This window comes from Paenibacillus sp. 276b, assembly GCF_900107875.1.
Taxonomy (GTDB): Bacteria; Bacillota; Bacilli; order Paenibacillales; family Paenibacillaceae; genus Paenibacillus; species Paenibacillus marchantiae.
In genome coordinates this window covers 1-115,343 of the sequence record NZ_FNRR01000007.1, presented here as the reverse complement: position 1 = coordinate 115,343, position 115,343 = coordinate 1, and the positions used below count along the sequence as shown (strand labels likewise).

At 45.8% G+C, this 115,343-nt stretch carries 124 protein-coding genes and 1 riboswitch (1 of these 125 running past the window's edge); of the genes, 109 read left to right on the top strand and 15 right to left on the bottom strand.

Annotation, left to right across the window (positions count from 1 at the left end; translation table 11 throughout):
* From BLV50_RS26085 to BLV50_RS26040, 10 genes are all read left to right on the top strand, one after another.
* Positions 1-705, top strand: partial view of a response regulator gene (locus BLV50_RS26085; protein ID WP_090810706.1) — the end only. 930 nt of this gene lie to the left of the window's left edge; 705 of the gene's 1,635 nt are visible here — the last part of the coding sequence; its start codon lies off the left edge, out of view; the stop codon is at positions 703-705.
* Between the two features lie 13 nt (positions 706-718).
* Entirely contained in the window at positions 719-2,380 is a 1,662-nt protein-coding gene (gene nagZ, locus BLV50_RS26080; RefSeq protein ID WP_090810704.1) for a beta-N-acetylhexosaminidase, read from the top strand.
* A gap of 277 nt (positions 2,381-2,657) precedes the next feature.
* On the top strand, positions 2,658-4,916 hold the full coding sequence (locus BLV50_RS26075; RefSeq protein WP_090810702.1) for a stalk domain-containing protein: 2,259 nt from the start codon (positions 2,658-2,660) through the stop codon (positions 4,914-4,916).
* A gap of 388 nt (positions 4,917-5,304) precedes the next feature.
* Positions 5,305-5,769, top strand: coding sequence for a Fur family transcriptional regulator (locus tag BLV50_RS26070; RefSeq protein WP_064636708.1), 465 nt, complete (start codon positions 5,305-5,307; stop codon positions 5,767-5,769).
* A 2-nt stretch (positions 5,770-5,771) separates the two neighbouring features.
* Complete coding sequence (yidD, locus tag BLV50_RS26065; protein ID WP_024631022.1) at positions 5,772-6,023, top strand: membrane protein insertion efficiency factor YidD; 252 nt, start codon at positions 5,772-5,774, stop codon at positions 6,021-6,023.
* 392 nt (positions 6,024-6,415) lie between these two features.
* Positions 6,416-8,485 (top strand): methionine--tRNA ligase, encoded by a 2,070-nt coding sequence (gene metG, locus BLV50_RS26060; protein ID WP_256338050.1) that lies wholly within the window; start codon positions 6,416-6,418, stop codon positions 8,483-8,485.
* 313 nt (positions 8,486-8,798) lie between these two features.
* Positions 8,799-9,788, top strand: coding sequence for a metal ABC transporter solute-binding protein, Zn/Mn family (locus BLV50_RS26055; protein ID WP_079694123.1), 990 nt, complete (start codon positions 8,799-8,801; stop codon positions 9,786-9,788).
* A 55-nt stretch (positions 9,789-9,843) separates the two neighbouring features.
* Entirely contained in the window at positions 9,844-10,602 is a 759-nt protein-coding gene (locus BLV50_RS26050; protein ID WP_063565680.1) for a metal ABC transporter ATP-binding protein, read from the top strand.
* Between the two features lie 48 nt (positions 10,603-10,650).
* Entirely contained in the window at positions 10,651-11,454 is an 804-nt protein-coding gene (locus BLV50_RS26045; RefSeq protein WP_063565681.1) for a metal ABC transporter permease, read from the top strand.
* 48 nt (positions 11,455-11,502) lie between these two features.
* The gene (locus BLV50_RS26040) at positions 11,503-12,216 is read left to right on the top strand and encodes a cytochrome c biogenesis CcdA family protein (protein WP_090810699.1); all 714 of its coding nucleotides are present in this window, start codon (positions 11,503-11,505) and stop codon (positions 12,214-12,216) included.
* Between the two features lie 140 nt (positions 12,217-12,356).
* Here the strand turns inward: BLV50_RS26040 and splB are convergent, their stop codons facing one another.
* A complete protein-coding gene (gene splB, locus BLV50_RS26035) occupies positions 12,357-13,427 on the bottom strand; it encodes a spore photoproduct lyase (protein ID WP_063565682.1) in 1,071 nt (356 codons plus the stop codon).
* A gap of 232 nt (positions 13,428-13,659) precedes the next feature.
* On the opposite strand from splB, the gene mntR reads away from it, so the two are divergent.
* From mntR to BLV50_RS26020, 3 genes are all read left to right on the top strand, one after another.
* On the top strand, positions 13,660-14,088 hold the full coding sequence (gene mntR, locus BLV50_RS26030; RefSeq protein ID WP_063565683.1) for a transcriptional regulator MntR: 429 nt from the start codon (positions 13,660-13,662) through the stop codon (positions 14,086-14,088).
* A 208-nt stretch (positions 14,089-14,296) separates the two neighbouring features.
* Positions 14,297-15,895, top strand: a complete 1,599-nt coding sequence (locus tag BLV50_RS26025) for a family 10 glycosylhydrolase (protein ID WP_063565684.1) — start codon at positions 14,297-14,299, stop codon at positions 15,893-15,895.
* An 84-nt stretch (positions 15,896-15,979) separates the two neighbouring features.
* Positions 15,980-16,981: a patatin-like phospholipase family protein gene (locus BLV50_RS26020; RefSeq protein ID WP_090810697.1), complete on the top strand. Its 1,002-nt coding sequence runs from the start codon at positions 15,980-15,982 to the stop codon at positions 16,979-16,981.
* A 68-nt stretch (positions 16,982-17,049) separates the two neighbouring features.
* On the opposite strand, the gene BLV50_RS26015 is transcribed toward BLV50_RS26020, so the two are convergent.
* Together BLV50_RS26015 and BLV50_RS26010 are read right to left on the bottom strand one after the other, a co-directional pair.
* Entirely contained in the window at positions 17,050-17,376 is a 327-nt protein-coding gene (locus tag BLV50_RS26015) for a hypothetical protein (RefSeq protein WP_090810695.1), read from the bottom strand.
* Between the two features lie 5 nt (positions 17,377-17,381).
* Complete coding sequence (locus BLV50_RS26010; RefSeq protein ID WP_063565687.1) at positions 17,382-18,374, bottom strand: DUF1385 domain-containing protein; 993 nt, start codon at positions 18,372-18,374, stop codon at positions 17,382-17,384.
* Positions 18,375-18,589: 215 nt separating this feature from the next.
* Here BLV50_RS26010 and BLV50_RS26005 point away from each other — a divergent pair, with 215 nt between their 5' ends.
* The 5 genes from BLV50_RS26005 to BLV50_RS25985 all read left to right on the top strand — a co-directional run bounded on the left by BLV50_RS26005 (position 18,590) and on the right by BLV50_RS25985 (position 23,100).
* The gene (locus tag BLV50_RS26005; protein ID WP_063565688.1) at positions 18,590-19,168 is read left to right on the top strand and encodes a YqhR family membrane protein; all 579 of its coding nucleotides are present in this window, start codon (positions 18,590-18,592) and stop codon (positions 19,166-19,168) included.
* Between the two features lie 77 nt (positions 19,169-19,245).
* Positions 19,246-19,689 carry a type II 3-dehydroquinate dehydratase gene (gene aroQ / locus BLV50_RS26000; RefSeq protein WP_063565689.1) on the top strand — a complete coding sequence of 148 codons (444 nt, stop codon included), beginning with the start codon at positions 19,246-19,248 and terminating at the stop codon, positions 19,687-19,689.
* A 39-nt stretch (positions 19,690-19,728) separates the two neighbouring features.
* Positions 19,729-20,802 (top strand): M24 family metallopeptidase, encoded by a 1,074-nt coding sequence (locus BLV50_RS25995; RefSeq protein WP_090810693.1) that lies wholly within the window; start codon positions 19,729-19,731, stop codon positions 20,800-20,802.
* A 295-nt stretch (positions 20,803-21,097) separates the two neighbouring features.
* Entirely contained in the window at positions 21,098-21,655 is a 558-nt protein-coding gene (gene efp / locus BLV50_RS25990) for an elongation factor P (RefSeq protein WP_053784402.1), read from the top strand.
* 191 nt (positions 21,656-21,846) lie between these two features.
* Positions 21,847-23,100 carry an aspartate kinase gene (locus tag BLV50_RS25985; RefSeq protein ID WP_063565691.1) on the top strand — a complete coding sequence of 418 codons (1,254 nt, stop codon included), beginning with the start codon at positions 21,847-21,849 and terminating at the stop codon, positions 23,098-23,100.
* 78 nt (positions 23,101-23,178) lie between these two features.
* Here BLV50_RS25985 and BLV50_RS25980 read toward each other — a convergent pair whose 3' ends face one another.
* A complete protein-coding gene (locus tag BLV50_RS25980; RefSeq protein WP_090810691.1) occupies positions 23,179-23,928 on the bottom strand; it encodes a 2-phosphosulfolactate phosphatase in 750 nt (249 codons plus the stop codon).
* A gap of 276 nt (positions 23,929-24,204) precedes the next feature.
* Here BLV50_RS25980 and spoIIIAA point away from each other — a divergent pair, with 276 nt between their 5' ends.
* From spoIIIAA to spo0A, 25 genes are all read left to right on the top strand, one after another.
* Entirely contained in the window at positions 24,205-25,209 is a 1,005-nt protein-coding gene (gene spoIIIAA / locus BLV50_RS25975; RefSeq protein ID WP_090810689.1) for a stage III sporulation protein AA, read from the top strand.
* Positions 25,202-25,720 (top strand): stage III sporulation protein SpoIIIAB, encoded by a 519-nt coding sequence (spoIIIAB, locus tag BLV50_RS25970; RefSeq protein ID WP_063565694.1) that lies wholly within the window; start codon positions 25,202-25,204, stop codon positions 25,718-25,720. Before spoIIIAA ends, spoIIIAB begins: the two co-directional genes overlap by 8 nt.
* Before the next feature lie 29 nt (positions 25,721-25,749).
* Entirely contained in the window at positions 25,750-25,953 is a 204-nt protein-coding gene (gene spoIIIAC / locus BLV50_RS25965) for a stage III sporulation protein AC (RefSeq protein ID WP_017687585.1), read from the top strand.
* Between the two features lie 32 nt (positions 25,954-25,985).
* Positions 25,986-26,375 carry a stage III sporulation protein AD gene (gene spoIIIAD, locus BLV50_RS25960; protein ID WP_017687586.1) on the top strand — a complete coding sequence of 130 codons (390 nt, stop codon included), beginning with the start codon at positions 25,986-25,988 and terminating at the stop codon, positions 26,373-26,375.
* A 21-nt stretch (positions 26,376-26,396) separates the two neighbouring features.
* The gene (spoIIIAE, locus tag BLV50_RS25955; RefSeq protein WP_063565695.1) at positions 26,397-27,587 is read left to right on the top strand and encodes a stage III sporulation protein AE; all 1,191 of its coding nucleotides are present in this window, start codon (positions 26,397-26,399) and stop codon (positions 27,585-27,587) included.
* 30 nt (positions 27,588-27,617) lie between these two features.
* Positions 27,618-28,496 (top strand): stage III sporulation protein AF, encoded by an 879-nt coding sequence (gene spoIIIAF / locus BLV50_RS25950; protein ID WP_090810687.1) that lies wholly within the window; start codon positions 27,618-27,620, stop codon positions 28,494-28,496.
* Positions 28,497-28,511: 15 nt separating this feature from the next.
* Positions 28,512-29,150 (top strand): stage III sporulation protein AG, encoded by a 639-nt coding sequence (spoIIIAG, locus tag BLV50_RS25945; RefSeq protein ID WP_063565697.1) that lies wholly within the window; start codon positions 28,512-28,514, stop codon positions 29,148-29,150.
* A gap of 66 nt (positions 29,151-29,216) precedes the next feature.
* Complete coding sequence (locus BLV50_RS25940; RefSeq protein ID WP_090810685.1) at positions 29,217-30,056, top strand: SpoIIIAH-like family protein; 840 nt, start codon at positions 29,217-29,219, stop codon at positions 30,054-30,056.
* Between the two features lie 139 nt (positions 30,057-30,195).
* Positions 30,196-30,660, top strand: coding sequence for an acetyl-CoA carboxylase biotin carboxyl carrier protein (accB, locus tag BLV50_RS25935; RefSeq protein WP_063565765.1), 465 nt, complete (start codon positions 30,196-30,198; stop codon positions 30,658-30,660).
* Between the two features lie 55 nt (positions 30,661-30,715).
* Positions 30,716-32,059, top strand: coding sequence for an acetyl-CoA carboxylase biotin carboxylase subunit (gene accC / locus BLV50_RS25930; RefSeq protein ID WP_063565699.1), 1,344 nt, complete (start codon positions 30,716-30,718; stop codon positions 32,057-32,059).
* 227 nt (positions 32,060-32,286) lie between these two features.
* Positions 32,287-32,697, top strand: a complete 411-nt coding sequence (locus BLV50_RS25925; RefSeq protein WP_024630996.1) for an Asp23/Gls24 family envelope stress response protein — start codon at positions 32,287-32,289, stop codon at positions 32,695-32,697.
* A gap of 148 nt (positions 32,698-32,845) precedes the next feature.
* Positions 32,846-33,385, top strand: coding sequence for an alkaline shock response membrane anchor protein AmaP (gene amaP, locus BLV50_RS25920; protein WP_064636741.1), 540 nt, complete (start codon positions 32,846-32,848; stop codon positions 33,383-33,385).
* 14 nt (positions 33,386-33,399) lie between these two features.
* Positions 33,400-33,633: a DUF2273 domain-containing protein gene (locus BLV50_RS25915; protein ID WP_053784412.1), complete on the top strand. Its 234-nt coding sequence runs from the start codon at positions 33,400-33,402 to the stop codon at positions 33,631-33,633.
* Between the two features lie 195 nt (positions 33,634-33,828).
* Positions 33,829-34,281, top strand: coding sequence for a transcription antitermination factor NusB (gene nusB, locus BLV50_RS25910; RefSeq protein ID WP_063565701.1), 453 nt, complete (start codon positions 33,829-33,831; stop codon positions 34,279-34,281).
* A gap of 48 nt (positions 34,282-34,329) precedes the next feature.
* Positions 34,330-35,187 (top strand): bifunctional methylenetetrahydrofolate dehydrogenase/methenyltetrahydrofolate cyclohydrolase FolD, encoded by an 858-nt coding sequence (folD, locus tag BLV50_RS25905; protein ID WP_063565702.1) that lies wholly within the window; start codon positions 34,330-34,332, stop codon positions 35,185-35,187.
* 9 nt (positions 35,188-35,196) lie between these two features.
* Positions 35,197-36,561: an exodeoxyribonuclease VII large subunit gene (gene xseA, locus BLV50_RS25900; RefSeq protein WP_079694114.1), complete on the top strand. Its 1,365-nt coding sequence runs from the start codon at positions 35,197-35,199 to the stop codon at positions 36,559-36,561.
* Positions 36,551-36,808, top strand: coding sequence for an exodeoxyribonuclease VII small subunit (gene xseB / locus BLV50_RS25895; protein WP_063565703.1), 258 nt, complete (start codon positions 36,551-36,553; stop codon positions 36,806-36,808). Before xseA ends, xseB begins: the two co-directional genes overlap by 11 nt.
* Positions 36,801-37,706 (top strand): polyprenyl synthetase family protein, encoded by a 906-nt coding sequence (locus BLV50_RS25890; RefSeq protein WP_063565704.1) that lies wholly within the window; start codon positions 36,801-36,803, stop codon positions 37,704-37,706. The genes xseB and BLV50_RS25890 overlap by 8 nt, the downstream gene beginning before the upstream one ends.
* 281 nt (positions 37,707-37,987) lie before the next feature.
* Positions 37,988-39,895 carry a 1-deoxy-D-xylulose-5-phosphate synthase gene (dxs, locus tag BLV50_RS25885; RefSeq protein WP_072735303.1) on the top strand — a complete coding sequence of 636 codons (1,908 nt, stop codon included), beginning with the start codon at positions 37,988-37,990 and terminating at the stop codon, positions 39,893-39,895.
* Between the two features lie 72 nt (positions 39,896-39,967).
* Positions 39,968-40,813, top strand: coding sequence for a TlyA family RNA methyltransferase (locus BLV50_RS25880; RefSeq protein WP_072735302.1), 846 nt, complete (start codon positions 39,968-39,970; stop codon positions 40,811-40,813).
* Between the two features lie 84 nt (positions 40,814-40,897).
* Complete coding sequence (locus BLV50_RS25875; RefSeq protein ID WP_090810683.1) at positions 40,898-41,383, top strand: hypothetical protein; 486 nt, start codon at positions 40,898-40,900, stop codon at positions 41,381-41,383.
* Between the two features lie 124 nt (positions 41,384-41,507).
* Entirely contained in the window at positions 41,508-41,957 is a 450-nt protein-coding gene (ahrC, locus tag BLV50_RS25870; protein WP_063565708.1) for a transcriptional regulator AhrC/ArgR, read from the top strand.
* 57 nt (positions 41,958-42,014) lie between these two features.
* Entirely contained in the window at positions 42,015-43,733 is a 1,719-nt protein-coding gene (gene recN / locus BLV50_RS25865; RefSeq protein WP_064636757.1) for a DNA repair protein RecN, read from the top strand.
* A 120-nt stretch (positions 43,734-43,853) separates the two neighbouring features.
* Entirely contained in the window at positions 43,854-45,185 is a 1,332-nt protein-coding gene (gene spoIVB, locus BLV50_RS25860) for a SpoIVB peptidase (RefSeq protein WP_063565710.1), read from the top strand.
* A gap of 192 nt (positions 45,186-45,377) precedes the next feature.
* A complete protein-coding gene (gene spo0A, locus BLV50_RS25855; protein WP_063565711.1) occupies positions 45,378-46,193 on the top strand; it encodes a sporulation transcription factor Spo0A in 816 nt (271 codons plus the stop codon).
* Positions 46,194-46,529: 336 nt separating this feature from the next.
* Here spo0A and BLV50_RS25850 read toward each other — a convergent pair whose 3' ends face one another.
* The gene (locus tag BLV50_RS25850) at positions 46,530-47,687 is read right to left on the bottom strand and encodes an acyltransferase family protein (protein ID WP_218135429.1); all 1,158 of its coding nucleotides are present in this window, start codon (positions 47,685-47,687) and stop codon (positions 46,530-46,532) included.
* A 400-nt stretch (positions 47,688-48,087) separates the two neighbouring features.
* Between BLV50_RS25850 and BLV50_RS25845 the strand changes: the two genes are divergently transcribed.
* Entirely contained in the window at positions 48,088-48,816 is a 729-nt protein-coding gene (locus tag BLV50_RS25845; protein ID WP_256338049.1) for a GGDEF domain-containing protein, read from the top strand.
* Between the two features lie 196 nt (positions 48,817-49,012).
* Here BLV50_RS25845 and BLV50_RS25840 read toward each other — a convergent pair whose 3' ends face one another.
* Entirely contained in the window at positions 49,013-49,819 is an 807-nt protein-coding gene (locus BLV50_RS25840; protein WP_090810679.1) for a FlxA-like family protein, read from the bottom strand.
* A 188-nt stretch (positions 49,820-50,007) separates the two neighbouring features.
* On the opposite strand from BLV50_RS25840, the gene BLV50_RS25835 reads away from it, so the two are divergent.
* The 5 genes from BLV50_RS25835 (at position 50,008) to BLV50_RS25815 (ending at position 57,180) form a co-directional block, all read left to right on the top strand.
* Positions 50,008-51,966, top strand: coding sequence for an AraC family transcriptional regulator (locus BLV50_RS25835; protein WP_090810677.1), 1,959 nt, complete (start codon positions 50,008-50,010; stop codon positions 51,964-51,966).
* Positions 51,967-52,152: 186 nt separating this feature from the next.
* Positions 52,153-54,132: an AraC family transcriptional regulator gene (locus BLV50_RS25830; RefSeq protein ID WP_090810675.1), complete on the top strand. Its 1,980-nt coding sequence runs from the start codon at positions 52,153-52,155 to the stop codon at positions 54,130-54,132.
* Positions 54,133-54,289: 157 nt separating this feature from the next.
* The gene (locus BLV50_RS25825; protein WP_079694105.1) at positions 54,290-55,327 is read left to right on the top strand and encodes an NAD(P)/FAD-dependent oxidoreductase; all 1,038 of its coding nucleotides are present in this window, start codon (positions 54,290-54,292) and stop codon (positions 55,325-55,327) included.
* A gap of 193 nt (positions 55,328-55,520) precedes the next feature.
* Positions 55,521-56,165, top strand: a complete 645-nt coding sequence (locus BLV50_RS25820) for a hypothetical protein (RefSeq protein WP_090810673.1) — start codon at positions 55,521-55,523, stop codon at positions 56,163-56,165.
* A 538-nt stretch (positions 56,166-56,703) separates the two neighbouring features.
* A complete protein-coding gene (locus BLV50_RS25815; protein WP_024630975.1) occupies positions 56,704-57,180 on the top strand; it encodes a hypothetical protein in 477 nt (158 codons plus the stop codon).
* Between the two features lie 223 nt (positions 57,181-57,403).
* Here the strand turns inward: BLV50_RS25815 and BLV50_RS25810 are convergent, their stop codons facing one another.
* Positions 57,404-57,997: a thymidine kinase gene (locus tag BLV50_RS25810; protein ID WP_024630974.1), complete on the bottom strand. Its 594-nt coding sequence runs from the start codon at positions 57,995-57,997 to the stop codon at positions 57,404-57,406.
* Positions 57,998-58,181: 184 nt separating this feature from the next.
* Between BLV50_RS25810 and BLV50_RS25805 the strand changes: the two genes are divergently transcribed.
* Positions 58,182-58,394: a hypothetical protein gene (locus BLV50_RS25805; RefSeq protein WP_063565718.1), complete on the top strand. Its 213-nt coding sequence runs from the start codon at positions 58,182-58,184 to the stop codon at positions 58,392-58,394.
* A gap of 8 nt (positions 58,395-58,402) precedes the next feature.
* On the opposite strand, the gene BLV50_RS25800 is transcribed toward BLV50_RS25805, so the two are convergent.
* Both BLV50_RS25800 and BLV50_RS25795 read right to left on the bottom strand, forming a co-directional pair.
* On the bottom strand, positions 58,403-58,750 hold the full coding sequence (locus tag BLV50_RS25800) for a potassium channel family protein (protein WP_024630972.1): 348 nt from the start codon (positions 58,748-58,750) through the stop codon (positions 58,403-58,405).
* Positions 58,751-58,936: 186 nt separating this feature from the next.
* Positions 58,937-59,260 (bottom strand): DUF2627 domain-containing protein, encoded by a 324-nt coding sequence (locus tag BLV50_RS25795; RefSeq protein ID WP_072735294.1) that lies wholly within the window; start codon positions 59,258-59,260, stop codon positions 58,937-58,939.
* Positions 59,261-59,504: 244 nt separating this feature from the next.
* Here BLV50_RS25795 and lpdA point away from each other — a divergent pair, with 244 nt between their 5' ends.
* The 5 genes from lpdA to lipB all read left to right on the top strand — a co-directional run bounded on the left by lpdA (position 59,505) and on the right by lipB (position 65,463).
* Positions 59,505-60,929: a dihydrolipoyl dehydrogenase gene (lpdA, locus tag BLV50_RS25790; RefSeq protein ID WP_063565721.1), complete on the top strand. Its 1,425-nt coding sequence runs from the start codon at positions 59,505-59,507 to the stop codon at positions 60,927-60,929.
* Between the two features lie 139 nt (positions 60,930-61,068).
* Positions 61,069-62,097 carry a thiamine pyrophosphate-dependent dehydrogenase E1 component subunit alpha gene (locus BLV50_RS25785; protein ID WP_063565722.1) on the top strand — a complete coding sequence of 343 codons (1,029 nt, stop codon included), beginning with the start codon at positions 61,069-61,071 and terminating at the stop codon, positions 62,095-62,097.
* Between the two features lie 2 nt (positions 62,098-62,099).
* The gene (locus BLV50_RS25780; RefSeq protein WP_024630968.1) at positions 62,100-63,086 is read left to right on the top strand and encodes an alpha-ketoacid dehydrogenase subunit beta; all 987 of its coding nucleotides are present in this window, start codon (positions 62,100-62,102) and stop codon (positions 63,084-63,086) included.
* A 48-nt stretch (positions 63,087-63,134) separates the two neighbouring features.
* Positions 63,135-64,589 carry a dihydrolipoamide acetyltransferase family protein gene (locus BLV50_RS25775; protein WP_090810671.1) on the top strand — a complete coding sequence of 485 codons (1,455 nt, stop codon included), beginning with the start codon at positions 63,135-63,137 and terminating at the stop codon, positions 64,587-64,589.
* 166 nt (positions 64,590-64,755) lie between these two features.
* A complete protein-coding gene (gene lipB / locus BLV50_RS25770; RefSeq protein ID WP_090810669.1) occupies positions 64,756-65,463 on the top strand; it encodes a lipoyl(octanoyl) transferase LipB in 708 nt (235 codons plus the stop codon).
* Positions 65,464-65,490: 27 nt separating this feature from the next.
* Here the strand turns inward: lipB and prli42 are convergent, their stop codons facing one another.
* Positions 65,491-65,592 (bottom strand): stressosome-associated protein Prli42, encoded by a 102-nt coding sequence (gene prli42, locus BLV50_RS25765; protein ID WP_090810668.1) that lies wholly within the window; start codon positions 65,590-65,592, stop codon positions 65,491-65,493.
* A gap of 83 nt (positions 65,593-65,675) precedes the next feature.
* On the opposite strand from prli42, the gene BLV50_RS25760 reads away from it, so the two are divergent.
* Positions 65,676-66,809 (top strand): M20/M25/M40 family metallo-hydrolase, encoded by a 1,134-nt coding sequence (locus BLV50_RS25760; RefSeq protein WP_090810666.1) that lies wholly within the window; start codon positions 65,676-65,678, stop codon positions 66,807-66,809.
* Between the two features lie 126 nt (positions 66,810-66,935).
* Here the strand turns inward: BLV50_RS25760 and BLV50_RS25755 are convergent, their stop codons facing one another.
* Positions 66,936-67,070: a Z-ring formation inhibitor MciZ gene (locus BLV50_RS25755; protein WP_090810664.1), complete on the bottom strand. Its 135-nt coding sequence runs from the start codon at positions 67,068-67,070 to the stop codon at positions 66,936-66,938.
* A 121-nt stretch (positions 67,071-67,191) separates the two neighbouring features.
* Here BLV50_RS25755 and BLV50_RS25750 point away from each other — a divergent pair, with 121 nt between their 5' ends.
* From BLV50_RS25750 to sigF, 11 genes are all read left to right on the top strand, one after another.
* Positions 67,192-67,767 carry an NUDIX domain-containing protein gene (locus BLV50_RS25750; RefSeq protein WP_063565726.1) on the top strand — a complete coding sequence of 192 codons (576 nt, stop codon included), beginning with the start codon at positions 67,192-67,194 and terminating at the stop codon, positions 67,765-67,767.
* Complete coding sequence (locus BLV50_RS25745; protein ID WP_371129281.1) at positions 67,767-68,987, top strand: endonuclease Q family protein; 1,221 nt, start codon at positions 67,767-67,769, stop codon at positions 68,985-68,987. Before BLV50_RS25750 ends, BLV50_RS25745 begins: the two co-directional genes overlap by 1 nt.
* A 187-nt stretch (positions 68,988-69,174) precedes the next feature.
* Entirely contained in the window at positions 69,175-69,804 is a 630-nt protein-coding gene (gene spoIIM / locus BLV50_RS25740; RefSeq protein ID WP_063565728.1) for a stage II sporulation protein M, read from the top strand.
* Positions 69,805-69,912: 108 nt separating this feature from the next.
* Complete coding sequence (locus BLV50_RS25735) at positions 69,913-70,380, top strand: ferric iron uptake transcriptional regulator (protein ID WP_063565729.1); 468 nt, start codon at positions 69,913-69,915, stop codon at positions 70,378-70,380.
* A gap of 157 nt (positions 70,381-70,537) precedes the next feature.
* Entirely contained in the window at positions 70,538-70,780 is a 243-nt protein-coding gene (locus BLV50_RS25730) for a DUF4227 family protein (protein ID WP_024630960.1), read from the top strand.
* 73 nt (positions 70,781-70,853) lie between these two features.
* Complete coding sequence (locus tag BLV50_RS25725; RefSeq protein ID WP_064636791.1) at positions 70,854-71,744, top strand: tyrosine recombinase; 891 nt, start codon at positions 70,854-70,856, stop codon at positions 71,742-71,744.
* A 180-nt stretch (positions 71,745-71,924) separates the two neighbouring features.
* Complete coding sequence (locus tag BLV50_RS25720) at positions 71,925-72,749, top strand: purine-nucleoside phosphorylase (protein WP_063565732.1); 825 nt, start codon at positions 71,925-71,927, stop codon at positions 72,747-72,749.
* 302 nt (positions 72,750-73,051) lie between these two features.
* Positions 73,052-74,173: a D-alanyl-D-alanine carboxypeptidase family protein gene (locus BLV50_RS25715; RefSeq protein ID WP_231952730.1), complete on the top strand. Its 1,122-nt coding sequence runs from the start codon at positions 73,052-73,054 to the stop codon at positions 74,171-74,173.
* 143 nt (positions 74,174-74,316) lie between these two features.
* Positions 74,317-74,670 (top strand): anti-sigma F factor antagonist, encoded by a 354-nt coding sequence (gene spoIIAA / locus BLV50_RS25710; RefSeq protein ID WP_036663380.1) that lies wholly within the window; start codon positions 74,317-74,319, stop codon positions 74,668-74,670.
* Positions 74,667-75,122 (top strand): anti-sigma F factor, encoded by a 456-nt coding sequence (spoIIAB, locus tag BLV50_RS25705; RefSeq protein ID WP_053784445.1) that lies wholly within the window; start codon positions 74,667-74,669, stop codon positions 75,120-75,122. Before spoIIAA ends, spoIIAB begins: the two co-directional genes overlap by 4 nt.
* A 14-nt stretch (positions 75,123-75,136) precedes the next feature.
* Positions 75,137-75,892, top strand: coding sequence for an RNA polymerase sporulation sigma factor SigF (gene sigF, locus BLV50_RS25700; RefSeq protein ID WP_024630954.1), 756 nt, complete (start codon positions 75,137-75,139; stop codon positions 75,890-75,892).
* A gap of 88 nt (positions 75,893-75,980) precedes the next feature.
* On the opposite strand, the gene BLV50_RS25695 is transcribed toward sigF, so the two are convergent.
* On the bottom strand, positions 75,981-76,913 hold the full coding sequence (locus BLV50_RS25695) for an EamA family transporter (RefSeq protein ID WP_090810660.1): 933 nt from the start codon (positions 76,911-76,913) through the stop codon (positions 75,981-75,983).
* Between the two features lie 109 nt (positions 76,914-77,022).
* Here BLV50_RS25695 and BLV50_RS25690 point away from each other — a divergent pair, with 109 nt between their 5' ends.
* From BLV50_RS25690 to BLV50_RS32925, 18 genes are all read left to right on the top strand, one after another.
* On the top strand, positions 77,023-77,934 hold the full coding sequence (locus BLV50_RS25690; protein ID WP_090810658.1) for an AraC family transcriptional regulator: 912 nt from the start codon (positions 77,023-77,025) through the stop codon (positions 77,932-77,934).
* A complete protein-coding gene (locus BLV50_RS25685; protein ID WP_063565736.1) occupies positions 77,931-78,152 on the top strand; it encodes a hypothetical protein in 222 nt (73 codons plus the stop codon). Before BLV50_RS25690 ends, BLV50_RS25685 begins: the two co-directional genes overlap by 4 nt.
* 543 nt (positions 78,153-78,695) lie before the next feature.
* On the top strand, positions 78,696-79,352 hold the full coding sequence (locus tag BLV50_RS25680; protein ID WP_090810656.1) for a stage V sporulation protein AA: 657 nt from the start codon (positions 78,696-78,698) through the stop codon (positions 79,350-79,352).
* Entirely contained in the window at positions 79,339-79,761 is a 423-nt protein-coding gene (locus tag BLV50_RS25675; RefSeq protein WP_063565738.1) for a stage V sporulation protein AB, read from the top strand. Before BLV50_RS25680 ends, BLV50_RS25675 begins: the two co-directional genes overlap by 14 nt.
* 86 nt (positions 79,762-79,847) lie before the next feature.
* The gene (locus tag BLV50_RS25670; RefSeq protein WP_090810806.1) at positions 79,848-81,455 is read left to right on the top strand and encodes a spore germination protein; all 1,608 of its coding nucleotides are present in this window, start codon (positions 79,848-79,850) and stop codon (positions 81,453-81,455) included.
* Between the two features lie 104 nt (positions 81,456-81,559).
* Positions 81,560-82,891 (top strand): diaminopimelate decarboxylase, encoded by a 1,332-nt coding sequence (gene lysA / locus BLV50_RS25665; protein ID WP_063565739.1) that lies wholly within the window; start codon positions 81,560-81,562, stop codon positions 82,889-82,891.
* 222 nt (positions 82,892-83,113) lie between these two features.
* Complete coding sequence (locus BLV50_RS25660) at positions 83,114-83,545, top strand: peptidylprolyl isomerase (protein ID WP_024630947.1); 432 nt, start codon at positions 83,114-83,116, stop codon at positions 83,543-83,545.
* Between the two features lie 146 nt (positions 83,546-83,691).
* A riboswitch (FMN riboswitch) is annotated at positions 83,692-83,855 on the top strand.
* 359 nt (positions 83,856-84,214) lie between these two features.
* Positions 84,215-85,318 (top strand): bifunctional diaminohydroxyphosphoribosylaminopyrimidine deaminase/5-amino-6-(5-phosphoribosylamino)uracil reductase RibD, encoded by a 1,104-nt coding sequence (gene ribD / locus BLV50_RS25655; RefSeq protein ID WP_063565740.1) that lies wholly within the window; start codon positions 84,215-84,217, stop codon positions 85,316-85,318.
* Positions 85,319-85,358: 40 nt separating this feature from the next.
* Positions 85,359-86,027 carry a riboflavin synthase gene (gene ribE, locus BLV50_RS25650; protein ID WP_064636805.1) on the top strand — a complete coding sequence of 223 codons (669 nt, stop codon included), beginning with the start codon at positions 85,359-85,361 and terminating at the stop codon, positions 86,025-86,027.
* Positions 86,028-86,084: 57 nt separating this feature from the next.
* Positions 86,085-87,323, top strand: a complete 1,239-nt coding sequence (locus tag BLV50_RS25645; protein ID WP_072735283.1) for a bifunctional 3,4-dihydroxy-2-butanone-4-phosphate synthase/GTP cyclohydrolase II — start codon at positions 86,085-86,087, stop codon at positions 87,321-87,323.
* Positions 87,324-87,409: 86 nt separating this feature from the next.
* Positions 87,410-87,877 (top strand): 6,7-dimethyl-8-ribityllumazine synthase, encoded by a 468-nt coding sequence (gene ribE, locus BLV50_RS25640; RefSeq protein WP_063565743.1) that lies wholly within the window; start codon positions 87,410-87,412, stop codon positions 87,875-87,877.
* 102 nt (positions 87,878-87,979) lie between these two features.
* Entirely contained in the window at positions 87,980-88,780 is an 801-nt protein-coding gene (locus BLV50_RS25635; protein ID WP_063565744.1) for a segregation and condensation protein A, read from the top strand.
* Positions 88,749-89,411: an SMC-Scp complex subunit ScpB gene (gene scpB, locus BLV50_RS25630; RefSeq protein ID WP_090810655.1), complete on the top strand. Its 663-nt coding sequence runs from the start codon at positions 88,749-88,751 to the stop codon at positions 89,409-89,411. Before BLV50_RS25635 ends, scpB begins: the two co-directional genes overlap by 32 nt.
* 190 nt (positions 89,412-89,601) lie before the next feature.
* A complete protein-coding gene (locus BLV50_RS25625) occupies positions 89,602-90,333 on the top strand; it encodes a DUF2953 domain-containing protein (RefSeq protein ID WP_063565746.1) in 732 nt (243 codons plus the stop codon).
* Between the two features lie 283 nt (positions 90,334-90,616).
* Positions 90,617-91,111, top strand: coding sequence for a GerW family sporulation protein (gene ytfJ, locus BLV50_RS25620; RefSeq protein WP_063565747.1), 495 nt, complete (start codon positions 90,617-90,619; stop codon positions 91,109-91,111).
* 138 nt (positions 91,112-91,249) lie between these two features.
* The gene (locus tag BLV50_RS25615) at positions 91,250-91,705 is read left to right on the top strand and encodes a phage holin family protein (RefSeq protein ID WP_256338048.1); all 456 of its coding nucleotides are present in this window, start codon (positions 91,250-91,252) and stop codon (positions 91,703-91,705) included.
* On the top strand, positions 91,705-92,082 hold the full coding sequence (locus BLV50_RS33835; RefSeq protein ID WP_090810653.1) for a peptidoglycan recognition protein family protein: 378 nt from the start codon (positions 91,705-91,707) through the stop codon (positions 92,080-92,082). The genes BLV50_RS25615 and BLV50_RS33835 overlap by 1 nt, the downstream gene beginning before the upstream one ends.
* The gene (locus BLV50_RS32925) at positions 92,028-92,462 is read left to right on the top strand and encodes a hypothetical protein (protein ID WP_090810651.1); all 435 of its coding nucleotides are present in this window, start codon (positions 92,028-92,030) and stop codon (positions 92,460-92,462) included. Before BLV50_RS33835 ends, BLV50_RS32925 begins: the two co-directional genes overlap by 55 nt.
* A gap of 439 nt (positions 92,463-92,901) precedes the next feature.
* On the opposite strand, the gene BLV50_RS33185 is transcribed toward BLV50_RS32925, so the two are convergent.
* From BLV50_RS33185 to BLV50_RS25590, 3 genes are all read right to left on the bottom strand, one after another.
* Positions 92,902-93,090 carry a hypothetical protein gene (locus BLV50_RS33185; RefSeq protein ID WP_090810649.1) on the bottom strand — a complete coding sequence of 63 codons (189 nt, stop codon included), beginning with the start codon at positions 93,088-93,090 and terminating at the stop codon, positions 92,902-92,904.
* A gap of 212 nt (positions 93,091-93,302) precedes the next feature.
* On the bottom strand, positions 93,303-93,572 hold the full coding sequence (locus BLV50_RS25595) for a hypothetical protein (protein WP_072735277.1): 270 nt from the start codon (positions 93,570-93,572) through the stop codon (positions 93,303-93,305).
* A gap of 183 nt (positions 93,573-93,755) precedes the next feature.
* A complete protein-coding gene (locus tag BLV50_RS25590) occupies positions 93,756-94,496 on the bottom strand; it encodes a GT-D fold domain-containing protein (RefSeq protein ID WP_090810647.1) in 741 nt (246 codons plus the stop codon).
* Positions 94,497-94,684: 188 nt separating this feature from the next.
* Here BLV50_RS25590 and BLV50_RS25585 point away from each other — a divergent pair, with 188 nt between their 5' ends.
* The 24 genes from BLV50_RS25585 to BLV50_RS33710 form a co-directional block, all read left to right on the top strand.
* Positions 94,685-95,344 (top strand): glycosyltransferase family 2 protein, encoded by a 660-nt coding sequence (locus BLV50_RS25585; protein ID WP_090810645.1) that lies wholly within the window; start codon positions 94,685-94,687, stop codon positions 95,342-95,344.
* A gap of 37 nt (positions 95,345-95,381) precedes the next feature.
* Positions 95,382-95,759 (top strand): glycosyltransferase family protein, encoded by a 378-nt coding sequence (locus tag BLV50_RS25580; RefSeq protein WP_218135427.1) that lies wholly within the window; start codon positions 95,382-95,384, stop codon positions 95,757-95,759.
* On the top strand, positions 95,744-96,151 hold the full coding sequence (locus BLV50_RS25575; RefSeq protein WP_177031261.1) for a glycosyltransferase family protein: 408 nt from the start codon (positions 95,744-95,746) through the stop codon (positions 96,149-96,151). Before BLV50_RS25580 ends, BLV50_RS25575 begins: the two co-directional genes overlap by 16 nt.
* Positions 96,120-96,554 carry a hypothetical protein gene (locus tag BLV50_RS25570; RefSeq protein ID WP_090810640.1) on the top strand — a complete coding sequence of 145 codons (435 nt, stop codon included), beginning with the start codon at positions 96,120-96,122 and terminating at the stop codon, positions 96,552-96,554. The genes BLV50_RS25575 and BLV50_RS25570 overlap by 32 nt, the downstream gene beginning before the upstream one ends.
* Positions 96,555-96,863: 309 nt before the next feature.
* Positions 96,864-97,103 carry a hypothetical protein gene (locus tag BLV50_RS25565; protein ID WP_090810638.1) on the top strand — a complete coding sequence of 80 codons (240 nt, stop codon included), beginning with the start codon at positions 96,864-96,866 and terminating at the stop codon, positions 97,101-97,103.
* Positions 97,104-97,147: 44 nt separating this feature from the next.
* The gene (locus BLV50_RS25560) at positions 97,148-97,339 is read left to right on the top strand and encodes a hypothetical protein (RefSeq protein WP_090810636.1); all 192 of its coding nucleotides are present in this window, start codon (positions 97,148-97,150) and stop codon (positions 97,337-97,339) included.
* 242 nt (positions 97,340-97,581) lie between these two features.
* Positions 97,582-97,998: a Na-translocating system protein MpsC family protein gene (locus tag BLV50_RS25555; protein ID WP_090810634.1), complete on the top strand. Its 417-nt coding sequence runs from the start codon at positions 97,582-97,584 to the stop codon at positions 97,996-97,998.
* Positions 97,999-98,731: 733 nt separating this feature from the next.
* The gene (locus BLV50_RS25550) at positions 98,732-99,298 is read left to right on the top strand and encodes a sigma-70 family RNA polymerase sigma factor (RefSeq protein ID WP_177031260.1); all 567 of its coding nucleotides are present in this window, start codon (positions 98,732-98,734) and stop codon (positions 99,296-99,298) included.
* Positions 99,299-99,444: 146 nt separating this feature from the next.
* Positions 99,445-99,822, top strand: coding sequence for a hypothetical protein (locus BLV50_RS25545; RefSeq protein WP_090810630.1), 378 nt, complete (start codon positions 99,445-99,447; stop codon positions 99,820-99,822).
* Positions 99,823-99,915: 93 nt separating this feature from the next.
* On the top strand, positions 99,916-100,350 hold the full coding sequence (locus BLV50_RS25540; protein WP_090810628.1) for a hypothetical protein: 435 nt from the start codon (positions 99,916-99,918) through the stop codon (positions 100,348-100,350).
* 39 nt (positions 100,351-100,389) lie between these two features.
* Positions 100,390-100,566 (top strand): hypothetical protein, encoded by a 177-nt coding sequence (locus tag BLV50_RS33180; RefSeq protein ID WP_218135426.1) that lies wholly within the window; start codon positions 100,390-100,392, stop codon positions 100,564-100,566.
* Between the two features lie 130 nt (positions 100,567-100,696).
* Entirely contained in the window at positions 100,697-101,329 is a 633-nt protein-coding gene (locus BLV50_RS25535) for a lytic transglycosylase domain-containing protein (RefSeq protein WP_090810626.1), read from the top strand.
* A 69-nt stretch (positions 101,330-101,398) separates the two neighbouring features.
* Positions 101,399-102,166, top strand: coding sequence for a sigma-70 family RNA polymerase sigma factor (locus BLV50_RS25530; RefSeq protein WP_256338047.1), 768 nt, complete (start codon positions 101,399-101,401; stop codon positions 102,164-102,166).
* Between the two features lie 155 nt (positions 102,167-102,321).
* Positions 102,322-103,509: a D-alanyl-D-alanine carboxypeptidase family protein gene (locus tag BLV50_RS25525; RefSeq protein ID WP_090810622.1), complete on the top strand. Its 1,188-nt coding sequence runs from the start codon at positions 102,322-102,324 to the stop codon at positions 103,507-103,509.
* An 18-nt stretch (positions 103,510-103,527) separates the two neighbouring features.
* Positions 103,528-104,154: a nucleoside recognition domain-containing protein gene (locus tag BLV50_RS25520; protein ID WP_090810620.1), complete on the top strand. Its 627-nt coding sequence runs from the start codon at positions 103,528-103,530 to the stop codon at positions 104,152-104,154.
* A 6-nt stretch (positions 104,155-104,160) separates the two neighbouring features.
* The gene (locus BLV50_RS25515; protein ID WP_063568317.1) at positions 104,161-104,694 is read left to right on the top strand and encodes a spore maturation protein; all 534 of its coding nucleotides are present in this window, start codon (positions 104,161-104,163) and stop codon (positions 104,692-104,694) included.
* Between the two features lie 64 nt (positions 104,695-104,758).
* Positions 104,759-105,577: a S1 family peptidase gene (locus tag BLV50_RS25510; RefSeq protein ID WP_090810618.1), complete on the top strand. Its 819-nt coding sequence runs from the start codon at positions 104,759-104,761 to the stop codon at positions 105,575-105,577.
* 222 nt (positions 105,578-105,799) lie between these two features.
* Complete coding sequence (locus BLV50_RS25505) at positions 105,800-106,549, top strand: pseudouridine synthase (protein ID WP_063568319.1); 750 nt, start codon at positions 105,800-105,802, stop codon at positions 106,547-106,549.
* Between the two features lie 253 nt (positions 106,550-106,802).
* Complete coding sequence (locus BLV50_RS25500) at positions 106,803-107,330, top strand: redoxin domain-containing protein (protein ID WP_063568320.1); 528 nt, start codon at positions 106,803-106,805, stop codon at positions 107,328-107,330.
* Positions 107,331-107,344: 14 nt separating this feature from the next.
* Entirely contained in the window at positions 107,345-109,018 is a 1,674-nt protein-coding gene (locus tag BLV50_RS25495) for a cytochrome c biogenesis protein ResB (RefSeq protein ID WP_063568321.1), read from the top strand.
* Complete coding sequence (ccsA, locus tag BLV50_RS25490) at positions 109,015-110,277, top strand: cytochrome c biogenesis protein CcsA (protein WP_063568322.1); 1,263 nt, start codon at positions 109,015-109,017, stop codon at positions 110,275-110,277. Before BLV50_RS25495 ends, ccsA begins: the two co-directional genes overlap by 4 nt.
* Positions 110,278-110,420: 143 nt before the next feature.
* On the top strand, positions 110,421-111,137 hold the full coding sequence (locus BLV50_RS25485) for a response regulator transcription factor (RefSeq protein WP_072735241.1): 717 nt from the start codon (positions 110,421-110,423) through the stop codon (positions 111,135-111,137).
* A gap of 55 nt (positions 111,138-111,192) precedes the next feature.
* Positions 111,193-112,590, top strand: coding sequence for an ATP-binding protein (locus BLV50_RS25480; protein ID WP_256338046.1), 1,398 nt, complete (start codon positions 111,193-111,195; stop codon positions 112,588-112,590).
* Positions 112,591-112,785: 195 nt separating this feature from the next.
* On the top strand, positions 112,786-115,343 hold a 2,558-nt coding region (locus BLV50_RS33710; protein WP_177031259.1), incomplete at its 3' end, for a collagen-like repeat preface domain-containing protein.

Below are 115,343 nucleotides of genomic sequence, written 5' to 3'. Positions count from 1 at the left end.
TCTGCTGAGCATTCCATCATGTCAACCAAAGAACCTTCCAGAAGGGCAACGATGTGGATTACAAAAGAGGATTTGGACTTGATCACTCGCTGGATCAGACAGGGAAATAAACAGGGATTGATTGACTTGCTCGTTATGCTCAAACATCGGATGAGCGAGCATAAGAGTGCGCTGGATGGCGTAGCCGAAAACAGCCTGCGTTTTCTGCTTGTACATATGCTTCGTGAATTGCGCGAAGTACATGTCATGGCTGAACAAGACGAAATGCACTTCTGGAGTGCATTGCATTCAGCAACCTCCATTAAGGAATTAATCGAACTGGCAGAGGCGCTTGCTCATGTTTGTCATGATAAGAAAAGTGTACCTCGCCCTTCTGTGTCTGAGTTGATCAGTTCTGCGTGCGAGTATATGAACGCCAGACTGGAATGTGATCTGGGGATTGATGAGGTAGCTGATTGGCTGGGCATCAGTCCGGGTTACTTTTGTCAGCTTTTCAAAAACCAGATGGGCGTAACCTTTGTTGAATATATGACCCATAAGCGGATGGAGAGCGCAGCCTTATTATTAAGTACAACGGAATGGAGTATTACAGCCATTGGAGAAGCAACGGGGTATAAGGAGCGGCGATATTTCTCCAAAGTGTTCCATAAACATTTTCACATGAAACCATCAGAATTCAGGTCAAACCAAAGAGCAGGTTCATAATGGGGAGGAAAGCATGCGTATGAATTCGATCGATCAGCTTTCGTTGGAACAGCGGGTAGGACAGATGTTTATGTGTGGATTCCATGGACAGCATGCGGATGAACAGGTCAATCGACTGATCCGTGATTATCATGTCGGAGGCGTCATTTATTTCAGACGGAATGTTGAAAGTGTAGACCAAATCAATCGACTGTCTGCCGACTTGCAAGCAATTGCCGCTGAAGCCGGGGATTTACCTCTGATGATCTCCGTGGATCAGGAGGGCGGGATGGTGGCCCGGATTGATAAAGAGGGAGTGACCCAGGTACCTGGAAACATGGCGCTTGGAGCAACGGGTAATCCGGACTATACCCTTGAATGCGCACAGATTCTAGGTCAAGAGTTAAAAAGCATCGGTATCGATATGAACCTCGCCCCAGTATTGGATGTGAATAATAACGTTCTTAACCCGGTCATCGGTGTGCGCTCCTATGGCGAGAATGCGGAGAGCGTAGCTTCTCACGGTGCAGCAGCCATCAAAGGATATCAATCCCGAGGCGTTGCTGCAACAGCCAAACATTTTCCCGGACATGGAGATACAGCGGTGGATTCACATCTCGGTATGGTCACTGTACCTCATGAACGTAACAGGCTGGATCAGGTGGAACTTCTGCCGTTTCATCGCGCTATTGAGGCCGGAGTGGATGCCATCATGACTGCTCACGTCATCTTCCCGGCGATTGAACCGGAGCCGATTCCAGCTACATTGTCCCGTAAAGTGTTGACGGGGCTGTTACGCGAGGAAATGGGCTTTGACGGCATTATTATTACAGACTGTCTGGAAATGCATGCGATATCCAAGCCATATGGTGTGGCCGAAGCAGCCATTCGTGCTGTGGAGGCAGGTGCTGATCTAATTCTGGTCAGTCACACACTGCAAGATCAAATCTCTGCTGTGGAAGCTGTTGTGGAAGCCGTTCGTACTGGACGAGTGGATGAAGCCACCATTAACCAGGCATTGGAACGTATTATTTCATGGAAGGCAGCGCGTTGTGGTCAGTGGGAGCATACGTTTGTCTCCATGGAAAAGGATGATGCTGTATCGGATGGATCTGATGAGGATGGGATCATGTTCTCAACAAAAGAGAAAGATGAATCATCAAGATCGTTGGCCTCCATCGAATCCTCGTTGGATGAGATTGCCTCCAATAGCATTACTGTGGTTCAGAATGATGGGTTGCTTCCCTTAGACCCTGAGAAGAATGTCTATGTCATCTGGCCTGAAGTTGTGCAACGGACAGAAGTGGATGAACCATGGTCTCACACAGATTCACTTGGCGTGGCGTTATCGCAGCTTAGAGCCGGAGTTCGGGAGCACAAAATAACGACACAGCCGTCTTATGATGAAGCGGACGAGATACTGAAGAATGTGACGGAGGAAGATCAAATCATCGTATGTACTTACACTTCCGCAGGCCATCTTCCGAAAGGGCAACATCATTTGGTTCAAAAACTTAGTGAAAAGTACTCCCTGATTGTAGTTGCTCTGCGTAATCCATATGATCTATTGGAGATTCCGACGCCGGGAAGTTATATATGTACGTACGAGAACACTCCTGCAGTGGTTCGTGCTTTGTCTCTCGTCTTAACAGGTGAATTGCAGCCAACAGGACGCTTGCCTGTCAGTTTGCGTTAGCAAATTCTAAATCTCTAAATCTCTCTGTGGCATGGTGCTTATTCAACCATGTCTTGGAGGGATTTTTTTATTGTGATTTGCGGCAGATTTTAATACAGATTGCACTCCAAGTCGAACGTGTAATAGATAACTATTTTCATAGTATTTTCGCTCTATTAAATGTTTACAATTCTTATCAAATATTTTTAGCAACTTTTCCCGGTAGTAAGCGTCTAATAGTATGACTTTTTGAGGGGGATATTTATAAAATGGGAGCAGAAGGAGCCAAAGACAAAGAATGAATTTGAAGAAGAAATTATCCATACTTACCGCTTTAGCTGTATTCCAAGCGTTTGCAGCGATTCCAGCGAATGCACTAGCAGCCGATCAAAGTGATACAACAACAACAAATACAGCCAATGTTAAATCCGTGGAGGTTGTGAAGAAAGAACAAACGATCGCGGAATCGGATGTAAAGTCCGGGTCAGATTCAAAACAGTCTGATAATAATGCAGTCGAAGGAACAAACCCGGTAACAGATGAACCTACAGGTACAGATGTTACTCCGGTTGACCCTAATACAGACCCTGCTGATGAAGAGGATGCAGGCGAGGAAACAACAGTTCCAACGGCTCCAGTTGAAGTTGAGCAACCATCTACAAGCGGTCAATCTATAGCCGGAAGTAAGGGCGGAGATCTGACACTTTATATGAACAGCAACAAAATGGTGCAAGACGGCAAAACATATCTTGCCGGACAGCCGATGGCTGTTAAAAATGGAGTATCTTATGTAGCGATCCGCGCACTGGTTGATCGGGTTGGTTATGAAGTGAAATATGACAATACAACCAAAGAAACCATTATTATTAGCGGCGAAGATGAACTTCGCTTCAAAACGAATAGTAGCGTTTACAACGTTAACGGTGAGGCCAGAACGATGAAAGGACCTGCCTATCAACAAAAAAATACGTTCATGGTGCCACTGACGTCGATTACTCAGGCACTTAACATTACTTATAAAGTTAATCAGTCTGCCAAGACTGTTATACTGAACCTGAATTCCAAACCGGTAGCCAGCTTCACGGTACAAAAAGAGATTTTTGCAGGAGACACGGTAACATACAACACTAAATCGAGCTCTCCCAAGGGACTGGACATCGTGGATGAGCGTTGGACTGGCCGTCAGGATTCGTTTGACCAACCAGGTACATATACGGTAACGTATGCTGTCCAGGATTCGAGCGGACAATGGAGTGACCCGTACGCTGTAAAGATTCAGGTACAAAAACTAAATCTTCCTCCTGTAGCGATGTTTACGACAGACAAGGAAGAGTACAAAATGGGTGAAAAGATCACGTACATTGATCAAAGCACCGATGATGAAAATGCCATTGTGAAAACTGAATGGGAAAACAATGCTCTGGCGTTCTTTGTTCCGGGACCGAAAACAGTAACGATTACTGTTACGGACAAACATGGTGCAAGTAACAGCTATACCAAGAATGTCAATATCACAAATGAAACACTCTATACTATCTCTGATTTTAATCAGTTGTTCACGCCGGTAGGTGATAAGTTCAGCTTCAACGGCAGTGAAGTTCCTGCCATGGAGAAAGTTCCGTACACTTATTACGATGAGCAAAGTGTGCTGATTCGCAGTAACAGCCCGGAAACCGTTAATTCGGAAGGGATTGTGTACAAAGAGTCTTCAATCGGTCAGACCCGTTTCATGATTCACCATGTAAATAACACCGGTAAAAACGTGAAAATGTACGTTGTTGCTACGAATAATAATATGTACGCAGCAACATTAGAGCAGCAAAATATGGGCTTCGCTGGTCCTTCGCCATTCGCAACAGTAGCCGGAAGGTTATCGATTGAGCGTTGGTTCCAGTCCATGCAAGATGGCACTGGAAAATTGAATGTTGTGTTGCAGCCAGGAGAGAGCAAATTGATTCTTACTGAACTCAATGCTCTTCCTATGAAGCAAGGGCAAGTAATTTCACTGTATTCTGATGTTTTCAGCGACTACAGGCTGGATTACAACATTATCATGATCGAAGAAAATAAAGATCCGATGGCTGTATGGTCCACACTGCCTGTTCTGGATCGTGATGGTGTACACAACCGTGGTACGTATCCGAATGCAACACGTGTCATTACGTATGACCAAGAAGTAGGTTCGAAGCCCGCTCGTCTGCCGCTTGGGGATAATGCAAGTGACCCGAATCTAGTCGGCAAAGACCCTATGGCCTATACGGAAGCTTCTAACGCGGGTAACTTCGGCGTACTTTACAAAATTACACTGAACAATGTGGCTCCGCGCACGCTGATCTCATTCAACCCTCGTGGGGGTAGATACTCGGGTGTGGTACTCGTTAATGGTCAGGTTGTGCAGATTTCGAATGGCACCAAATCCTTAAGTGCACCAAATGAACAAAGTGTACTCTATCGCACAGGTTCGTACGGCGAAGCTGTAACGATTGTGTTCTCGGCTGCACCAGGAAGCAATCTTCCTGTCAACTTGCTTTTCACACCGCTTCCGACAGAGAAGTGATTTTTTTACCTGTTACCTAGGACGGACGGTTTGGGTGAAGTTATATGGTATTATCCTGTCACCCCCAAAGTCGCCCGAAGGATTGATCATCTGAACCGTCAGAAGATGGAGTTGTCCCCAAGTCATGCAATTGACCGGGACAGCTCTTTTTTTAGGTTCGCTTGTAATTAGCGGTATCCAAGCGCTTTCGTTGACTATGAACTTCATTTAAGGCATTATTAGAAGTATATAAATCAAGCATAAGTATCAGTATTTGCATAATTTGATTCCACAGGCTAACGGGTACAATACCTAGACGAATCAAACCATTTCGAACTAAGTATTGCTGAAATGAATTCGCTCTTTGGATTTATGCAGAATGCTCGAATGACAGGAGGTGCTTTAGATCATGCTGTCGACAGAACAGATTATTACTACCATGTCCTCGCAGGGGCTCCGCATTACGGATCAGCGGAAGACACTGGCCCGGTTATTTGCTGAATCCCCTGGGTATTTGACACCCAAGGACGTCTATGAATATATGGGTAAGACTTACAGCGGACTGAGTTTTGACACGGTGTACCGGAATTTGCGTGTCATGCAAGAATTGGGTGTGCTGGAGCAGGTCATCTTTGAAGATGGGGTGAAGTTCAGAGCACATTGTAGCGAGGATCACCATCACCATCATATGATTTGTTTGAAATGCCAGAAGACATATCCAATCGTTTTTTGCCCAATGCAGCTTGCAGATGCGCCTGAGCAATTCCAAGTTGTCGATCATAAATTTGAAGTTTTCGGGTACTGTAAGGACTGTGCCGAACATATGCCAGCCAAAGTGTCATCCGGACATCAGCACACTCACGGGAAGCACTGACGATGAAGTTATCTCGCAGACTGGTTCAGGCTCCCATTCGGGTGTATCGCAGCTATATCTCTCCATTGAAGCCGCCAACATGTCGTTTCTATCCTACTTGCTCGGCTTACGCGATGGAGGCGATTGAGGTGCACGGTGCGTTCAAAGGATCGCTGCTTGCGGCAAAACGTATTGCGAAATGCCATCCGTTTCATCCAGGCGGAGTGGATCTGGTACCACCGAAGGCTGAAAAGTCTGTCATGGTATCCGATTAACGATCTAATGGTCGTTTTTTGCCGGTTTGAGTTGATTTAAGATTGCTGTCCACTTGACAAAGGAGGCAGTATTTCAGTATATTTTTGGTATAATGATTTCCAGTGAAGGGATAAGTACAGACACACCGCCAGTGCAGAGAGCCGGATGAGCTGAGAACCGGTCTGGGAGGAGGATGGAATATGGTCCCGGAGGAACCTCTTTCGAGCGTGCAGACGTTGATTAGAACGGCTGTCGTAAGGCTGAGGCGTGATCCAGCGTTAATGGGCGGTCGAAGGACCGGCAGAGCCTGTGGTTTGTGAAAAGCACGGGGAATTTGGGTGGTAACACGTGAGAGCAACTCTCGTCCCATACAGGGACGGGAGTTTTTTGTGTTCTTTTTTAGACAAATGCAATGAAAAAGCACGACTATATGAAGGAGGAGAAGTCATCTATGGCTGATCAAAAAACATTTTATCTGACAACACCGATTTATTATCCGAGTGACAAACTGCATATCGGGCACGCGTACACGACTGTGGCGGGTGATGCCATGGTTCGATACAAACGTCTGCGTGGTTATGCTGCTCACTATCTGACAGGAACCGATGAACATGGGCAGAAGATTGAGCGCAAGGCACAAGAGAAAGGGCAGTCACCGCAGGCTTTTATAGACGACATCGTGGTTGGCATCAAGGATCTGTGGAACAAACTGGACATTTCCAATGACGACTTCATTCGTACGACGGAAGAGCGCCACAAAACAGTGGTTCAGGATATCTTTGACCGTTTGTTGAAACAAGGGGATATCTACAAGGGTGAGTACGAAGGCTGGTACAGTATCCCGGATGAGACCTATTACACGGAAACCCAGCTGGTTGATGTGGAGAAGAATGACAAAGGCGAGATTATCTCGGCTAAAAGTCCGGATAGCGGGCATCCGGTGGAGCTGGTAAAAGAAGAATCCTACTTCTTCCGGATGAGTAAGTATGCTGATCGTTTGCTGAAATATTACGAAGAGAATCCGGGTTTTATTCAGCCGGAGTCCCGCAAAAATGAAATGATCAACAACTTCATCAAGCCAGGTCTGGAAGACTTGGCCGTATCTCGGACTACTTTCGAATGGGGCGTCAAAGTTAAAGGCGATCCGAAACACGTTGTATACGTATGGATTGATGCGTTGTCTAACTATATTACAGCTCTGGGCTATGGATCATCCGACGAATCGCTTTACAACAAATTCTGGCCTGCGGACGTGCATCTGGTAGGGAAAGAAATTGTTCGATTCCATACGATTTACTGGCCGATTATGCTGATGGCGTTGGACCTACCTTTACCGAAGAAAGTATTCGCTCACGGTTGGCTGTTGATGAAAGACGGCAAAATGTCCAAATCAAAGGGTAATGTCGTTGACCCGGTAACCTTGATTGACCGTTATGGTCTGGATGCACTGCGTTATTACCTGCTCCGTGAAGTTCCATTTGGTTCAGATGGTACATTTACTCCAGAAAGCTTTGTAGAACGTGTGAACTCCGACCTGGCAAATGACCTTGGAAACCTTTTGAACCGTACGGTAGCCATGGTGGACAAATATTTCGAAGGCAAAGCGCCTGAGTTTACTTCTGGTGTGACCGAATTTGATGCATCTCTTGAAGAAGCGGGTCTTGCTGCTGTGGAGAAAGTGGAGCAGGCAATGGAAAATCTGCAATTTTCCGTAGCGTTGACAGCGATCAGTCAGTTTGTTAGCCGCAGTAACAAATATATTGACGAGACTCAGCCTTGGGCTCTGGCTCGTGATGAAGCGAAACGCAACGAACTGGCATCGGTAATGTCGCATCTGATTGAAAGCTTGCGGATTGCTTCCATCCTCTTACAACCGTTCCTAACACGTGCTCCGCGCAAAATCTGGGAACAACTCGGCATTCAGGAAGGTGAACTGACGGCTTGGGATTCAGCGAAGCAATGGGGCGTTATTCCGGCTGGTAACGCTTTGCAAAAGGGTGATCCGATCTTCCCGCGTCTGGACTCTGAACAGGAGATTGCTTATATTGCTGAAGCGATGACTGGAGGCAAAAAAGCTGAAGCGCAGCCTGAGGCAGCTCAAGCTGATGCTGGAGGCTCTTCTGAAGCCGCTCAACCCGTCTCAGCACCAGAAGGCAAAGAAGAGATCGGTATTGATGATTTCGCCAAAGTGGAATTGCGTGTCGCTCAAGTTATTGCCTGTGAACCGGTCAAGAAAGCCGATAAATTGCTGAAGTTGCAGCTGGATCTGGGCTATGAGCAACGTCAGGTTGTATCGGGAATCGCGAAGTTTTATTCACCTGAAGATATGGTTGGACGCAAAGTCATCTGTGTTACGAACCTCAAGCCTGTGAAATTGCGCGGTGAACTGTCCCAGGGCATGATCCTGGCAGCATCCCATGGCGACCAGCTTACACTAGCAACGGTACCGGATAATATGCCTAATGGCGCACAAGTAAAATAGGACTTTGACCGTGTAACCAAGGATTTGATTTATATAGTTGTAATAGAAGGTGGCTCGATGAGAATCGGGTCACTTTTTATTTTGGGATGAAATCGGATCTGATGCGAAGAAAACAAGCATATACTGTTATGAACTCCGTGCTCAAGGAAAGAATGAATAGGACAGAGCGGCTTGACAAGTTCGAGCAGGTTACCTATAATTCTTTCAGTAATGTTTACGATTAAGAGATGCGGAGTGAATACTAGTGAAACTTTATAATGGAAGAAATCTAGACCAGGTAAACCGGACTCTAGCGACAGGTAGAAGAAGGCATATGAAATTGTTGCTAAGCGGTCTGCTTGTTCTTAGTTTGCTCATATTGTCGGCATGCGGTCAGAATAATTCGGAGAGTGCCAAGCTGGTGGAAGGCAAAGTGAATGTGATTACAAGCTTCTATCCTGTCTATGCGTTTACTTCGACAATTGGTGGGGAAGATGCAAATGTCATTAATTTGCTGCCAACAGGTGTTGAACCACATGACTGGACGCCGAAGAGTCAAGATATTGTGAATACATCCAAAGCACAGTTGTTTCTATACAATGGTGCAGGTCTGGAAGGATGGGTACCCAACTTCCTGAAGTCATTGAATAGCGATACCAAGGTGAAGTCAGTTGCAGTAAGTGAAGGGGTTACTCTATTGACTGCTGAAGGTGATGATGGACACGGTCATGGTGAAGAACAGGTGGATGAACATAGCGACGAACATGCAGATGAAGCTAACGCAGAGGACATTACGAACCATCATGTGGACCCTCATACGTGGGTAAGTCCAAAATCGGCAATGGTAATGGCTGAGAATATTAAAAACAGCCTGGTTGAAGTAGACCCTGCACATAAAGAAGGATATGAACAACGCTACGAAGAGCTGCGGACCAAGCTGGAAACGTTGGATCAGCACTTTACGGATGAATTGTCCAACGTACCCAATAAGGAAATTGTCGTATCACACCAAGCCTTTGGGTATCTTGCACGTGATTATGGGTTGACCCAGCATGCTATTATGGGACTTTCTCCAGATGCGGAACCCACAGGTCAAGATATTGTGAAGTTGGCCAAGTTGGTGAAGGATGAAGGGATTAAATACATTTTCTTCGAAGAGCTGGTATCTGATAAACTGGCGAAAACCCTCGCCAATGAAGCGGGTGTAGAGACAATGGTCCTGAATCCGGTAGAAGGTTTAACCAAAGAACAGGCTACCAACGGGGATGATTATTTCACCCTGATGGAGAAAAATTTGCAAAATCTGCTGATCGCATTAAAATAAGATAGACTGAAGGATTCGTTTGCAATCCTTATATATAATGAAGGGCGGCTTTGCCATGCAGCAAATCATGCCATTGTGTCATGATCCAATTATAGAGATCGATAAATTATCATTTTCCTACGGCGACCAGCGAGTGATCGAAAATCTCGATTTTATGGTCCAGGAAAGGGATTTTGTCGGTATTATCGGTTCAAACGGGGCGGGCAAAACGACATTGCTGCGAATGCTGGTTGGACTCTTGCCTCCAGCTGAGGGAGATATCAAGCTATTCGGACAGTCGATCCGCCGATTCAAGGATTGGGAACGGATTGGTTATGTTCCGCAGAAGAATGCATTTAACCCATTGTTCCCTGCAACGGTACGGGAAGTCGTGATGTCTGGATTGTACAACAACAAGAATATGTTCCGCCGAATGTCCCGTAAATGTCAGCAGCAGTGCACAGATGCTATGCAAGTGATGCGGATTGAGGATTTGGCGAACAAACGGATCGGACAACTGTCCGGTGGACAGCAACAGCGTGTGTTTTTGGCACGTGCGCTTATTAATCATCCTGATCTGCTGATTCTGGATGAACCGACGGTAGGTATCGATGCCGAATCCCAGGCCAGCTTTTTTGAACTCATTACCCATATGCATGAACATCACCGGATGACATTCCTGATGGTTTCACATGATATGGACCGGATGGAGAGTTATCTCGGTTCCAAAGCTGCGGTGACGAACGGAAAAATTCATTTCCATGTCCGTCATTCCCATGAGGTGGAAGATTGTGCCGAGACTAATTTGCAGCATACCACCACCCAGGTACGTTAGAAGCGAGTGCAACCAGATTAGAGCAAGGCCGAAGGAGTCGTGTGTGTTTTGGAAATTTTAATGAGTGATTTTTTTCAGCGGGCGCTGGCGGGGGGATTGCTGATCGGCATCACCGCTCCGTTGATCGGATTGTTTTTGGTGCTGCGCCGTTTATCCATGATCGGGGATACCCTGTCTCATGTGACTATTGCCGGGGTTGCACTCGGATTCCTGATTGAAGTGTATCCGATTGCGGTGGGGCTTATTTTCGCCGTGCTCGCATCATTTGCAATAGAGAAACTGCGTAAGGCGTACAAGAGTTACGCCGAGTTATCGATCGCGATCATCATGTCCGGTGGAGTAGCGCTGGCTTCGTTGTTCTTCACGCTGGGCAAAGGTTATAATACAGATGTTATGAGTTACCTGTTCGGCAGTATTTATACACTGGACTCCACGGATTTGAAGCTGGTTGGTGTGGTAACGTTGATCGTGGTCGTCGTTGTAGCACTGTTACATAAGGAGTTTTTCCTACTCAGCTTTGAAGAGGATGCCGCAGCGGTTACCGGATTGCCTGTGAAATTGCTTAACATGCTGATTACGGTGATGACAGCCCTTGTCATTAGTACGGCGATCAAAATCGTGGGCGCATTGCTGGTATCGGCATTGCTTACCATTCCGGTAGCTGTAAGCTTGCTGATGGCACGAAGTTTCAAATCGGCGATTATATTATCCGTGGTCATTGGCGAAATTGCCGTGGTCATTGGACTGGTTGTGGCCGGGATCTGGAACCTTGCACCAGGAGCAACAATTGTACTTTTGCTTATCATGATGCTGATTCTTACGATGATTGGAAAAAAAGGGTTCCGAGCCTGAGTCTGAACGTGAGCAAGTGAGCCCCCAGGGAAGGGAGATATCCGCTTCATGCCTGATGTTAATGTGTGGCTGGCTTTTGTAGCAGGATTAGCTTCGTTTATATCGCCATGCTGTCTTCCGCTGTATCCATCGTATCTTTCCTATATTACGGGGATGACGGTACAACGGTTGAAGGATGAGCGCAATCAGCGTGAAGTTCGCTTCAAGACATTGACTCATACGCTGGCGTTTATTTTGGGCTTCTCGGCTGTGTTTTATTCGCTCGGACTGGGAGCCGGATTGTTTGGCCAATTTTTGAATGATAACCGTGACCTCATTCGTCAATTATCCGCGATCTTGATTATGTTAATGGGTTTATTCCTGCTTGGTTTGTTCAAACCTCAGTTTCTGATGAAAGAGCGTAAGATGGACATGAAATGGAAACCAGCGGGTTACTTGGGCTCCTTTATTTTTGGCATTGGTTTCTCGGCAGGTTGGTCACCTTGTATTGGACCAATTTTGACTGCCATCATCGCGATGGCTGCGAGCGAACCAACAACCTGGTTGGCTTTGATTACGGGATACACAGCTGGATTTGCGTTACCGTTCTTCATTCTGGCCTTTTTCATCGGTTCTACACGATGGATCTTGCGTTATTCCAATATCATGATGAAAGCCGGGGGCGCATTAATGTTGTTCCTCGGAGTGCTGTTATTTACGGATCAGATGACGAAAATTACGATCTGGCTACAGCAAATTACACCAGACTGGATGATTATCTAGCGCAGCAACGGTGGTGTTATTTTACTGAATGGTTATTTTAAATAAGAACAAAGCAGGCTACATGGAAACCAGAACGATTCTGGACTCATGTAACCTGCTTTTTTAATCAATAGCTCTTAATAAAAGTGTCTGGTCAACGCTTAGGTGAAGTAATCAATATTGGCCAGTGGGAAATGCTCAAAAATGCGCTCGGTAATAAACTCGCGCAGGGCATCCTGCTGATCATCCTTATACACATATTTGTACTGGCCCCAGCGGCCCCATTTCATTTTCCGCTTTTCGATATCCATCTCCAGCTTGGTTTTGGGGTATCGCTTCTCAATGGTGGCTTTTGCCGTTTTGGTAAAACGGTGCTGGATCATCTCAAAGGTTAGATCCTTGGTCGCTTCTTCGGGAAGTGTATCGGCAAGCTTTTGTAAAAGCTCGCTATATCCTTCTTCCCATCCGTCGTACCACATAATTGGGGCAATAATGAATCCGAGCGGGTATCCCGCATGAGCTATTTTACCTGCGGCTTCAATTCGCTCTTCAAACCGTGAGGTGGCTGGTTCAAAATTTTTGATTACATAATCGGAATTTACGCTAAATCGGATACGAGTGTGTCCGTTATGCTTGATGTTTAATAAAGGATCAACATGATGGTATTTGGTTACAAAGCGAAGTCGCCCGTGCTCCTCATCCGCCATAAAACGAATTAGGTCACCGAGATTTCCCGTAATATGCTCCAGACCTACGGGATCAGATGTACAGGCTGCTTCAAAACGGGTAAGTTCAGGTGCGCGCTCCTCAATGTATCCCTTGGCGGCCTGAATGATTTCTTCGGTGTTTACATAGACACGGACATAGGGCTTGGCCCCAAGAGTCGTTTGAAGATAACAATAATGACAGTGGCCCATACAGCCTGTTGAGATGGGAATGGCATATTCCGCCGAAGGCTTCGATTGGTCAAACTTGAGTGTTTTACGCACGCCGACGACAAGGGTACGCTTCGCCATTCGGTACTTTTCCTGTTCCGTTTCACCAGGGAGATTGGTAATTCGATTATGGGATGTCGTCATCTGATATGGGATATCCCTAGAGGTAACCCATTCCATAATTCGTTTACCTTTCTCATATTCCAGCGCACCGGGTTCAAAATACACCAAATCGGGAATAAAGGGTTTAGTGCCTTTTGCTTTGCGAACGGGTGGATGCGCTACACTTGTACTCACGAAATCACTCCTTTCAATACGGAACCTTGCTTAGTTTGCCTCGTTTCGGGATAAGTCACCCTTGCCAATACTTGCGTAATGGTGAAGGAAATCGAGCCCTGAGGAGTGTTTTATGGACTGTAAATAGTGAATGAATTGTGCAGGACTTGCCAATGCGTATTGATAACATGTATCATTATAAGATAGTGACCAGGCAAGAATATTGCCGGTCAGAGAGAAGAGAGGGAAGCAGATGCCAACGCCCAGTATGGAAGATTATTTGGAGCGTATATACAAATTAATTGATGAAAAGGGCTATGCTCGTGTGTCTGATATAGCTGAAGGTTTGGAAGTACATCCTTCATCGGTGACGAAGATGATCCAAAAGCTGGACAAAGACGAGTACCTGATCTATGAGAAGTACCGCGGGCTGGTGCTTACGCCAAAAGGCAAAAAGATGGGCAAACGGTTGATGGAGCGCCATCATCTGCTTGAACAATTTTTGACGACGATTGGTGTTCAGGAAGAAAATATTTACCAGGATGTTGAAGGAATTGAACACCATTTGAGTTGGGATTCCATTACCTGCATCGAATCTTTGGTTGAATATTTCCGCCAGGATGAGAATCGACTGCGTGATCTTAAAAGTATTCAGGATGTCATGAGCAATACAGAATCTTAAGGTTTTAAAGCCAGAATCACCTGAAAAATTACAATGAATATCTATTCAAAATCAGAGGATGCACCTGCCGCTAAAACGGTTGGAAGCGTCCTTTTGCTTTTTTTTGACCAAAATTTGGCGTTTATTCGCAACTTAACAATCATTAGGAGCGTCTATTAAACTAGCAGAATTTGCCGCGAATTTATAATTATTTTGGAGGATTGCACTGATGAAGCTTCGTAAAGGATTGATCCTGCTGCTCATTTTTGTTCTGGGTTTACAAACATCAGGACTGACGGCGCAGGCAGCTAGTCAAAAGGAAATTGTTATTTATTTGGATGGTCAGCGTTTGGAGTCGGATGTATCACCTTACATTTTGCCCAAAGTAAATGTAACGATGGTCCCTCTGCGTGTTATTAGCGAAGGACTGGGTGCATCTGTACTTTGGTCACAGGCTACCCGCACAGTTACAATCAAGAAGTCCGATTCAGTCATTACGATGACAAGTGGACGCCAGCAGGCAACGGTGGATAGTACCGTGGTTGATCTTGATGCATCAGTAGAACTGAAACAAGGCCGCGTCATGGTACCGATTCGATTTGTCAGTGAGAACTTGGGAATCCAGGTCACCTGGAACCAGTCTGAGCAGACGATTAATCTGGCCACAGGCAATGCTCCCAATCCTACTCCAGTGACACCAGCAGAGCCTGGAGGCACGGGAACTACGCCAAATACGGATGAGATGCGAGGAGCCTGGATTTCGACTGTAAATGGAGACTGGCCTTCATCTAGTGCCAAAGGGAATGTAGAAAAACAAAAGTTGGAGTTCATTCAGCAGCTTGATACGTTGAAGGATATGGGGATCAATGCCGTATTTGTTCAAGTGCGAGCCAATGGGGATGCGATCTATCCATCAGGTCTTGTACCGTGGAATAGCGTGCTGACAGGTACACAGGGGAAAGATCCCGGGTATGATCCACTTGCATTTATGATCGAGGAAGCTCACAAGCGTGGTCTTGAGTTCCATGCTTGGTTCAACCCGTTCCGGGCTACTAACTCCGCAACGACAACCGGTCTTGCTGCCAATCATGTATCCAAGCTTCACCCGGACTGGATTGTTAACGCATCAGGCAAACTGTATATTAATCCAGGCATTCCGGAAGCGAGACAGCATATTATTGATTCCATCATGGAAGTGGTTAATCAGTATGATGTTGATGGCGTACATTTGGATGATTACTTCTATCCTTCCAATGTAACGTTTAATGATGATGCGGCTTTCAAAGCTTACAACACATTGAATACGAGTGACCGTGCAGAATGGCGCCGGGACAACATCAATGAATTCGTCAAGCAGCTCGGAGAGAGCATCCACAAGATGAAAGCTGGCGTTCAATATGGCATTAGCCCATTTGGCGTATGGCGTAACAAATCGGTTGATATGACAGGTTCTGACACAAAAGCCGGAGTAACCGCTTATGACAGCATGAATGCAGATGTGCGGACTTGGATCAAGCAGGAGTGGATTGACTATGTTGCACCCCAAGTGTACTGGAGCATGACACTAAGTGCAGCACGATATGACAAGGTGGTTGACTGGTGGGCCAATGAAGTGGCAAATACCGATGTGAAATTGTATATTGGTCACTCTCCTTATAAGCTGGGCACACCGGAAATCGGGTGGCAGACATCCCAGGAGATTATTGATCAGCTTATATATAATGAAAAATATGATACGGTGAAAGGGGATATTTTCTTCAGCTCACAGTACCTGACGAAAAATCCGCTCGGACTGATCGCCAAATTAAAAGCCTATTATGGACTGTAAAACATTTTAACGTAATATGACCAACCCCTGTTCTCATACAGTGGCAGTAGTAGCATGGACTGCCTGGAGAACGGGGGTTTTATTGTGTTGATTAATGGAGTATTTGAAGGTGGCGGCGTAAAGGGAATTTCGCTTGCCGGCGCCGTAAAGGGTGCAGAAGATCACGGTGTTGAATTCAATCGCGTAGCGGGCACGTCCTCGGGTTCCATCGTAGCTGCTTTGCTGGCGGCTGGCTATTCGGCGGAAGAGATGAAAGGCATTATCGAGAATACGCCGTTTGCTTCGTTACTGCGACGTTCCCCCATATTTGATACCAAGTGGATCGGACCCGCAGCGAGGCTATTTTTGAAGAAAGGGCTATATTCTGGGGAAGCGCTGGAATGCTGGATAGGGGATATGCTGAAAAAAAAGGGAGTTCGGACGTTTGCTGATCTGCCTCCAGGTAAGTTGCTAATCATTGCATCCGACATTTCCAACGGCACTATTTTGGTGCTTCCAGACGATATCAAACGATTCGGAATTGATCCTTCCAAACTGGAAGTAGCCAAGGCTGTACGTATGAGCTGCAGTATCCCCTATTTCTTCGACCCGGTTGCCATTCGCAGATCCCCGATCCTGTCCAAAGGATTACGTTTTGCGGACCAGTTTGTTTACATCGTCGATGGAGCATTGCTGAGCAATTTTCCGCTCTGGCTGTTTGATGGAGAGCGTACAGAACGTGGAGGAGATCTCATCCCTGTAGTCGGTTTTAAAATGGTTGGCAAAACCGAAGGAGAGCCAGCTAGAATCAGAGGACCTCTAAGTATGCTTCAGGCATTGGTTGAAACGATGCTAACTGCTCATGATGAGCGATATATCGAACAGGTTAATCGATTCCGTACTGTGAAAATTCCTACCCTTGGAATTAAACCGACAGAATTTCACCTTTCCGTACAGGACAGTACAGCATTATATCAATCTGGGGTCACCGCCGGGACTGAATTTTTCAGTGGATGGAATACCAAGATATATGGTGAGCAGCTGGACAAACAGAGACGAGAACTGAGAAAAAAACAAGCGGAAACACCACCGCTGACTCCTGTATAAAAATGAAAAAGCAATTCTCCGCATGTTTGGAGAATTGCTTTTCTGTGTGTTTCGCCGATATCAGCGCTTTAGTGATACTTAGGTACGTCTTCATCACTTTTACCCTTTTGACCCTGAATCACTTGGAAAGGATAATCCTTGCGTTTTTTGGAAGAACCGCTACTTTTTCGGGCACCAGACTGTGCATTAACTTTAGCCATGGTTGATGGTTTAATCTTCGGTGATGATGTCTTGCGTGCCCAACGGCGGGGCGGATATTTATAGAGCAGGAACACAACTCCGAACACGACGAGGGGGATGATAATTTGGGATAAACCTCCACTTCCCAGCCTAGTCAAGATTCCAATAGCAGCGAGTGCGATGAACGTCCAAAATATGATTGCCTGCTTCTTCATATCATTCACCCTTTCACAGGATCAAGTGTTGCAACAGGAACTTCCGACGTGGCCGAAACGTTTGCGAGTTTGGCATCCAATTCACGCATACGGTTAAACGAAGCAATGGATACTTCTACCTGTTCATTCGTTGGCTCTTTGGTTGTCAACAATTGCAGCCACAGCCCCGGGTATCCGAGATAACGAAGTACAGGGATGTCACGTACCGAGTTGGTCATCTTCAACAATTCGAATGAAATACCGAGTACTACTGGCAACAACAGTAACCGCTGTCCCATACGTTCCCAGAGGTTGTCGTATGTGAAGAGCGAGTACAGAAATATGCCGATAATGACAGTCAGCATAATAAAACTGCTTCCGCAACGGTAATGCAGTCGGCTATACTTCTGCACATTCTCTGGTGTAAGCTCTTCTCCGGCTTCATGAGCACTAATGACTTTATGTTCTGCACCATGGTATTGGAACAGACGTTTAATCATCGGTGTCTGGGAGATCAGCCACAGATAGGCAAGCAACAGAATCAGCTTAATTCCGCCTTCCAGTAAATTATGCAAAAACTGATTGTCGAATGCATTTTTGAACAGAAAATTCTCAATAACAACCGGCAACAATGTAAGCACAATTTTACCAAAGAGGAAAGAGAGGATAGCTACTGCGGTGACGCCGATAATCATGCTAAGGCTCCAACCTGAGCCTTCTTTTTCTTTTTGCTTTGCTTTTTCTTCTGGTTCCAGTTCATCATCAGCATATGCGTCAGCAGAATAATTGAGATGTTTGCTTCCTTTGACGCTCGAATCTATAATGCTGACAATCCCGCGCAGTAGTGGAATCCGCCGCAATTTCATGACCCAGGACTTGTCTTGCTTGGGAACTTCCAGATACGTAATTTCGCCGTCTTTTCTTCGCACAGCTGTAACGTTGACATGTTTACCGCCGAACATTACGCCCTCAATGACAGCTTGCCCCCCGTAGCTGACAGGCTTGGATTGTTGAGGCAAATTATTCACCTTCCTATTCTGTTCTATACCTTCATGGTCGAAGGCAGTTTAATAACCCTATTGTATCGAATTTTGAGAGCAATTTCTAGTTTACGAGTCGATCTAAGGGCGATGTTGTTAACTTTGTCCTGATTTGTACATACTACCCGGTAGAGTTAGGACGAAAATGGAGATTTATTCGCAGTTTTGCAAACTGAACGTGAAGGAGAATATCGATGACAGAGCATACGAGTGAACGCACATCCCATAAGGAAAATCAGCGTGCTGACAAAGGAGAGCAGAAGGACCGGGGTAGACGTCCTACCCAGCGACAAGACCAGGCACATTATTTTACCAAGCCGTTCCCTTTTGCAGTGGAGCTAGGTTTTTTCGCAGGTTTTATCTGGGGAGGTTTGCATTGGCTGTTCTATCTGCTTCATTTTACGATTGTGCCATTGGGATTTTTGGCTGAACCGTTTTTTAAACATAATTTTATCTATACTGCAGCAGGGCATTTGACCGGCTGGCTGTTTTTTATTGTTTTTTCGGTTCTCGCTTCCCTGATTTACACGTTCACTTTGAAAAAATGGGAAGGCCCGCTTCCAGGCATGGGTTACGGGATTTTTTGGTGGCTCATTATCTTTGTCCTAGTAGGTCCAAAACTGGATATGGTGAAGCCCTTAAACCGTTTAACATGGGATTCAATCATTACAGAAATTTGTTTCTTTTTGCTGTGGGGGCTGTTTATTGGCTACACAGTAGCCATGGAGTTCACCGATGAACGGAAACGTGAGCCAGAGCAAGCGGGAGCATAGCCGCAAAAAAGCTTCTCAATCCGGCAATGGCTGTGTTAAAATAGCAGATGGTTATTTGCAGAAAGGGTGGAGCAGCTATGAAACGGATTGTTGTAATCAATGGCCCGAACCTGAACATGCTCGGAGTACGTGAACCCGGCATCTATGGAACGCTTAGTCTGAAGGATATTGAGGATAAAATTCGCAGACAGGCGGAGGAGCTGGGCGTCTCCATCGCTTTTTATCAATCCAATCACGAAGGGGACATCATTGATCGAATTCATGCAGCGATGGGCGATGCAGACGGAATCATGCTGAATGCCGGAGCGCTGACCCATTACAGCTATGCTGTGCGTGATGCCATCAATGCCGTAAAAGTTCCTACAGTAGAAGTACATCTATCCAACATCCATGCACGCGAAGCGTTCAGACATCATTCAGTAATTGCTGCCGAAACAATCGGACAAATTGCCGGATTTGGCGAAGTAAGCTACGAACTGGGGCTGCTGGCTCTTGTGCGTCATCTGAACAAACAAACCTGAGCCGGGGACCCGGGAATGTGAGAGAAAGAAGGGTTACCGATGGAAAACAAACGAGTAAATAAGTTGCGTGAGGCCATGCATGAACATGAACTCACGGCTATGCTGATTACAAATCCGATTAACCGTCGTTACATGACGGGCTTTACAGGTTCAGCAGGATATGTGCTGATTACGGAACAGGAAGCTTATTTGCTTACCGATTTCCGTTACATGACACAGGCGCCGCAACAAGCCAAAGGATTCACCGTTGTGGAACATGGACCAAAACCGTTGGAATCCGTACGTGAATTGCTTGCATCGGCGAATATCAAACAGGTTGGCTTTGAGCAGGATCATGTCACTTACGGCACACATACTGCTTATGCTGAAGCACTTCAGTCTATTGAATTGAAAGCTGTATCCGGTATAGTGGAGCAACTTCGCATGTTCAAGGACGAAGATGAGATCGCTGTAATGCAAAGAGCTGCGGATCTGGCAGATGCAACATTCAGTCACATTTTGCAATTTGCAAAACCGGGTATGACTGAACGTGAAGTGGATTTGGAGATGGAGTTTTTCATGCGCAAACATGGAGCAACTTCCTCTTCGTTCGATACCATTGTGGCATCGGGTGAACGTTCTGCTATGCCTCACGGTGTAGCAAGTGGCAAAGTCATCGGACAAAATGAGTTAATTACATTTGACTTTGGTGCGCTTTTGGATGGATACTGTTCAGATCTGACACGTACCATCGCAACGGGCACACCTGTACCTGAACTGCGTAAAATTTACGATATCGTACTGGAAGCCCAGTTACATACGCTGGCGAACCTAAAACCGGGCATGACCGGACGGGAAGCAGATGCATTGGCACGTGATATCATTGCAGGGCACGGATACGGAGAGCAATTCGGACACAGCACGGGTCACGGTCTGGGTATGGAAGTCCATGAGGCTCCTCGTTTGTCCAAGCTTAGCGACGATGTATTGAAACCGGGCATGGTGGTAACCGTTGAACCGGGTATCTACATTGACGGCCTTGGCGGCGTGCGTATCGAGGATGACGTGGTGATTACCGAGACAGGTATTCACATTTTGACGAATTCGGACAAGAAGTTCACCGTAATTGGCTAAATTACAGCCAACGGTGATATAAGGGATTTTTAATTTATGCTTTTGAATGAAGTAAACATGGAATTACACAATAACGGAGAGGGCAGAAAAAACCTGAAGAAGCGAAGCGCTCGCCTTTATCCCCGGATTTCTCCATATTAGGATAGGGATTAAAAGAAATCTGGGGATAACAGCGATCGGAAGGTTGTTTGCCATCGTAGTGGTCTGTGTAATATGACAGTTTGACTTGTTCAAACTTAAATTAACCCATCGTCTTATATCACCTACTTTTCAACCATATCAGGAGGGATTTTTTGTGATTTCAGTAAACGATTTTAAAACAGGCTTAACCGTACAAGTGGACAACGACATTTTCACTGTAATTGATTTCCAACATGTTAAACCAGGTAAAGGCGCTGCCTTCGTACGTTCCAAACTGAAAAACCTGCGCAATGGTAACACCGTTGAGAAAACATTCCGTGCAGGTGAAACCATTGGCCGTGCCATCATCGAAAACCGTGGCGTATCCTACCTGTATGCTAGTGGTACAGAGCACACGTTCATGGACAACGAAACATATGATCAGTTCACACTGACAAGTGACCAGTTGGAGTGGGAATTGAACTTCCTCAAAGAAAACATGAACGTAAAAATCGTTAGCTACCAAGGTGAAATCCTCGGAATCGACTTGCCTACAAGCGTTGAGTTGAAAGTTATCGAGACAGAGCCAAGCGTAAAAGGTAACACAGCACAAGGTGCTACTAAAAACGCAAAAGTTGAAACAGGCTTGAATGTACAAGTGCCATTGTTCATCAACGAAGGCGATGTTCTGTTGATCGATACTCGTGAAGGTAAATACTCTTCCCGCGCGTAACGTTCACATGGTGTAAGCTAAATAATGCGTTAATTCAACCCTTTGCCATTTCTATGGCAAAGGGTTTTTTCGAAAAAAGATTAGCCTATCAGACGCTTTCGTAATATACTGGGTTAAAGTCATTTTTCGGAGAGAATAATGACGGTGGACATCAATTATGCATACTGCACAAGGTAGGGAGTGGATTTGCGTTGTCATTGTACGTCATGAAATTTGGGGGCAGCTCGGTCGGAGATACAGAGCGCATGAAGCGTGTAGCCGGACGTGTTGTAGAAAAAGCGGATGAAGGACATCAGTGTGTAGTCGTGGTTTCGGCCATGGGGGATACCACGGATGATCTGATTGATCAGGCGAAACAGCTGAACAGTGAACTGCCTGCACGTGAGATGGATATGCTTTTGACTACGGGAGAACAGATCTCGATTTCATTGTTATCCATGGCGATTCAGGCGCTGGGACGCAAAGCCATCTCATTTACAGGCTGGCAAGCGGGATTCCGGACAGAGGCGGTACACGGCAAAGCGCGGATTAACGATATTCATCCGGAACGGGTGAATCAGGCGTTGGCAGAAGGCAACATTGTAATCGTTGCTGGTTTCCAGGGAATGACGGAAGAAGGCGAGATTACGACGCTTGGCCGCGGCGGATCTGATACAACGGCAGTAGCCTTGGCAGCAGCCATCAAGGCTGACGCTTGCGAGATTTACACGGATGTAGACGGGATCTATTCCACCGATCCGCGTATCGTGAAGGTTGCACGCAAGCTTAAGGAAATTTCGTATGACGAGATGCTGGAACTGGCCAATCTGGGAGCAGCGGTATTGCATCCGCGTGCAGTTGAATACGCGAAGCATTCCGGTGTGCCTTTGATTGTAAGATCCAGCTTTAACCATAATGAAGGAACGGTTGTGAAGGAGGAAGCAACAATGGAACAAGGCGTGGTAGTTAGTGGAATTGCCTATGACAAAAATGTGGCTCGCATCAGTATTCTGGGTGTACCAGACGTACCGGGGGTTCTCGCTGAAGTATTTGGTGCCCTTGCATCAGAACAGCTGGATGTTGACATTATCGTTCAGAGCGGTGTGATGGACGGTAAAGCAGACTTCTCGTTCTCTGTTGCGCTGACTGATCGGGAGAACGCACTGCGTGTCATTGAAGCACTTCATAGCCGCCTGCCTTACCGTGAAGTTACTTCCGAAGAAAACCTTGTTAAAGTCTCGATCGTTGGTGCAGGCATGGTTAGCCATCCGGGTGTTGCTGCGAAGATGTTCAAAGTCATCTCGGGCGAAGGCGTTAGCATTAAGATGGTCAGCACTTCCGAAATCAAGGTATCTTGTGTAATTGATGGAGAGAAGCTTCATGACGTAATTAAGGCGTTGCATACAGCATATGATTTGGATACGGCTGAGCAGGCCGTAATTGGCGGACCGCAAGTTCGCAGATAAAAAGCGGAAATTGTTAAGACACACCAAAGGTGTACTGTGTATTCCCATTCGGGATCGCAGTACACCTTTTTAGATTGTTCACAGCAATTTAAACAGCGGTTCCTTACGCGTTCCTCTGAATGGTTGCATCCGGTTCCCTTCACCCATCTCCGGAACGCAGTCCAGCAAGTTCAATTGGGTACAATACGTTACGTCATGCATCCTCCCTAACCTCTCCAGCCTTCGGCCACCAGCGGATACTCTAACCAGATCGGGTAATTTGTCCTTGGCATGAGTGGCAGCCTGATGGAGCGCCAGGCCCAGATCGTTCAGCATAATTGGGAAAGGGGATTGTCGGTATAGCTCCTCGATAATGCTGCCTGCACATAAACCATCTTCCAGCGCGAACTCATCCTGATCCCCGGCGCATAACAATAAGATATCCCGGCGCAGCTCGCACAGAACAGCCGCCACAGCTTTCACATTAAGGAATGAGCCTGCAAACACATGTCTAGCCTTGGATGCCTTAATCAGGGCGCGTGTTCCATCTGTTGTTGTCAGAATAATGGTTTTACCCGCAATATTCGGAGTCATATATTCATAGGGGGAATTGCCCACCTCGAATCCTGTGATTTTTTTATCAAAACGCTCCCCGCCACGAATGGCATCCTTCACGTTCAATTGTTTCGCTTGAGGAACAGTTTCTACAGCAATGACGTCTGCTGCATCGTATGCCAGTGCCGTAACAATCGTACTGGTTGTTCGCAACACATCGATTACAACCACACATCGTCCTGCAATATCCATTCTTCGAACTTCATTCACATTGCCTACCACATCGACTCGCACTCCCTACAACTCCTTTCTATATTTGAGGATAGTTGTTTCTGTCCTTTTTTATCCCGAAATGAATATCACCTGTCTGCAAGCACTATATGCACTTGGATCTAGACGGGTGCCTAGAACTGGAACAGTTGGCTGATCTATGATTTTTAACTCTCATCCCTATTTTGAAGAAAATGATAGATTTCAGCGTCATAAAATCAATGTACACACATAAACTTGAGATATGAACAAGCACCAGGAACGCAACAAAACCGAATTCAAGGTTGGAGGGGCCTATTCATGATGGTGAACTGGAAGGATATCTTTCCGGAACCGATTCGAACCATTCTGGGAAGAATGCCGCCCGCTTTATTAGATAAAGTGGAGGAAGTACGTATCCGTGAAGGAAGACCGCTGGAAATCAATGCAGGAGACACCTATCACTTCCTCACACCCCAGGGCAGTCCGACTTCGAAGCCTGATGAAGCCTATATTCCCTTAAAAGAGGTAACACACAGGCTGCTGGATCTGATCAGCAATCATTCGCTTTATACATTGGAAGAGGAACTGCGTAAAGGGTTCATCACCATTCCTGGCGGGCATCGAATCGGACTGGCTGGCCGGACGGTGTTAAGTGGAGGCCGCGTAGAATACTTGCGCGACATTAATGGATTTAATGTCAGGGTAGCCAGAGAGATTCACGGAGTCGCTAATCGCATTCTGCCTTATCTGCTGGACATGAAAAGTGGACAGGTCATGCACACCTTAATTCTTTCACCTCCGCAGCAAGGCAAGACCACATTACTGAGGGATCTGGCAAGACAGATTAGTAGTGGAACCAAACTTACGGGTGTCAATGAACTTGTTCAGGGCATACGTCCACGTCTAAAGGTTGGCATCGTTGATGAGCGGTCCGAAATCGCTGGAAGTTACAAGGGCGTACCTGGATTTGATGTGGGACCTCGCACCGATGTCATGGACGGTTGTCCAAAGGCTGAGGGAATGATGATGATGCTTCGCTCCATGTCTCCCGATGTCCTGATCGTGGACGAGATAGGCCGACCGGAAGATGCGGAGGCGGTGATGGAAGCACTTCATGCAGGCGTATCTGTCATCGCTACTGCGCATGGTCGTGATCTGGCTGAGCTTTCTTCCAGACCTGCGCTGAGAACCCTGATCGTCGAGCAGATGTTCCAACGCTATGTACAGCTGCAACGGACGAGCCGGGGCATGACCTTTCGATTGGCCGATGGCAAAATGCGTGGTCTCCAGCAGACAGAAGTGGGAGGTGAGGCCTTTGGTTAACATGCTCGGTGCAGTCATCATTCTGCTGGCCAGTACCCTCGCCGGATTCTACAAGGCAAGGCAGTATGCCTTGAGGCCAAGACAACTGCGGGAGTTAATCGCGGCTCTCCAGCGGTTGATGACAGAGATTAACTACGGGCTGACCCCGTTACCTGATGCCATGGGAAAAATGGGAGCCCAGACAAAAGAGCCTGTTCGGACGCTGTTTCTCCACGCAGCCAGGCAAATGGAACCACCTCATGGACATACTGCTCGTGAGAGTCTTCAGTCTGGTATAGAAGAGGCGTGGGGAAGATCAGCCATGAAGGCGGACGAGCGGGAAGTCATGCTGCAATTGAGCTTCAGCCTTGGCACAAGCGATCGTCAGGATCAGACCAAGCACATCTCGTTAGCCATTCAGCAACTTATGCATGAGGAATCCCGTGCCCAAGCCGATCAAATGAAATATGAACGAATGTGCCGCAGTCTCGGGATGCTTGTCGGAGCGTTAATCGTCATTCTGATCTTCTGAAATAGCCGGGATAGTGAGGTGCCAAGGTCATGAATTTAGAAGTGAACGCAATCTTTCAAATTGCGGGCATCGGAATCATCATTGCAATGATTCATACGGTGCTGAAACAAATGGGAAAGGAAGATATGGCTCACTGGGTGACCGTGATCGGATTTGTCGTTGTATTGTTCATGGTGGTCCGAATGCTGGACAGCCTGCTGCAAGAGATCAAATCGATATTTCTTTTTCAATGAAAACGGTCATGAAGCCGGGATGGTGGTGACCTGTGGAAATTATCCAAGTTGTAGGTCTGGCGCTCATCGCAACGGTTCTCATTCTAGTTATCAAAGAACAGAAGCCCATGTTCGCTTTTCTGATTGCTGCTGCCACAGGCATCGTGATCTTCATGCTACTGATTGGCAAGATTGGCGCGGTGATCGAAGTGTTGAAACGGCTTGCCGAGAATTCAGGCATGGAGAGCATTTATCTGAAAACTGTACTGAAAATTATAGGCATAGCGTACATTGCTGAATTCGGAGCACAGATTGTCAGGGATGCAGGCCAGGAGAGCATTGCTTCCAAGATTGAACTTGCTGGCAAGGTGCTGATCCTTGTACTCGCGATACCGATCATCAGCATTATTATCGAAACCGTCATGAAGCTGATGCCGGTGTAGAGGGAGGCGTGCGGACTTCATATGAAAATGATGCATCACAAGCCGCAGTGGCGCCTTACCTTCGTGCTGACGCTGTGTTTTCTGTTTGGAATCATGGGACAGGTATTCGCTGGTTCTCCCTCGGGAGAGTGGATGCAGCAGCAGGCTGACCAGCTTCCCAAAGATCAGGTGGAAAAATATTGGGACCAACTCATGCAACAATACGGTGGTTTTTTCCCGGAAGGAAAAACGCCTTCCTTTATGGATATGTTAATGCCCGGCAATGAAGGGTTCAGCCTGAAATCGGTGTTTATAGCGATTGGGACCTTCATGCTGCATGAGATTTTATATAACGGCAAACTTCTGGTCACGATTGTGATGCTGAGTGTGCTGAGTATGATTTTGGAGACGTTACAGACCGCTTTTGAGAAAAACAATATTAGCAAAATCGCTTACTCCATCTGTTACATGGTCATTATTATCATCGCCATAAACAGCTTCAGTGTTGCGATTGGATACGCCAAGGATGCCATAGCGAGCATGATCAACTTTATGATGGCCATGGTGCCCCTGTTGTTTACACTGCTGGCTTCAATGGGAAATGTCATTACCGTTTCTGTGACCCATCCGCTTATCATTTTCATGATTCATCTGGTTGGTACATTGATTCATATGCTGGTGTTCCCATTACTCTTTTTCTCAGCCGTATTACATCTCGTCAGTTCCTTGTCCGACAAGTACAAGCTTACACAGCTGGCAGACCTGTTACGGAACATTAGTGTGGCTCTACTCGGAATACTGCTCACGATGTTCCTGGGCGTAATTTCGGTGCAGGGGGCATCGGGCTCCGTGGCAGATGGTGTCAGTCTGAAAGCAGCGAAGTACATCGCAGGCAACTTTGTCCCCATTGTCGGCAGAACGTTTGCGGATGCAACGGACACGGTTATCACAGCGTCACTGCTGGTGAAAAATGCAATCGGACTAACGGGTGTCATCATCATCTTGTTTTTATGCGCGTTTCCTGCACTTAAAATTCTGACGCTAGCCCTGATCTACAACATAACTGGCGCGATCATGCAACCGCTAGGGGATACGCCGATTGTAGGATGTCTGCAGGCGATAGGTAAAAGCATGATTTACGTATTTGCGGCACTAGCAGCCGTCGGACTGATGTTTTTTCTGGCAATCACAATCTTGCTAACCGCAGGCAATCTGACCGTCATGATGAGATGAGGGGATGCTCGAGAGAAAGGGGCTGGAAGGATGGGGTGGCTGAGCAGCTGGCTCCGGGAATTGATCATGATCGTTCTGCTGGCGACTTTCGTGGATATGCTGTTGCCCAATCGATCCATGGAACGCTATGTCAAGCTTGTGCTGAGCCTTCTTATCCTGCTGACCCTGTTATCGCCCATAACGAAGCTCTTGAAAAGTGATCCGGTTGGCGAGCTTAAGCGAGCGATGACCGCCATGGATTCGCCATCGGATGGAAATGTAACACTTGAACAGATTTTGGCTCAGGGCAAGCGGCTGCAATCCAATGAACAGGAACAATCCCTGCAATGGACAGCCAAAGAACTGGCTAACGTAATGAAAGGGCAAATTGAAGAAACAACCGGGGAGAGAGTGCAGTCTGTCGAGGTAAAGCTCGCCATGGATACAAGCAAGCCGGAGACGGATTTGGCCTCTTCGGCGGAACTTCCAGTGATCCAGTATGTTTTGGTGGAGATGTCGGGTGAGACAGCAGCCGGGAAAGTCAACTCCAATACATCTCAACAGGAAGCGGGGGCAGCTACAAAACCGATATTCGGCTCTGACCCGGAATCCGAAGCCACTGAATCACCTCCAGTAATGGAGCCAATCGAGATTGGTCAGATTGAGGTCCCGGAAGTACAGATCGAAGTGGAAAGTGGCAGCAATCGTGAAAATAGCGTGGGCAATGGTAACTCTGACGAGCCGCAAAATGGACAGGAAGCTGACTCCACACCTGTGTCGGGTGAGCTAGCAGAGACAAACTCTCAGCAAGGACAGACGTCCTCCCGATCTGAACGAGCGGTACAAATTATTACGCTGTTGACAGAGAAGTGGGATATTGATGCAAACAAAGTACAGGTGAAAGAAAAGAAAAGTGCTTCGGCACTGTAAGAAGGAGGGTATCCGATGAGGCAATGGCTCAAAAAGATGGAAAGCTGGTTCGGCGGAGGAGAAGGTGGGCAACGGCGTAGTCAAACCTTTCGCTGGCTGATTATTCTTGGTTTGATCGGAGTCGGAATTATGCTGTTCAATTCTTTCGTCAATGTCAAAAAGATTGATTCCGAAAATATCGGTCGCGAGCCTCCTGATCCGGCTACATCCATGGCATCCATACAGACGGATCCGACGGATCAGAATCCATTTCAGGCGATAGAGATCGCATTTGAGGACAAGATCAAGGGTGTGCTGGAAAATATCGTTGGAGTGGGAACTGTTGATGTGATGGTTACCGTGGATTCTACAGAGGAGCTTGTTGTACAGCGTAATGTGAAGGATTCGCAGCAGCTCACGGAAGAAACGGATGCAAGCGGGGGCAAGCGACATATGACGCAATATACCCGGGATGGTGAGATTATTACGTATGAAATATCAGGGGATCAGACACCGATTGTCACGAAAAAGCTCAAACCGCAGATCCGGGGCGTGCTTGTCGTTGCCAGAGGTGCAGAGAACAAGGTTGTGAAGGACCTGATTACAGATGCTGTGGAAAAAGGACTGAATGTTGCGGCCTACCGAATTTCGGTTGTTCCGCGCAAGCAGGATTAGTCCGGAACCATGAATCAAAAGATTTGATTGTCATAAGAATGAAGCCAATTCGAGGAGGAAGTTCTAATGAATAACAAACGTCAAACGGTATGGCTCGTATCCATGCTGAGTCTGATGGTCATTTTGTCCGCCTACTACCTGTTCACTGAAGATTCCGGTCCGGTTAATACGCCTGTAGCTGACAGCACGCAGGTGGATGGTATGAAGCAGGGAGAAGCGAAGGAAACGGCTGGAATCCTTGATCCAACAGAAGGTTTGGTTGTGAATGAAGTGGTGAATGGCGGCGAAGTTACAGGAACTGAAGGAGAGCAAGCGGCAACTGAATCTGTTGATAATCCTGCGGTTGTAGACGGTAAAGAAGTTGGAGACACCGAGAAATCACCAGCTGCGGAATCGGGAGAGAAACAAGGCGAAGCGGGTAAAGGCAGCGAGAAAGGCACAGACAAAGGCGCAGCAACCACTCCTGAGGCAAATACCGGAACAGAAGGCAGTGCGACGAAAACAGATGAGGACGTCCTCAAGGAGATGGAGGAGCAGAATACGGCGGCGTCCGCGAGCAGCCAGTTCCAGAACTACCAGTGGCAGCGTGAGGAAAGTAACAATCGCAAGTATGAAGAACTCATGACCGTTGCAGGCGATCTGAGCAAAACGCCAGAAGAAAATGCCAAAGCAACAGAGCAGCTTCGTACGCTGGAAGAAAAAGAAGCCAAAATCAATGGTATTGAAGAAACCCTGTCGCAGCAGTTTGCCAATGCCATCGTTCAAGAGGAATCCGACAAGTATAAAGTCGTTGTTCTCAGTGACAAACTGGATGTAAAACAGGCGGTTTCCATTGTGGATCTGGTTATGAAAGAACTGGCTGTATCCCAAAATAAAATCAGCGTGCAATACGTGACAGAACAGTAATCTAAAATATGGAAAAGTAGCCCCGAGAGCTGGATTAGATCTCGGGCTCTTTCCATTTTTAATGATTATGATATAATACATAAAGCCATATGACCGTCCTAGTGAGACTGGCATGATGCCGAAGGAGTGAATAATGGAAATGTTTAAATTGAGTGAGATCAAAGAGCTGATCAAACTGGTAGATGAAAGTTCCGTTCAAGAGTTGGAAATTGAAAACGAAGGATCACGGTTGTCGATTCGCAAACCGGGTAAAACCGAATATGTTCAGGCAGCTGCTATTCAACCGCAAATGATTGCTGCACCACAGGTGCAACCGGCTGCAGTTGTAGCTGAGGCTGCTCCGCAAGTCGATACTACAAGTCATTTACATAAAATTGTATCTCCGATGGTGGGTACTTTTTACAGAGCTTCCTCGCCGGAAGCAGGTCCTTTTGTAAGCGCTGGTGATAAAGTTGTTGAGAAAACAACGGTATGTATCATTGAGGCGATGAAGCTGATGAACGAGCTTGATGCTGACATCAAGGGAGAAATCGTTGAAGTGCTGGTTGAGAACGGACAGCTGGTTGAGTATGGACAACCCCTGTTCCTGGTGAAACCGGAATAACGGTTATAGCCGCATAACGGCAACTGCATGAGCTTCGAAGGAGGACAATAACGAAATGAAATTTCAAAAAATACTGATTGCGAACCGTGGCGAAATTGCGGTACGTATTATTCGTGCCTGTCGTGAAATCGGCATTTCGACGGTAGCAGTCTATTCGGAAGCGGATAAAGACTCCCTGCATGTTCGTCTTGCAGATGAAGCGTATTGTATCGGGCCTACACTTTCGAAAGACAGTTATCTAAACTTCACAAATCTGATGAGTGTAGCTACACTGACGGAATGTGATGCGATCCACCCAGGCTATGGATTCCTGGCAGAGAATGCTGATTTTGCAGAAATCTGTGGTTCCTGCAATATTACGTTCATCGGCCCTTCTCCGGAAGCCATTACCAAAATGGGTGATAAGGCTGTTGCCAAACAAACGATGAAGGATGCAGGTGTACCTGTAATTCCGGGATCCGACGGTTTGGTTGAAAATATGAATGAAGCCATTATGATTGCTAGAGATATTGGATATCCTGTCATTATCAAAGCTACTGCTGGTGGTGGAGGTAAAGGGATTCGTATTGCTGAAGATGAAGAGACGTTGATCAAACAAATTACAGCTGCCCAGCAGGAAGCACAGAAAGCTTTCGGCAATGCCGGAGTATATCTGGAGAAATTCCTGACAGGCATGAAGCACGTGGAGATTCAGATCATTGCAGACAAACATGGAAATGCAGTGCATCTGGGCGAGCGTGATTGTTCCGTTCAGCGTCGACGTCAAAAGCTCGTGGAAGAAGCACCTTGTCCTATCATCTCTGAAGAAGTGCGTACATTGATGGGAGATGCCGCAGTACGGGCAGCGCTTGCCGTGAATTACTCGGGAGCAGGTACACTTGAGTTCTTGCTCAGCCCTAACGGTGAATTCTATTTCATGGAAATGAATACACGTATTCAGGTAGAACACCCTGTAACGGAAATGGTTACAGGAGTGGATCTGATCCGCGAAATGATCTCGGTAGCTGAAGGCAATCCGCTTTCTTTCCGTCAGGAAGATGTTGTGATCAATGGCTGGTCCATTGAGTGCCGTATCAACGCAGAAGATCCAGACCGTAACTTTATGCCGTCACCAGGCAAAATTGGTTTCTACCTTGCACCAGGAGGACCGGGTGTACGTGTAGATAGTGCAGCTTATCCGGGCTACACGATCTCTCCTTATTACGACTCCATGATCGCTAAATTGATCGTATGGGGAGCAAACCGGGAAGAGGCCATCGCGAAGATGAAGCGTGCATTGGCTGAGTTTGCGATTGAAGGCATCTCCACAACGATTCCTTTTCATCAGAAATTGCTGGAGCATCCAACGTTCGTTCGGGGTGACTTTGATATCAAATTTCTTGAGGAAAATGAGATTTAAAAGGTATATTGGGCTTGTTTGTCATAATGTAGCCCAAATGATATAGTATGTAATAATAAGAGCGCATGTCTCCTGCAGAGGATAAGCCGCCGCACATACGCGGATGAAGGGTTGCAGGAGTTCCGGTAAAGCCGGACCGGAAGGGTTCTGAAGGCCAGATTGGCCTGAGTACCAGCGCCCTGACGGATGGCCGCAAACTTATTTCGCGAAAGGTGTGTTGAACAGTTATGAGTACACTGCCGACAGAATTTGAACGAACGGATATCGGTGAAATCCAGATCGCACCTGAAGTTATTGAAGTGATTGCTGGACTGGCTACAGTTGAAGTCAAAGGTGTTGCAGGCATGAGCGGCGGATTCGCTGGTGGATTTGCTGAATTGCTTGGTCGCAAAAACCTTTCCAAAGGCGTTAAGGTTGAAGTAGGTCAGCGTGAAGCTGCTGTGGATGTTTCCGTTATTATTGAATATGGTTACCGTCTGCCACAGGTGGCTACTGAAATTCAACAGAACGTGAAGCGCTCCATCGAGAACATGACAGGATTGAATGTGAATGAAGTTAATGTGCACATTCATGACGTTCAGTTCAAGAGCACCGAGAAAGTTGAAGAAATTGACCTGAACAGTCAGCGCGTAAAATAAAAGAAGACAGATTCCCCCGGCATCACTGCCGGGGGTTATCCCGTCTTGGACAGGTCTTCATAAAAAGCGGAAGCTTGCACCGGAGGATCATCCTTTTGCCAAAGGGCAGGTTAAGCCATGTTAGTGAGCAAGGGAGGCTGTGCAGTTCGTGGCTAAAATACTGGATCGGCTTCTGTTGTTTATATACAGCATAAGCGTTGGAGCAATATCGGCAGCAGTCATACTTCTTATCAGTGGTGTGCTGCCTTACGAATTGAATTACCAGCAGGAACAAAACGTCATTATTGCGGCGGTTGTTGCCGCAGCGATTTTGTTTATCCTGAGTTTGCGATTTTTCTACATCTCGGTTCGGCGTGATCGTGCTTCATTGCCGTCTGTAGATCAACGTACCGAGTATGGTGATGTGCAGATTTCGATGGAAACGATTGAAAATCTCTGTCTCAAAGCGACTTCCCGTTTCCGGGGAGTACGTGATGTCAAAGCTCGTATTCGTGTGGTTGAATCTGGACTGGAAATTATGATTCGCGCTGTAGTGGATGGCGAGACGCCAATCCCGACGCTGACAGCCGATCTGCAGAAGGCAATACATGATCATGTACATGAGATTACGGGTATCCCGGTTTCTTTTGTCACCGTGTATATTGCCAACGTTACCCAGTCGCCTAACTACAAGAGTCGAGTGGAATGAGGTGAGTTTCACTGATGCTGTGGAGAGAGATTTGGGATAGTCACAGAGGCCGAATTACCGGAATTGTCGGCGGCATCTTTTTTGGATTTCTTTATGTATGGATCGGTTTTTGGGATATGTTGTTCTTTGCACTCTTGGTGTTCATAGGTTATACGTTAGGCAGACGAAGCGACTCGAAGCTGGGCTCGTTCATTCCCTGGAGGGAATGGGGGCAATGGCTCGGCGATCGCTGGCGTCCCTTTAAGTGAGCCACCTGAACCCTGCAATATGTTTCTTCCGAAAATAGAGCTGTAGTTTAGGTTGCCCGTTTTTTGGAGGAAACGATTGCAGGTTTTTTTGTGAAAAGGGATAACAATATAATAAGATCTCTGATTCCATCAAAGATTTTATATTTTAAAATAAGCATGATGACGCTCCACAGGGAGCGCTGCAGGAGGCAGGACATGAAAAGACGTTTGGCAAGGGAAATTGCAGTACAAAGTCTGTATCAGATGGAAATGAATGAAGTGGGCGCAGCTGAAGCCGTGAATATGTTGATTAATGAAGCCGCAGAAGACAATGAAACCGAAGTGGTTATTCATGATGCAGATGTAATGCGTACCTACGTGACCGAAATGGTACAGGGCGCTTGGAACAATAAAGAAGCGATTGACGGATTACTGGTCGATTATTTGAAAGGCTGGCAGATTAGCCGTCTTTCACGTGTAGACCGCCAGATCCTACGGCTTTCAACGTATGAAATGGTGTTCCGTGATGATATTCCGGCAAAAGTATCCGTCAATGAAGCGATTGAATTGTCCAAGTATTTTGGTACAGATGAATCCGGTAAGTTCGTTAACGGCGTACTTGGGCGTATGATTCAGGAAGTCAGCACCATTAAAGCAAAACTGTCTTAATTTTGTGAGTCACTTAATTATATGTTCACATAAGGGAGAGAGAGTACAATGACAGCATCTATTATTAACGGTAAAGAAGTATCCCAAGAGATCCGCGCAAGCATGACGACAGAAGTAAAACAGCTTAGCGAACAGGGGGTAGTACCTGGTCTGGCTGTTGTGCTCGTCGGGGAAGATCCGGCATCCCAAGTATATGTGCGTAATAAAGAAAAAGCATGTCACGACCTCGGTTTCTATTCCGAAGTTCATCGTCTGGATGCAAGCACCTCCCAAGAGGATCTGCTCGCGCTGGTGGACAAGCTGAACAAACAGGAATCCATTAACGGAATTTTGGTTCAGCTCCCATTACCGAAGCATATCGAAGAGAAAGCGGTAATCGATGCGATCGCCGTGGACAAAGACGTGGATGGATTCCATCCGGTTAATGTGGGGAACCTCGTCATTGGTGACGATAGTCTGTTGCCATGCACCCCTGCGGGTGTGATCGAGCTGATCAAGCGTACCGGTCTTGAAATGTCAGGCAAACATGCCGTAGTCATCGGACGCAGCAACATTGTCGGCAAACCGGTATCCTTGCTGCTTCAACGTGAGAACGCAACGGTAACGATGTGTCATTCCCGTACAGCGAACATGAAAGAGATTACGCGTCAGGCAGATATTCTTGTGGTTGCTATCGGACGTGCAAACTTTGTGGATGCCGATTTCGTCAAACCGGGTGCCGTTGTAATCGATGTGGGGATGAACCGTCTGGATAACGGAAAACTGGCAGGAGATGTAGATTTCGAGAGCGTGAAGATGGTATCTGGCCCAATTACTCCGGTTCCTGGAGGCGTTGGCCCAATGACAATCACTATGTTAATGCAAAATACACTGATCGCGGCCAAACGCGCTCACGGATTGGCCTAGGTCGAATCTGTGGCAGATCAAAAGATCTATTCCATCAAAGACCTGAACCGATACATCCGGATGAAGCTAGAATCGGATCAGGTACTGTCGGATGTATGGCTACGCGGAGAGATCTCCAATTTTACACATCACTCCAGCGGTCATATGTATTTTACATTGAAGGACAAGGACAGCCGAATTAAGTCCATTATGTTTGCTTCCCATAATCAACGATTGCCCTTTGTACCGAAGGAGGGTGCAAGGGTTATTGCTCGTGGTAATGTCTCGGTGTATGAGCGGGATGGACAATATCAATTCTACGCTACACACATGCAACCGGACGGTATTGGAAGTCTGTACTTGGCCTATGAGCAGCTGAAAAAAAAGCTGGAGGACGAGGGACTGTTCTCTACATCACGGAAAAGGCCGATTCCCCGTTTTCCACAGACGATTGGTGTGGTAACCTCACCTACAGGTGCAGCGGTAAGGGATATCATGATTACATTGCAACGCAGATATCCTTCTGCCCAAGTGATTCTGTATCCTGTACTCGTTCAAGGTAAAGGTGCAGCTCCTTCCATTGTGAAGGCCATCAATAACCTGAACCGAATGGGTGAAGCCGATGTGCTGATTGTCGGACGAGGCGGCGGATCACTGGAAGAGCTGTGGGCTTTCAATGAGGAGATCGTGGCAAGAGCGATTGTGGGTTCGGCCATTCCAGTGATATCAGCCGTTGGGCATGAAACGGATTTTACGATTGCCGATTTTGCTGCTGATCTACGTGCGGCAACACCTACGGCTGCTGCCGAACTGGCAGTACCCAATCGAGCTGAGCTGCTTGATCAGATCGCTCAGCGCCAGCGTCAGCTGCAGCACAGTTTACGTCAGCGTGCTGTTCATAATCGCGAGCGACTGGCCAGATTGCAACGCTCACCTGTGCTTGTGCATCCCAGACGTACCTTAATGCAGCATACGGAGCGACTGGATATGCTGCAACAACGTCTTCTGCGAACTGTAGATACACGTATGAAATGGACAACCGAGAAACAGGAGCGTTTGCGTGCAGCGCTGCAGCGGTTCAATCCTCGTGAACAGGTGAATGCAGCAAGACGGGAGAATGCATCAGCCCGGCGTCAACTGGAGGTTGCAATCCGATCCATTGCGAGAGCGAAGCAGCAGCAATGGAAATCATCTGTACGTCATTTGGATGCGCTTAGCCCGCTCAAAGTTATGTCACGCGGATACAGCCTTGTCTATGACGAACAGGAGCAACGATTGATCAAATCGATGAAGGATGTACAGCCTGGAGATTCGATAAAGATTAAATTAACAGACGGACAGTTGGACTGTCAGGTTTGGGGAATGAAGGAGGACGACAATACCCATGGCGAATGAACCGGAATTGAATTTTGAAGAGGCAATGGCGGCATTGGAAGACATCGTAGGTCAGCTTGAGCATGGTGATGTTCCACTGGAACAGGCCATCGATTTGTTTCAGCGCGGAATGAAACTTTCCCAACTTTGTGGTTTGAAGTTAGAACAAGTGGAACGTAAGATCGAGATGATCGTAGAAGAGGATGGGGAACTTCGCAAGAAACCGTTCGGCGCTGCCGTCGACGAAAGTGGTGAAGTCAATGAGTAATCGTCCTTCGTTTGAAACGTATCTTGAGGAAGTCACAGCTGAGGTGACGGGAGAGTTGCAGCAGACTCTTCCTGTTCACTGGGATGTGCCTCAGTCACTGGCTGACGCGATGCAGTATTCACTTATGGCCGGGGGCAAACGCCTTCGTCCACTTCTGGTCGTTGCTGCGGCGGAAGCCTTCGGTGCACAGCGTACAGCTGCATTGCCGGTAGCCTGCGCCGTGGAGATGGTTCATACGTATTCGTTGATCCACGATGACCTGCCTGCCATGGATAATGACGACTATCGCAGGGGAAAATTAACGAATCACAAAGTATTTGGTGAAGCGACAGCTATATTGGCTGGCGATGCACTTTTAACGCACGCTTTTTATAGTATTGTTCAGGCAGGTCGTCGCAGTGGTGTGTCAGCAGACGCATTGTTATCCATTGTGGAGGAATTGTCGGAATTGGCTGGCGCAAGAGGCATGGTTGGCGGACAAGTGGCTGATATGGAAGGCGAACAGGGCATGACAGATCTTGCCCAATTGCAATATATTCATCTGCACAAGACCGGAGATTTAATTGTGTTTTCTCTCATTGCGGGCGCACGTATTGGTGGTGCGACAGACGGACAGTTGGAGGCGCTGCGCGTATTTGGCAGAGATCTGGGGTTAGCTTTCCAGATTCAGGACGATATTCTCGACCTGACGGGTGACGAGCAGAAAATGGGCAAGAAGACGCAAAGTGATGTGAATCAGCAAAAGGTTACATACCCTTATTTTATTGGTATGGATGCCTCTCTTCAAGAGGTGAAGTCCCTTACGCAATCTGCGAAAGATGCACTTGGCAGAGCGGAGTTACCTGACCCTTCGAGACTGATGGAGATTGCAGATTATCTGATGAGTCGAGATCATTAGTTTTGGTTGAGCGTCTCTGTTTCAAATCACCCAGAATCGTGTAATCAATTTAATGTGCTTTTTCTGGGCTTCATGAAGAGAGTCTGTTCCAAGTGGGTTTGGGAATACATATTGAGGAAGATCATACGAACCTTGCTGGCGAAAATGCTCGTTATCAGGAGTATAGTGCCGTAAATTATGATTCTTGTTCTTTTATGTTATAATGTTTTAATGTCATTTAATAAACTGTGTATATATGGATTACACCAAATCAAACAATCTAGGAAAGCGGGGAGATTCTCGTGCTGCTTCCACAAATTAAACAACCCAGTGATCTAAAGTCGATGTCTCAGGATGATCTCGTTCTTTTGTCGGCAGAGATCCGGCAGTTTCTGATTGAGAAGCTGTCCGTTACAGGGGGCCATCTCGCACCCAACTTAGGAGTGGTTGAGCTCACGGTAGCCCTGCATTACTGCTATAACAGTCCAGTGGACAAAATGATTTTCGATGTAGGGCATCAGGCTTATGTGCACAAAGTTCTAACGGGACGGATGGATCGCTTCGATACACTTCGTCAGCATAATGGCTTGTGTGGATTTGTTAAACGTAACGAGAGTGAACATGATGTATGGGAAGCGGGCCACAGCAGCACATCGTTATCTGCTGCGATGGGCATGGCGCTTGCCCGTGATCTTAAGGGTGAAGACAATCAGGTTATCGCGATGATCGGGGATGGAGCGCTTACAGGTGGTATGGCCTTTGAAGCTCTCAATCACATTGGTCATGAGCAGAAAAAGCTGATGGTTATCCTCAATGATAATGAAATGTCCATTGCTCCGAATGTCGGGGCTATGCATAAATATTTGAGCAAAATTCGTTCGGATCGCCATTATTTGAAAGCCAAGGATGACGTGGAAGGAATGCTCAAAAAAATTCCTGCCATAGGGGATCGTTTGGCCAAATCGGCGAGCTGGATTAAAGATAGTGTCAAATACATGATGGTTCCAGGAGTTCTGTTCGAAGAGCTGGGCTTCACCTATTTGGGACCCATTGATGGACACGACATTCCGAAATTGATTGAAACGTTCAAACAGGCGGATAACGTCGATGGTCCTGTAATGGTTCATGTACTGACAACCAAAGGTAAAGGCTATCAGCCAGCTGAGGCCGATTCACACAAATGGCACGGAATTTCTCCGTACAAAATTGAATCAGGTCAAGTACTTAAGGCTGTAGGCAAACCGATGTATACGGAAGTGTTCGGTAAAACGTTGATTGATCTTGCCAAGCAGGATAAACGAATTGTTGCGGTAACACCAGCCATGCCAACAGGTTCAGGTCTCATTCCTTTCAGTAAGGAATTCCCTGATCGCATGATTGACGTGGGTATTGCCGAACAGCATGCAGCAACCATGTGTGCAGCACTGGCAATGGAAGGGTTGAAGCCGGTATTTGCCGTCTATTCGACGTTTATGCAGCGTGCGTATGATCAGATTGTACATGATATTTGTCGTCATAATGCCAATGTCATGTTCGCCATTGACCGTGCTGGATTTGTCGGTCCAGATGGTGAAACGCATCAAGGTGTGTACGATGTGGCGTTTATGCGTCATATTCCGAATATCGTCCTGATGATGCCTAAAGATGAGAATGAACTGCGCCATATGATGAAGACGGCGCTTGAATATAATGAAGGCCCGATTGCTTATCGTTATCCACGAAACAATGTTGTAGGCGTGCCTCTTGATGATGAACTCATTCCGATTCCAATCGGTACATGGGAACAGCTTCGTCCATCTGAAGGTTATGCTATCATCGCTTCGGGGTCAATGGTACAGCTTGCTGAAGAAGCTGCAGAGACGGTTAAAAGAGAAGGTATTACGGTTGGCGTAATAAACGCCCGCTTCCTTAAGCCGCTTGATGAGCAGATGCTGCGTGATCTAGCAGTTCGAGGCACGAAGTTAATTGTGCTTGAAGAAGCATCACAAGCAGGCAGTATGGGCAGTGCAGTTCTGGAGTTTTACGCAGAACAAGGGCTGCATGATGTTCATGTACAGCTGATGGGCATTCCGGATCGATTCATTGAACATGGCAGTATTGAGGATCAAAGAGCTGAAGTGGGACTCACGGTCGAGAATGTGAGTTCGGAGCTGCGCAGTTTGGCAGCCCAATCTTCATATGGTATGTCCAGAACTCGGTTCCCTTCATAACTGGAACAATCAGAGAAACTAAACTAAACACATTATTGATTAATTAGGATTACTACATGATAGGAGAAAGACATGTCACTCCCGAAAGAACGAATTGATGTTCTGCTGGTTGAGCAGGGATACTACGAAAGTCGTGAGAAGGCAAAAGCTGCAATCATGGCTGGACTGGTATATGCCAACAATGAGCGGATTGAAAAAGCGGGCATGAAGATTCCACGGGAAGCCGAACTTAAAGTAAAGGGTTCAGTACATCCCTATGTCGGTAGAGGCGGATTAAAGCTTGAAAAAGCGATCCGTCACTTCGATCTCGATATGAATGGACTTGTAATGCTCGATATCGGTTCATCCACTGGTGGATTTACCGATTGTGCCCTGCAACATGGTGCATCTCATGTATATGCCATCGATGTTGGTTATAACCAGCTGGATTGGTCACTCCGTAATGATGAACGGGTTACTGTAATGGAAAGAACCAATTTCCGTTATGTGACTCCCGCAGATTTACATGGACCTGTGCCGAATTTTGCTAGTATTGATGTATCCTTTATTTCGCTGAGAATTATTTTGCCGCCGTTGCTGGCACTTCTAAAGCAACCGGCAGACATTGTGGCGTTAATTAAACCTCAGTTCGAAGCAGGCCGTGAGAAAGTCGGCAAGTCCGGCGTTGTTCGTGATACTAAGGTTCACAAGGACGTTTTGCAGACGATGCTTCGTTTCGCAAATGAGCTTGGATTAAAGCTAAAAGGTTTAACATTCTCGCCGATTACAGGCGGAGAAGGGAATATTGAATTTCTCGCTCACTGGCGTCTGGAAGAACCAGAGGCAACACAACAAGAGAACGTTCAGGCTTCACTTGATGCACTTGCAGATCAAGTTGCAAGGGAAGCTGCCCATACTTTTACAGGAAACTCATCATAGGATGGGTTTCTTTTCGCTGGAAAGGTGACATTCTAAAAGGAAATCGGTTGTCGAATCTCGAATATGTCTTCGAGGTGAGCGATGATGGATGGGCAATATGACACAATTGTTATTGGTGTACTTGCTGTCTGCTTAATTTTATGGGTGTTCTCTGGCTTTCGGAATTGGGTTAATCGTCCGATTCCAGTAAACTTGTCGGGTATGCAACTGAATTTAGAAATTCAGGATTCACCCGCAGTGGATCTGCTTGAAGCGGAAGGATATGAAGTCATCGGAGGTAAAATGAAAATTCCTTTAGCCTTTGAAGCAGATGAATCCGTTTATTACAGCAGGCTGTTTATTGATTATGTAGCAGAGCGTGATGATGAGAGATATCTGGTGAAGACGTCCCGTCGCAGGCAACCTCTTGAACTTACTGGGCCATCCCTGCGAGACCGCTTCCTGTATTATTTATTGTTATATCCCGGCTGTGAAGGGTTGTTGTATGTGGACTTGGAGGAATCGGATATCAAGGTAATCAGGCTCATGGACTATCAAGAAGACGTGTACGATGGAGATGATCTGGACTAAGGGGAGTAATGAAACCTGAAAGTTGTTTATATAACGAATGAACGAATTGCAGGATGGCAAACGTTATGGAACTTAGAATTTGCCGTTTTATTGCAATACATTGAACTTTTAACTGGAGGCATGTATGAAAGGACAACGACACATTAAAATACGTGAAATCATTAGTCAAAACGAAATTGAAACCCAGGATGATCTGGTTGAAGCTTTGCGTAAATCCGGATTCCAGGTGACTCAAGCCACTGTATCACGGGATATTAAGGAGCTTCTTTTAATCAAGATTCCCATGGACGATGGACGATATAAGTATTCGCTACCTACAGACCAACGATATAATCCGATTCAGAAACTGAAACGTGCTCTTGTGGACAACTTCTTACACATTGATCATACAAACAATCTGGTTGTAATGAAGTGTTTGCCCGGCACAGCTAACTCCATTGCTGCCTTGCTCGATAATATTGAGTGGACGGAAGTGATGGGAACCATCTGTGGAGATGATACCATACTGATCATTTGCCGGACGGAAAGTAACAGCGTGACCGTAATCGAGCGGATTATGGGTTATATTTCCTAGAATATAATGGTTCAAAAACATAATTTCTGAGTGAGTCATCCGGAGGTGTTTTTGCAGATGTTAGTTACATTATCGATTCGTAATTTGGCTGTTGTAGAAGAAGTTGATGTTGTTTTCCACCCGGGATTCCATGTCTTGTCTGGTGAAACAGGAGCGGGTAAATCGATCATTATTGATGCCTTGGGTCTGATTGCTGGTGGACGAAGCTCTGCCGATCTGATCCGTTATGGATGTGAGAAGGCCGAGATGGAGGCTCTGTTTGAAATGGAGCCAAGCCATCCGGTATGGGTAACGTTAGAGAAGCTTGGCATCCATTGTGAACCGGAGGAGCATCTGGTGATTCGCCGGGAACTGAATACCCAAGGCAAAAGTACATCTCGTATTAACGGCCAATTGGTCAATTTAACGATGCTCCGTGAAGTCGGAGAAAAATTAATTAATATTCATGGACAGCATGAACATCAAAGTTTGTTGCGCGCAGAAAGTCATCTGGGGCTTCTGGATACATACGGGGCAGCAATCATCGGTCCAGTCAAAACGGAATATCAAGAACGCTACAGTAAATTTATTACGGCGGAAAAAGAACTGCGTGCACTTCAGGAATCCAGTCAACGTGCGTATCAATTGCTGGACATGTACCGTTTTCAACTTGAAGAGATTGCAGCTGCTTCTCTAACGCAGGGTGAGGATGAATTACTCGGAGAAGAACGGGTCAAACTATCCCATAGTGAGAAAATGATGGACAGTGTTGCTGGTGCATATGATCTGCTTAGCGGTCAACGTGGGTTAGAAGCTGTAAGTATCGCGCTGTCACGAATTGAAGATATATCAGGATATGATAGCAAAGGCTTGCAGCCTATTGTTGAACAGCTCCAGTCAGCATTTTATCAGTTGGAAGACGCGACGTTTCAGTTGCGTGATTATCGGGAGAAGATCGAATTTAACCCGGGTAGATTGGAAGAAGTGGAACAGCGACTGAATCTGATTTCTGGCCTCAGACGGAAATACGGTGACAGTGTGGAACTTATTTTGAATTATTATGAACAAATTAGCCATGAAACCGACCAGTTGGAGAACAAGGATGAACGTTTGGAGAAGCTGCGTAATGAACGTGACAAATTGCTCAAATTAGTCATGGAGTCTGCGGAGGAACTCAGCCGGGTTCGTAAACAATGTGCAGAGGAACTTGCAGCGCAGGTGGAAAGTGAACTGAAGGATTTGCAGATGGAGAGAACGACGTTACGAGTTCAAATTACTCCTTTTGAAGATGCAAAAGGGATCGAATGGAATGGGCGTCGCATTCGCCTTACGCGTCAGGGTGCAGATAATGCGGAATTCCTGATCTCTCCGAATCCAGGTGAGCCTTTACGTCCGCTCGGCAAGATTGCTTCCGGTGGTGAGTTGTCCCGAATGATGCTGGCGATGAAGAGTATTTTCGCACGTCATGACCGGATTCCGGTGTTGATCTTTGACGAGGTGGATACAGGTGTGAGCGGAAGAGCAGCACAATCCATTGCGGAGAAATTATACCGTCTGTCCTCCACTTGCCAAGTTTTCTCTATTACTCACTTGCCACAGGTCGCTTGTATGGCCGATCATCAGTATCTCATCGAAAAGCATGTGTATGACGGACGCACGATGACACAAGTGGAATCGCTGTCAGACGAAGGCAGAGTGAAGGAATTGGCACGTATGCTCGGCGGTGTGGAAATTACAGAAAAAACTCTGCATCATGCACAGGAAATGCTGAATTTGGCGGAAGCCAAAAAAGGGTGAAACGAGCGGCTGGCGTAATGATTGACAGTAATAAAAGCCTGGGGGCGAGGTTATCTTATAGGTACGCAATTGGCGACCACCTTTCGTCAAGCGAAAGAAGCAAAGGGAGTGTGACAGCCATTGAATTCCCCCCTCAGGAAGAAATTGCTAGGTCTTTTATTTGCCTTCTTTCTATGTGTGATCAGCCAGGCCATTCAGCCTGTGCAAAGTTATGCTTCATTGCCTGATGAACTTCAGGTATTTGCAGGCAGGCAGGCTGACGTTCATCTCGCTGTACCGGCTGCTTCAAGCGCTGTTGTGGATCGTCCTGACATCGTCGGTTTTGATGGAAAGGAAACTGCAGTTCACGTAACGAAGCAACAACCTTTGCATCTTCATCCCCAACAAACGGGACATGCCAAATTAACGTTGAAGTTGTGGGGAAAAATTCCGGTAAAAACAGTTAACGTAAATGTGATTCCGGATTTGCGTGTAGTACCCGGGGGACAAACCATTGGCGTCAAAGTAAAATCTGCAGGTATTCTGGTTGTAGGGCACCATCTGGTCCGTTCTGGACAAGATGAACGTGTATCCCCTGGAGAATCAGCAGGCATCAAGCTTGGAGATCTGATTACCCATATGGACGGTAAACGCCTTGATGGTGTATCGGGTGTAGCTGAAGCTGTTGAGCTTGCAGGCAAGAGCAAAAAAGGAATTGATGTCGTTTTAAAACGCGGTAAAGAAACGGTTAAAACCCGTTTGACACCGGCTTATGACGCGGAAGACAAAGCCTGGAGGCTTGGCTTGTACATTCGTGACTCCGCCGCAGGTGTAGGAACATTAACCTTCTACGCTCCGGATCAAGGCGTTTATGGCGCTCTAGGACATGTCATCACGGATATGAACACGCAGACCTCCATCGTTGTCGGTAGTGGTCAGATTGTTCAGTCTAATGTAACGTCAATCTCTAAGAGTGAATCCGGTGATCCAGGTGAAAAACGAGCTCATTTCCTGAAAGAAAGCAAAATTTTGGGCAATATTGAACGCAATACGGCTTTTGGTATCTTTGGTAAAATGTCCGGAAATCCTGAACATAGTTTATATTCAAAAGGGATTCCTGTTGCTTTCTCGCATGAAGTAAAAGAAGGTCCTGCAGAAATTCTCACAGTTGTTGAAGGTCAGCAGGTGGAACGTTTCTCGATTGATATCGTTCACGTAGCAGACCAATCTGAACCAGCGACTAAAGGTCTGGTGCTTCGAATCACAGATCCGAAGCTGCTGGATAAGACCGGAGGCATTGTACAAGGCATGAGTGGCAGCCCCATTGTGCAAAACGGAAAACTGATTGGTGCCGTGACCCATGTGTTTGTTAATGATCCGAAATCAGGTTATGGCTGCTTCATTGAGTGGATGTTACAAGATGCAGGAGTCATGATGAAAAAGGATAATGCAAAAAACCTTAAGGCGGGATAACCTCCTTAAGGTTTTTTTGTCGAATGGAAACATATAATATCGGATAATGAAATAAATTATTTATTATATAGCAATGAGAAAAAAAAATAAAGAAAAATAATTTTCGACAGAAGGAATTTCCTCCCCTGTGTCGAAAATTTAACCTGTAAGGAAATGTACGAAACGATGTTTAAATTAAAGGAGGATACCGTTTTGCAAAAAATTGAGGTATTGCTGGCCGATGATAATCGTGAATTTACGAATTTGCTTGCCGAATATATATCCGAACAGGAAGATATGGAAGTAACAGGAATTGCTTACAATGGAGAAGAAGTGCTGCAGTTGCTGGAGCAGACTCGCGATGTACCGGATGTACTTATTCTGGATATTATTATGCCTCACCTGGATGGACTGGGTGTACTGGAGCGTCTGCGCAACCTGAATCTGTCTCCACAGCCCAAAGTCATTATGCTTACGGCTTTCGGACAAGAGAATATCACGCAGCGTGCCGTGCAACTCGGAGCTTCTTATTACATCCTGAAACCGTTTGACATGGAAGTACTCGCGAATCGTGTACGTCAACTGGTTGGCACGCAAACCACGATCTCCACAGGCGGTGGTGGCGGATCATCGATGTTTATGAACAAGTCCAACGTGGTGCCGATGGGTAAACACAAAAATTTGGATGCAAGCATTACGTCCATCATACATGAAATCGGCGTTCCTGCGCATATTAAAGGATATCAGTATTTACGCGAAGCCATCACTATGGTGTATAACAATATCGAAATTTTGGGTGCTATCACGAAAACCTTGTACCCAGCGATTGCCGAAAAGTTCAAAACAACGCCGTCTCGCGTCGAACGAGCCATTCGTCATGCTATCGAAGTGGCTTGGACACGTGGTAACATCGACAGCATCAGCCACCTGTTTGGTTATACCATTAATATCAGCAAGTCGAAACCTACGAACTCCGAGTTCATCGCGATGGTCGCTGACAAGCTTAGAATTGAGAATAAGGTGTCCTGAAAGGATCAGGAATGAAGGCTTACTGACGAAATAGAATAATTGTTCAAAAACTTATAGTTCTTCTAGCTGTTATGGGAATTAGTGGAACTATAAGTCAGAATCGAGCAAATTAGAAAAACGCATATCTCCTCAGAGGCATGCGTTTTTGCCTTATAAATATTTGTAAGTTGATTTATTGGAAATTGTTAAGCTTGGAGTCGAGCAGCCGCCGTATGACAAAGCTCTGTGATAATCAATTGGATCATGGAAGTCACTATTTCTTTGTGTACTCTTTACCCATGATCCAGTAAGTTGTATATCCGATAGGAGACTAACCCAACCTTATTACGTCTTCTTTTACACCTTAATTTCTGTTTCAACCCAAGAATCATTTTGTTTATTTGCTTTGTTTGTTCTTGAAAAACTATTTCCGATCTTACCCACGAAATAATTTCCAATTTTTAACTTGTGAAGCAGGTACGTGAAAATAATGGACAAACTAATACTTATTATAAAAGTTAAGGGGAGGTTGATAAAAGGATGTAGTCCTTGAAAAAATTTGCTGATGGTTTGCACAAACATCAAGTGTAACAGATAGATACCAAATGAGTATCTGCTTATTTGATCAATAACCCATGGGATTCGTTTTGCTTTTGAAGAGAAATAAAAAATAACAAAGATCATACTTAATGCATAAAACAACATGTCTATTCTTTTTGAATTGGTTTCGGGAAGTATCATTGTAAATTTTAAAAATGTTATAGCAAGGAAAGTTAATATAGGGACTAATATAATCCATTTTATATTTCGATTTAGAAATTCTTTGAAAGCAGTATAATTTTTGCCGCATTGATATGCTACTGAAAAATAGAATAACCAACCAGGGAAAGCAACCCAATATAGACGCGTCCATATGTACTCCGCTCCAGGAATAAATTGAAGAGGCGGGACAAAGTTGAAAAAACCAAGATAGAGTAAATTAATCGCTAGACATAGGGGGATGAAAAGTTTGGGTGATAGGGATTGGAAGTATTTGGTGAAAATTATATGCAAGATATAAAATTGAAATATAACAATAATGAAGTACGCAATATAATCTGCTACAACAATGTTTCTAAGAATTTTCACTACTAAAGAATATGGTGTTAGCTCATCTGATCTAATCAAACTATAGAAAGCATAGACTACAGCCATCGTAAAGTAGGGAATCAAAATGTAACGGGCACGCTTCCACAAGAATTTATCAGGAATATAAGCAGAGTAAGATTTTGCTAAGAGAAATTCTGAGATGAAAACAAAAGCAGGTGTTCCAAACAAAAGCACAAGTTTTATGACTTCTAATAAAGTGACTGTCTGACTAGCAAGAGATTCTTCATAATTTGTGAAAGTCAAATTGATACAATGAATGGCAACAATAGCAAGGCAAGCAATGCACCTAAGCCATATAACTTCTGGGACTAGTTCTTTTTTCAAATGATCATATCCTTCCGTTCTTTTTGATACAAATTGTATCATTAAGGAATAACAAATAAAAGTTATTTTCATTCAGAAATAGGTTTTGGAAATTCGGTGTTTTCTGCGAAATTTTCGCAGCCCCTCTCTTAGCAACAATTAATACTTAAAATCTTCATGAAACTTTATAATCTTAATTCCAAGTCCTAACCGAGGAACTCCGAGATATATTTTTTACGGTAAAACTTTTACTTGCATTTAACGCTTTCTCAGCAAGCCGAATAAGGTACGCACTTGGAAGATTTAATAGTAGATGGTATGGCTATGTATAAAGGAGGCGAATGGTATATTTACGCAAATAGTTGAGATAGCCGATACGATTCCTATAGTAGCGCCTGAAACAAAATGTGATATCGTCTACAATCTTTTTAAATCAAATCCCAATCTGGAAGGTGTAGCGGTTATGGGAGAACAAAGTGTGTCATTAATGATGCTTGCTCGTTTCTTCCAGCAGATTGGTACACAGTATGGGATGCCCTGTGGAACTGGTTATGAACGCCGGGCACTGGTCGTCGATTACGCTGAACAGATTACGGATGTAAGTGTTCTGGCTATGAATAGATCTGAAGAAGAATTATACGATCTAGTGCTTATAACAGCTGAAGGCATTTTGTATGGAGCAGTTAGTATCCGACGTCTGCTGCTCGCAGTTGCGGATGTTCGAGCCGAGATGGCCATTTTTATGAATCCCTTGACAGGTCTTCCAGGTAACCGAATTATAGATGAACGATTGTATCAGTTACTGCAGCTTGATTTTTTTAGTGTTCTATACATAGATTTGGATCACTTTAAATCTTACAATGATAGCTATGGGTTCAAAATGGGGGATCAGCTTATTCAAGCTACTGCTAACCTGCTCCGGAAGCTTTTTGTTTTTCCAGAGGCTTTTCTTGGCCATATCGGTGGAGACGATTTTATTGCGATATTAGATCATCATGACTTTAGGTACGTTTGTGAAGAGGTTATAACAGATTTTGAGAAGATTAAGCGAATGTTTTACAATCAGGATGACTTGGATAATCAATATGTTTTGGGCGAAGGGCGTACTGGACTGAACCGACCCATACCGCTTGTATCGGTGTCGATTGCTGTGGTCACAAACCATAGACAACAGTATGAAAACATTGATTAAATTGTGAGTGAGGCGACCCGAATTAAAAAAGTATGTAAATCAGTGAATGGCAGCGTTATTTGTGGGAATGAAGAAGCCGTATAACCATAACTGTGGGGATATCCATTAAGTGCGAAAAAAACCGTTATTATCAGGTAGAAGAGACCTGTAAATAACGGTTTTTTATTGGAGAATACTTATCCATTATGTAATCTAATTAAACCCGAATGTCGAGCGATGTAAAGGAAGGGGAAGGGGATTCATTTGATTGAGTCTCTTGAATTTTTCCTGGGTCTTTATCATTCTGCGTACCATTGGAATTCTTCGATTTATTTTCAGCCTTATTTCCCTCAACGACTTCCTGATTTTCCTTTTCCACAGAGGATGAAGGTGTAGGAGACGAAACGGATTCTTTTGGCACAGGCTGACGTATCTCTTTCATCAAATCTCCAATCTTCTGACCTACTTTGCTCATTTGGGAGCTGATGTCCTGTACGATTTCTCTTTTTTTCTGGAATACCGTACGTTCAGCATTTTCAAGCATCATCGATTTGCCAGCATCATTGCCAGCATTAATCTCCAGAACCAGTCGGTCAAACTTGGTTTCACCTTCAATGGTTTGTATGGAGCTGTTCATGCGATCTCGCAAACCGACCAGTTTACCTAACTGATCGTAAGTCTGACTGTGCTTAATTAGATGGTCCATGGATGGGGGTTGAGCTTCGTCATTGCGCTGAGGCTGTTGTTCTTTGGTCTTCTCAGGCTGTTTTAATTTGTTGTTTTCCTCCATTTCCTCTGCTTTGATCTGGGCGATCTGCGTGTCAATTTGCGTAATGGAGCTCGTTAATGATTTGATTCGTGCTGCTTTGGTTTTAGTGTCCAGTTCATCATTGGATTTTACAGCTTGTACTTCTTCATTAAGCCTAACCTTCTGCTGCATAAGTCCCTGAATTTCCTTATCTCTACTGGAGACTTGGCTCCCGGGGGTGAAGCTGCTTTTGGAGGCAGGTGAAATTGAATTCATGGTCTTTTCCCCTTCTTCGTTATATCGTGGATCTACTTACATATATCGGATGTTACGAGAAGCAAATGAAGATACGCTGGTAATAAGTTCACTTTCACTTGTGTGTTGCTTACTTGCGAATAATGATTGATAATGGTTATCAATGAGTGTGTTTAGTCAATCTATTTAGACGGAGTTGGGTTAATGAAATGTGGAATAATTATTACATACTCTGGAACTATGCTGCTGTGAGTATTGCGGATATACGTTATATGGAGTTAGGGCCAACCGAGGAGCTAACATATAAATTTCCTGCGAGCACGTTTGTATTCACCATCCAGGGTAAAGCCTATGTGACCATAAACGACCAGAAGCATGAAGTGAGTCGGTTTTATGTTCTTCATGGTGGAAAAGGGAGCGTGCTGCATATTGAAGCTGGACAATCTGGATTAAACCTGTTTTACCTTATGTACAAATCAAGCTTGCCAAGTGGAGGAAGAACCGATTTGGGCAACATGATGGAGCACATGAATCCATTTCAGCTAACCTATGGTTTTGCCCCTGAGTCACCTGTTGTGCTGTATGAGCAAGTAAAACAGATACACGCTTTATGGAATCAAAAGAACCCCATACATCATTTTCAGGCAAAAAGTCTTTTTTATCCTTTTGTAGAGCAAGTATCAGCACAAATTCCTCATGCTGCAACTCGTTATTCCATTACGAATCAGGTCAGCAAAGTCATCAAAATTGTGGAATCCTCTTATGCTGAGCCCCTAACGTTGCATGTTTTGGCGGAGAAGGTCGGCAGCAGTCCCAGAAGTCTGTCCCGCAAGTTCAAGCAGGCCACGGGTTATAGTCCAATCGACTATTTGATTCAGTTCCGTTTGTTCAAGGCCAAGGAGATGCTGCTGCATACCGACGCTACATTGGATGAGATTGCGGCAGGCATCGGTTATCCGGACGGATATTATCTAGGGCGTATGTTCAAAAAACATACAGGTGTTTCTCCGCTTCAGTTTAAGGAGAAAACATCGGGCACCTTAAAATGGCCTGATCTGACATCGGCCCTGGCGCGAAATGACATTTCCAGTGGAAGAGCTGGAAGGTATGTTTATAACGATGATGATAATCATTATCAATATAAACACGGAGGGTCATTGTACATGAATAGACAGACAAGAACGGGAATGCTGCTTAGTATTTTATTAAGTCTCACTTTACTGCTGAGTGCCTGCTCGACAGGGGCAACTAGTAATTCTGGGGGAGAAACAGCCGGAAGCAAAGGGACTTCGAGTGTTACCAGCACAGTAACGGCTGATAGCCAATCGAACAATTCCGAGCCTCGGATCATCTCGACGGTCAAGGGAGATATCACGGTCCCGGCTGAACCCAAGCGAATTGTGGTGGATTTATATTTAGGAAGCCTGATTGCTTTGGGAATCAAGCCAGTCGGTACACCGGAAATGAACTTGAAGAACCCCTATTTTATCAAATCACTTGAGGGAGTAGAGAATATTGGTGAATACGAAACTATTTCTCTTGAAAAGGTGTTGGAACTTCAACCAGATCTGATTGTCACAGGTGATCCTGATTTGTTTGATTCTTTTAGCAAAATTGCGCCTACGCTTGTTGTTCCTTATGGAGAGTTGAAAAATACCCATGAAGAGATCGCTTATTTCGGTAAAGCGTTGAACAAAGAAAAAGAGGCTGAGTCATGGTTGGACGACTACGACGGACGAATTGCGGATGCCAAGAAGCGTGTAAGTGAAGCAATCGACGCAGATGCAGAAGTATCCGTTATGCAATTTTACGATAAAGGACCGTTAGCCTTTGGTGATAATTTTGGGCGTGGAGGTCAAGCTGTGTACAGTGCTCTCGGATTGAATCCTCCGGCAGACAAAAAAGAGATATTAATGAAAGATCAGCTCGTTGAAGTCTCGTCCGAATCCATACCCGAATTTGCCGGTGATTACATTATTCTTACGGCAGACAACCTAACTTTGGAGGAATTGAAATCCAAGCCAGTATGGAGTTCGCTTGATGCCGTTAAGAATGATCGTGTGTTTATCTGGAGTCCGGATCGTTCATGGTACTTTGACCCTATTGCAACGTTGGATCAGACCGAGGAATTGGCAGCTTGGTTCACGAAGACAGCTGTTCAAAAGTAAATCTTTCGGATCATTGATTGGTGAAATTGAATCCTGGTCAAAATTCAGTTGATAATGAAAATTATTATCATCTATAATGAAGGAATAATAGTGAACCACTATAACGCTTCGGTTAGAGGATGGTTTGCAGAATAATGACCTGCACAAGGTCTTGTTCCTGGTGAGACTGGGATTGGAGAGTAATCGATGCAATTAAACGAACAGATGCAAAGCTGGAATCACGCGGCTGTTAAAATTCTGGATATACGCCGGATCGCCATGGAGGCAGGGGAGATACAGGAGTCCTATTTGCTTCCGGCAAACGCTTTTATATACAGCATTCGGGGTGCAGCTCAACTTAAATTGGATGGGAAAACACACGAAGCACAGCGATTCTGTATTCTGCATGGTGGTAAAGGATCATCACTGGATATTCGGGTGAGCGAAAAGTTTGAATATTACTTGCTGTTCTACAGGGCATTCCTTGCGTTCCCAACTCATCGTAAAACATGGCGGTTGTCACAACCTCCTCAGATTGCTCCGTTCTCTTTGCAATATGGATTTACGCCGAGCAATCCTCTTGCTATATTGCGCTATTTTGGAGAACTGGAGAAAGCGTGGGATCAGGCGAGCAGACTGGACTTGCTACAAGTAAAAAGTTTGTTCTACCAATTTATTCATGAGCTGTTGTTTCAATTGGCAGAGCAGGAAGTCAGAACAGTGCTTCCAGATCCTATTGAGCAAACACTTCGCTACATCCAGGAGCATTATAGGGAACAGGTGACTCTGGATTTTCTGGCTGAACAATTCAACTACAGCTCCCGTCATTTATCTATGCAATTTAAAAGAAAGACAGGACACAGTCCGATTGATTATCTCATTCAAACGAGACTGACCAAGGCCCGGAATCTGCTTGTGCAATCCGATGCCACCCTTCGCGAAATCGCGGCAGAAGTGGGATACACGGATGTGTATTATTTCAGCCGTATTTTCAAAAAACATGTGGGCCTGTCCCCCACACTCTATCAGCGGAAAATAAGGAACCAGACCCTGGCAGAGGATCGTCCATTACAATTCTCCGAATCGTCCATTGGCTGGAGATGGAAGCGAGGATATATTGATTATGAGAATCATTATCAATATATAGACGGAGGGTCTACATCAATGAAAAGAAGAAAAACAAGCTCCAGCATGATTTTGGTTGCACTTTTAAGCATCACAATGCTTTTATCGGCATGCTCCGCTGGCTCTACAACAACAACAGTTACGGGGGAAGGCACGAATACGAACTCATCTACGAGCACAGCCGCATCTTCATCATCAGATTCAGGTAGTCAAACGAACAATGAAAATGGAACACGCACGGTCTCCACGGTTAAAGGTGATGTTGTTGTCCCGGCAAATCCTAAACGGGTGGTTGTACTTTATCTTCAAGGAGATGTTGTAGCGCTTGGAATTAAGCCTATTGCGACGTCTGACGTATTTGATGGGGCTGCATATAAGAATGAGCTTGAAGGGGTAAATTCACTAGGCACCTGGTTCGAACCAAACCCTGAGGCTGTCATTGATCTGGACCCGGATTTGATCATTGTTCCTTCAGAAGAGACTTACACGCTATTAAAAGATATTGCACCAACTGTGTATGTCCCATATGAGAAATTGACAACGGAAGAAAGACTTCATAGTATCGCTAGCATTTTCGGCAAAGAACAGGAAGCAGACGTTTTAATCGACAATCTTAACAGTAAAGTTGAAGAGAGCAAGAAAAAACTTGCTGATGCAGGCATACTGGACAAAACGGCCTCCATCGTCGAGGGTGGGCTGAAAGAGATGGTCATTGTAGAAAGTAAGCAATACGGCCGAGGATCTCAGGCTATATACGAGTACTTGGAAATGAAAGCACCTGAAGCGGTCCAGAAAAAAATTGACGTCGTTTCCGACGCGGCAGGTTCGACCTTGTCCATGGAAGTTCTTCCTGAGTATATGGGAGACTACGTGTTTCGTTCGGTATATGAAGGGGCAGATAACCTTAACGATAATCCAATTTGGAATAGCATACCCGCTATCAAAGAAGGCCGTTTAATCGAGATTGATTTTGATTTCTTCTATTACTCGGATATCTATTCCATCAACAAGCAAATCGATTTCGTTGTCGAGCATCTACTCGCAGCTCCCAAAGTTAAGTAATCAACAAATAAATAACCGATGGTAGTTTTGTATAAGAAATGTTTGAATTTTAGCCATTGTAATTTGATAAGTTTCACATTAGACTAGGAAAAGAGTGATAATGAGAATCGATATCAAATAGTCGAGCGCTTTGGATCGAACTGATGGAGGTAACTACATGGATCAGCATTTGGAATTATATGATGTAACAATTATCGGCGGTGGACCTGCCGGCATGTATTCTGCATTTTACAGTGGGATGCGTGATATGAAGACCAAGTTGATTGAGGCGCGGGATAAATTGGGTGGTCGCATGCTCTTTTATCCAGAGAAAATGATCTGGGACGTTGGCGGCGTCACCCCGATTCTGTGTGAAAATTTGATTAAACAGCTGGAAGAACAGGCGAGAACATTTGAGCCAACGATTGTGTTTGAACAGCAAATTGAAGGATTTGAGCGTCAGCCTGATGGCACGATTCTGCTGACATCGAATACAGGAGAACAACACTGGACACGTACCGTCATATTGGCGATCGGGTATGGTATATATAAAATGGCCAAGCTGGAGCTTGAAGGTGCTGACCGTTATGAGGTTACGAACCTTCACTACACAGTACAGGAGCTGGAACCTTTCCGTGGTAAACGGGTACTGATCTCTGGTGGGGGTGACTCCGCGGTGGATTGGGCCAATGAGCTTGAAGCACTGGCAGAGCAAGTGACGGTTGTGCATCGTCGTGACCGCTTTGGCGGATTGGAGCGCAATGTACTGCGGATGAGAGAATCATCAGTGGATATTCGTACACCATACGCCGTTGATACCCTACATAGTCAAAGTGGGGAGATCATCGAACAAGTGACGATATCCCATGTTGAGACAGGTGAGAGTGAAGTCCTTGATGTGGATGCGATTATCGTCAACCACGGCATGAAGAGTGATTTTGGCCCGCTCCGGGATTGGGGACTTGATCTTGGTGAATGGCATGTCAAAACAACAGAGAAGCTGCAAACGAATATTCCAGGGGTCTTCGCTGCAGGAGACTTTGTAGATTACGGAAGTAAACTGTATCTGATTGCCGGTACATTTACGGATGCGGCCCTCGCGGTAAACAGTGCAAAACTGTATATGGACCCTGAGGCGGAGAAAGTTGCCTATGTGTCTTCCCATAACAGCCGGTTCAAGGAAAAAAATAAAGAACTTGGTGTTGTGGAAGAATAGAATCAAACGAAGTAGTTCTGGCTAATGCCAGAACTGCTTTTTTTTGTTTCCATTTTCGGTATGAACCTCCTCGAATTGCACAACATAGAACAGGCACCGGAATTGAACATACATCATCAACTGTCTATAATGAGCCTTAGAAGTGAGGAATAACAGCAAGAAACGTCAAACAGATTAGAGTGGAGTGCAGAATATGAAAAAAGAATTTCAACGTATATCCACATTTATTCATCGGTGGTTCAAAGGCCGTGAGAAAAAACGCATCAAATGGTCGGAAGTCTATCTCGCTGTTGCTGGAAAAATGCATCGACTACTGGTGGAAGGCCGGCGCGCACGTTCAGCGTCCAGAAGGCTGCATCAGGATTTGCCTATTACCGCTTTGGGCCAAATGAAGCTGGAGCCAGGAGATATTTTATATACGCCAAGTTCGGAATCGACTTATTACGCCGGGCATATGGGGATTATTGGACTCGACGGTAAAGTGTATCACGTACACCCTTATGGGCCCGTGTTTGCCGATTCCTTGGATTGGTACATCACTCGCTTTTATGAGGGGGATCGTTTCATTGTATTTCGTTCCCGTCTGAATCAGGCTGGTGTGAAGGCAGCGCAGTGGGTACAGGATCATTACAAGCAGGTAAAATTCTATCGATTGCAGACGAATCTGCGCAGCATTGAACGGAACTATTGTTCCAAATTTATATATCAGGCGTACCAATTTACAACTGGACTTGATCTGTGGAGTCGCAGGTTTGTGAAGCTGAATCAGGGATACATCTATCCGTTTCGAATTGAGCGCTCACCCGCGCTTGAGGTTCTTGGAACGTTTTATAAATAAGGCAAGTTAACCGACGGAAGTTCCTTTCTCTTACAAGAGGTTGGGGCAGGTTCTGTCGTTTTTTTTTGTATGCGTAGAGATCAAAAACAGGAAAAAGGCTCAAAACGTCGAATAGATTATGAGATAGGCATGCACAACTTGGAATCGTATACATAACCAATGCAGGATCAATTTTTGCCCAAGCATAAGCAATGCACCCCTTAGAAGGCAAACAAGGAAGAGAGAGAAAGAGATGAAATGGCTGAACTTTGTGCGCAGGTTCAAATCAAACTCAAACGTAGTAAACCTATCCGATTACACACCCAGGAAGGAAAGGAGGCAATATTGTTCTATCTGTAGTAAAAAAGTGAAGTCCATCGTGCATTATGCGACTTCCCAGGGAAATGTTGCAGGTGTATGCAGTTCTTGTAAATCGGTGGCGGAACATCGAGGAATGTTACCCATTTAATAAGGAAGAGATACGCTCAGGAAATAACATTGCTTTGATTTATGAGCGTTTTTGTAGTACATTAGCAAATGTATTCGAAGGAGGATTCTAATGTACTCAGGTAGACAAGACGATACTTTATACATCATGACCTACACCTTAAACAGCGGTATCAAGGGTACGGTTCCACTGTCAAATAAGCAGATTATTGAGTGGCTGGATTGCTACAGAAATGAGAAGCGCTTCGTGACCGAAATCGGCAAGGAGTTTTTTGGATTGAATGCAGGATTGGTAGCAGATTTTAAAGTTCAGAATCATTTATCGGATTATCAGCAGACAATTATGCCTACACAGCAGCAGGATAACATGGAACGTTTGTCCAGCGCATATAAATCAACCGAGTTATTAATGAAGATTGATTGTAAATGTGGCACGGCATATGTTACGGAGTCTCCATATAAGCGCACCAAATGGTATTGCACCAAGTGCAAAGAGATTGTATTTTTGGATGCCAAAAAAGGAATGGTAGAAACGTCGCGTGGCGACGCTTACTACATGACCAACAAATATTTTGTTTCCCGGGACTAGCGGGAGATGACGAATGGGAAGCATCGCTGTGAGGCGGTGCTTTTTTGTGTGCAAAGAAAGAGCAAATGACCGAGTTAAGCAGAGGTATATTAAGGGTATGCTGGTAAAAAGGAGTTATAATAAAAAAAGCCCTCGGGGGCTTTTTTTGAAATCTCAGGAAACCTGTAGCAGTAGATACCGCCGATCAGAACCTATAGATTAATCATGGAAAAGCTGATTCAGCTCAGCATTCAACTTTGTGAGGAGGAATGAAGCAGCAGCGACAGCGCGGCTCGTAAGCTTCTGAATCGCCAATCATGACGACAGGACCAAGCGTTACAGGCTCTCCATTAACGATACGCTGGGTGAAAGCCGCATCCGGGCTTCCGCATACGGCACAGAATGCCGACAGTTTCTCAATATCATCCGCCATAGCGAGCAAACCGCCTACATATCCAAATTCCTTGCCACGGTAATCCATATTCAGTCCATCCACAATGACGTGTTTGCCACAGTAGGCTAGCTCGGAGACCAGTTCCATGATGGCACTGCTGAAGAATTGTACTTCATCAAATGCAACAACATCGGCATCTTTGGTCTGAGTCAGGATCATCTCTACGGATTCCGGGGTCAATTGCCGGGGAATGGAATGGGCAGGCAGACGATAGCCGATACGGCTAACGATCTCGTCTTGAGCAAACCGATCATCTTCGGCAGGTTTGTAAGCAACGACCTTTTTACGGCCAAATTGAATTAATTTCTGACAACGGCGAATGAGTTCACCGGATTTTTCACTAAACATAGGTCCTGTAATTACGGTAATTCGTCCTGTTTGCACAGTTCTGCTACTCCTCTCACATACGGGATTCAACAAAAAAAAGCGACCATTACAGAGTACCACAAAATCTTTAGTAAGAGCCAGAACTAATCTGAGCAGCTTTGTGTTACTATATGGATTGTTAAGCTGTTGGTTACGGCAGTGTAATGCATAAGCCAGGAGCGATTGAAAAGAGGTGTTAACGATGAGTGAAGCATTATCCGAATTACAAGAGCGATATGAACATTTGAAAGGACAGTCAGTCCTTGACGAAGCTGCGCAGGCGTTGTTTGCAGACTTGTTCGCTGAAGCGGAGCGGCTGCAAGCCAGTAATCTGACGTTGCGCAGAACGATTCTGAAGTCCTCTTCCAAAGAGTCGCGTATGTCTACCAAGCTGCGGGATGCATTATACGAATAACCCGGAGTCTACTCCGGGTTCTCTTCTGTCTGCAATTTGCGGGGAAATAGAATACCTGCTGTAATTCTGGCAATCATGGCGAAGGTGAGGCCGATACCTGCGAACATATAGATGACTGTAAAAGCCTTGCCGAAACCGGTCGATGGTACAAAATCCGGATGTCCCACCGTCGTTAGAGTTACTGCGCAGAAATAGAGGGCATCAATCCAGTGCAGACCTTCAACGCGAGTATAGAATAACGTGCCCGAGAGAAGTGTCGCCGCAGTTAATACAAACAGAGCCAGGAACTTCTGGTCCTTGAAGGCATGGAAAATGCCTTTAAGCAATCTTTTTAGCGTAATGATAAACGAGACCATCTTGAACCATCCTGTCTATAGAAGAGTGGGCATTGTGCATATTCAAGATGCTAACATTGAATTTATGCAAAATACCTGTTTGAATAAATAAGCATTATACCTGAACAAGTAACGCATATAAAGGCAGATGTAAAGTTCGGATGTTGAAATGTTGCGGAGCCAGAAAAAATGACAAAAAGCCCGGACTCAGGAAGTCGTACCGGGCGTCTCTGCTTTGTCGGCTGAGGGTGCGTTTTTTGAACGAAAACGGGGTCCTACATAATTACGCTTGCGGTCACGGAACAGAATCCAACCTCCCAGAAAACTCATGCCTGCGGCGAACAGGACAAGTCCTCCACCAAAGGAGAGCCATTGAAATCCTGGTGAGATCTGCTCGTTCCCATGCTCGGCATAATACAGGAAAAGGGCGTCCTTCATCATTAGAAAACCTTTCATTGCCATTAACCCGGGAATGACCAGAACAATAATCGCCACAAATCGTGCAAAGACCAGTCTAGTATTCATCACCATTAAACTCCTTCTGCCTGAGGTTGACGTAAAATAAAGGTTGCGCTTACAGGTCATACCTGATTCCATCATAGCTTGGTTTTCAGAAGCTGTCCATGCGTTTCAGGGTCAAATTTTGAGTTGACTGCTCAAGGGGAGTACAATGGAATATAGATAACGTCTATGAAAAAGAGAATCATTCGAATCATCATCTTACAAATATATTGAAATTGTATTGAAATTATATGGATAGAGGAGAACATTTAAGATGCCAATTACATGTGATGTTGCCATTCTTGGAGGAGGAACGGGAGGGTACGTTGCTGCCATCCGTGCCGCACAGTTAGGAAAACAGGTTGTTATTATCGAGAAGGATAAGCTGGGGGGCACTTGTCTGCATCGTGGCTGTATTCCGAGCAAGGCATTGCTGCGAAGTGCGGAAGTGTACGCAGAGATCCAAGAGAGCGAAATGTATGGGATTGAAACAGCTGGAGCAACACTTGTATTTCCGAAGGTTCAGGCGCGCAAGGATGCAATTGTGGAGCAGCTTCATCAAGGTGTGCAGTATTTAATGAAAAAAAATAAAATTCAGGTCGTACACGCCAAAGGGCGCGTGATCGGACCTTCCATTTTCTCCCCTCAGAGCGGTGCAGTGGCTGTCGAGTTTGAAGATGGCGAGATGGATACGGTTGTGCCAACCAACCTCATTATTGCTACCGGGTCTCGCCCACGGGTGCTGCCAGGTCTTGAGCCAGACGGCCGGTACATCATGAGCAGTGATGAGGCTTTGCGAATGGACGAATTACCTGCATCCCTGATCATTGTTGGTGGTGGGGTGATTGGCCTCGAATGGGCCTCGATGCTGAATGATTTTGGCGTTGAAATTACAGTTGTTGAAGCCGCTGCTCATGTATTGCCAGCAGAGGATGAAGATGTAGCCAAGGAAATGCAGAGATTGCTTGGGAAACGTGGTGTTCGCTTCCTAACAGGCGCTAGCGTTCTGACAGAGACATATAGCATACAGGAAGACGGTATTCAGATTGATGTCAAGCTGGGGGATGAGAAGCAAGAGACTCTGAAAGCGGACAAGATGCTGGTGTCGGTTGGTCGTCAGGCCAATGTCGAAAATATCGGACTCGAAAATACGGATATCAAACTCGAACGCGGATTTATTGCTGTGAATCAACATTTGCAAACGGGTGAGGGACATATTTATGCAATCGGCGATGTCATCGGCGGATTGCAGCTGGCGCATGCAGCGAGTCATGAAGGCATTTTGGCAGTGAATCATCTGGCGGGTGAAACGGTACATGCCGTCGAATCACATCGAATCCCGCGCTGTGTCTATACTCGTCCGGAAGCAGCGAGTATCGGATTTACGGAGCGCGAGGCCAAAGAGCGTGGTTATGAAGTGAAGACAGGCAAGTTTCCGTTCCAGGCGATTGGAAAATCTTTGGTTCATGGAAGTCGGGATGGATTCGTGAAGGTAATCGCGGATGCCAAGACGAATGATATATTGGGAGTACATATGATCGGTACCCATGTGACGGAACTGATCGCAGAGGCCTCTTTGGCTCAGATGCTGGATGCGACACCTTGGGAAGTGGGACAGACGATTCATCCTCACCCAACATTATCGGAAATCATGGGTGAAGCCATGTTGGCAGTAGACGGAAAATCGATTGGAATGTAAGCCGGACAGGCTTATGAGAAAGGTCCTTTCCTTTTTTGGGCAAATGGGATTATAATAAGGTTAAGTCAAGTCTTAGTACCAGGTTATAAGATCGGGTAGTAAGACGGGCAAAGGCTCTGATTAAAAGGAGGTACCTCATATGAGTTCAAAAGGTACTGCAGACGCGGTCCATCGGCATGAACAGCTGGGACTTAGCGATGGTGAAGTATTGGATATGTACAAATACATGCTGCTCGCACGCAAGTTTGACGAGCGTTGCTTGCTCTTACAGCGGGCCGGCAAAATTAACTTTCACGTATCCGGTGTAGGACAGGAAGCTGCGCAAGTAGGCGCTGCATTCGGTCTGGACCGGGATCACGATTATTATTTACCGTATTACCGCGATTATGGCTTTGTACTGGCAGTTGGCATGACTCCACGTGAGCTGATGCTGTCTGCTTTTGCGAAGGCGGAAGATCCGAATAGTGGCGGACGGCAAATGCCGGGTCACTTCGGTCACAAAAAGCTGCGCATTGTAACGGGCTCCAGTCCGGTTACGACACAGGTTCCGCACGCTGTAGGGTTTGCACTGGCTGCCAAAATGAAGAAGCAAGAATTCGTTTCTTTTGTAACTTTTGGCGAAGGGTCAAGCAACCAGGGAGATTTCCACGAAGGTGCCAATTTCGCAGGTGTTCATAAACTTCCTGTGATCATTATGTGTGAGAACAATCAGTATGCCATCTCGGTGCCAATTCATAAGCAGCTGAGTGGTAAAATATCAGATCGTGCACTTGGTTACGGGTTCCCCGGACTGCGAGTAGACGGAAACGATGCGCTGGAAGTATACGGTGCAGTCAAAGAAGCTCGTCGCCGCGCAATCGCTGGTGAAGGACCAACACTTATTGAAGCAATGATGTATCGTTTATCTCCACACTCCACTTCGGACAATGATCTGGCATACCGGACCAAGGAAGAGGTTGAAGAGAACTGGAAGAAGGACGGCGTGCTTCGCATGAAGAACTATCTCATCGATTGCGGCATCTGGGATGAAGCCCGGGATGCGGATCTGGCTTCCCAGCTTGCGCTGGAAATGAAAGAAGCGACTGAATACGCAGACAACGCGCCATATCCGAAACCTGAGGACACTCTGACGCACGTTTATGCGGACAGCGAAGAAGGGGGACGGTAAGTATGGCGGTTATGGAATATATTGATGCAATCCGTCTCGCGATGAAAGAAGAGATGGAGCGGGATGAAAATGTCTTTATCCTTGGTGAAGATGTCGGGGTTAAAGGCGGTGTGTTCACTACAACCAAAGGATTGCAGGATCAGTTCGGCGAAATGCGTGTCATGGACACACCATTGTCCGAATCAGCCATTGCAGGTGTAGCCATTGGTGCAGCGATGTATGGCATGAAACCTATTGCCGAGATGCAATATTCGGATTTTATGTTGCCTGCAACAAATCAGATTATTAGTGAAGCGGCCAAAATTCGCTATCGCTCCAACAATGACTGGAGTTGCCCGATTGTTATTCGTGCGCCTATTGGCGGCGGTATTTTTGGTGGGCTGTATCACTCCCAATGTCCTGAATCGATCTTTTTTGGTACACCAGGTCTGAAAATTATAGCTCCGTACTCGGCATACGATGCAAAGGGACTGCTCAAAGCAGCTATTCGCGACCCGGACCCGGTTCTCTTTTTTGAAAACAAAAAATGCTACAAGCTGATTAAGGAAGATGTGCCAGAGGATGATTACATCGTTCCAATCGGTAAAGCTAACGTGCTTCGCGAAGGAGCAGATATTACGGTTATCGGTTATAGCCAACCACTTCATTTTGTCATGCAGGCTGCTGAGGAGCTGGAGCGTGAGGAAGGCATTACTGCCCATGTACTGGATTTGCGTACATTGCAGCCACTTGATCGCGAAGCCATCATTGCATCCGCTCGTCTGACAGGCAAAGTGCTGATTGTGCATGAAGATAATAAAACCGGTGGTGTAGGAGCCGAAGTGGCGGCTATCATCAGTGAAGAATGCCTGTTCGAACTGGATGCGCCGATTCAGCGTCTCTGCGGACCGGATGTACCGGCAATGCCGATTAGCCCAACATTGGAGAAATTCTATATGCTGAGTAAGGATAAAGCCAAGGAAGCGATGCGTACGCTCGCGGAGTATTAATTCTTATAGTGAGATAGTTTAAAAGCAAAGTTTGGAGTGATATAACAAATGAGTATGAAATGGATCGAGGTCATTATGCCGCAGCTGGCGGAATCGCTGGTCTCGGCTACCATTGCCAAATGGTTGAAAAAACCGGGTGACCGGGTTGAACAATACGAACCGATCTGTGAAGTGATTACGGATAAAGTCAATGCAGAGATTCCATCAACCGTTGATGGAATTATGGGTGACCTGTTGGTCGAAGAAGGTACAACCATTGCGGTTGGCGAAGCCATCTGTCGCATGCAGGTAGCTGCTTCTGATGAAGAAGCAGCAGAGCAAGTAACGCATGCTTCGCAGCAACACAATGGTGATCATGTTCATGCACAACAAAGTGCGAACTACGTACCTGCTGCTGGTGCAGCGAGTACAACAGGTCATAATCCCAATCAGCCGATGCGTAACCGCTATTCTCCTGCGGTTCAATCCCTGGCAGCTGAACATGGTCTGAACTTGCAGAGCATTCAGGGCACAGGAGCAGGTGGTCGGATTACACGTAAGGATGTACTGGCAGTGATTGCACAGGGCGGAAACGCGGGCGCAGCGTCTGCACAGTCTTCTACTGTAGCAGGACAGCAGGTCTCTTCGGGAGCACCTTCTGGTTCTCCTTTCAGCGGATTGAATCGGGGGAATGCAGACTTGGGCGCATCTGCGGGAGAAACCGTTCCAGCAGCCGACGCAGGCGTTCCTGTGAGACATTCCGGCATACATCTGACCGAAAGTCCGAAAATTCCGCAAATCGAAGTAGAGGGTGGCGGACAGGGAAGATCCGAATACTTCATCGACGTTACTCCTGTTCGCAATGCCATTGCTCGTAATATGCGTCAAAGCGTATCAGAAATCCCGCACGCGTGGACGATGATCGAAGTGGATGTGACGAATCTGGTGATGCTGCGCAACAAACTCAAGGATGAGTTCAAGCGCAAAGAAGGCATCAACCTGACATACTTGTCCTTCATGATGAAGGGGGTCGTTAATGCGATTAAAGACTACCCGATCATGAACTCGGTATGGGCTGTTGACAAAATTATTGTCAAACGGGATATCAACCTGTCGATGGCAGTGGGTACAGAAGACTCTGTACTGACACCGGTAATTAAACATGCGGATCAGCGCAACATCGCTGGCCTGGCTCGTGAAATTGATGAGCTAGCACGTAAAACACGTGAAGGCACTCTAAAGCTGGACCATATGCAGGGCGGTACGTTCACGGTTAACAATACGGGGTCATTTGGTTCGATTCTGTCGCAACCTATTATTAACTACCCACAGGCGGCGATTCTTACCTTTGAGTCGATCGTTAAGAAACCTGTGGTCATCAATGACATGATTGCTGTCCGTTCCATGGCGAACCTCTGTCTTTCCCTGGATCATCGTATTCTGGATGGGGTCATCAGCGGACGTTTCCTGCAACGTGTAAAAGAGAATCTTGAAGGATACACCATGGAATCGAAAGTGTATTAAGAGAGAGCAAGTGCATCATTTCAATGAGTTACTAATGATGCCAAGCGCTGAATAGATGGATAATGGGAAAGTGTATGTGCCAATGGCCGTGCACTTTTCCCGTTTTCTTCAATAGAATGCTCATCATTATACAATGAACATTGAAACAGAAGGGTGTGGGGGAATCATGAGCAAGCCGCTGGATGCTATGTACATACCGATGCTTGATTATGAAGAGGCTTGGAACCGCCAGAAAGCGATTGTGCAGCAACTGGATGAGGGAGAAGGAGCGGAGCAGATGCTGTTGCTCCAGCATCCGCCGACGTATACGATCGGTTCACAGAATCACCCGGAGCACCTGCTTCTCAGTGAAGACGAACTGCGGGAGCAAGGTATCTCCTTGTTTCAAATTGACCGGGGCGGTGATATTACTTATCATGGCCCTGGCCAGTTGGTAGGTTACCCGTTACTTGTTCTTGGACGGGATGAAGCCTTGGATTTACATGGCTATTTACGTCGCCTAGAGCAGATGATTATTGATTACCTGGCTGATCAGGGTATTGAAGCGGGACGCAAAGAGGCTTACACAGGTGTATGGATCGGAGATTTGAAAATTGCCGCCATCGGCGTAAAGTTCAATCGTTGTAAACACCGGCGCGGCTTCGTGACGAGTCACGGATTTGCTTTTAATATCACCTCAGGCATTCAGCAAGCAGGCTTTCAGGGTATTGTTCCTTGCGGGATTGAGCAGTATGGTGTGACCTCGTTGGAGGATATTACAGGCAAGACCTACACTGTGGAACAAGTTGCGCAGGATATCGTTCCATACTTTAACCGGATTTTCCCGTATGAGATTACCTGGATTACAGAAAAAGAAGCCCTTCCCCGTCTGTAAATCAGACAGTCAAAAGGCTTCAGGTTTCTATCCGAACAATAAAGGTTCGAGCGCAATGAAAAGGGTGGACCCAATCATGGCGAGCAGCATGAGATAGATAATGATGCGGAACCATTTCTTTTTTTGCATGATGAGAGAACTCCTTTCAACAAATGAATAAACAGACCATAGTAATTGTATTGTACCGCATCGAAGAAAGGTAGGAAAGTCCTATGATAAAACAGCAGCGTGTTATTGATCAATTTATGGAATTGGTGCAGATTGATAGTGAAACAACCCATGAACAGAATATATCAAAAGTGTTAAAAGAACAGTTTACTCAGCTGGGCCTCAGCGTGTATGAGGACGACACCATGGAGAAAACCGGACATGGCGCTGGTAATCTCGTGATTACCTGGGAAGCAGAGGGTGCGGAAGAAGCAGCCCCAATCTTTTTCACATGTCATATGGATACCGTAACGCCTGGACAAGGAATTAAACCTGAGCTGGGTGAAGACGGTTGGATCCGCAGTGACGGCACGACGATTCTGGGTGCAGATGACAAGGCAGGGATTGCTGCTCTGTTTGAAGCGATTCGAGCTATTCAAGAGAACAACCTTCCACATGGAAAAATTCAATTTGTGATTACCGTAGGTGAAGAGTCGGGTCTGGTTGGTGCACGTGCAATGAATCCGAAGGATATTGAAGCCGAGTTCGGTTATGCCCTGGATTCCAACGGAGCTGTGGGTACAATCTGTGTGGCTGCTCCGGCCAGAGCGGAAATTCAGATGAAGATCTATGGGAAATCCGCACATGCGGGCGTGAATCCGGAAGACGGCATCAGTGCCATCCAAGTGGCGGCCAAAGCAATTGCAGCGATGAAGCTGGGACGAATTGATGATGAGACTACGGCGAACATCGGCAAATTCCAGGGCGGATCAGCACTGAACGTCGTCTGCGATTTTGTGCAGATTGAGGCTGAGGCACGCAGTATTGTGCAGGAGAAGGTAGAACTTCAAGTGGCCCAGATGCGTGAAGCACTGGAAACGACATGCCGCAAATATGGTGCAACCGCTGAGTTCCGCAGTGAGATCCTGTATCCTGCTTTTGGCTTCCATGATGAACACGAGGTTGTTCAGCTTGCACAGCGTGCCATTCGGAGCCTGGGGCTGGAAACTAGCACGTTTGCATCCGGTGGTGGCAGTGATGCCAACATCTTCAATGGGTTCAACATACCCACGGTCAACCTGGCTGTAGGCTATGAGGACATCCATACGACGAAAGAACGCATCCGTGCCGAGGATATTGTGAAACTATCTGAAGTGGTTGTAGCTATTATTCAGGAAACGGCTGCAAATAAAAAGTAATCCAAAGAGACTGAGGGTGAAACTCCCCGTGCTTCAACTGAAAAGTCCGAATCCGGTACAAACCGAGTTCGGACTTTTTGGCAAAACCATGTTATATTTCATGGGTATTGCAGACCAAGAACAGTATCATTTACGTCCAGCGAGCATATCGATTAATTTGGCATCTGGACCCCACTCACGCACCCATTGTTTGAGTATGAGCTGGACTTGTCTGGCTTGTCCGACCACGTGTACGGATTGCGGTGTTAAATAACTGTTCATTGGTTGTCCCCCTGATTCGCTATATTTGTTTGAAATCGCTATAAGCTCACCATATGCCAAAAAACAGAGGTTTATACGTATAAAGAGAACCAAAATTCGAAGAAGTGGAGTTGAAGAACAGATGAACCCAACCAATCATAAGCATTCTGCCAATCCAAAACTTGACGAAGAGACGATATCGACAAAGCCCATCTTCGAGGGCAAAGTCATTTCTCTTCAGGTCGACACGGTCAAGCTGCCTAACGGTCAGACTGCTACACGTGAGATCATCCGTCACCCTGGAGCGGTAGCTGTCCTCGCTCTGAATGGCGATCGTATGCTGGTCGTTGATCAGTATCGTCAGGCCATGGGACGTACGGAAGTTGAGATTCCGGCAGGCAAACTGGACCCGGGAGAAGAACCTGAAGTGGCAGCAGCGCGTGAATTGCGCGAAGAGACTGGTTATGTAGCTAAATCATTGCGGCATCTGCGTTCGTTTTATACTTCGCCAGGATTCGCGGATGAGATCATCCATCTGTACATCGCCGAGGAACTCGAAGCAGGAGACATGGCTTTGGACGAAGATGAATTTCTTGAAGTGTCCGAGATTACAATTGAAGAGGCTTATCAGTTGATGGATCAGAATCGCATCAGTGATGCCAAAACGATGATGGCTGTGTATGCATGGGATCTTTACAGAACAACAGGACGGTTTTAATGATGAATGAGCAACAGGCAGCGTCTGCAGGGTGGGAACCTTGTTATGCAGACCTCCATATTCACATTGGACGAACTTCGCGCGGTGAAGCTGTTAAAATCAGTGGCAGCCGTGATCTGACATTCGAGAACATTGCTAGAGAAGCCTCGGATCGCAAAGGAATCCATCTACTCGGCGTCATTGATTGCCACTCTCCGGTTGTACAGATGGACATCGAACAGCTGCTTGAGAACGGCACGATGTCCGAGCTTGAGGGAGGGGGCATTGCGTATCAGGACACAACTATCCTGCTGGGTACGGAATTGGAGCTGCGCGAGCCAGGGATGCGGGAGTTTCATATGCTGGCCTACTTCCGTGATCTGAAAACCATGAAGTCCTTCACGGACTGGATGAAACGTTATATGAAAAATGTAAACCTGAGTTCACAGCGGGTATATGTACCCGCGCTTGAGATGCAGGCCGAGATTAAGGCGCGTGGCGGGCTCATTGTGCCAGCGCATGCGTTTACCCCGCATAAAGGCATATATGGCAGCACAGCCCCTCGTATGGCTGATGTGCTGGATACTAGCCTGATCGATGCGGTTGAGCTTGGGCTAAGCTCCGATTCATCCATGGCCAGTTATATTCGGGAATTGGATCAGGTTCCCTTTCTGACCAACTCGGATGCTCATTCTCTGGGCAAGATTGGACGAGAGTACAACGAGTTGCAACTCGCGAAGCCTTCCTTTGACGAATTCAGCATGGCACTTAAAGGACAGGCAGGCAGAAGCATTACAGCCAACTACGGTTTGGATCCGAGACTTGGCAAATACCACCGTACCTACTGTGCCTCCTGTGGGAGCATTATGGACGAGCATGCGATGTCGGCAGAACGCTGTCCACACTGTGGCAGTGTGAAGCTTGTGCAGGGTGTACTGGATCGTATACTGGCAATCGCTGACCGAGAAAGTCCGCATGTTCCAGCAAACCGACCTGCTTATCACTATCAGGTACCGTTGGAATTCATCCCGGGTTTGGGGAAAGCCAAACTGCGCCAGCTGCTGGACCGCTTTGGTACGGAAATGAACGTATTACATCGTACAAGCGAGGATGAACTTGCAGAGGTTGTTGGACCGGTTCTCGCAGGTCTTATCGTTGCAGCGCGGGATGGTCAACTCGAATTGTCATCTGGTGGTGGGGGCACTTACGGAAAGGTGTCCAGCAAGGAAAGATCAGAGTAGATCAGTTTGCGGTATGCGAATAAAGTGAGTTAGCATCATTTGGTGCGGGAATGGCATTTTGTCATGGAGAAGAAATCTGATTCTGGACAAGAAGTCATACGTGTGCATTCCGGTTCATAAGAATGACTATGAGGATTTCACTCGACATCCTTGCAGCATGATAACCGGAAAGGGGACTCGTACCTGTATGCGTTCTGCCTACTTCACATTCAAAGGCCAAACCTCTTTATATGTATTCGTGGCTGTCTTGTTTCTGGTGGGTGTCATTTTTGGCGCCCTGATGGTTAATGCCCTATCCCTTGAACAGCGCCAGGATCTGGAGGGATACCTCGGTAACTTCTTCATGACGGTACAGCACAGCGGACAGGTGACTGAGACCGGAACCTATTGGGACATTGCTATGCTTCATCTAAAGTGGGTTGGCCTGATCTTCATTCTGGGTTTATCGGTCATCGGCCTGCCGGGCATATTGGTTCTAGATTTTCTGAAAGGGGTGCTCATTGGTTTTACAGTGGGTTACCTTGTCGGACAGTATTCATGGAAAGGGCTGTTATTTGCCCTGGTTTCCGTTGCGCCTCATAATTTATTCGTGATTCCGGTACTGCTCATTTGCAGTGTGTCAGCCATGACCTTTTCCTTATATATTATTCGGAACCGTGTTCTGATGCAGCGGACGCCAGGCCGTCAGAGGCCTTTTGCTTCATATATGGTGTTAACTCTCGTTATGGCAGCACTGCTGTTAGGGGTTGCGTCATTTGAAACATGGGTTACACCTGCGATGATGCGCTGGGTCACACCGATGCTACTACCCGCTTAGCTTTACGCGTGATAGTGTAAAATGTTGACTTTAATTATGTACTCCCCCTATAATGAAAGAAGTGGGTTAAGTTGCAGTGTGCAGTGATTTCCTAGGGGGAGGGAGAAAATGGAAGCACGGATCGATAAAATTAAGCAGCAACTACAGTCCCAAGGATATAAATTAACGCCCCAGCGGGAAGCCACCTTAAGAGTACTTCTTGAGAATGAAGAAGATCATCTGAGCGCAGAAGACGTATTCATGCTCGTGAAAGAAAAGGCTCCCGAAATCGGTCTCGCAACCGTGTACCGTACCCTCGAACTGCTGAGTGAGCTGCATGTTGTAGAGAAAATCAACTTCGGCGACGGTGTAGCGCGTTATGATCTACGCGGAGATACATCCAAGCATCACCATCATCACTTAATCTGTGTTCAATGCGGAAGTATGGATGAAATACGTGAAGACTGGCTTGGACCGCTTGAAGAGCGACTGGAGCGGGAATTTAACTTTTCGGTAGTAGATCACCGACTGGATTTCCATGGGATTTGTTACCGTTGCAAAGCTAAAAATGACCAGAAGCCCAAAGATGAAGAATAACATAGCATATCTTCAAGCTCTCACCGGCGGTTTTGACGGGGGAGCTTTTTTTGTCCAGCGTGTGATGTGAGGTTTACCCTGAATGTCATATTCCTGTGTTCGTTAACATACCCTGATTCTAGACGAGTCGGATTCGAACCAGAAAGGGGTACAACCCATGATTATATCGCTGCGGAGAGGGCTCCGTTTTATTCGATTTATCGTATTTTTTGCTGCATTAGTTTATCTGTTCTATCATGTCCTGGATTTGTTCAACGGATGGATCTCACCTGTGGACCAATATCAGATGCCAACAGGAAATGCGGTTAAAGTATTTCAGGAAACGGTTTGGCCAAGTAACGGGGAAGGACGTCCTACAATGGCAGAGCGTCTCCGTTTATTCTATTGGTACGGAGAGTAGCTGGACAGCCAGGGATGCAAATACGGAAGCAGGTTGCCCGTGTGGCAGTCCTGTCAGATGAGGAGCGTTGTGCATGAAGCAGACGATACACGCCTATGCCTTATACTTGGAAGAGGATAAAGGGATGTCGAGCAGCACGCTGGAATCGTATCTTCGGGACGTGGACAAGTTCATCGAATTTGCGGATAAAGAATACGGTATCCGGGAAGCGGAGCAGGTGCGCCGGACGCATGTTATCCTGTTTGTAGGTCAGCAGAAACAGGCAGGACGTGCGAATGCAACCATTGCCCGCAGCGTTGTATCCCTGCGCTCCTATTTTCATTTTTTGATGCGGCGTGGTGACATATTACAGGACCCTACGTTTGATGTGGAGGCTCCAAAAGCAGACAAGACACCACCGCAGGTGTTAACCATCCAAGAGATCGAATTGCTGCTCGCGTCCCCCGATACCCGTTCACCGCAAGGAGTGCGTGACCGGGCCATGCTGGAGTTATTATATGCGACAGGCATTCGTGTATCCGAACTGATTGCACTGGATGTGCGGGACGTACAGCCAGGCATGCGCTTTATCCGCTGTGGAGGTGCCGGTAAAGAACGAATTTTGCCAATCGGTGCGCCTGCAGCAGAGTGGGCAAGTGTTTATGTGAACGAGTACCGTAACCTGCTAATCAAAAATGAGACGGACGAGCAGGCTCTCTTTGTCAACGTATCCGGTAGACGATTAACCCGGCAAGGCTTCTGGAAGCTGCTCAAAAAAGCAGCGATGGATGCAGGGATCTCGGGTGAAATCACACCACATACGCTGCGTCATTCCTTTGCTGCTCACCTGATTGCCAGTGGGGCAGATACCCGTGCGGTACAGGACATGCTCGGACATGTGGAGCAGCCTGGGCAACAGTATGGGCATCATGGTCGCAAAACGATGAAAGAGATATATGAATCTCATCATCCGCGGGCAAAATAGTTTGTACTTGGATACAAATTTGCAAAAAAAATGCGGAACAATAGTCCGATTTAGGATAAAATAAATTGAACACATTTAAACGCCGTTATACATAAGCGAATGCATCATTTCAGCGTTTAGTTTCCATTGATGTCATTTGCGGATACAGACGGATCGTTTCAACTCAAGGGGGAACATCTTATGACAGCATTAAACCAACAGATGATTTTGGAAGCGGCATCTTACATCCAAAGCAAAAGTTCCATTAAACCGGAAGTCGGTTTGATTTTAGGTTCAGGACTTGGCATTTTGGCAGAATTGATTGAAGATGGCGTAAGCATCGCCTATCAGGATATTCCACATTTTCCGGTGTCCACAGTAGAGGGACATGAGGGCGAATTGCTGGTGGGAACCATCAAAGGCCGTCCGGTCGTTATGATGAAAGGTCGTTTCCACATGTACGAAGGATATGGTCCGGAACTGACTGCCTTCCCGGTACGTGTTATGAAAGAACTGGGCGTAACTTCGCTGCTCGTAACGAACGCTGCAGGTGGCGTGAATACCTCTTATGAGGCGGGTGACCTGATGCTGATCTCGGATCATCTGAATCTCACAGGCAAGAATCCATTAATCGGACCGAATGACTCCGCACTGGGTGTGCGCTTCCCGGATCTGTCCGAAGCGTACAGCCGCCGTCTGCGTGCGCTGGCGAAGGATACAGCCGCGTCACAAGGTTTTGATGTACGTGAAGGTGTATACGCAGGTATGCTTGGTCCAAACTATGAGACACCAGCTGAGATCGTGATGCTGCGTACGCTGGGTGCGGATGCTGTCGGCATGTCTACCGTTTCTGAAGTCATCGTGGCACGCCACGCCGGCATAGAAGTACTCGGTATCTCCTGTATCAGCAACATGGCTGCCGGCATTCTGGACCAGCCGTTGTCGCATGATGAGGTTATGGAGACGACAGAACGTGTTCGTGAATCGTTCCTGGCCCTTGTGCTGGCTGTTATTCCACAAATGTAACTGATCAATAAGAAGACGATCTACTCTAATGTGATTCATTGGGGCAGATTGTCTTTTTTTTATTTCCTTAACGGGCAGCTTTCTCATCCATTGAGTGTCAGGCTCGTTTTTTGTGTTTCACACGGATTACATAAAAAGTTCGGGAAATCATTCTTTACATGGAATAATTTACTTCAATCGGGCCGACAATGATTAGCAGTACATGCATGGAACATGCAGTAAGCAAGTTATTTGAGGAGGTAACCCTAGTGAAGAAACGAATAATGGCATCGTTCATGACCCTTTGTATCCTGCTGCCCCTGATGGCATCAACCGCGCTGGCTGAAGAAACTCCCAAAGCAGCGGGGGGAACCGATTTGGCCCCGTCGGCACGCTCCGCCATTTTGATGGATGCTGATACGGGCACGGTCATTTTTGAAAAAAACAGTCATGATCAGCTGCCTCCGGCGAGCATTACGAAGATTATGACCATGCTGCTCACCATTGAAGCGGTCGACTCTGGCAAGCTGAAGCTGACGGATAAAGTGAGAACGAGTGAATATGCCGCATCCATGGGTGGATCACAGATTTTTCTGGAACCTGGGGAAGAGATGACGGTAGACGATATGTTAAAAGGTATTGCTATGGCTTCCGGTAATGATGCCTCTGTAGCGATGGCTGAGAAAATTGCCGGTTCGGAGGAAGCCTTTGTACAACTGATGAATGAGCGGGCGAAGGAACTCGGAATGAAGGATACTCATTTTTCCAACTGTAACGGCCTGCCGGTCGATAACCATTATTCTTCGGCCCATGACATTGCGGTCATGAGCCGTGAACTGCTGAAGCATCCGGGGATTACGAAATATACCGGTGCATACCAGGACTACCTTCGTAAAGATAGCGAGAAGCCATTCTGGCTGGTGAATACGAACAAGTTGGTTCGTTTCTACTCCGGTGCCGATGGGTTGAAAACAGGATACACTTCCGAAGCCAAGTTTTGTCTCTCGGCTACAGCGATGAAGGATGGGCTTCGTACGGTCGCGGTAGTACTCGGAGAACCCAATACCAAAACACGGAACAGTGAAGTTTCCTCGATGTTTGACTATGCTTTTGGGCAATACACGATGAAAGCCCTGTACAAGTCAGGAGATCTGCTGGGAAGTCTGAAAATTGAAAAAGGTGAAGTTGCCGAATTGCCGCTGAATGCAACACAAAATTATAGTGTTCTGATGCGCAAAGGTGCGAAATCGGATGAGATCCGTCATGAATTGCTGATGGCAAAAGAAGTGAAAGCTCCGGTCAAAGCAGGTCAGAGTGTAGGTAAGCTAGTCGTCTACCAGGGCAATGAAGTCATCAAGGAGTTCGACATTCAGGCTCCGCAGGGTGTGGACAAGGCTGGCTGGTGGAAGCTGTTCAAACGCACAACCTCCAAACTGTTCGATTAAACGGCGATTTATGCAGGATGCGTGCATCCTTTGAACGTATTTTGTAGTTAATTAGGGGTTTTCTTCTAGTTTTGTCGGGGGGCAGGAAAAGCCATCGGGAACGTAGAAATCCTTGTTCAAGACAGGGAGGAGAGTGAGCAAACGTGAACTTGCATGTGGAAATGGAACATCACCGCGGGATTCTGATTGTGCGATTATCCGGGGAGCTGGATCACCATACAGCTGACATGGTACGGATGCAGATGGATGAAGCTATCCAGCGCAGACAATGCGAGCATTTGGTACTTAGCCTGAAAGATCTGCAATTCATGGATAGTTCGGGTCTGGGTGTCATTTTGGGTAGATACAAGCTCATTAAGAATAAAGGCGGCAAGATGGTTGTCTGTGATGTCAATCCGCCAGTGTATCGTTTGCTGGAAATGTCAGGTTTGTTCAAGATTATGCCGATTTACGAAAATGAGGGAACTGCTCTCTCGGGTCTGGAGGTCGTCTCATGAATGAAGGAACGGGGACAAATTTCATGAATCTGCAATTCGCGGCCAAGTCGGAGAACGAATCGTTCGCACGGGTGACGGTTGCTGCCTTCATCTCCCAGCTTGATCCTACGATGGACGAGCTTAGCGATCTGAAGACGGTCATTTCGGAAGCCGTAACGAACAGCATCATCCACGGATACAACAACAATGCGGAAGGTGTCGTGTCCATTCAAGCCGAGATTCGGGATGACATGATTACCATCATTGTGGAAGACCGTGGTGAAGGCATCGAAGATCTTGAACTTGCCAAACAGCCGCTGTATACGTCCAAACCCGAACTTGAGCGCTCGGGCATGGGCTTCACCATTATGGAAAACTTCATGGATGAATTCGAAGTCAGCAGTGAGCCCGGCAGAGGCACCTCCATCAAGATGAAGAAAAGGATTGAATCCAAGAAAGCATTGTATAATTAGGGGTTGGTAGTCTTATGGATGCTGAAGTGAAACAGTCTTCACAGACCTATTTGGACGATGCCGAGGTCAAACGGCTGATTGCGCTCAGTCAGTCGGGTGACCATGTCGCACGGGATACGCTGGTGAACTGCAACATCAGACTCGTCTGGTCCGTCGTACAACGTTTTATGAACAGGGGATATGAGCCGGAAGATCTGTTCCAGATTGGTTGTATCGGGCTGCTCAAATCGGTGGATAAATTCGATCTCAGTTATGATGTGAAATTCTCCACCTATGCTGTCCCAATGATTATCGGAGAAATTCAGCGCTTCCTGCGGGATGACGGCACGCTTAAGGTCAGTCGCTCGCTCAAGGAAATGGCGAATAAAGTCCGCAAAAAAAGGGATGAACTCTCCAAACACCTCGACCGTCTTCCAACGATTAAGGAAGTAGCCGCGGAGTTGGGGGTAACCCCAGAGGAAGTTGTATTTGCTCAGGAAGCCAACAAACCGCCGACCTCCATACATGAGACGGTGTTTGAGAATGACGGCGATCCGATTACACTAATGGACCAGATTGCCGATGAGTCTCAGGAACGGTGGTTTGACAAACTTGCGCTAAACGAAGCGATTGGCGGTCTCAGCGAAAGGGAACGGCTGATTGTGTACCTCCGGTATTACCGGGATCAGACCCAGTCCGAGGTCGCTAGCAGGCTGGGTATATCCCAGGTGCAGGTGTCACGACTGGAGAAAAAAATACTTCAATCCATCCGCGACCAGATCGCACAGTGATTTTGGATTGCTGACAACAATATGGGTGTTAAACCACCAATATACGACAACTAACAACCTTCTATCGCGCATTAATATGCGAGGAAGGTTATTTGTCGTTAACCTGAATGGGTTTGGGGCGATTCGACTGCAACAATAATATCAATCCAATGATACATGCGGTTCCCAGCCATTGAAATATCCCGAAGGGTTCATGCAACCAGATAACAGTGGTGCCAACGGCAGCAAGCGGCTCCGCGCTTCCCATTAAACTCGTTTCTTTGGCTGACAGGCTTTTTAAACTTTCGATATAGAACCAGAATGCAATCATTGTCCCTAAAATAATGGTAAAGGCCAAATATCCGTAGGTTTCCAAACGCAAGCTAGCAAAGTCCATTTTCCACGGTGGGTGGATGAGACTCAGCGCAGCGCCTCCGATAATCATTGCCCAGCCTACCACAACAAGTGAATCAAACTTTTCAATCAGTTTCACGGCGTAGAGGGTATAGAAGGCAGCGGCAACTCCGGATAACAACCCCCACAATACTGCGGGTAAAGGCACAGACAATTGGGAGAGAGAACCATTGGTCAGCAGGAGAAAACACCCGCTCAGAGCCAGAATCGCTGATGCAACATCCTTTCTGGTTAGAGCAGCCTGTTTTCGCCAGATCATATAGACCATGATCATGACTGGTGACAGATATTGAAGTAGTGTCGCCACAGCGGAGTTGCCATGTTGAATAGACGCCATGTACGTATATTGAACAGCGAGCATCCCGAATAATCCGAAAATGATTAGCTGCAAGGCTGTTTTTTTCTGCTTCCACATATCGAAAATTTGCGAGCGCCTTGTTGTAAAGGATTGAACCGTCAGAAGCAGTATACCCGCAATCAGCAGTCGAACCGTTACAAACCAGTTGACTTCAATTCCGTATTGTTGAAACAGTTTTTGTGAAACTGTTCCGCCAATGCCCCAGCATATCGCACCTGTAAGAACGAAGAATAGGCCTGATTTTCTAGATCTTTGAATAGATATTTTCATGAATAGCACCCTCACCTTAAATATAAGAATAGTGCTATATTAAAACGAAATAGGCTATAATAATATCAATATCGCACAGATAAATATCATTATATTGAGATGAGAGAATATGCCTAAGATAGAATTTGAAATTGATAAAAACGGGAGGGAACTGACGGAGCATCGTACAGTTATATTGCCTGTGGCGTGTTATGAAACCACAATTGTACGCAATGTTCACGGGCATATTCCTTTGCATTGGCATGATGAATTGCAGTTTGTCTTGGTTGTCCAGGGCGAAGCTCTTTTTTATGTGAATGATCAAAAGGTCATTGTGCCGCAAGGCGACGGGCTGTTTATCAACAGTGGTTGCATGCACATGGCAGAGGAACGGTGTAAGAAGGATAATTGTATTTATCTTTGTCTAAATGTCTCTCCGCATTTTGTTGTGCCATCCGAGTTATATTTGAAGTATGTTCATCCTTATATCTCAGCAACCAATTTACCTTATCTTCATATCAAAAGGGAAATTTCATGGGGAGCTCAAGTCCTCGACGCCATCCGGCATGTTAAAAAGGATTTGGATGAGCAGCCTCCATTTTACGAAATGAATGTGGCTTCAAGCCTTTTGATGATATGGAAACATCTGATTACAAGTGGATACGCGCTGGAATATGATCCATCCGAAATCATCAGGAGCAGGCGAATGAAGGATATGGTCGAATGGATTCACCTGCACTTCGCCGAACCAATCCAATTGGAGGACATTGCGAGGGCGGGTCAGTTAAGTCGCTCGGAGACCTGCCGTTATTTCAAGCGAATGTTGAAGACAACACCCATGCAGTATGTTATTGATTATCGAATTCAAAAAAGTGTGGAGTTGTTGCAACTCCAAGAACGCAGCATTACCGAGATTGCTTATGAAGTTGGTTTTAATAGCACGAGTTATTTTATCAATCAGTTTCGTAAAGCCATGCAAATCACCCCGTTAAAGTTCAGAAGAGAAGTGGAGTTGAGAATTAAGGAGGGGATTGAACATTGAACAAAAAAATGAAAGTATTGTTATCCGTGCTGCTGATAATCACGGCTTTTGTTTTTGTTTATATGCGTTATTTCCACCCGTTCCCCAAAGATATTGAAGTAATCCAAATTACTCCTTCTTCAGATATAACCTCTTCACAGGAAGTCCTGACAACGATGCGTAAGGCTTTCACAAAGATACCTGATCAGACAATCCATAAGGTTTTCTCTTCTCAATAAGTCGCTATATTAGCGGCTTTTTTTGTTTTTGTGCATTAGTCATAAAAGAAATGTAATAGAGAAAAGGCTGTAATTAAGTCAGCTATTAAATCTCCTACTACCGCCTCCATGCACATTTATTGCAACCCTTTGGAAAAAAGGGACCCGTGCAGCGGAGGGATGGAATCGGACAAAGGAGCGAAGCGTGAGGGCTCGTCTAAGGATACACACAAGCAACGTAGGCGGCAGATTAGACCTGAAGAAGCGAAGCGTTCGCCTAAAAGCTTTCTGAAAGAAAGCTACTTCGAAAGTATACACTGTCTCCAAATTTCTAACATTTAGAAATAAATCAAAAAAATTTGGAGACAACAGCGATCGGAAGGTTTGTCTGCAGCTGGAGTGCCTGCGTGTAGTTCCCTTACTAACCTGAGAGCAACAGCGACCGATGGCCGATCCATCCCGAAGCGCCCGCAGGGTCCACACAACCTTTTTCCAACCAAAATGTAATAAATTTGCACATTCTTCAAATACTAACCTAAATTACGCAGTAAAGGAGTGTTCCGGATGTCCCTGACACCCACTCCAACGGTCTATGTTCGTTTGCGCAGCCGTATTCGCATCCAAAGAGGCCGAAGTGTCAAGCTTGGAGATGTAGCTCACTTGCTCACCTCTCCCGAAGAACAGGAAGGAAGGCTGCTTGAGCTTGAATTGCTGCGCCCCGGACCGGAGGACGGCAATCTGATCCTCATTGATATATTGCAGATCATCCCCGAGATCCGTCGAACCTTGCCAGATGTCACCGTTGAATTAATCGGATCGGGTCATACGCTTGTTGAGGTGGTTGTAGGAAGTGGCAAGCCTTCCAAATCTCTGTTCATCCTGGTGTGGCTGCTGCTTTTCTTTGGATCAGCATTGACCATTATGAATTTTCATGCGGACGTAAACATGCAGGAAGTCCAAATTCGAATTGTAGAGATGATTACGGGCCGCCGGGATGAGCATCCGTATCTGTTTCAGGTGGCGTATTCTCTCGGGATCGGGTTTGGTATGGCTGTGTTCTTCAATCATTTATTCAAGAAAAAGTGGAATGAAGAACCTACCCCTTTGGAAGTGGAAATGTTCCTATATCAGCAAAATGTAGACAAGTATGTAGTGATTGAAGAAACCGAACGTATGCATGAAGAGGAACGCAGGGAGATGAATGCGGATGAGCGTTCTTAACGGAGCAATCAGCATTGTGCTGGGCATTGCGGGGGGAATCGCTGTAGGAAGCGGTGTGATTGCGCTTATTCTCGTGCTTGATATGATTCCAAGACTAGCTCAACTTACGCGAACCTATGACAAAACCCATTGGTATGAAGGGGCCTTGATCGGAGGTTCGCTGCTCGGTACTGTTGCGGATTTTTGGCACTGGAAGGTACACGGAGCGCTGTTGCTGAGCCCGATCATCGGACTGTTTTGTGGTGTGTTCATCGGTCTGCTTGCTGCGGCACTGACTGAGGTGCTGAATGTACTGCCAGTGCTGGCAAAACGACTGGGCATGAAATCGTATTTGTTTGGATTGTTGCTTGCTATGATTTTGGGGAAGATGACGGGCTCCCTGTTTGACTTTTTTGTATACCAGCGTTAAAACGTTAGGCCTAAGGAGGATGGGAAATGGACGTAAGATCGGACAACGACGGGCATGAATCCAGCGAAGCAACATCCGAAGAGAAGATGCATAAATCTCCTTATGAGATTCAGGAGGAAGAAGAAAAGAAGGCTTACGAAAAGAAGAAGCAAAATGAAATGTCTGACAGTATCGAGGAATCGGTAGAATATTGGCAGGAAAACGACGATATATCCCCTCGCATGAGTGATAACAAATATACGCTTCAGCAAGTGTTGGGACTTGGAGAGTCCTTTGATGTGAATATGAGGGAAATGGTCTTGGGTGGCAAACATGTTGGATTGTTGCTGCTGACTGGGTTTGCAAAGGATGAGATTCTGCTTGAAGTGTTAAAAAGGCTAACCTATCTTACACCGGAGCAAGTGTCCGGACATGCGCTGAAGTCGTATTTCGAATGTTACATTCCTCATATTCAAGTTGAGCGAGTGGAGAAAATGAGCGCCGTCATCAACAAGGTCCTCACTGGCATGAGTGCCATGTTTGTCGAAGGGGATCGTTCCGTTATTATTATGGATACCCGCAGCTATCCGGTACGTTCCCCAGAGGAACCTTCGCTGGAGAGAGTGGTGCGGGGTTCAAGAGACGGATTCACGGAGACACTTCTGACCAACGTGGCGTTAGTGCGCCGAAGAATACGGGACCCAGGATTAAAATTTGAAATTATGCAGGTTGGACGCAGATCGCAAACGGATGTCTGTGTTGTATATATTGACGATATCGTGGACAAGGTTCAGGTGGATTCCGTTCGTGAAAAAATCAAACGAGTAAATATCGACGGCATCCCTGCTGCCGATAAACAGCTTGAAGAAGCGATTATTAACAAGGGTTGGCACCCGTATCCGTTGGTTCGTTATTCGGAACGACCGGATGTGACAGCTTCTCATTTGATGGACGGAAGGGTTGTTGTTTTTGTAGATACTTCACCCAGTGTGATGATTCTGCCCACGACCTTTTTTGACCTGTGTGAGCATGCGGAAGAGAACAGACAGACCGCCTTTATGGGAACCTATCTGCGCTGGGTACGATTTGGGGGTATTCTGATTTCGCTTTTCCTGTTGCCGCTATGGCTGTTGATGGTTATTGACCCTTCCATTAAGCCAGCAGGAATGGAGTTCATCGGTCCTCATGAAAATGCCCAGCTCCCGCTGATTCTGCAGTTCCTGCTTATTGAATTCGGAGTGGATTTATTACGGATGGCAGCAGTCCATACCCCGACGCCACTCGCTTCGGCCATGGGTTTGATTGCGGCCATTTTAGTCGGGGATATCGCCGTAAAAACAGGATATTTTGTCAATGAAGTGGTACTTTACATGGCGATTGCCGCGATTGGTATGTTTGCAACACCCAGTTATGAGCTTGGTTTGGCTAATCGATTGGTTAGATTGTTTTTGCTCGTTGCTGTGGCGATATTCAAGGTTCCCGGATTCGTTGTCGGGACGACGTTCATTATCGTGGCGCTCACTTTGCATCGCTCCTACAACTCTTCTTATCTCTGGCCGTTCATACCGTTTAATGCAAAGGCTTTGGGTAACTTTTTGTTCCGTTTGCCGCTGTTGGAAAATAAAAAACGTCCTTCGATCAACAAAACGCGTGACAATACCAAAATGGACAGTGATCCAGACGGGGAACTGCAAAAAAGTAAAAAACACAAATGATCTGCCGAAAAATCCATTCTTCTCATTTTCTAATTTGATATACTGGTGTAAAATCATTGGAATAACAGCTGTTCCAGTATATAAAAAAGTGAGGAATGCAGATTATGTATTTACATGGTACAAGTAAAATAAATGCACAGGGACATCTGGAAATTGGTGGAGTCGATACAACCGACTTGAAAGAACAATTTGGAACTCCCCTGTATGTTGTGGACGAGCAATTGGTTCGTGAGCGCTGCAGAGAGTATATGGAAGCGTTCCGTGCTTCAGGCCTGGGTTTCCAGGTTGCTTATGCAAGTAAAGCATTCTGCGTAATGGCGATGTGTGCCCTTGCTGCGGAAGAAGGACTTTCCTTGGATGTTGTATCCGACGGTGAATTGTTCACGGCACTTCAAGCCGGTTTCCCGGCAGAACGCATTCATTTCCACGGTAACAACAAAACGCTGGAAGAGATCGAAATGGCGCTTGATGCAGAGATTGGCTGCTTCGTTGTGGATAACTTCAATGAACTGCACTTGCTGCAAGCTGTAGCCGCAGACAAAAATCGCAAAGTTAACATTTTGCTTCGTGTGACGCCTGGTGTTGAAGCGCATACGCATGAATATATCTCGACAGGACAAACGGATTCCAAATTTGGATTCGATATCGGGAACGGAACGGCATTTGAAGCCATTGAATTGGCTTCAAAGCAGTCAAATCTGGTATTGCTCGGTGTGCATTCACACATCGGATCCCAAATTTTCGAAGTTGAAGGCTTCCAAATGGCAGTTCAACGCGTTGCTGAGTTTGCAGCAGATGTGTATGAGCGTCTTAACGTGGCATTCAAAGTGGTTAATCTGGGCGGTGGCTTCGGTATCCGCTATATCGATGGAGATACACCGCTTGAAGTTTCACAATACGTGAAAGCCATCACGGATGCGGTGAAAAATCATTTTGCTCAAATCGGCTATGCCGTGCCTGAGATCTGGGTTGAACCAGGCCGCAGCATCGTAGGGGAAGCGGGAACTACGCTCTACACTGTTGGAACAAGCAAAGATATTCCAGGAGTTCGTAAATACGTAGCTGTTGATGGTGGAATGACAGACAATCCACGTCCAGCGCTGTATGAGTCCAAATATGAGGCTGTATTGGCAAACCGTGCAAATGAGGCTGCTCAGGAAACGGTATCTGTTGCTGGTAAATGCTGTGAGAGCGGCGATATGCTGATCTGGGATCTGGACCTGCCTAAAGTGCAAAGCGGCGATCTACTCGCAGTAGCTTGCACAGGCGCATACAACTACTCGATGGCAAGCAATTACAACCGGATTCGTCGTCCGGCAGTTGTGTTTGTCAAAGACGGTCAAGGGGATGTAGTGGTACGCCGTGAGACGTATCAGGACATCATCCAGAATGATCTCGTACCTGAGCGTATTGCAAAACAGCCAGTTACCCGTTAATTAAAGAACAAATAGTGGAGCACTATATGAAGAAGACAAAAAAGGACACTCCTTTTTTGTCTTCTTTTGCATCTTTAGGGCTGGATTTTGAAAAAAACTTGCTTATTATTTTGCGATCAATCCATTTTCAGTGTACACTAAGAAAAGTGCTATAAAGCTTGGCCCAGGGTCATGCGTTCTGGCACCATTAACGATGGTCAATACGAAAGGAGTCATTTACATATGGCGAAACAAGCGAAAATCAAAATGGCAAACGGCGGAGAAGTTGTAATCGATTTGTTCGATCAAGAAGCTCCAAACACAGTAGCAAACTTTGAGAAACTGGCTAACTCCGGTTTCTACAACGGTCTTGTATTCCACCGTGTTATTCCGGGCTTTGTAGCTCAAGGCGGATGCCCTAACGGTTCCGGTGCAGGCGGCCCAGGTTACACAATTAACTGTGAAATCAACCCGAACAAACATGAGCGTGGAACTTTGGCTATGGCTCATGCAGGCCGTAACACAGGGGGAAGCCAGTTCTACATCTGCTACCAACCGCAACCACATTTGGATGGACAACATACTGTATTTGGTAAAGTAACCAAAGGTATGGAATTCGTGGACGCTTTCGAAGGTCGCGACAAAATGGAAACAGTTGAAGTAGTAGAAGCTTAATCAATAAACGTATGTAAACCGTTTCGCAATTAGCGAAGCGGTTTTTGTTTACACTTAAGCTTATTAAAAGTTAGTATGTGACAAAAAGGAACAAAAAACAATTGATTTTTTGACGTTAAAGTGCTAACATCCAATTAATAACGCAACGAATCCTTCAGGGCAGGGTGTAATTCCCTACCGGCGGTGATGCAGTATGTGAGGATATCTATCCAGCATTGATGCAAAGTCCGTGACCCGTCTGCCTGTGGCAGATGGCTGATCTGGTGTAATTCCAGAACCGACAGTATAGTCTGGATGGGAGAAGGAGAGGGTGCAGTCCTTAGGGGCCGCATTCCGCAGGAGTGTTGCTGTACAGTTTTTGACGAATTCATTTCCTGTGCAGGGAGAAATCCGGTTACTTCCGGAAATCTTCATACATATGCCACATCATAGAAGCTCTTTACCTGTAATTGAAGTTCATTAAGGTATGTGTCTGCTTTCACTTGCCTGAAATGAAGTTTTGGGCGATGTGTTGTTGGCAATGTATCAATAGTACTGCTGGTGACACATGTCTCTCATCATCCCCATCGAACGGTTTGTTCGACGGGGATTTTTTATTGGATATGGAACATGCCTCTCTGTTGGAAGGGAGGTCTATAACTTAAGATTTTAACCGTGGGGTGAACGGACTTGGAAATGATTAATGATGAATTTTATATGGCGCTAGCACTGGATATGGCAGAACGGGCACAAGGACAGACCGGAATCAATCCGGTAGTTGGTTGTGTCGTGGTAAAAGAAGGACGTATCGTGGGCCTCGGAAGTCATCTCAAACGGGGAACGGGTCATGCAGAGGTTCATGCACTGAACATGGCGGGTAGTGATGCTGAAGGCAGTACAGTGTACGTTACGCTCGAACCCTGTAGCCATTATGGCAAGACTCCACCATGCAGTGAACGTCTCATTCATGAGAAAGTGAAACGTGTCGTTGTATGCTGCGAAGATCCGAATCCGCAAGTATCCGGCAGAGGAATCAGCATGCTGCGTCAACAAGGGATCGAAGTTGAAGTTGGAGTGCTGCGTGAGCGCGGAAGACGGATGAACGAGAAATTTATCAAATACATTACAACAGGTCTCCCCTTTGTAACTTTGAAGACGGCCTCTACACTGGATGGCAAAATTGCTACGCGTAGCGGTGACAGCAAATGGATCTCTAACGAGTCTGCTCGCGAGATTGTACACGCGCTTCGCCATCGCCATCAAGGAATTATGGTTGGTGTGGAAACGGTCATTGCAGACAATCCCGAACTGACGACTCGCTTGCAAGTGGAAGGGATCAGCCCGGTACGAATCGTGGTCGATTCCAAGCTACGCCTGCCTGTAGGCGCCAAAATGGTCAAGGATGGCCTTGCACCTACCTGGGTACTTACAACAGATGAGGCGAGCCCTGAAGCGGCTGAGCGGCTGGAAGCCTATGGGGTGGAGATTATACGTTGTGGTCCAGGACCACGTGTTGATCTGCTGAGTGCACTCAGCAAGCTCGGTGAGCGTGAGATTGGTTCGATTCTGCTTGAAGGCGGGGGCACACTGAATGGGTCCATGCTGGAAGCACGGTTGGTAGATCGACTGCTCATGTTCATTGCTCCGAAAATTGTCGGAGGATACGAAACACCAGGCAGTTTCCGCTTTGAGGGTGTAGAGCGCATGAGTCAGGCGATTCAATTACATCAGCTGGAAATTGAGCAAGTTGGAGATAATATCAGCATTGGCGGAATTCCGGTTTGGCCTGAATAAATGAATTAACGATAACGAAATAAATAAAGGAGGCGGTAGCATGTTTACCGGTTTGGTGGAAGAAGTCGGTCAGATCCGGCGGATAGGTCGGAAAGGCGAAGCGATGGTCCTGAATATCGGAGCTTCCGCCATCATGAACGACTTGAAGATTGGCGATAGTGTAGCTGTAAACGGGGTATGCTTAACTGCGACAACCCTGGAGGGTGGCGGATTTACTGCCGATGTGATGCCCGAGACATATCGACATACCAACCTTAGTCAATTGCAATCCGGTAGCAAAGTTAATCTGGAGCGAGCCATGCTGTCAGGTGGACGTTTTGGTGGGCATATCGTTCAGGGCCATGTCGATGGCACTGGGGTCATTGGCAGCATTACACGTGACCAGAATGCAATTGTTTTCGAGATCAAACCTGATGATACGCAGCTGTTCAAATATCTGATACCCAAAGGGTCTGTAACCCTGGACGGAATTAGTCTGACCGTTGTGCATACTTCACAGACCGCATTCACTGTATCCATTATTCCACATACCATTGGTGAGACTGTATTGAATGTGAAAAAGACGGGAGATACCATCAATATTGAGTGTGATATTTTGGGCAAATATGTGGATCATCTGCTGCACTATGGTAAGGGACATCAGGAGACCGGTGCGGGCAAGCCGCGAAGTATCAGTGAGGATTTCCTCGCTAATCACGGCTTTGCTTAACAAATCGTAATTGATTAACTACAAATATAAATTGAAATGGAAACTGGAGGGGGACCTATGTTAGAGAAATCCATTCTGAATTCTATTGAGGAAGCCATCTACGATCTCATGCAGGGTAAACCGGTTATTGTGGTGGATGATGAGGATCGGGAGAATGAAGGCGACTTTATCGCTTTGGCGGAAAAGGCTACACCTGAAGTGATCAATTTCATGATTACCGAAGGCAGAGGTCTGGTGTGTGTTCCCATTACGCAGCAACGTGCCGATGAACTCAACCTAAAGCCTATGGTTCAGCAAAATACGGACTTTCATGGGACGGCTTTCACCGTCTCTGTAGATCATAAAGATACCACAACGGGCATCTCGGCTCATGAACGCTCCATTACAGTCAAGGGTCTAATTGATCCCGAAGCGAAAAGCGGAGATTTCCGCAAGCCGGGCCATATGTTCCCACTCATCGCCAAAGACGGCGGTGTGCTAAGACGCGCGGGACATACGGAAGCAGCTGTAGACCTCGCCATTATGTGCGGTTCTTATCCGGCAGGTGTAATCTGTGAAGTGATCAAGGAAGATGGCACGATGGCCAGACTTCCAGATCTGCAGGAGATTGCCCGCAAGCATGATCTGAAGCTGATCAGCATTCAGGATATGATTCGGTACCGGAATGAGAAGGAACAGTTGGTTAAACGCGAAGTAGCTGTACGTATGCCAACAGACTTTGGTGAATTCCAGGCGGTGGCATACACAAATGCAGTGGACAACAAGGAGCATGTCGCTTTGGTTAAAGGCGAAATTGACGGATCGAAACCTGTATTGGTCCGCGTACACTCCGAATGTCTCACAGGGGATGTATTCCATTCTCATCGATGCGATTGTGGTCCACAATTCGATGCAGCATTGAAACAGATCCATGACGAAGGCAACGGCGTCCTGCTCTATATGAGACAGGAAGGACGAGGCATTGGACTGATCAACAAGCTCAAAGCCTACAAACTGCAAGAGGAAGGTCTGGACACCGTGGATGCCAATCTGAAGCTTGGGTTTGCTGCCGATCTTCGAGATTACGGCATTGGTGCCCAAATTCTCAAAGATCTAGGGGTTCGTCAAATTCGGTTGTTAACCAACAATCCACGCAAAATTAAAGGACTTGAAGGGTACGGACTTGAAGTGGTGGAACGTGTTGCCATTCAGATGGAAGAGAACGAGGACAATACGGTCTACTTGCACACGAAGCAGGCGAAGCTCGGCCATATGCTAAAGTTCGACGATATCGAGCAGAATGAAGAAAAAAACTGAGTAGTTTTTCTGAGGTTAAACAGGGTGAACTAGTTTCCAAAGATCAGCTGCGTACATCATATAATACAATTAGGGAGATGACTTGAATGCCACACTTTTTTGAAGGACATTTGGTATCAGAAGGATTAAAATATGGAGTGGTTGTAGGACGTTTTAACGAGTTCATTACAAGCAAATTGCTCAGTGGAGCACTGGATGCGTTCAAACGTCATGGTGTACAAGATGATGAAGTGGATGTAGCGTGGGTTCCAGGAGCGTTTGAAATCCCGTTGATTGCCCAAAAAATGGCTGAAAGTGGAAAATATGATGCTGTCATTACGCTGGGGACGGTTATCCGTGGTTCAACAACACATTATGATTATGTGTGCAATGAGATGGCTAAGGGTGTAGCCGCAATTAACCTGAAAACAGGCGTACCTACAATCTTCGGCTTGGTTACAACAGAGAATATTGAACAGGCCATTGAGCGTGCTGGAACAAAGGCAGGAAACAAAGGCTGGGATTCAGCTACTGCCGCTATTGAAATGGCGAACTTGACGAAACAGCTAAAATAGTGCTTATTTAATATAGTGCCCTGCTCAGCGCAGACGAAAACGGGAGACCGGATTCGGCGGCTTAGCGGGGGTTTTTATTTTTCTGGCGGGAGGATTCGTCTAGTGACGGTAGTTACATACAAACTGGAGACTTTTGAAGGGCCTTTGGATCTGCTGCTTCATCTGATCGATAAGGCAGAGATTCATATCCAGGATATTCCCATCAGCGATATTACCGATCAATATATGGCGTATCTGCATTCGATGCAGGAGCTGGAGCTGGATATTACGAGTGAATTTCTGGTAATGGCGGCAACACTTCTGTCGATCAAGAGCAAGTTATTACTGCCCAAACCACCGGTAATCGAGGACTTTGAGGATTATGCATATATGGAAGATGAAGATTATGATCCACGTGCAGAACTGATTGCGCGTCTGATTGAATACCGCAAATACAAGGGAATTGCGCGTCACTTGCACGAACGGGAGTGGGAACGCAGCCTTATTTTCTCCAAAGAGCCCGAGGATTTGCGGCCGTATATGCCTGTAGAAGCACAATCGAATCCGGTCGAGGGTTTGCATACCTCGGATCTGATTGCGGCCTTCCAGAAGGCGCTGCGCAAGGCGGAAAAGCGGACAACTGTAACTCGGATCCATCGGGATGAAATCTCGGTTAAGGATCGTATTCGCGATGTCATCGGTGCGTTGGAAAGTATGGGACCGGGAGGCAGGCTGTTATTCTCCAAGTTGCTGGATAACCAAATTTATCGGCACGAGATTGTCGTAACTTTTCTGGCGGTGCTGGAACTGATGAAGATGAAGCAGATCGTCTGTTATCAGGAGCGGATGTTTGAGGATATCGTTATGGAGTGGAGAGGGGAAACAAAGAATCATGGATTTTCCGAAATTGAAATCGATTATTGAAGGCCTGCTGTTTTTGTCCGGAGAAGAAGGTCTGAGCATCAAACAAATCGCCGAAATCGTAGATCAGCGAACCGAACTGGTGTCGGATGCGATTGAGGAAATGATCGCTGAATTTGCCAAGCAGGGACGAGGCGTACAAATTCTTAAAATTGCAGGGGTAGTCCAACTGGGTACCTTGCCGGAACATGCGGCCTATTTTGAGAAATTGGCTTATTCACCTGCACGTACCTCTTTATCCCAGGCGGCGTTGGAGACGCTCGCTATTGTGGCGTACCGTCAGCCTATCACACGGGTAGAGATTGAGGAGATACGTGGGGTGAAATCCGAACGTGCCATTCATACACTTGTGAACAAGGATCTCATTCAGGAAGTGGGACGGGCTGAGGCCATTGGACGCCCAATTCTATATGGCACAACCAAGTCTTTCCTGGATTACTTTGGTTTGGCTTCGCTCAAAGATCTGCCGGAGCCAGGGTTGTTTGAAGATTCCGAGAACCTGGAGGAAGAAACACAGCTGCTTTTTGAAAAATTGGATGTGCAGCATGTGGACCTGGACCTGGATAGTGCAAATCTCGAGAATGATGCAAATGCAAACGATATTAATAACGAAGATGATCCTTCGCACTCATAACTTTGCAGTCTGGATCGATCCAAAACCGGTTGCCCTTTCGGGGTGCCGGTTTTTTTGGCGTGGTATGTGGAATGGAGTGTAAGGTAGTCGTTCAAAGATTAAATGGAATTTTCAGGTCAGACGTGAATTTTTTCCTATATAGAGTGTCATACTAGACGAGAAAAGAATTGAGGGCTTGGAGGTAAGGTCTGTGTGGATTTGGCTTGGAGGAATCGGCTTGTTGATCGCACTGCTTCTTGTCGCAGTCCTCATCTCGTATGTTCATGTGCATTTTACATTCAGGAAACACAATCATGATGATTATGCCAAGATTACGGTTCGTCTGTTATATGGCATTGTGCGTATTAACTATGAAATTCCTAGTATTGTCTTTCGTAATATGAAGGAAGGTTTTCTGGTGAAGACGGAGCAGCGAATGAATCATTCGAGGGGGGAAGCCCAGAGCAGCGAGCGTGTTAACAAACGTAAAGTCAAAAAATGGGCTAAGGATGTAAAAATCATGCTCAGGGCAACGGAAGCATTAAAGCTCTGGATCAAGCAAACACTCACTCGTGTACATATGACTCATTTGTCCTGGTCCACTCGCATTGGCGTCGGCGATGCAGCATATACGGCTGTTCTCATCGGTTGGGTGTGGAGTATCAAGTCGATCATCATTGGATACCTCTCTTATCAAATCCGTTTTGAACAAACGCCAAAGTTACAAGTTGTGCCGGTGTGGGAAGACGAGATGGAGTTCCAAACCGAGCTGGATTGGAAACTAAAGATCCGGATTTCAGCAGTCATGATCGCAGGACTTACGCTCTTAACCCGAGTGCTTCAAGTAGAGGGAGGATGGCGGATGTGGTTCAAACTCTTACAAGAACAACGGCGCAGACGCAAGCTGAAGCTGAAGAAACAACACAGTAAATCGCAAATTTAAGTGTATGTACTGTCCCTGTGTTATACGCCTTTCATTTAAAATGATTGCGGGGTGGCGGGGGTGGAACTATGCGTCTTGGCTGGGTCTACTCGGTAGTTAAGAAGAAACCGAGTATGAGAAAATTTCCTATAGTTTGCTTGCAACTGCCGGATTTTATTTTGCCCAGTCAGCGGTTTGTAGTATTGAGGTTTAGTTAAATGGCTGGCTTACATAAGTCCCTTCAAGTTTGGGGATGATATGGTTAGATCAAACCTAGCTTAAATTGAAACTGGAGGGAATTTAAATGTCAGATCATCCAATTCAAGGCTTAATGGAAACCGCAATGGAAAATATCAAGGCCATGGTGGATGTCAATACAATCGTGGGCGATGCGGTCGAAACACCTGATGGTACCGTAATTTTGCCGATCAGTAAAGTGGGATTTGGATTCGCTGCGGGTGGCAGTGATTTTCATGTAAATGATGGAAACAGCAAAGGTGGAAGCGGCGGGAGCAGCGGAAGTAGTACCACTGAACATGCCAGCTCCGCATCGGTTGCCTCACCATTTGGAGGCGGAAGCGGGGGGGGCGTATCCATTCGTCCTATCGCGTTCCTGGTAGTTGGCAAACAGGGCGTACACATCGTGCCGCTTGACAACTCAACGCATCTGTTCGAGAAATTGATCGATTCCACACCTTATGTGATGGATAGAATCCAGGACATGTTCCGCAATCGTAATACAGCACAACCGGCAGAGTCCGGCATTCCTGTCACACCTGATCCTTCTACGTACAGCTAAATAATGATTCGGTTAAGATCCCTTCCGCAGCATGTGCGAGAGGGATTTTTGCTGTTTGCTTTGTGGAATGCAGGGGGAGTATATCCAAAGGGATCAATATCTAATGAGACTTATCCCCTTGTTCCGCCTAACCTAAACATGAAAAAGATGTTGAAGGGGGAAGGTAAATTGCAAAGAGATACGATTTATACCGTTTTATTTGGATGGCTATTGTCTTCCATGGTGTACTTGGTTGGAGGGATGGATCACCTGTTTATTGCAGTAACGATTTTTGTCGGGCTCGATTACATCACAGGTGTGTTATCTGCATGGTACAAAAAAGAACTTTCCAGCAGGGTCGGATGGTGGGGACTTGCCCGTAAGTCATTAACATTTGTATTCGTTATTATTGCTCATCAACTGGATATTGTTGCTGGCAATTCGAATGACTTTATGAGAGATGCCATGCTGATGTTTATCATCGGTACTGAAGGAATAAGCATTCTTGAGAATATGGGGAAATTGGGACTTCCCGTCCCGAAATTTATCACTTCTGCTCTTTTCAAGCTTCGGGGTGAGGAAGATAATCAAGCTGAAAGCAAGGAGAAGATATAATGCTTCCAATCACAACGGACTACATACCTGTTAATAAGTACAGTCGAGCGGGAATGAAACTGAAAGCTAAACGAGGAATTGTTATGCATTATACCGCTTCCCCAGGAGCCTCAGCCAAAAACATCAGTACATATTTCGCAAGTTTAGCACAGCAAGTTGGAAAAGGTCGTTATGCAAGTGCACATTACTCTGTAGATCGAACCTCCATTTATAACAGTCTGCCAGATGATGAACTTGCATACCATTGCGGTAGCGAGACTTACACAAAGGAAGCTGTGGCCCGTCTTGGAACGTATCCAACAATAGTACGGTGGGTATTGAAATGTGCATTGAGAAGGATGGTAGCATTCATGAGGATACATTTAATAACGTTGTAGACCTGGCAGTATATCTGATTAGAGAACGTGGCTTTCCCAATGTGTTTTTTACGCATAAAGAAGTTGTCGGGTGGAAGGAATGCCCACTACCTTGGATCAAAACCCCTGGGGAATATGAAAGGTTTAAGCAAGCAGTCAATTCTAAATTGAATCCACTGAAGGAAGAAGTGGTCACGGAGGATGAAGATGATATGAATAAAGTGCTGGATTATGCTCAATGGACATGGAATGAACTTGATAAATACATAGGAGATGCCTATAACGACAAAATCATTGACGAATGGGCATGGGTGGAGAAAGTACGCAAGAAGAAGCTGACCTACGGGGAATTGCTCATGTTGAAGGTTCTGATTGATGAACGAAGACGCAAAAAAGGATGAGTAACCCACGAACTGAAAAAGGGGCTATTCGGTACGTCTTTTTAACCAATCATTAAAATGAGCTGCGTCTTTTAAAAAATAATAATTTTGTATGATCACAATTTTGTTAGGATGTTCATGCTCATATTGTGAGTGAGTCAAGGATGAATCCACGGTTCCAATTACAGGGTGATGTAAGTCGACTATAACATGTTCTAAAATTTCTTGGCTCATATAACTGTCCTTTCGTTAAATGGGTCATGTTGAAGAAGGAGATATCCTTGATGTCTCCTACATGTTCTATACGATTTCAGATAAAAGGTGTTAAGGAGTCAGATATTAAAATTGAAAAAAGTAGAGCCCCAAGTCCAAGGACTTGAGGCTCTACTTTTTTTGCACTTCCTTTTCCAAAGAAACATGTATCCGGTCAATCTAATTCGTAATTACTAAAACGGTGTAGCTACTCTTGTAAAAAAGCGGAGAGGGCATCATCTGCAAGGTCGAGTTCTGCGAAGGCCCTGCACACTTTCTGGAAGGATCTAATGGTATTGGTCTCGTATAAAATGTTGATGGGATCGAAACCTAGCATAACTAGTGAATCCACAAGTTCTGTCTGGTCCACTTCGATATGGTGCAGTGCTTCAAGCATGGTTTCAATGACTGCTAAAAATAGAATTGCTTTATTTCCTTTTCTCCTGTCATTCTGCCAAGGTACATTCTTAGAATAAGCAGGGTGAGATGGAAAATAACGCGAAGCACATAAGTGACCCCATATAAACTAAATAAATCTGAAATGAGGGGAGAACAAAGACGTGAAAAAACAGTATAAGATCTTCAATGAAACTCCCCTAGTATGTAAGATTAAGCGTTCTCGTTCACTTCATTGATAATTGAATCAATTAACTCATCATCAACTAATGTACTCGCTTTTTCAAGAGCGGATAAAATGCCTTCTGGATTATCAAAAAAAACGTTAAACAGGACGGGAGCGACGTCGTCTATATTAATTTTCTGGGCTTTAACCATACTAATCAGAGCAACAACGATCTCGTGGCCTTCTACATTGCCTTCCATGAATCTATTTCTTAAGTGAGTTGCGACTGCTTCGGTCTTTGACTGCGAGTACGCCATTACATTCCCTCCAACGATTGAATAATCTAAGTAGTGCTCCTCTTTTATGCAAGTCTAAACCAGGTTAGATTAGGAGTTATCTTAACAATAATAAGTCAGTTAGTTCAAATTATCAATAACTACTACAGCAATGAAATTTCACTTGAATCCCGTCTTTACTTAACAAAAAAGACCCTGGACGGGTCATTTTTTTGGTCTTCCTTCCCAATAATCGGGAAATCCCTCGTAATCCCAAGCATATAGGTTTTCGTTGTCCGCCTGAATGGCAACATCTGCTCCTGAGCCAAAATCAACACCTACAGAGCCAAGTTCTTTTGCTTTAATGGCTAATACCTTGCCAGGTGCCCCTGCACATACGAGAGCCAGTTTCCATGGTGTTTTTTTGTAGATGTTTTCCATTTCTTTAGAGGCTGCGCTCACATGAGACCAAGAGGGGCAGTCCACTGTTGTCACGATGTCTGTCCAACCGTAACGGCGTTCCAGAACTTCTTTATATTGCTCGGCTTTGGCTCCACAGATCAGTATAGGCATGGTCTTGAACGTTTCATAGAACAGTTTGAACCGGGCAATGTAATTATTTTCAAACGCGTAGAATGTCTTCTTGGGCTTAATCTTGTAATACGCTAGACACATATCAAACAAGGGTCTGAAATACCAGTGATCTGTCTGAGTCAAGTGACCAACATAATCGGCTTTTCTCAAGCAGTGTACAATAATTTCTCTCGCACCTGCATTGGGTAACGTAATGCCACAGTATGTGGGATCATCCACCCACCCGTAATGGGATTTGATGAAGTCCATTGTTAGGACGGTTCCATGGGCCAGAATTGTATTGGAAGCATCCCCGAATCGAACGGAAGCATGTGCTTCTCCATCCGTAGCCTTTTGGAACCAGTTATGAATTAATTCAACACTGCCAAGCACGCTCTCCACCCTCTTTCGGATTGAAATAATTTAAGTCCTTGTTGTACATCTGCATCATCTCCTTCTTTTATAGAATAGAAGAAACGATTCATTCTCTCTCCTCTTTCCAGTGAAAAGATCTTTTTTGTTGGACACGCTGAAGATTGGCGAAGATCGGTCTACACTATGTGAAAGGGGAGGGATGAACGGTGGCTAACGTATTCATAGGTGCTCCTGTGAGAAACCGGGCATGGATTATGGAGCGGCACTTGCAGTCGCTCAAACAACAGACAGTAAACAAGCATTTTTTTTACATTTTGAACGATAGCGAAGATCAGACAGAACAAATTTTGAATGATCATCAGATTTCGTACATGACTCATAACTTGGGCAAGTCATCTGGTCATTTACGTGGTCAATACGCCTATCACAATCTGGCGCTACTAAGAAATATACTTGTAGATGAGTTTCTAAAATCCGATTGTGATTATCTGTTCTCCATTGATACAGATATCATTATCCCTGAACATAGCCTGGAACAGCTTATTGAAAATGATAAGGACATCTGTGCCATGCTGATTCGAAATCACCCAAAAATTAAGGCTCATAATGCAATGATTGGTGGAAAACACGTTCCAAAATTCAGCGAGGGTGTCATCCCTGTGGATTTGACAGGTGCAGTGTATCTCATTAAACGTGAAGTCATTGAAGCTGGAGTTCGATATAGTTCACATCCGATTGGTGAAGACGCTCCCTTCTGTGAGCATGCTCAGCAAATTGGTTATGAACTGTATGTGGATACACGGCTTCGTCCGGTTCATGTCTATGAGGAAGGAGTGGAGTTGGTTGCTGAAATGGCTTGTACATAGAAAAAGGCGGAAGAACGAATTTTTTGAAAGCATTGAAATGACGATCATATATCCGCCTGCACTCGATTGGAATCTGTTGTTTCAACGTCCACAGCAATTAATGACCGCATTCTCCAAGATGCCAGGGGTGCGTGCTATTTTTATTAACGAAGAAACGTATAAGAAACAGAGCCGTCCGATCGAGAAGTTGAATGAAGATCTCTTCCTTGTGCAAAAGGGGATTAACTATGACCATCTGGTCAAAGGAAAAAAGGTTCTCTGGTTCTCCAGTCCGGGTCAGTATAACTATGGGGATGGTCGTAATTTTGATTTTACCGTATTTGACTACTTGGACAATTCGGCCGATGAATTTGCGGTTTGGAAGGGATTGGAAACAATGCCCTGTATCAAAAAAACATTGTGCATCCTAATATAACGTGTCTTCCACATAAGGACTACAGAGTTCTTCCTGCTTATATTGCCCAATTCGATGTTTGCATCGTGCCATTCAAACTGACAGAAATGATCCGTGGATGTGATCCGATTAAATATTACGAATATTTGTCTGCGGGTAAGCCTGTTATAACGACTCGTATGGAGGAAATCGTCAATAAATACAGTAACGTGACCTACTTTATGGATCGTCATAATTGTGGGCAGGTGCTTCAGAAAGCAATCAGTGAGAACAACGAGGCCAAAATCGCAGCCCGTGCAATGGTTGCTAGAGCTAACAGCTGGGACGGCAGTGCCATGGATGCTGTCAAAATGATAAATCAGGTGATGGGAGGCAACGTGGATGAAACAGATATTCAAACGAATTTTCGGTAGCCAGGCGGCCGAGCCGCCAATGGAAGTTGAACAAATAGAGGTCCAAGAGGATAATGTTACACTTGGTGCACGATTAGATAAGATTGCTTTAGGCAGCATAACAACAGTGAAGGAAAAAGAGGACCTTCCTTCATCTGGTGTACCTGGTGCATATTATGGTGTTACTGTGGATGAAACCAATCAGAATCTTTCGACGTTATATATTTACAGTGACGGGTATAGACGTATCGTAGGATCCAACGTTTCATATAACTTCAATGGAGTACTTACAATAGACGGCGTGAATGTCACGGTTTATGAACACCCCGCATTCCACAGCGCAGACATCTTGATGGATGGGGAACACAATAAAGCGTTTACCTCTCAGGAAAGACTGTGCAGCTGCCGACCTTGGTCGATGTAATATATCAATATAATGATGAAGGAAGACTGGATTCAAAGTCCATCACCAGGATGGCAGTAACCCCAATTCAGACCAGCTTCAAATACATCTATGACTCTTTGGGCAATCGCACAGCGGTTAAGAAATATTAAGGGATAGCTTAAGCTGTCCTTTTTTGCTCCAAAAAAGAGAAATGCGACTGAACAGGGTTAACATCTTGACGATTAGGACGTATAGAGAGAATGGTGAAGGTATGAAGGTTAACACTCGAAGTTTATTCTTTAATTCCTAGTACGTTAGAACATTAATTTATCCAGGAGATATTACTAGATGAATATTAGACTCACCGCTCATCTCTATTTCAAAGGAAGTGGCAAAAAGAAAACAGTGACATGGATTGAAGACAATCCCCGTCTGCAACAGAAAGAGAAAGATTCCGATAAGGTTGTTCGCGAGATTCCTTTAACGGCTGATGAGGTCAAGCAAGAGTACCACAGGCTTTTTACCAAACATAAAAACGAAGGAAAGTCGATCACTTTGGAGATCAGGTTGTACACATCATTGATTTAACGGACGTTCGTAATATAGAGCTTACTTCGAAGAGGAGAATACCGATGCTGTACAGACTGACCTTCGCGCTGAATCATGAGGAGATTGTCACGATGGAGATGACTTCGGATAAGGACGATATAATTGTTGCAACGGAAGAAGCGTTCGATGTGATCGAAAAGGAATATGGTGCCAATGTGGTTTTGAATCTGGTGGCATTCAATCTGCTCAAAGTTGATGCAACGAATAAACAATAAGCTTATACACAGGTGCTAAAATGAAATAATATAGTTCTAAGCGTAATGTGCAGCTTTATTTGCATAATTGTAAACCATAGTAAAACCAGTGATATACCCCAAGCCTACTTCTGGGGTCTATTCCTTTTTCATGAAAAGATCGTGGACTTTAGTTCGTAAACGCATTGAAACTTGTCTTGTATAAGGAGTTTTGATTAAATTAGGTTTGATTATTGTATTCAGGGGCAATAGGAGGAAAAAGGATGATTGTAGGGAAGGATGTGAACATTGAGATAAAAGACTTGGAAAGAGAACTCGCGAAAATGGCATCAAGAATAAGAAAAGATTTTACTGAACGCGGGCCAGTAGATACCAGAGTCGTCATCATGAATCATTTTATCATCCTGAAGTTTACAGCGAAATTCACCAAACCTGAAGCGTTCATGCTTGAACACATGCAATCGCATTCCAGTCAGATCTTTGCCGAATACAAGCTGAAGCTTGCACAAATGATGAGAAAAGATTTCAGTCCTGTTTTCTCCTATATTCACCTGGGTTTGAAAATTGAAGATATTGAAACCATGTTCTTTGGCACTGATTTTGCGGAACAGGTAACTGTCTTTAAAATGAACAAGGATGTTGAGGGGTTGCTGAAAAATGATGCTATAAACATGCCTTAAGGCCCATTAAAGTTCATTTTTTTATTGGATAGGTTCTTCGGAACTAATTTTAATGTTGACAATATCCTACATATTTCCTTATACTACCCTTATGGCGATCAGATAGAATTAATAATCTTGACGAAGCCTGTAATCGTATTAAAGGGCTTCAAGACCATATCTTCGGTAATTGGAACGAAATAGATGTCAGACCAAGACCGACACATTCCACCATTTTGGTATCTTCCTAGTGGTGCGCTCTGTGTTGGTCTTTTTGTTTGCAAAAAACGGGCTTTACGTTTCGCATTTGGCTTCGTATATAGTGGGTAAATGGTGTACTAAAGAAGTTGATAAAAATATGTTGCGAACATTAGTTCGTATTTGTTATTCTGAATGTAATAGGTTGGAAAAGTATCTCTGATAAATTGTCCCATTGCTGAACTTTGAAAGTTAGTTTTATATCTTGATGTGGATCGAAAGGGGAGGTGCATCATCTACGCAATTTATATGTAATGCAAAAGACTTATCTAGCTTTACACTTTGCCTGAAGAAGAAGTTTTCATATTTACGAAGAAGTGATAACACTACATATTAGATATGGTTTTTTGGACATCGGCAAGGAATATTTGAAGTTTGATTAAGGTGCGAGATACTAGATTGTTGAGTGATCAAGAACTGATCAATATTTTAACTATAGAAATGCAAGTTATAGAGTTTAAACAAACAACTAAATAGTCATTGGGGGAAAATGATGATGTCTGCTACAACTGCTATGGGGTTTGATGATTTATTTGAAATTGGGGATATAGATGCGTTCTTGAACAAAGCACAGGAAAAATGTCGACACAAGCTTAGAGGCAAAACGTTTGCAGGGATTGAAAAAGAGGATGTAACGCAGGAGATCATGATTAAGTTGTATAACGCGCTGGACAAGTATGACGCAGAAAAAGCAAAAATGTCGACGTTTGTTGATCACCTGATCGAAAATAAAATCAAAGATATGTATCGCAAATGCATGTCTGAGAAAAACCTTAGTGTCGTTAACGCTGTCCAGCTAGTGTGTACTGATCTTGGCGCGAGTGATGAAAATGATGGAACAGATACAGCGCTAACGATTGGGCACACCGGGTTTGCCTTTGAGAATTTTGAATTTGTAACTGACATCATGGAGAATATGAAGCTTAATGACCGGGAAATAGAGATTTTTAAACTTCGAACCTCTGGGTACGAGTTTGTAGAAATTGCAGCAATGTTAGGTGTATCCAAGGCACGCATCTCACAGTTGTGGAAAGCGATTCGCGAGAAATACGAAGCTCTGTAGTTTTATAATGAAGTGGCAATTCATAGCCAAAGTTTGTTGCAGATCGACCGAAACGTTACATAGAACTAAAAGCACTCTTAACGGAGTGCTTTTTTATATCGTATAGAGTAATTAATCGATTGAATAATGGAAGGTGGCAGAAGAATATGCTCAGTGTTGTTGTGTTGGGATTTACGTTGGACAGTCTGTCGGGATTTTCTGATATTGCTTGGGCCCACCATGATTCATCCACAGCTTCCGACCTAAGTAACCGGGAGTATGCGTTGATTATTGAGAAGGTTGTGTTTCAAGCCGATGCGTTGCTAGTTAATCTTGATGTGGAAAAGCTGACTCCTACTGAAATAGTGATCTTGCATCATGCGTATATTCAAAACAAACCAATCATGGGTGTAGGACTCAGAGTATGGGAGCCTGTCATTGAAGAGATGTTGTCCAATCGAATAAATGATCTTGAGCGGGCTGTAAAGCATATTCGAACGCATTATACGCTCATAAGTGGCGCCCTAAATGTCTCTCCTGTGTAAATCGTTAACTGCTAGTAATATAACGCGTATAGAGAAATTGAAGAGCTGGATAGCCGGGTCCAAGATAATTTAAATATATGTAGGAATGATTGTATGACACAAATGATAAAAGCAAAAGACGATATATTAACCGAAGAATTGGTTGCAAGTCTGATTGGAAAATGCGTTCACGCACCAACGAATGTGCATGAGATTCAAACGCCAACAGGCGCAACAACAAAAGCCAATGTATGGTTTGCAGGTATTGTAGCTGGCTATGAAAAAGCCGTTATTGGATTCAACTACGAAGCGGGTGAATTTCACGAAGAACCGCAAACCTACTACAACGTTCATTTAACGGACGGTATGGGATATATTCTCACAAGTGCATTTGAACTGGAGATCCATGAGTTGACACAAGAGGAGTTTGCTCAATTGATCGAGGAGAAGAAAAAAGAGGAGAACACCACTGAATCCCTTTCTGCTGCACAAAGCGATAAAGAAACAAACGAACAAACAAACCCTGAGCTTCTTATCGGTCATGAATAAATGGACATGAAAAATTATGCCTTAGATATCGCTGTAAAGATGTTTACATCACCATCACCAATGGATCTAGAAGAACAGATTAACACCTGGATGAGTGACAAACCAAATGTATTGGTCATTGGACTTGATGTTACTTCCTCTTACGATTCAGCAAATAGCAGGATAGAGTACACAGCAATCTTGGCATATCAGACCAGTGAACGAGATGAGTCTTAATAGGAAAAGAGAAGCCTTTAAATTCGACAATAGACTCTCTAATCATTTGGGTCGCAAGTTCGTACAAGCAGTGAAAAATCACGGTTTCTTCTATTATATAAGGCTTAACCTAAGGAGGTGAACAATCCCGTTGGTCACATTTGAAAAAATCGGGATTATCATTACGGCGGTACTGGCATCGATAACGATATATGGAGGGCTGTTTGTACCAACTGCTTCTAATCCGATTGTAGAACAAAATACAAAACAAACCCTAAAGCAAGTCAAGTTAGATCCGGCCGCTACGTCCCATAAAGTAATGGTAGATATGCTAGAGCATTATATCGAAACTTATCAGGAGAAGACGGTAAGCAGAGCTAAACTGTTGAAGTATGTGAAATGGGTGGACCAATATATTGAAGGATCCAATATGGATTCGGTGTGGATAATGGCCATGATGTGGCAGGAGAGCCGCTTATTAGAGGATAGCACATCATCTCATGGAGCCATTGGACTGCTTCAAATACTACCAAGTACGGCCAAATCGTTTGGTATTAGCGGCAGTGACTTATACACGCCCGAAGTTAACATCAAAACCGGTATTGAATATATGGAATATTTGTTGGAAAAGTATGACGGCAACCTTCGTACAGCAACGATTGCGTACAATCAAGGGGAGGGCAATGTAGACAAAGGCAAAGCTCGCCCATGGTATTACAACCAAGTGAAGAAACACCATAACACAATGGTTCAGATGCTAAAGAAAATCAATAAAGAACGTTAGATTGTTGGTGAACTTCCACAACATTTACATAGGGAGATCAAGATGGATAAATTTTCAGAACATATTAGGATGAATTTGAAGTTGGACAAGAAATTTTACTCTATGGACCTTGTAGGAAATATTGAACGATGTCAAGTCGATGAACATTTTCTAGGAGATAGCATTTTGGTTAATGAGAACTTGATTTGGCATTCAGTACATAAATACATTGGAAAACCGGAAGTCATTATCAAAAATCATTGTGTGGAAAAAGACGATATTCTTCAATTGGGACGCCTTGGGTTTATTAAAGCAGTCAAAGCATTTGACACAGGGCGTGGGGTGAAATTCAGTTCGTTTGCTGTTACTGCGATTGTAAGGGAAATCCGATGTTTTCTGAGAGATAGTGCAAGTATTATTCGCCCCACTCGCACGGCTACAGAATTAATTAATCGAATCAATCGGCTGGAGCACGATATGGGGTATCTCCCGACAGCTCATGAAATCGCTTTGTTGCTTGACGAAGAAGAGGAGAAAATCAACAAGGCGCTCCAAATGGGCAAGGGAGTTAAATACCTGGATGAGCCTGTCGGAGCAGATGATCAGCAAGCCCAAGCAGTTACATTGATGGATACCATCTATAGCGGGGAAAATATTGAAGATGGAGTGGTCGACAGAATTTATGTTGACGCAGTTATAGAATCGGTTAAACGCAAGTTAAGCGAGAAGGAAGTCACTGTCCTGAAGCATCGGGTAGAGGGCTTTAATCAGACACAGACAGCAGAGATGGAGGATATTAGTCAGATGAGAGTCTCCAGAATTATGCGAAAAGTGGCCAAGATGCTGGATTATAACTAAATTTAATCATTCCTGGCAACTCATCTTAAAACTACAAGATCCCTTCCGCAGCATGTGCGAGAGGGATTTTTGCTGTTTTCTAACACTGGGACATACTTCGGGTTGTCCAGACATAAGCTAGTACAAGATTCCAAGTGACCCGGAGGAATGAATCGATGCGAAAATTAATGAAATTTATGGCATGTATGCTTGTACCTTTGTTTCTGTTTCCCTCATTTGGGCTTGCTGAAGCCCAGGGAACCATCCCCGGCCCCTCAAACCATGCGCAAAGCGCTGCTCTCATTGATGTAACATCAGGCCGAATATTGTACAGCAAAGATGGGGATAAGGAACTGAGAATTGCCAGCTTGACCAAAATCATGACGGCAATTGTTGCGATTGAACACGGTAAACTGGATGACAAAGTAAAGGTAACTTCTTCGGCTTTTGCCAAAGAAGGGTCGTCCATCTATCTCAAGCTGGGTGAAGAAATGACACTTGAAAACATGCTATATGGGCTGATGCTGCGATCAGGCAACGATGCGGCCTCGGCGATTGCTGAACATGTCGGTGGATCTGAAGAAGGCTTTGTCCTGTTAATGAACAAAAAGGCAGAGCAAATTGGTCTGACCCATTCCCATTTTATGAATCCCCATGGACTTGACGCAGACGGTCATTACTCCACCGCCAATGATCTTGCACGCTTAACTGCGTATGCGCTCAAGAATCCGGTGTTCAAACGTATTGTAGCTACGGAGAACAAGTCGGCTCCAAATCCGAACGAGAGCTGGGAGTACTCCTGGCAAAACAAAAATAAAATGCTGCGGTTGTACGAGGGGGCCGATGGCGTAAAGACCGGATATACCAAAAAGGCGTTCCGTTGTCTGGTTAGCTCTGCTACACGCAATGGGCAACAGCTTGCTGCGGTAACCCTGAACGATGGCGACGATTGGAATGACCATGCACGTATGCTGGATTTCGGTTTTGAAAACTTCCCTTTGGTGGAAATTGCAAAAAAAGAACAGCCTGTACAAAACACGGATGTGGTCACAGGTCGCGGGTTCACCTATCCTCTAGCGAAGAGTGAGACATCCTCATTGAAGAAAAAGCTGATTTTACTCGATAACCGGGCACAGGAGAGTACAGTGGGAGATGCAAAAACGACAGATCCTACTTTTGGACTGGCTGGCCGAATTGATATGCAGCTTGACGGGAAACTTGTGGGTTCAATTCCTGTGTATCGCAAAGGAAGTTATATCCCGCCAGAGCCAAAGACAGAGGATGCAACTCTGGGGGGGATCGGTGAAATTTCTACCTGGGCTTCCGCATGGCGCGCAGTATTAAGCCATTTGTTATCTCCATAATAAGGGGAGGGTTATCCTTTGATCAATTTAATCTGGCTTCTCATGATCGTAACCGGATTTGCTTTTGCAGCAGCACAAGGCAAAATTGAAGTCGTTACGCAGGCGGCTTTTGATGGAGCAGCAACCGGAGTAACGGTATGTTTTGGGCTGATCAGTGTGCTCGTGTTTTGGATGGGTATGATGAAAATGGCTGAGGATGCCGGGCTGCTGGGACGAATCGCGAAGCTGCTGGGTCCGGTTGTTGGCTTTTTGTTCCCGGATGTTCCGCGGAATCATCCAGCCATGGGCTACATTTTATCCAACATGAGTGCCAATCTGCTCGGCCTAGGCAACGCGGCAACCCCAATGGGGATCAAAGCCATGCAGCAACTGCAAGAGCTAAATCCGGATAAACAAACGGCCTCCCCTGCCATGTGCACTTTGCTGGCTCTGAATACAGCGAGTATCACCATTATTCCGACAACCCTGATAGCCATTCGACTTAATTATCATTCCGCAAATGCCACGGAAATTGTAGGTACCACGCTAATGGCAACCATTATTGCGACATTTGCAGCCATTGTAGCCGATCGCTGGTACCGAAATAGGGCACTTCACAGGCCGCCTCGTGTACAAAAAAGTGACAATCCCGGTATGAAAGGATGAGCAACGTTGTTAACCTTCATCAACTGGATTTCCGTCTGGGCCATTCCGGTTATCATCGCGTTTGTTCCATTATATGCGTTTACCAAAAAGGTCCCGGTCTACGAATCTTTTGTTGATGGGGCCAAAGATGGCTTCTCTACGGCAATCAGCATTATTCCCCATCTGGTAGGTATGATGGTAGCGATCAGTGTATTCCGTGCTTCCGGTGCATTGGATTATGTGATCAGCCTATTCGCACCACTTGTGTCCTGGATGGGTGTTCCGGGAGAAGTATTGCCGCTCGGTATTTTGCGTCCTTTGACCGGGACAGGCTCGCTTGCCTTTACGACTGACCTGATCAAAACCTATGGACCTGACTCTATGATTGGTCGCATGGCTTCCACAATTCAAGGCAGTACGGATACAACACTATATGTATTGACTGTTTATTTTGGAGCGGTAGGTATACGCAATGGTCGCTATGCGCTCAAAGTTGGGTTGTTTTCCGATCTGGTTGGATTCATTGCTGCCTTGGTTATTTGTTTAATTGTATTTGGTTAAAAATATGCCCTCTCCTTCCGATATACGAATTATGCTAGAATGATAGCGGAGGAGAGTGAGAACCATGCAAAAGAGTTGGAAACGAATGCTCCGCTTTGGGATGTCAGGTATGCTTGCCATTGCGTTGCTTGCGGGACAGACGGGATTGGCTGCGGCTCAAGCCGTTAATACGATTCATTTTACGGGTTACTTCGATAAACAACTACGTGCTCAGTTGGCCGTTACAGCGGATTCTTTTCCAGTTGTGAACGTACGTCTGGTCAAGCAGGATGAACCCGATTCAGTATATTATGATGTAGGTACATCCATACTGATCTCCAAGGATGAGGTGCTAACCAACTATCATGTCGTTCAGGATTATGCTGAACTGTCTGATGGGGATGAAGGCACACTTACTGTAGCAAGCCCAGGTCATCTGGACAAGCCGGTTAAAGCCAAAATCATTAAAACAGATCCGGTGACAGATATGGCATTGCTGAAGCTGGACAAAGAAATCGACGCACAACCGGTGACGTTTGCAAATGCCAAAGATAATCAAATTGTCTATACCATCGGATTTCCTAAAAATCCCGCCGGGGAACTTGTGCTGTTGGACGAAGATTTCCCTTCAACTTATAATACAATCGCCAAGAGCCGAGTATTTAATTCACAAGATTCAGATGTTCCAGGCAAGAAGGGCATTGGCAGTATCGTAAAATCAGTAGCACAAGGCAATTCAGGTGGCCCTGTTCTGGACCAGAACAATCGGGTTATTGGCATGATGACCTTTGTATACGGAGGACGTACTTATTATATTACTTCCAAAACGTTGCAATCCTTCATTAAGGAAAGTGCAACCCCTGCGAAAAAACAGGTCGTTGTTGCTGGTAAAGTAGCCAATTAAACTTATTCATGTTGTAGTGGTTACATATGGTTGAAATTGAACGGCTCACCTTAACGCTCCTGCCGCATACCGGCAGTGAGAGAGTGAGCTTTTTTTGGTCTAAATTCATAGCTAAATGCAGCTTAAAAGGTGTTTACAACCCCTGCGTTAACAAAATCGATGGATTATCCTTGTGATTTCCGGCCTTGATGGGTATCATTAGTGTGAGGTGACATGACAAACATGGAAAGATTACAAAAAATTATCGCACAGGCAGGCATTGCATCCCGCCGCAAGAGCGAGGAACTGATCCTGTCCGGCAAAGTAGAAGTTAACGGGGAGGTCGTAACCGAACTGGGTACGAAAGCGAACCCCGAAGAGGATATGATTACAGTTAATGGTAAACCGATCCGCAGTGAGAAGAAAGTGTACATGATGTTGAATAAACCGAAGGGTGTTATCACAAGTGCTTCAGACCCGGAAGGTCGGAAAATTGTATCCGACTATCTTAAAGGTGTCAAGGAACGGGTATACCCAGTGGGTCGTCTGGATTATGACACAGAAGGATTGCTCATTCTAACCAACGATGGCGAGTTTGCGCATTTGTTGACGCATCCGAAGCATCACGTACCCAAAACGTATCATGCAACCGTTAAAGGTGTTCCACATGGTTCGGCTCTGGAGAAATTAAAGACAGGCATTATGCTGGACGACGGTATGACAGCTCCGGCAGAGATTGAGTACAAAGATGTGGATACCGCAGCAAATGAATCTGTTATCTCTATTACGATTTACGAAGGGCGTAACCGTCAGGTTAGACGTATGTTCGAAGCGATTAACCATCCGGTAACACGTCTGAAACGGATTTCGTTTGGAGGTATTTTGCTTCAAAACCTGAAACGGGGACTCACACGCAATCTAACCAAAGAAGAAGTCAACAACCTGATTACGCTCGCAAAATCAGAACCCGCCAAAAAAATGAAAAAAAGGTAATGTGAGGACACATAATTTTCATAAAAGCGCCGCAGTTTTGTGACGAAATTCGCTATAATTGTTCATAGGATGTTCACAGTTGTCCAAGACCGTTATATGCGAATGCTAGTCACTCAAGCTTTTTGCATAAATCCCCGGAGCGACTTTCAATCAGCAAGATTTAGATCGAAATGGTGTTATTCGTCTAATTCTTGTACCCGGGAGCGTTTAAATTCAAATTATGCAAAAAGCTGACTTAAAAGGGGAGCAGCACATGGGGAAATCAAGAAGAGCGGTGCAAATCGTCATTTTGTTATTGATCCTGGTGTTGGGCGGATATGCGATTACGACATCGGTATCCGGCTCGAATGGCAAGCCAAAAGAAGGAGACAAAGCTCCTTCTTTTGAACTGCTGGGCCTGGATGGACAAGTTCATACGTCTGAGGAATACAAAGGCAAAGCCATGGTAATCAACTTCTGGGGAACATGGTGTGAGCCTTGTGTCAAAGAGATGCCTGCGCTACAAGCGCAAGCGGACAAATGGAAGGACCAGGGTGTGCAATTTGTTGGTATCAATGTTGGGGAAGACCAGATGACCGTGGAAAATTTTGTTCGACAGGTGGGCGTTACGTTTCCGATTATGCTCGACCGTGACAAAAACTCGATCCGGGATTTTGGCATTTCGCCGATGCCAACGACATTTTTTGTCTCCGACACGGGCAAAATCTCCACCATTCATATCGGTCAACTTGATTTGGACACACTTGACGCTCAAATTTCACAACTGGCGAAACAGCCCTGACAGGAGGTCTAGTCGTGTTCCAAAATACGAAATGTGAGTGCGGACACCAGAATCCGGTGGGCACTGTGCTGTGTGAAGCCTGTGGCAAGCCGCTGCTGGAGGCCGAGGTCAAATCGGATGAAGTATTGGAAATGCGTTATGATGGCATGGCGCGTCGTTCGCAGCGTACCAATCCCAAAATCATTGACCGCATATGGAACTTTTTCTCATCGGTCAAAATTGCTGTTTACATGATTGTGTTTACACTTGTAGGTTCCATGCTGGGCACAATCTATCCACAAGAAAGTACATTTCTGAATATTGATCCATCCGTATATTACAAGGACACATACGGTCAGTTGGGTCATATCTATTATCTGCTGGGTCTGTCCCATACATACGAATCCTGGTGGTTTATTTTGTTACTGGTACTGATCGGCGCTTCATTGGTCATATGCAGTCTAGACCGGGTACTTCCACTATATAAAGCGCTGAATAAACAGAAAATACGCAAACACATGCAGTTTCTTACACGCCAGCGACTGGTGTATCAAGGTTCCATAGATGAGGCATCAGAAGACTGGATTAAGAAAGCGGTTACGCCGCTTAAAAAGAAAGGTTATCGCGTGCATACCGAGGGTACTGCATTGCTGGCCGAGAAACATCGATTCAGTCGCTGGGGGCCATATGTTATCCATATCGGATTGATTATCTTCCTGCTCGCAGTACTTGCTCGAGGACTTCCCGGGCTGAATCTGGATGAGCATGTTGCTTTTCCCCAAGGGGAAATCAAAAAAATACCGAATACCTCCATGTATTTGAAGAATGAACAGTTTAATGTTGAATTTTACAATGAAGATGAGGTTCCAGAACAGTTCCGTAATTTGAACAAAACCGTTCCAAAACTATTTGAAACCAAAGTGGTATTGTACGAATGTACGGCAGATTGCTCGGATCCTTCGAAAAAACCTCAATTGACCGAGGTGGACCGACATGATGTTCGAGTGAACCATCCACTGAATTACCACGGATTAAAAGCATATCAATTTGATTATGATCTGACACCAACGATTCGTTCGGTAACGCCTGATTTGGTCAATGCCCAGACGGGTGAGAAGTATGGAGCAATCCAAATTGCTATGGTGGATACGCAGCGAACGTTTGAAGCTGGACCCTATAGTCTGAGTGTTAAAGAAAAATATATGGATTTTGGACTGGATGAAAATGGAGAACCCAAATCAAAATCCCCTTCACCGAATGCGCCTGCCTTTCTATTTAACATCAAGGGACCCAATTTACCTGAAGCGGGAATGCAGTATTTGTATTTTGCGAAGCAGATAGATAAACAACGTTTTCAACAGGACGCAATTAACAAACAGTTGAATGGAGGAGAAATTCCTTTGCAGCTAGAGGTTGATAGCATGGATAAGGTGGACATCATTCAATCCGTGAGTTACCTCAATATCCGTATTGATAAGGCCATGCCTTTTGTATGGGTTGGTGCAGGAATCGTTATGTTGGGTCTGGTTATGGGCTTTTACTGGCACCACCGACGTATTTGGATTCGTATTGATGATGGACAGCTCACCCTAGGCGGCCATACGAATAAAAACTGGTTTGGATTTAGGCGTGAGATTGCAGCTGTGTTAAAACATATGAATGTGGAAGTGGATGAGAAGTCGTTGGATAACGGGGGGAACCAAACATGAGTTTATTGGATTTCAGCAGCGACGCATTTATCGTATCTTTTTTTCTATATTGTGCTGCATTTATGTTATATGGCGTTGCCGTCATGGGAAAGAAATGGAGTAATCGTGACCCGCAAGCTCATGTAGAACGATGGGGGAAACGAGCCTTTATTGCATCAACTGTTGCACTAGCTGCACATCTCATCTTCTTTGGTACACGTTGGGCTGGAGCAGGCCATATACCAGTAAGTAATATGTATGAGTTTATGAGTTTTCTTTCCATGATGATTATGGTGGCATTTATTGTAGTTTACGCCATATATCGCAAATCGTTGCTGGGACTGTTTGCACTGCCACTAACCATCATTATTATGGCATATGCAGCCGTATTTCCTCAGGAAGTACAGCCGCTGATCCCTGCTTTACAATCGATATGGCTCAAGATCCACGTGACGTTGGCAGCTCTTGGCGAGGCATTCTTCGCCGTAGGCTTTGCGGCGGGATTCATGTACTTGTTACGCACAGTCGATTTCAGTGGCAAGGATAAGTCCTCCAGACGCCAGCGCGGGTGGGTTGAGTTTACATTAATCACTATCGTCGTTGTCGTTGGGTTTATCGGGTCGGTATTTGCTTTCCGTGCATCCGGATATGAGGCGGTTTTTGTTCAGAAAATCGCTAGCATTGACACAGAGGTACAGGAAAATAGTACAATAGAGAAAGTGATTTATCGCATGCCTCCTATTTTTGCGCCTTATAATAGCGAAGTGGAGAGCATAAAACCGTTTCTTGGCATGAAGGAACCATTGCTTGAGACACCTTCCTGGATGAACGGAGTTAATGCTGGACGTAAACTGAATACGGTAGTCTGGTCTTTGATTGTAGGGTTGATCTTATATGGACTTATTCGTTTAATTGTAAGAAGACCGCTTGGACAAGCTCTGCAACCGATGCTGGATGGCATTGATGCCGATGATCTCGATGAGATTAGTTATCGGGCAATTGCTATCGGATTTCCTATATTTACATTGGGAGCATTAATTTTCGCTATGATCTGGGCCCAGATTGCCTGGAGCCGCTTCTGGGGATGGGACCCCAAAGAGGTGTGGGCTTTGATAACATGGTTATATTATAGTGTGTACCTGCATTTGCGTTTGTCCAGAGGCTGGCAGGGCCGCAAGTCTGCATGGCTTGCAGTACTTGGATTTTTGGTCGTTATGTTTACGCTCGTTGGTGTGAATTTGATCATTGCCGGGTTGCATTCTTACGCAGGGGCAGACTAGGATAGGTAGTTTCGTAAAGTTCCCGAGAGAAATCCATGAAACACATACGTGAGCCCCTACGTCCAATGGGGCATTCAAATATTGTTCGCCAGATCGAACATAATAGAAGTGATGAGGAGTTATTGCAAAGGGGCTGGAGTGGAATGGCTGAACATGAGAACCGTATACTCGTCGTGGATGACGAGGAAAGAATCCGACGGCTTTTGAAAATGTATCTCGAAAAAGAAGGCTATGAAATCGATGAAGCTGAGGATGGGGAAACTGCGTTGCGAAAAGCAACTGCAGGTGACTATGGTCTTATTTTGCTTGATGTGATGTTGCCGGGCATGGACGGCGTTGAAGTATGTACCCGTTTGCGTCAGGTAAAATCAACTCCGGTTTTGATGCTTACTGCAAAAGGCGAAGAAATCAACCGCGTTCAGGGCTTTGAAGTTGGAGCAGATGACTATGTCGTTAAACCGTTCAGTCCACGTGAAGTGATTTACCGGGTGAAGGCGATTCTGCGTCGTTCTTCTGCGACAGCGTATCTGTCCAAGGAGAGTAATTCAAGCAACAATATCGTATTTCCTAATTTGGTCATCGAACATGATGCTCACCGCGTAACCGCGGGTGGGGAAGAGATCAGTCTAACACCGAAAGAATATGAACTGTTGCATTATCTCGCGACATCTCCAGATAAAGTTTTCTCCAGAGAAGAGCTGCTGAAGGATGTATGGAACTATGAATTCTTTGGTGATCTTCGTACTGTGGATACGCATGTGAAGCGTCTTCGCGAGAAGTTAAACAAGGTTTCGCCAGAATCAGCGGCGATGATTACGACGGTGTGGGGTGTGGGTTATAAACTGGAAGTACCGAAGTAGTTTTAGTTTCTGGAGATCGCTGGTCGGGAAGTTATGGATTACGATTATTTGCCTTGTGGGCTGTGTACTCATAGCATTGGGTCTTTTTTTGCTGCCGTATATTGATACGAATTTTGCGGAGTCTGAGTCGAGAGATATCAAACGTTTGTTCACGTATGTTTGTATTATCGGATTCAGTTTGACGACCTTTTTTGCGCTGTTTCTTTTTACGAAAATTACGCAGCCGATGCAGCAGTTAATTCAGGCAGCCAATGCGATTCGGAAAGGAAATTACGGTACGCGTCTCTCCCTTGTAACTAGCGATGAGATTGGGGAATTAGGTAATACATTTAACCATATGGCTGCACAGCTGGAAGATAACATTCGCAACCTTAACCATGAAAAAGAACATCTGGCGAGCGTGCTCCGAAGCATGACCGATGCCGTAGTGACATTCGATGGTGAGGGGAAAGTTATTTTGACAAACCCACCTGGAGAGAAAATCATGCAGGCTTGGTGTGATTTGGACTGGGCACAAATGGGCGAGGGACAGGATTCGGAGAATGCTGTGAGTTCTTCACGAGAGGTGCCGGAACCACTCGTTCCTTTATTCAAAATGGTGATGGAGCAAGGTGGCGATCAGAACTCTAACGTGCATGTGCAGCAGGGTGTCTGGTCTGTTCAGATGGCGCCTTTGTATGCGGATAGTGTCGTACGGGGGGCTGTTGCTGTGCTTCGTGACGTAACGGAGGAAGTACGACTTGAGAAGATGCGCCGTGATTTTGTCGCCAATGTATCTCATGAAATACGTACTCCGCTATCCATGATGCAAGGGTATAGTGAAGCTCTTTTGGATGGAATGGCGGCTTCTCCAGAAGAAAGTGAAGAATTAATTCAAGTGATTCATGATGAGTCTTTGCGTATGGGCAGGTTGGTTAAAGATCTGCTTGATCTTGCGCGAATGGAAGCGGGTCATACGGATATGGCTGTGAAGGAAGTGGATCTGGTTGAACTATTGGAGCGTGTATATAGAAAGTTCTCGGTACGTTCCAAAGAACAGGATATCCATCTTCGGTTTGAATGCAAACAGACTTCGATTGAACTTCACCAGGCTGACGAGGATCGGCTTGAACAGGTATTTACAAATTTGCTGGATAATGCGTTTCGGCATACGCCCTCAGGCAAAAATGTTGTCATATCGGCAGAGCTGTTATCGGATATCCGGACACCTCTAGCTAAAGTGACTGTAAAAGATGAGGGCGTAGGCATTCCATCTTCTGATTTGCCATTCATCTTTGAACGATTCTACAAAGCAGATAAGGCTCGTGTTCGAGGTGAAAGTGTCGGTACAGGACTGGGGCTCGCAATTGTAAAAAATATTGTGGATGCCCATCACGGTACCATTATCGTTAATAGTGTACTTGGTGAAGGAACAGAGTTTATTTTACAATTTCCCGTGGATTCTTCGAAATAGCCCGATTTCATACAAAAAGTGCGAAAGCACCCTCATGCTGAGGGTGCTTTTTTGTTGAACAGTACCGTTTAATCTTGTTCAACGTGGAACAGTATGTTCACATTTTTTGCATCAAAAAATGTGTCCAAGATAATTTTGCCTCTTATGATACATAAGCTTGAAAAGCGAAGAAGTTAAAGGAGGAGTGGATTAGGCATGTCTGATGAAAGAAAAAGGGTGAATATTAAAGCTTTCATAGAAGGAAGATCGTTTCGAGCGGGATCACCGTTTATTCCAATAACATCGAGTGAAGTGGAGCAGTTTGAGTCCATTTTGAAAGCATTGGCAGTGACTATTCCTGCAGCTGTTAGTCAGCCTACAGCGTCTAATATTCTCGCATTGCAAAACAGTTTACGGAGTTTGCTCACCTTTGTTAATACCTCTGGTTTTCGAGCTGGGGTGAAAGCTGAGTTACAATCCGTTCTGGAATTAACCATAGCAGGTTCTGAAGTTGTACCTGTAGCCGTTATCAATCTGGCTGGCAACTTGCAAAACTTGCTTGATGATTTATTAAGTGTAACGTTGCTTCTGGAAGTTCCGCCTGCGGAAAAAGATAAATTGGTCGGTTTGATTCGATCCATATCCGTATCATTGACTCGTGCTACCAGTTCATTTGGAACATCGGGAACTCCAGGTCCTCCAGGTCCCCCGGGAGTTCCAGGGGTTCCGGGTGTTCCCGGAGTGCCAGGTCCAGCCGGGCCAGGAGGCTCAGTAGGACCAGTAGGTCCGGTAGGTCCTCTAGGACCCCAAGGCGTACCAGGTCCGCAGGGGGCTCCTGGAGTTGGATTGAATGATATTTCCGTTTTTGATCCCGCTGAGGCACCTGGCTATGTGCAAGGTCAAGTTGTTTCGTATAACGGCAGTCTTTATGTTGTTAACGTGAATGGTCCTACCGGAGTACCGGGAAGTTCTCCAGACTACACGTTGTTTTTGTCAGGCGGAACGACTGGAGCAACAGGGGCAGGCTTAACAGGCTCTATTCCATTCGATCCGGCGCTCGCACCAGGTTATCCGGCAGGACAAATTGTAACGTTTGGCGGTAGTACCTATATTACTAATGTGGCATCGCCAACGGGAACACCGGGTAGTTCACCGGATTATACTTTGCTGGCATCGGCCGGAGCTACTGGGGCTACTGGGACAACAGGAGTGGGACTCAGTGGTTCTGTTCCGTTTGATCCCGCAGTAGCACCTACGTATCCAGCGGGTCAGGTCGTAACATTTGACGGCAGCACTTATATTACAAATGTGGCATCGCCAACGGGAACTCCCGGTACTTCACCGGACTATACACTCTTGGCAGGTGCAGGACCTACTGGGGTTACGGGAGCCACAGGAGTAGGTTTAAGTGGAATATTACCGTTTGATCCAGCGGTAGCACCAACCTATCCAGCGGGTCAAATAGTGACATTTGACGGTAGTACCTATATTACTAATGTAGCTTCACCAACTGGAACCCCAGGTACATCACCAGACTACACATTGCTTGCTGGCGCAGGAGCCACCGGTGCAACCGGAGCAACAGGCGTGGGCTTGAATGGAGCAGTTCCGTTTGACCCAGCAGTGGCACCAACATACCCGGCCGGTCAAGTTGTAACTTTTGAAGGCAGCACCTATATTACAAATGTGGCATCACCAACGGGAACGCCAGGTACATCCCCTGACTATACATTGATTGCAGGCGCAGGCCCTACAGGGCCAACGGGTGTAACGGGAGCAACTGGAGTAGGTTTGAGTGGGATTGTACCGTTCGATCCGGCGGTAGCACCAACGTATCCAGCGGGTCAAGTGGTGACGTTTGACGGCAGTACGTACATTGCTAATGTCGCGTCGCCAACGGGAACGCCGGGAACTTCACCAGACTACACCTTGCTTGCAGGTGCAGGTGCTACAGGTGCAACCGGAGCAACAGGAGTGGGCTTGAATGGAGCAGTTCCGTTTGACCCAGCAGTAGCACCAACGTATCCGGCGGGTCAAGTCGTGACATTTAACGGAAGTACTTACATTACAAATGTGGCATCGCCAACGGGAACGCCAGGTACATCCCCTGACTATACATTGATTGCAGGCGCAGGCCCTACAGGGCCAACGGGTGTAACGGGAGCAACTGGAGTAGGTTTGAGTGGGATTGTACCGTTCGATCCGGCGGTAGCACCAACGTATCCAGCGGGTCAAGTCGTTACGTTTGATGGCAGCACGTATATTGCAAATGTGGCATCACCAACAGGTACTCCAGGAACATCCCCGGATTACACGTTGTTGGCTGGTGCAGGAGCCACGGGTGCAACAGGGGCAACCGGAGTTGGTCTAACCGGCGCAACAGGAGATACCGGTACAACGGGAGCCACGGGTGCAGGTTTGACTGGCGTTGTTCCATTCGACCCAGCAGTAGCGCCAACGTATCCAGCGGGTCAAGTGGTGACGTTTGATGGCAGCACGTATATTGCAAATGTGGCATCACCAACAGGCACTCCAGGAACGTCCCCGGATTACACATTGTTGGCTGGCGCGGGAGCCACGGGTGCGACAGGGGCAACCGGAGTTGGTGTAACTGGAAGTAACGGAGCCACCGGAGACACAGGAGTTACCGGCGTCACTGGAGATACAGGAGTTACCGGTGCCACGGGTGTCAGTGTAACGGGAAGTACAGGAGCAACGGGGGATACGGGTGTAACCGGAGCCACCGGCGTTACCGGCGATACAGGAGCAGCGGG

Excerpts from the sequence above, each read along its gene's own strand:
- BLV50_RS25875 (WP_090810683.1), top strand. The coding sequence starts at position 40,898 with ATGGATGGGCAATATGACACAATTGTTATTGGTGTACTTGCTGTCTGC.
- spoIIIAF (WP_090810687.1), top strand. The coding sequence starts at position 27,618 with ATGGGGTGGCTGAGCAGCTGGCTCCGGGAATTGATCATGATCGTTCTG.
- BLV50_RS25595 (WP_072735277.1), bottom strand. The coding sequence starts at position 93,572 with ATGGCGTACTCGCAGTCAAAGACCGAAGCAGTCGCAACTCACTTAAGA.
- BLV50_RS25560 (WP_090810636.1), top strand. The coding sequence starts at position 97,148 with ATGCTGTACAGACTGACCTTCGCGCTGAATCATGAGGAGATTGTCACG.
- BLV50_RS25660 (WP_024630947.1), top strand. The coding sequence starts at position 83,114 with ATGGCGAAACAAGCGAAAATCAAAATGGCAAACGGCGGAGAAGTTGTA.
- BLV50_RS25725 (WP_064636791.1), top strand. The coding sequence starts at position 70,854 with ATGAAGCAGACGATACACGCCTATGCCTTATACTTGGAAGAGGATAAA.
- BLV50_RS25695 (WP_090810660.1), bottom strand. The coding sequence starts at position 76,913 with ATGAAAATATCTATTCAAAGATCTAGAAAATCAGGCCTATTCTTCGTT.
- sigF (WP_024630954.1), top strand. The coding sequence starts at position 75,137 with ATGGATGCTGAAGTGAAACAGTCTTCACAGACCTATTTGGACGATGCC.
- spoIIIAC (WP_017687585.1), top strand. The coding sequence starts at position 25,750 with ATGAATTTAGAAGTGAACGCAATCTTTCAAATTGCGGGCATCGGAATC.
- lpdA (WP_063565721.1), top strand. The coding sequence starts at position 59,505 with ATGCCAATTACATGTGATGTTGCCATTCTTGGAGGAGGAACGGGAGGG.
- spoIIM (WP_063565728.1), top strand. The coding sequence starts at position 69,175 with ATGCGTTCTGCCTACTTCACATTCAAAGGCCAAACCTCTTTATATGTA.
- aroQ (WP_063565689.1), top strand. The coding sequence starts at position 19,246 with ATGAAACGGATTGTTGTAATCAATGGCCCGAACCTGAACATGCTCGGA.
- BLV50_RS25525 (WP_090810622.1), top strand. The coding sequence starts at position 102,322 with ATGCGAAAATTAATGAAATTTATGGCATGTATGCTTGTACCTTTGTTT.
- BLV50_RS26050 (WP_063565680.1), top strand. The coding sequence starts at position 9,844 with ATGCAGCAAATCATGCCATTGTGTCATGATCCAATTATAGAGATCGAT.
- BLV50_RS26075 (WP_090810702.1), top strand. The coding sequence starts at position 2,658 with ATGAATTTGAAGAAGAAATTATCCATACTTACCGCTTTAGCTGTATTC.
- ribE (WP_064636805.1), top strand. The coding sequence starts at position 85,359 with ATGTTTACCGGTTTGGTGGAAGAAGTCGGTCAGATCCGGCGGATAGGT.
- BLV50_RS26005 (WP_063565688.1), top strand. The coding sequence starts at position 18,590 with ATGACAGAGCATACGAGTGAACGCACATCCCATAAGGAAAATCAGCGT.
- BLV50_RS25835 (WP_090810677.1), top strand. The coding sequence starts at position 50,008 with ATGTGGAATAATTATTACATACTCTGGAACTATGCTGCTGTGAGTATT.
- BLV50_RS25745 (WP_371129281.1), top strand. The coding sequence starts at position 67,767 with ATGATGAATGAGCAACAGGCAGCGTCTGCAGGGTGGGAACCTTGTTAT.
- BLV50_RS25850 (WP_218135429.1), bottom strand. The coding sequence starts at position 47,687 with ATGATACAATTTGTATCAAAAAGAACGGAAGGATATGATCATTTGAAA.
- BLV50_RS25720 (WP_063565732.1), top strand. The coding sequence starts at position 71,925 with ATGACAGCATTAAACCAACAGATGATTTTGGAAGCGGCATCTTACATC.
- ccsA (WP_063568322.1), top strand. The coding sequence starts at position 109,015 with ATGAGTTTATTGGATTTCAGCAGCGACGCATTTATCGTATCTTTTTTT.
- ahrC (WP_063565708.1), top strand. The coding sequence starts at position 41,508 with ATGAAAGGACAACGACACATTAAAATACGTGAAATCATTAGTCAAAAC.
- accC (WP_063565699.1), top strand. The coding sequence starts at position 30,716 with ATGAAATTTCAAAAAATACTGATTGCGAACCGTGGCGAAATTGCGGTA.
- BLV50_RS25530 (WP_256338047.1), top strand. The coding sequence starts at position 101,399 with ATGAATTTGAAGTTGGACAAGAAATTTTACTCTATGGACCTTGTAGGA.
- BLV50_RS25780 (WP_024630968.1), top strand. The coding sequence starts at position 62,100 with ATGGCGGTTATGGAATATATTGATGCAATCCGTCTCGCGATGAAAGAA.
- BLV50_RS25890 (WP_063565704.1), top strand. The coding sequence starts at position 36,801 with ATGAGTAATCGTCCTTCGTTTGAAACGTATCTTGAGGAAGTCACAGCT.
- BLV50_RS25550 (WP_177031260.1), top strand. The coding sequence starts at position 98,732 with ATGTCTGCTACAACTGCTATGGGGTTTGATGATTTATTTGAAATTGGG.
- BLV50_RS25730 (WP_024630960.1), top strand. The coding sequence starts at position 70,538 with ATGATTATATCGCTGCGGAGAGGGCTCCGTTTTATTCGATTTATCGTA.
- BLV50_RS25820 (WP_090810673.1), top strand. The coding sequence starts at position 55,521 with ATGAAAAAAGAATTTCAACGTATATCCACATTTATTCATCGGTGGTTC.
- BLV50_RS33835 (WP_090810653.1), top strand. The coding sequence starts at position 91,705 with ATGCTTCCAATCACAACGGACTACATACCTGTTAATAAGTACAGTCGA.
- BLV50_RS25690 (WP_090810658.1), top strand. The coding sequence starts at position 77,023 with ATGCCTAAGATAGAATTTGAAATTGATAAAAACGGGAGGGAACTGACG.
- BLV50_RS25805 (WP_063565718.1), top strand. The coding sequence starts at position 58,182 with ATGAGTGAAGCATTATCCGAATTACAAGAGCGATATGAACATTTGAAA.
- BLV50_RS25580 (WP_218135427.1), top strand. The coding sequence starts at position 95,382 with ATGACGATCATATATCCGCCTGCACTCGATTGGAATCTGTTGTTTCAA.
- BLV50_RS25785 (WP_063565722.1), top strand. The coding sequence starts at position 61,069 with ATGAGTTCAAAAGGTACTGCAGACGCGGTCCATCGGCATGAACAGCTG.
- BLV50_RS32925 (WP_090810651.1), top strand. The coding sequence starts at position 92,028 with ATGTGCATTGAGAAGGATGGTAGCATTCATGAGGATACATTTAATAAC.
- spoIIIAE (WP_063565695.1), top strand. The coding sequence starts at position 26,397 with ATGAAAATGATGCATCACAAGCCGCAGTGGCGCCTTACCTTCGTGCTG.
- lipB (WP_090810669.1), top strand. The coding sequence starts at position 64,756 with ATGAGCAAGCCGCTGGATGCTATGTACATACCGATGCTTGATTATGAA.
- yidD (WP_024631022.1), top strand. The coding sequence starts at position 5,772 with ATGAAGTTATCTCGCAGACTGGTTCAGGCTCCCATTCGGGTGTATCGC.
- BLV50_RS25615 (WP_256338048.1), top strand. The coding sequence starts at position 91,250 with ATGAAAAAGATGTTGAAGGGGGAAGGTAAATTGCAAAGAGATACGATT.
- spoIIAB (WP_053784445.1), top strand. The coding sequence starts at position 74,667 with ATGAATGAAGGAACGGGGACAAATTTCATGAATCTGCAATTCGCGGCC.
- BLV50_RS33180 (WP_218135426.1), top strand. The coding sequence starts at position 100,390 with ATGTTTACATCACCATCACCAATGGATCTAGAAGAACAGATTAACACC.
- BLV50_RS25565 (WP_090810638.1), top strand. The coding sequence starts at position 96,864 with ATGAATATTAGACTCACCGCTCATCTCTATTTCAAAGGAAGTGGCAAA.
- nusB (WP_063565701.1), top strand. The coding sequence starts at position 33,829 with ATGAAAAGACGTTTGGCAAGGGAAATTGCAGTACAAAGTCTGTATCAG.
- BLV50_RS25775 (WP_090810671.1), top strand. The coding sequence starts at position 63,135 with ATGAGTATGAAATGGATCGAGGTCATTATGCCGCAGCTGGCGGAATCG.
- BLV50_RS25815 (WP_024630975.1), top strand. The coding sequence starts at position 56,704 with ATGTACTCAGGTAGACAAGACGATACTTTATACATCATGACCTACACC.
- BLV50_RS25795 (WP_072735294.1), bottom strand. The coding sequence starts at position 59,260 with ATGGTGATGAATACTAGACTGGTCTTTGCACGATTTGTGGCGATTATT.
- BLV50_RS25750 (WP_063565726.1), top strand. The coding sequence starts at position 67,192 with ATGAACCCAACCAATCATAAGCATTCTGCCAATCCAAAACTTGACGAA.
- BLV50_RS25505 (WP_063568319.1), top strand. The coding sequence starts at position 105,800 with ATGGAAAGATTACAAAAAATTATCGCACAGGCAGGCATTGCATCCCGC.
- spoIIIAA (WP_090810689.1), top strand. The coding sequence starts at position 24,205 with ATGATGGTGAACTGGAAGGATATCTTTCCGGAACCGATTCGAACCATT.
- BLV50_RS25845 (WP_256338049.1), top strand. The coding sequence starts at position 48,088 with ATGGGAGAACAAAGTGTGTCATTAATGATGCTTGCTCGTTTCTTCCAG.
- BLV50_RS26055 (WP_079694123.1), top strand. The coding sequence starts at position 8,799 with ATGAAATTGTTGCTAAGCGGTCTGCTTGTTCTTAGTTTGCTCATATTG.
- lysA (WP_063565739.1), top strand. The coding sequence starts at position 81,560 with ATGTATTTACATGGTACAAGTAAAATAAATGCACAGGGACATCTGGAA.
- BLV50_RS26025 (WP_063565684.1), top strand. The coding sequence starts at position 14,297 with ATGAAGCTTCGTAAAGGATTGATCCTGCTGCTCATTTTTGTTCTGGGT.
- ribE (WP_063565743.1), top strand. The coding sequence starts at position 87,410 with ATGCCACACTTTTTTGAAGGACATTTGGTATCAGAAGGATTAAAATAT.
- BLV50_RS25755 (WP_090810664.1), bottom strand. The coding sequence starts at position 67,070 with ATGAACAGTTATTTAACACCGCAATCCGTACACGTGGTCGGACAAGCC.
- BLV50_RS25645 (WP_072735283.1), top strand. The coding sequence starts at position 86,085 with ATGTTAGAGAAATCCATTCTGAATTCTATTGAGGAAGCCATCTACGAT.
- BLV50_RS25680 (WP_090810656.1), top strand. The coding sequence starts at position 78,696 with ATGTCCCTGACACCCACTCCAACGGTCTATGTTCGTTTGCGCAGCCGT.
- spoIIIAG (WP_063565697.1), top strand. The coding sequence starts at position 28,512 with ATGAGGCAATGGCTCAAAAAGATGGAAAGCTGGTTCGGCGGAGGAGAA.
- BLV50_RS26015 (WP_090810695.1), bottom strand. The coding sequence starts at position 17,376 with ATGAAGAAGCAGGCAATCATATTTTGGACGTTCATCGCACTCGCTGCT.
- ytfJ (WP_063565747.1), top strand. The coding sequence starts at position 90,617 with ATGTCAGATCATCCAATTCAAGGCTTAATGGAAACCGCAATGGAAAAT.
- scpB (WP_090810655.1), top strand. The coding sequence starts at position 88,749 with ATGGATTTTCCGAAATTGAAATCGATTATTGAAGGCCTGCTGTTTTTG.
- BLV50_RS26040 (WP_090810699.1), top strand. The coding sequence starts at position 11,503 with ATGCCTGATGTTAATGTGTGGCTGGCTTTTGTAGCAGGATTAGCTTCG.
- BLV50_RS25830 (WP_090810675.1), top strand. The coding sequence starts at position 52,153 with ATGCAATTAAACGAACAGATGCAAAGCTGGAATCACGCGGCTGTTAAA.
- accB (WP_063565765.1), top strand. The coding sequence starts at position 30,196 with ATGTTTAAATTGAGTGAGATCAAAGAGCTGATCAAACTGGTAGATGAA.
- BLV50_RS25510 (WP_090810618.1), top strand. The coding sequence starts at position 104,759 with ATGCAAAAGAGTTGGAAACGAATGCTCCGCTTTGGGATGTCAGGTATG.
- xseB (WP_063565703.1), top strand. The coding sequence starts at position 36,551 with ATGGCGAATGAACCGGAATTGAATTTTGAAGAGGCAATGGCGGCATTG.
- mntR (WP_063565683.1), top strand. The coding sequence starts at position 13,660 with ATGCCAACGCCCAGTATGGAAGATTATTTGGAGCGTATATACAAATTA.
- BLV50_RS25735 (WP_063565729.1), top strand. The coding sequence starts at position 69,913 with ATGGAAGCACGGATCGATAAAATTAAGCAGCAACTACAGTCCCAAGGA.
- folD (WP_063565702.1), top strand. The coding sequence starts at position 34,330 with ATGACAGCATCTATTATTAACGGTAAAGAAGTATCCCAAGAGATCCGC.
- BLV50_RS25825 (WP_079694105.1), top strand. The coding sequence starts at position 54,290 with ATGGATCAGCATTTGGAATTATATGATGTAACAATTATCGGCGGTGGA.
- prli42 (WP_090810668.1), bottom strand. The coding sequence starts at position 65,592 with ATGCAAAAAAAGAAATGGTTCCGCATCATTATCTATCTCATGCTGCTC.
- nagZ (WP_090810704.1), top strand. The coding sequence starts at position 719 with ATGCGTATGAATTCGATCGATCAGCTTTCGTTGGAACAGCGGGTAGGA.
- BLV50_RS25995 (WP_090810693.1), top strand. The coding sequence starts at position 19,729 with ATGGAAAACAAACGAGTAAATAAGTTGCGTGAGGCCATGCATGAACAT.
- BLV50_RS25670 (WP_090810806.1), top strand. The coding sequence starts at position 79,848 with ATGCATAAATCTCCTTATGAGATTCAGGAGGAAGAAGAAAAGAAGGCT.
- BLV50_RS25940 (WP_090810685.1), top strand. The coding sequence starts at position 29,217 with ATGAATAACAAACGTCAAACGGTATGGCTCGTATCCATGCTGAGTCTG.
- BLV50_RS25840 (WP_090810679.1), bottom strand. The coding sequence starts at position 49,819 with ATGAATTCAATTTCACCTGCCTCCAAAAGCAGCTTCACCCCCGGGAGC.
- BLV50_RS25540 (WP_090810628.1), top strand. The coding sequence starts at position 99,916 with ATGACACAAATGATAAAAGCAAAAGACGATATATTAACCGAAGAATTG.
- BLV50_RS33185 (WP_090810649.1), bottom strand. The coding sequence starts at position 93,090 with ATGCTTGAAGCACTGCACCATATCGAAGTGGACCAGACAGAACTTGTG.
- BLV50_RS25485 (WP_072735241.1), top strand. The coding sequence starts at position 110,421 with ATGGCTGAACATGAGAACCGTATACTCGTCGTGGATGACGAGGAAAGA.
- BLV50_RS25880 (WP_072735302.1), top strand. The coding sequence starts at position 39,968 with ATGTCACTCCCGAAAGAACGAATTGATGTTCTGCTGGTTGAGCAGGGA.
- metG (WP_256338050.1), top strand. The coding sequence starts at position 6,416 with ATGAAAAAGCACGACTATATGAAGGAGGAGAAGTCATCTATGGCTGAT.
- BLV50_RS26070 (WP_064636708.1), top strand. The coding sequence starts at position 5,305 with ATGCTGTCGACAGAACAGATTATTACTACCATGTCCTCGCAGGGGCTC.
- BLV50_RS25760 (WP_090810666.1), top strand. The coding sequence starts at position 65,676 with ATGATAAAACAGCAGCGTGTTATTGATCAATTTATGGAATTGGTGCAG.
- BLV50_RS25555 (WP_090810634.1), top strand. The coding sequence starts at position 97,582 with ATGATTGTAGGGAAGGATGTGAACATTGAGATAAAAGACTTGGAAAGA.
- BLV50_RS25925 (WP_024630996.1), top strand. The coding sequence starts at position 32,287 with ATGAGTACACTGCCGACAGAATTTGAACGAACGGATATCGGTGAAATC.
- BLV50_RS25800 (WP_024630972.1), bottom strand. The coding sequence starts at position 58,750 with ATGGTCTCGTTTATCATTACGCTAAAAAGATTGCTTAAAGGCATTTTC.
- recN (WP_064636757.1), top strand. The coding sequence starts at position 42,015 with ATGTTAGTTACATTATCGATTCGTAATTTGGCTGTTGTAGAAGAAGTT.
- BLV50_RS25570 (WP_090810640.1), top strand. The coding sequence starts at position 96,120 with ATGAAACAGATATTCAAACGAATTTTCGGTAGCCAGGCGGCCGAGCCG.
- BLV50_RS25675 (WP_063565738.1), top strand. The coding sequence starts at position 79,339 with ATGAGCGTTCTTAACGGAGCAATCAGCATTGTGCTGGGCATTGCGGGG.
- BLV50_RS25545 (WP_090810630.1), top strand. The coding sequence starts at position 99,445 with ATGCTCAGTGTTGTTGTGTTGGGATTTACGTTGGACAGTCTGTCGGGA.
- BLV50_RS25915 (WP_053784412.1), top strand. The coding sequence starts at position 33,400 with ATGCTGTGGAGAGAGATTTGGGATAGTCACAGAGGCCGAATTACCGGA.
- BLV50_RS25715 (WP_231952730.1), top strand. The coding sequence starts at position 73,052 with ATGGCATCAACCGCGCTGGCTGAAGAAACTCCCAAAGCAGCGGGGGGA.
- BLV50_RS25500 (WP_063568320.1), top strand. The coding sequence starts at position 106,803 with ATGGGGAAATCAAGAAGAGCGGTGCAAATCGTCATTTTGTTATTGATC.